General features: G+C 38.1%; 111 protein-coding genes and 1 riboswitch (2 of these 112 running past the window's edge). Of the genes, 65 read left to right on the top strand and 46 right to left on the bottom strand.

Annotation, left to right across the window (positions count from 1 at the left end):
- The 3 genes from ACN6MT_RS17770 to rluF form a co-directional block, all read right to left on the bottom strand.
- A protein-coding gene (locus ACN6MT_RS17770; protein WP_419887317.1) for a hypothetical protein crosses the window boundary here: on the bottom strand, positions 1 to 938 show its 5' portion. It extends 775 nt beyond the left edge of the window; the window shows 938 of its 1,713 coding nt (coding positions 1-938); it begins with the start codon at positions 936 to 938; its stop codon lies off the left edge, out of view.
- 195 nt (positions 939 to 1,133) lie between these two features.
- Positions 1,134 to 2,948: an oligoendopeptidase F gene (pepF, locus tag ACN6MT_RS17775; RefSeq protein ID WP_419887318.1), complete on the bottom strand. Its 1,815-nt coding sequence runs from the start codon at positions 2,946 to 2,948 to the stop codon at positions 1,134 to 1,136.
- Positions 2,949 to 3,058: 110 nt separating this feature from the next.
- Positions 3,059 to 3,775, bottom strand: a complete 717-nt coding sequence (gene rluF, locus ACN6MT_RS17780) for a 23S rRNA pseudouridine(2604) synthase RluF (RefSeq protein ID WP_419887319.1) — start codon at positions 3,773 to 3,775, stop codon at positions 3,059 to 3,061.
- 194 nt (positions 3,776 to 3,969) lie between these two features.
- Here rluF and ACN6MT_RS17785 point away from each other — a divergent pair, with 194 nt between their 5' ends.
- Positions 3,970 to 4,848, top strand: coding sequence for a cation diffusion facilitator family transporter (locus tag ACN6MT_RS17785; protein WP_419956473.1), 879 nt, complete (start codon positions 3,970 to 3,972; stop codon positions 4,846 to 4,848).
- A gap of 54 nt (positions 4,849 to 4,902) precedes the next feature.
- Here the strand turns inward: ACN6MT_RS17785 and ACN6MT_RS17790 are convergent, their stop codons facing one another.
- A complete protein-coding gene (locus ACN6MT_RS17790; RefSeq protein WP_419887320.1) occupies positions 4,903 to 5,202 on the bottom strand; it encodes a hypothetical protein in 300 nt (99 codons plus the stop codon).
- 152 nt (positions 5,203 to 5,354) lie between these two features.
- Positions 5,355 to 6,278 (bottom strand): TetR/AcrR family transcriptional regulator, encoded by a 924-nt coding sequence (locus ACN6MT_RS17795; RefSeq protein WP_419887321.1) that lies wholly within the window; start codon positions 6,276 to 6,278, stop codon positions 5,355 to 5,357.
- 188 nt (positions 6,279 to 6,466) lie between these two features.
- On the opposite strand from ACN6MT_RS17795, the gene ACN6MT_RS17800 reads away from it, so the two are divergent.
- The 22 genes from ACN6MT_RS17800 to ACN6MT_RS17905 all read left to right on the top strand — a co-directional run bounded on the left by ACN6MT_RS17800 (position 6,467) and on the right by ACN6MT_RS17905 (position 33,125).
- Positions 6,467 to 7,999, top strand: coding sequence for a DHA2 family efflux MFS transporter permease subunit (locus ACN6MT_RS17800; protein WP_419887322.1), 1,533 nt, complete (start codon positions 6,467 to 6,469; stop codon positions 7,997 to 7,999).
- A gap of 116 nt (positions 8,000 to 8,115) precedes the next feature.
- Entirely contained in the window at positions 8,116 to 8,577 is a 462-nt protein-coding gene (locus ACN6MT_RS17805; protein WP_419887323.1) for a branched-chain amino acid aminotransferase, read from the top strand.
- 57 nt (positions 8,578 to 8,634) lie between these two features.
- Complete coding sequence (locus ACN6MT_RS17810; protein ID WP_419887324.1) at positions 8,635 to 9,399, top strand: cobalamin-binding protein; 765 nt, start codon at positions 8,635 to 8,637, stop codon at positions 9,397 to 9,399.
- 514 nt (positions 9,400 to 9,913) lie between these two features.
- Positions 9,914 to 10,591: an NAD(P)H-binding protein gene (locus ACN6MT_RS17815; RefSeq protein ID WP_419887325.1), complete on the top strand. Its 678-nt coding sequence runs from the start codon at positions 9,914 to 9,916 to the stop codon at positions 10,589 to 10,591.
- Positions 10,592 to 11,125: 534 nt separating this feature from the next.
- Complete coding sequence (locus ACN6MT_RS17820; RefSeq protein WP_419887326.1) at positions 11,126 to 12,481, top strand: NAD(P)-dependent oxidoreductase; 1,356 nt, start codon at positions 11,126 to 11,128, stop codon at positions 12,479 to 12,481.
- Between the two features lie 83 nt (positions 12,482 to 12,564).
- Positions 12,565 to 13,851: an NAD-dependent dihydropyrimidine dehydrogenase subunit PreA gene (gene preA, locus ACN6MT_RS17825; protein ID WP_419887327.1), complete on the top strand. Its 1,287-nt coding sequence runs from the start codon at positions 12,565 to 12,567 to the stop codon at positions 13,849 to 13,851.
- A gap of 15 nt (positions 13,852 to 13,866) precedes the next feature.
- On the top strand, positions 13,867 to 15,285 hold the full coding sequence (hydA, locus tag ACN6MT_RS17830) for a dihydropyrimidinase (RefSeq protein WP_419887328.1): 1,419 nt from the start codon (positions 13,867 to 13,869) through the stop codon (positions 15,283 to 15,285).
- A 160-nt stretch (positions 15,286 to 15,445) separates the two neighbouring features.
- Positions 15,446 to 16,918 (top strand): NCS1 family transporter, encoded by a 1,473-nt coding sequence (locus ACN6MT_RS17835; protein WP_419887329.1) that lies wholly within the window; start codon positions 15,446 to 15,448, stop codon positions 16,916 to 16,918.
- Positions 16,919 to 16,941: 23 nt separating this feature from the next.
- A complete protein-coding gene (locus tag ACN6MT_RS17840; protein ID WP_419887330.1) occupies positions 16,942 to 17,163 on the top strand; it encodes a hypothetical protein in 222 nt (73 codons plus the stop codon).
- Between the two features lie 92 nt (positions 17,164 to 17,255).
- The gene (locus tag ACN6MT_RS17845; protein ID WP_419887331.1) at positions 17,256 to 18,722 is read left to right on the top strand and encodes a CoA-acylating methylmalonate-semialdehyde dehydrogenase; all 1,467 of its coding nucleotides are present in this window, start codon (positions 17,256 to 17,258) and stop codon (positions 18,720 to 18,722) included.
- 17 nt (positions 18,723 to 18,739) lie between these two features.
- Positions 18,740 to 20,095 (top strand): aspartate aminotransferase family protein, encoded by a 1,356-nt coding sequence (locus ACN6MT_RS17850; RefSeq protein WP_419887332.1) that lies wholly within the window; start codon positions 18,740 to 18,742, stop codon positions 20,093 to 20,095.
- A 132-nt stretch (positions 20,096 to 20,227) separates the two neighbouring features.
- On the top strand, positions 20,228 to 22,471 hold the full coding sequence (locus tag ACN6MT_RS17855) for an AAA domain-containing protein (protein ID WP_419887333.1): 2,244 nt from the start codon (positions 20,228 to 20,230) through the stop codon (positions 22,469 to 22,471).
- 345 nt (positions 22,472 to 22,816) lie between these two features.
- On the top strand, positions 22,817 to 23,929 hold the full coding sequence (gene proB, locus ACN6MT_RS17860; protein ID WP_419887334.1) for a glutamate 5-kinase: 1,113 nt from the start codon (positions 22,817 to 22,819) through the stop codon (positions 23,927 to 23,929).
- Between the two features lie 8 nt (positions 23,930 to 23,937).
- Positions 23,938 to 25,179 (top strand): glutamate-5-semialdehyde dehydrogenase, encoded by a 1,242-nt coding sequence (locus tag ACN6MT_RS17865; RefSeq protein WP_419887335.1) that lies wholly within the window; start codon positions 23,938 to 23,940, stop codon positions 25,177 to 25,179.
- A 110-nt stretch (positions 25,180 to 25,289) separates the two neighbouring features.
- The gene (locus ACN6MT_RS17870) at positions 25,290 to 27,566 is read left to right on the top strand and encodes an ATP-dependent DNA helicase (RefSeq protein WP_419887336.1); all 2,277 of its coding nucleotides are present in this window, start codon (positions 25,290 to 25,292) and stop codon (positions 27,564 to 27,566) included.
- Positions 27,567 to 27,664: 98 nt separating this feature from the next.
- On the top strand, positions 27,665 to 28,432 hold the full coding sequence (locus ACN6MT_RS17875) for a hypothetical protein (protein WP_419887337.1): 768 nt from the start codon (positions 27,665 to 27,667) through the stop codon (positions 28,430 to 28,432).
- A gap of 20 nt (positions 28,433 to 28,452) precedes the next feature.
- On the top strand, positions 28,453 to 29,316 hold the full coding sequence (locus tag ACN6MT_RS17880) for a DUF3307 domain-containing protein (protein WP_419887338.1): 864 nt from the start codon (positions 28,453 to 28,455) through the stop codon (positions 29,314 to 29,316).
- A gap of 130 nt (positions 29,317 to 29,446) precedes the next feature.
- The gene (locus ACN6MT_RS17885; RefSeq protein WP_419887339.1) at positions 29,447 to 29,701 is read left to right on the top strand and encodes a FeoA family protein; all 255 of its coding nucleotides are present in this window, start codon (positions 29,447 to 29,449) and stop codon (positions 29,699 to 29,701) included.
- The gene (locus ACN6MT_RS17890) at positions 29,691 to 30,386 is read left to right on the top strand and encodes a FeoB small GTPase domain-containing protein (protein ID WP_419887340.1); all 696 of its coding nucleotides are present in this window, start codon (positions 29,691 to 29,693) and stop codon (positions 30,384 to 30,386) included. Before ACN6MT_RS17885 ends, ACN6MT_RS17890 begins: the two co-directional genes overlap by 11 nt.
- Positions 30,383 to 31,756 (top strand): nucleoside recognition domain-containing protein, encoded by a 1,374-nt coding sequence (locus tag ACN6MT_RS17895; protein WP_419887341.1) that lies wholly within the window; start codon positions 30,383 to 30,385, stop codon positions 31,754 to 31,756. Before ACN6MT_RS17890 ends, ACN6MT_RS17895 begins: the two co-directional genes overlap by 4 nt.
- Positions 31,757 to 32,247: 491 nt before the next feature.
- On the top strand, positions 32,248 to 32,772 hold the full coding sequence (locus tag ACN6MT_RS17900) for a type 1 glutamine amidotransferase domain-containing protein (protein WP_419887342.1): 525 nt from the start codon (positions 32,248 to 32,250) through the stop codon (positions 32,770 to 32,772).
- Between the two features lie 83 nt (positions 32,773 to 32,855).
- Complete coding sequence (locus tag ACN6MT_RS17905) at positions 32,856 to 33,125, top strand: DUF1292 domain-containing protein (protein WP_419887343.1); 270 nt, start codon at positions 32,856 to 32,858, stop codon at positions 33,123 to 33,125.
- A 54-nt stretch (positions 33,126 to 33,179) separates the two neighbouring features.
- Here the strand turns inward: ACN6MT_RS17905 and ACN6MT_RS17910 are convergent, their stop codons facing one another.
- Both ACN6MT_RS17910 and ACN6MT_RS17915 read right to left on the bottom strand, forming a co-directional pair.
- Positions 33,180 to 33,563 carry a hypothetical protein gene (locus tag ACN6MT_RS17910; protein ID WP_419887344.1) on the bottom strand — a complete coding sequence of 128 codons (384 nt, stop codon included), beginning with the start codon at positions 33,561 to 33,563 and terminating at the stop codon, positions 33,180 to 33,182.
- Positions 33,564 to 33,660: 97 nt separating this feature from the next.
- Positions 33,661 to 35,088 (bottom strand): sigma-54 interaction domain-containing protein, encoded by a 1,428-nt coding sequence (locus tag ACN6MT_RS17915; RefSeq protein ID WP_419887345.1) that lies wholly within the window; start codon positions 35,086 to 35,088, stop codon positions 33,661 to 33,663.
- Positions 35,089 to 35,294: 206 nt separating this feature from the next.
- On the opposite strand from ACN6MT_RS17915, the gene pruA reads away from it, so the two are divergent.
- From pruA to ACN6MT_RS17930, 3 genes are all read left to right on the top strand, one after another.
- Positions 35,295 to 36,839, top strand: coding sequence for an L-glutamate gamma-semialdehyde dehydrogenase (pruA, locus tag ACN6MT_RS17920; protein WP_419887346.1), 1,545 nt, complete (start codon positions 35,295 to 35,297; stop codon positions 36,837 to 36,839).
- A 26-nt stretch (positions 36,840 to 36,865) separates the two neighbouring features.
- Positions 36,866 to 38,056 (top strand): ornithine--oxo-acid transaminase, encoded by a 1,191-nt coding sequence (locus ACN6MT_RS17925; RefSeq protein WP_419956474.1) that lies wholly within the window; start codon positions 36,866 to 36,868, stop codon positions 38,054 to 38,056.
- 68 nt (positions 38,057 to 38,124) lie between these two features.
- Positions 38,125 to 39,390: a Glu/Leu/Phe/Val family dehydrogenase gene (locus tag ACN6MT_RS17930; protein WP_305802734.1), complete on the top strand. Its 1,266-nt coding sequence runs from the start codon at positions 38,125 to 38,127 to the stop codon at positions 39,388 to 39,390.
- Positions 39,391 to 39,443: 53 nt separating this feature from the next.
- Here ACN6MT_RS17930 and ACN6MT_RS17935 read toward each other — a convergent pair whose 3' ends face one another.
- Positions 39,444 to 40,811 carry an aldehyde dehydrogenase gene (locus ACN6MT_RS17935; protein WP_419887347.1) on the bottom strand — a complete coding sequence of 456 codons (1,368 nt, stop codon included), beginning with the start codon at positions 40,809 to 40,811 and terminating at the stop codon, positions 39,444 to 39,446.
- Positions 40,812 to 40,952: 141 nt separating this feature from the next.
- On the opposite strand from ACN6MT_RS17935, the gene ACN6MT_RS17940 reads away from it, so the two are divergent.
- Positions 40,953 to 41,201 carry a hypothetical protein gene (locus tag ACN6MT_RS17940; RefSeq protein ID WP_419887348.1) on the top strand — a complete coding sequence of 83 codons (249 nt, stop codon included), beginning with the start codon at positions 40,953 to 40,955 and terminating at the stop codon, positions 41,199 to 41,201.
- A 94-nt stretch (positions 41,202 to 41,295) separates the two neighbouring features.
- On the opposite strand, the gene ACN6MT_RS17945 is transcribed toward ACN6MT_RS17940, so the two are convergent.
- Entirely contained in the window at positions 41,296 to 41,895 is a 600-nt protein-coding gene (locus ACN6MT_RS17945; RefSeq protein ID WP_419887349.1) for a TetR/AcrR family transcriptional regulator, read from the bottom strand.
- A gap of 220 nt (positions 41,896 to 42,115) precedes the next feature.
- Between ACN6MT_RS17945 and ACN6MT_RS17950 the strand changes: the two genes are divergently transcribed.
- The 4 genes from ACN6MT_RS17950 (at position 42,116) to ACN6MT_RS17965 (ending at position 45,515) form a co-directional block, all read left to right on the top strand.
- Positions 42,116 to 42,883 (top strand): 3-hydroxyacyl-CoA dehydrogenase, encoded by a 768-nt coding sequence (locus tag ACN6MT_RS17950; protein ID WP_419887350.1) that lies wholly within the window; start codon positions 42,116 to 42,118, stop codon positions 42,881 to 42,883.
- Between the two features lie 46 nt (positions 42,884 to 42,929).
- Positions 42,930 to 44,084, top strand: a complete 1,155-nt coding sequence (locus tag ACN6MT_RS17955) for a thiolase family protein (RefSeq protein ID WP_419887351.1) — start codon at positions 42,930 to 42,932, stop codon at positions 44,082 to 44,084.
- 87 nt (positions 44,085 to 44,171) lie between these two features.
- The gene (locus ACN6MT_RS17960; protein ID WP_419887352.1) at positions 44,172 to 45,110 is read left to right on the top strand and encodes an MBL fold metallo-hydrolase; all 939 of its coding nucleotides are present in this window, start codon (positions 44,172 to 44,174) and stop codon (positions 45,108 to 45,110) included.
- Positions 45,111 to 45,122: 12 nt separating this feature from the next.
- Complete coding sequence (locus ACN6MT_RS17965; protein WP_419887353.1) at positions 45,123 to 45,515, top strand: acyl-CoA thioesterase; 393 nt, start codon at positions 45,123 to 45,125, stop codon at positions 45,513 to 45,515.
- Positions 45,516 to 45,614: 99 nt separating this feature from the next.
- Here the strand turns inward: ACN6MT_RS17965 and ACN6MT_RS17970 are convergent, their stop codons facing one another.
- A complete protein-coding gene (locus tag ACN6MT_RS17970) occupies positions 45,615 to 46,142 on the bottom strand; it encodes a helix-turn-helix domain-containing protein (protein WP_419956475.1) in 528 nt (175 codons plus the stop codon).
- 196 nt (positions 46,143 to 46,338) lie between these two features.
- On the opposite strand from ACN6MT_RS17970, the gene ACN6MT_RS17975 reads away from it, so the two are divergent.
- From ACN6MT_RS17975 to ACN6MT_RS17990, 4 genes are all read left to right on the top strand, one after another.
- A complete protein-coding gene (locus ACN6MT_RS17975; protein WP_419887354.1) occupies positions 46,339 to 46,983 on the top strand; it encodes an alpha/beta hydrolase in 645 nt (214 codons plus the stop codon).
- A 24-nt stretch (positions 46,984 to 47,007) separates the two neighbouring features.
- Positions 47,008 to 47,427, top strand: a complete 420-nt coding sequence (locus ACN6MT_RS17980) for a DoxX family protein (protein WP_419887355.1) — start codon at positions 47,008 to 47,010, stop codon at positions 47,425 to 47,427.
- 18 nt (positions 47,428 to 47,445) lie between these two features.
- Positions 47,446 to 48,225: a DODA-type extradiol aromatic ring-opening family dioxygenase gene (locus ACN6MT_RS17985; protein WP_419887356.1), complete on the top strand. Its 780-nt coding sequence runs from the start codon at positions 47,446 to 47,448 to the stop codon at positions 48,223 to 48,225.
- A gap of 145 nt (positions 48,226 to 48,370) precedes the next feature.
- Complete coding sequence (locus tag ACN6MT_RS17990; RefSeq protein ID WP_419887357.1) at positions 48,371 to 49,318, top strand: rhodanese-related sulfurtransferase; 948 nt, start codon at positions 48,371 to 48,373, stop codon at positions 49,316 to 49,318.
- 43 nt (positions 49,319 to 49,361) lie between these two features.
- Here ACN6MT_RS17990 and ACN6MT_RS17995 read toward each other — a convergent pair whose 3' ends face one another.
- Positions 49,362 to 50,513 (bottom strand): glycoside hydrolase family 18 protein, encoded by a 1,152-nt coding sequence (locus tag ACN6MT_RS17995; RefSeq protein WP_419887358.1) that lies wholly within the window; start codon positions 50,511 to 50,513, stop codon positions 49,362 to 49,364.
- 181 nt (positions 50,514 to 50,694) lie between these two features.
- On the opposite strand from ACN6MT_RS17995, the gene ACN6MT_RS18000 reads away from it, so the two are divergent.
- From ACN6MT_RS18000 to ACN6MT_RS18020, 5 genes are all read left to right on the top strand, one after another.
- Positions 50,695 to 51,792: a metallophosphoesterase gene (locus ACN6MT_RS18000; RefSeq protein ID WP_419887359.1), complete on the top strand. Its 1,098-nt coding sequence runs from the start codon at positions 50,695 to 50,697 to the stop codon at positions 51,790 to 51,792.
- A gap of 153 nt (positions 51,793 to 51,945) precedes the next feature.
- Positions 51,946 to 52,242: a 4a-hydroxytetrahydrobiopterin dehydratase gene (locus ACN6MT_RS18005; protein WP_419887360.1), complete on the top strand. Its 297-nt coding sequence runs from the start codon at positions 51,946 to 51,948 to the stop codon at positions 52,240 to 52,242.
- Positions 52,243 to 52,267: 25 nt separating this feature from the next.
- The gene (locus ACN6MT_RS18010) at positions 52,268 to 53,995 is read left to right on the top strand and encodes an aromatic amino acid hydroxylase (RefSeq protein ID WP_419887361.1); all 1,728 of its coding nucleotides are present in this window, start codon (positions 52,268 to 52,270) and stop codon (positions 53,993 to 53,995) included.
- Between the two features lie 110 nt (positions 53,996 to 54,105).
- Positions 54,106 to 55,017, top strand: coding sequence for a CBASS cGAMP-activated phospholipase (locus ACN6MT_RS18015; RefSeq protein ID WP_419887362.1), 912 nt, complete (start codon positions 54,106 to 54,108; stop codon positions 55,015 to 55,017).
- A 100-nt stretch (positions 55,018 to 55,117) separates the two neighbouring features.
- Positions 55,118 to 56,302: a DHH family phosphoesterase gene (locus tag ACN6MT_RS18020; RefSeq protein ID WP_419887363.1), complete on the top strand. Its 1,185-nt coding sequence runs from the start codon at positions 55,118 to 55,120 to the stop codon at positions 56,300 to 56,302.
- Positions 56,303 to 56,354: 52 nt separating this feature from the next.
- Here the strand turns inward: ACN6MT_RS18020 and ACN6MT_RS18025 are convergent, their stop codons facing one another.
- Both ACN6MT_RS18025 and ACN6MT_RS18030 read right to left on the bottom strand, forming a co-directional pair.
- Positions 56,355 to 56,720 carry a carboxymuconolactone decarboxylase family protein gene (locus tag ACN6MT_RS18025; protein WP_419887364.1) on the bottom strand — a complete coding sequence of 122 codons (366 nt, stop codon included), beginning with the start codon at positions 56,718 to 56,720 and terminating at the stop codon, positions 56,355 to 56,357.
- A gap of 80 nt (positions 56,721 to 56,800) precedes the next feature.
- A complete protein-coding gene (locus tag ACN6MT_RS18030) occupies positions 56,801 to 57,634 on the bottom strand; it encodes a DUF2935 domain-containing protein (RefSeq protein ID WP_419887365.1) in 834 nt (277 codons plus the stop codon).
- A 119-nt stretch (positions 57,635 to 57,753) separates the two neighbouring features.
- Between ACN6MT_RS18030 and ACN6MT_RS18035 the strand changes: the two genes are divergently transcribed.
- From ACN6MT_RS18035 to yiaA, 4 genes are all read left to right on the top strand, one after another.
- Positions 57,754 to 59,196 (top strand): spore germination protein, encoded by a 1,443-nt coding sequence (locus ACN6MT_RS18035; protein ID WP_419887366.1) that lies wholly within the window; start codon positions 57,754 to 57,756, stop codon positions 59,194 to 59,196.
- Between the two features lie 6 nt (positions 59,197 to 59,202).
- Positions 59,203 to 60,294 carry a GerAB/ArcD/ProY family transporter gene (locus tag ACN6MT_RS18040; protein ID WP_419887367.1) on the top strand — a complete coding sequence of 364 codons (1,092 nt, stop codon included), beginning with the start codon at positions 59,203 to 59,205 and terminating at the stop codon, positions 60,292 to 60,294.
- Positions 60,287 to 61,384 carry a Ger(x)C family spore germination protein gene (locus ACN6MT_RS18045; RefSeq protein WP_419887368.1) on the top strand — a complete coding sequence of 366 codons (1,098 nt, stop codon included), beginning with the start codon at positions 60,287 to 60,289 and terminating at the stop codon, positions 61,382 to 61,384. The genes ACN6MT_RS18040 and ACN6MT_RS18045 overlap by 8 nt, the downstream gene beginning before the upstream one ends.
- 135 nt (positions 61,385 to 61,519) lie before the next feature.
- A complete protein-coding gene (yiaA, locus tag ACN6MT_RS18050; RefSeq protein ID WP_419887369.1) occupies positions 61,520 to 61,990 on the top strand; it encodes an inner membrane protein YiaA in 471 nt (156 codons plus the stop codon).
- 68 nt (positions 61,991 to 62,058) lie between these two features.
- On the opposite strand, the gene ACN6MT_RS18055 is transcribed toward yiaA, so the two are convergent.
- On the bottom strand, positions 62,059 to 62,319 hold the full coding sequence (locus tag ACN6MT_RS18055; RefSeq protein ID WP_419887370.1) for a DUF2533 family protein: 261 nt from the start codon (positions 62,317 to 62,319) through the stop codon (positions 62,059 to 62,061).
- A 129-nt stretch (positions 62,320 to 62,448) separates the two neighbouring features.
- On the opposite strand from ACN6MT_RS18055, the gene ACN6MT_RS18060 reads away from it, so the two are divergent.
- Both ACN6MT_RS18060 and ACN6MT_RS18065 read left to right on the top strand, forming a co-directional pair.
- The gene (locus ACN6MT_RS18060) at positions 62,449 to 62,733 is read left to right on the top strand and encodes a DUF3219 family protein (protein ID WP_419887371.1); all 285 of its coding nucleotides are present in this window, start codon (positions 62,449 to 62,451) and stop codon (positions 62,731 to 62,733) included.
- A gap of 14 nt (positions 62,734 to 62,747) precedes the next feature.
- The gene (locus tag ACN6MT_RS18065) at positions 62,748 to 63,749 is read left to right on the top strand and encodes an LLM class flavin-dependent oxidoreductase (RefSeq protein WP_419887372.1); all 1,002 of its coding nucleotides are present in this window, start codon (positions 62,748 to 62,750) and stop codon (positions 63,747 to 63,749) included.
- Positions 63,750 to 63,899: 150 nt separating this feature from the next.
- Here ACN6MT_RS18065 and ACN6MT_RS18070 read toward each other — a convergent pair whose 3' ends face one another.
- Positions 63,900 to 64,205, bottom strand: coding sequence for a hypothetical protein (locus ACN6MT_RS18070; RefSeq protein WP_419887373.1), 306 nt, complete (start codon positions 64,203 to 64,205; stop codon positions 63,900 to 63,902).
- A gap of 197 nt (positions 64,206 to 64,402) precedes the next feature.
- Between ACN6MT_RS18070 and xerS the strand changes: the two genes are divergently transcribed.
- A complete protein-coding gene (xerS, locus tag ACN6MT_RS18075) occupies positions 64,403 to 65,491 on the top strand; it encodes a tyrosine recombinase XerS (RefSeq protein ID WP_419887374.1) in 1,089 nt (362 codons plus the stop codon).
- Between the two features lie 218 nt (positions 65,492 to 65,709).
- Here the strand turns inward: xerS and ACN6MT_RS18080 are convergent, their stop codons facing one another.
- From ACN6MT_RS18080 to ACN6MT_RS18110, 7 genes are all read right to left on the bottom strand, one after another.
- Positions 65,710 to 66,471: a hypothetical protein gene (locus ACN6MT_RS18080; protein WP_419887375.1), complete on the bottom strand. Its 762-nt coding sequence runs from the start codon at positions 66,469 to 66,471 to the stop codon at positions 65,710 to 65,712.
- A gap of 96 nt (positions 66,472 to 66,567) precedes the next feature.
- A complete protein-coding gene (gene parC / locus ACN6MT_RS18085; RefSeq protein ID WP_419887376.1) occupies positions 66,568 to 69,006 on the bottom strand; it encodes a DNA topoisomerase IV subunit A in 2,439 nt (812 codons plus the stop codon).
- Entirely contained in the window at positions 69,003 to 70,982 is a 1,980-nt protein-coding gene (gene parE / locus ACN6MT_RS18090; RefSeq protein ID WP_419887377.1) for a DNA topoisomerase IV subunit B, read from the bottom strand. Before parE ends, parC begins: the two co-directional genes overlap by 4 nt.
- Positions 70,983 to 71,263: 281 nt before the next feature.
- Positions 71,264 to 71,677 (bottom strand): CoA-binding protein, encoded by a 414-nt coding sequence (locus ACN6MT_RS18095; protein WP_419887378.1) that lies wholly within the window; start codon positions 71,675 to 71,677, stop codon positions 71,264 to 71,266.
- 132 nt (positions 71,678 to 71,809) lie between these two features.
- On the bottom strand, positions 71,810 to 72,709 hold the full coding sequence (locus ACN6MT_RS18100; protein ID WP_419887379.1) for an ATP-binding protein: 900 nt from the start codon (positions 72,707 to 72,709) through the stop codon (positions 71,810 to 71,812).
- A 23-nt stretch (positions 72,710 to 72,732) separates the two neighbouring features.
- A complete protein-coding gene (locus tag ACN6MT_RS18105) occupies positions 72,733 to 74,013 on the bottom strand; it encodes a diguanylate cyclase (RefSeq protein WP_419887380.1) in 1,281 nt (426 codons plus the stop codon).
- Positions 74,014 to 74,256: 243 nt separating this feature from the next.
- Positions 74,257 to 75,996 carry a glycosyl hydrolase family 18 protein gene (locus ACN6MT_RS18110; RefSeq protein ID WP_419887381.1) on the bottom strand — a complete coding sequence of 580 codons (1,740 nt, stop codon included), beginning with the start codon at positions 75,994 to 75,996 and terminating at the stop codon, positions 74,257 to 74,259.
- Positions 75,997 to 76,143: 147 nt separating this feature from the next.
- Between ACN6MT_RS18110 and plsY the strand changes: the two genes are divergently transcribed.
- The 5 genes from plsY to ACN6MT_RS18135 all read left to right on the top strand — a co-directional run bounded on the left by plsY (position 76,144) and on the right by ACN6MT_RS18135 (position 79,824).
- The gene (gene plsY, locus ACN6MT_RS18115; protein WP_063254266.1) at positions 76,144 to 76,728 is read left to right on the top strand and encodes a glycerol-3-phosphate 1-O-acyltransferase PlsY; all 585 of its coding nucleotides are present in this window, start codon (positions 76,144 to 76,146) and stop codon (positions 76,726 to 76,728) included.
- Between the two features lie 141 nt (positions 76,729 to 76,869).
- Positions 76,870 to 77,043 (top strand): hypothetical protein, encoded by a 174-nt coding sequence (locus ACN6MT_RS18120; RefSeq protein ID WP_419887382.1) that lies wholly within the window; start codon positions 76,870 to 76,872, stop codon positions 77,041 to 77,043.
- Between the two features lie 465 nt (positions 77,044 to 77,508).
- Positions 77,509 to 78,660 carry a CapA family protein gene (locus ACN6MT_RS18125; protein ID WP_419887383.1) on the top strand — a complete coding sequence of 384 codons (1,152 nt, stop codon included), beginning with the start codon at positions 77,509 to 77,511 and terminating at the stop codon, positions 78,658 to 78,660.
- A gap of 41 nt (positions 78,661 to 78,701) precedes the next feature.
- Positions 78,702 to 79,454: a type II CAAX prenyl endopeptidase Rce1 family protein gene (locus tag ACN6MT_RS18130; protein WP_419887384.1), complete on the top strand. Its 753-nt coding sequence runs from the start codon at positions 78,702 to 78,704 to the stop codon at positions 79,452 to 79,454.
- 76 nt (positions 79,455 to 79,530) lie between these two features.
- Positions 79,531 to 79,824 (top strand): HesB/YadR/YfhF family protein, encoded by a 294-nt coding sequence (locus tag ACN6MT_RS18135; RefSeq protein WP_419887385.1) that lies wholly within the window; start codon positions 79,531 to 79,533, stop codon positions 79,822 to 79,824.
- 41 nt (positions 79,825 to 79,865) lie between these two features.
- Here ACN6MT_RS18135 and ACN6MT_RS18140 read toward each other — a convergent pair whose 3' ends face one another.
- The 13 genes from ACN6MT_RS18140 to acnA all read right to left on the bottom strand — a co-directional run bounded on the left by ACN6MT_RS18140 (position 79,866) and on the right by acnA (position 92,626).
- Positions 79,866 to 80,777, bottom strand: coding sequence for a Gfo/Idh/MocA family protein (locus ACN6MT_RS18140; RefSeq protein ID WP_419887386.1), 912 nt, complete (start codon positions 80,775 to 80,777; stop codon positions 79,866 to 79,868).
- Positions 80,778 to 80,805: 28 nt separating this feature from the next.
- Entirely contained in the window at positions 80,806 to 81,096 is a 291-nt protein-coding gene (locus tag ACN6MT_RS18145) for a hypothetical protein (protein ID WP_419887387.1), read from the bottom strand.
- Positions 81,097 to 81,120: 24 nt separating this feature from the next.
- The gene (locus ACN6MT_RS18150; protein ID WP_034672819.1) at positions 81,121 to 81,549 is read right to left on the bottom strand and encodes an acyl-CoA thioesterase; all 429 of its coding nucleotides are present in this window, start codon (positions 81,547 to 81,549) and stop codon (positions 81,121 to 81,123) included.
- A 4-nt stretch (positions 81,550 to 81,553) separates the two neighbouring features.
- Complete coding sequence (locus tag ACN6MT_RS18155) at positions 81,554 to 83,905, bottom strand: AAA family ATPase (protein ID WP_419887388.1); 2,352 nt, start codon at positions 83,903 to 83,905, stop codon at positions 81,554 to 81,556.
- A 149-nt stretch (positions 83,906 to 84,054) separates the two neighbouring features.
- Positions 84,055 to 84,270, bottom strand: coding sequence for a small acid-soluble spore protein Tlp (gene tlp, locus ACN6MT_RS18160; protein WP_419887389.1), 216 nt, complete (start codon positions 84,268 to 84,270; stop codon positions 84,055 to 84,057).
- A 129-nt stretch (positions 84,271 to 84,399) separates the two neighbouring features.
- Complete coding sequence (locus ACN6MT_RS18165) at positions 84,400 to 84,543, bottom strand: acid-soluble spore protein N (RefSeq protein WP_034672831.1); 144 nt, start codon at positions 84,541 to 84,543, stop codon at positions 84,400 to 84,402.
- Positions 84,544 to 84,611: 68 nt separating this feature from the next.
- Positions 84,612 to 84,743: an FbpB family small basic protein gene (locus ACN6MT_RS18170; protein WP_034672833.1), complete on the bottom strand. Its 132-nt coding sequence runs from the start codon at positions 84,741 to 84,743 to the stop codon at positions 84,612 to 84,614.
- Positions 84,744 to 84,897: 154 nt separating this feature from the next.
- Positions 84,898 to 85,431 carry a redoxin domain-containing protein gene (locus tag ACN6MT_RS18175; protein WP_419887390.1) on the bottom strand — a complete coding sequence of 178 codons (534 nt, stop codon included), beginning with the start codon at positions 85,429 to 85,431 and terminating at the stop codon, positions 84,898 to 84,900.
- A 137-nt stretch (positions 85,432 to 85,568) separates the two neighbouring features.
- Positions 85,569 to 86,357: a class II aldolase/adducin family protein gene (locus ACN6MT_RS18180; RefSeq protein ID WP_419887391.1), complete on the bottom strand. Its 789-nt coding sequence runs from the start codon at positions 86,355 to 86,357 to the stop codon at positions 85,569 to 85,571.
- Between the two features lie 130 nt (positions 86,358 to 86,487).
- Positions 86,488 to 88,194: a ribosomal protection-like ABC-F family protein gene (gene abc-f, locus ACN6MT_RS18185; RefSeq protein WP_419887392.1), complete on the bottom strand. Its 1,707-nt coding sequence runs from the start codon at positions 88,192 to 88,194 to the stop codon at positions 86,488 to 86,490.
- A 254-nt stretch (positions 88,195 to 88,448) separates the two neighbouring features.
- Positions 88,449 to 89,414, bottom strand: a complete 966-nt coding sequence (locus tag ACN6MT_RS18190) for a phosphotransferase enzyme family protein (RefSeq protein WP_419887393.1) — start codon at positions 89,412 to 89,414, stop codon at positions 88,449 to 88,451.
- 26 nt (positions 89,415 to 89,440) lie between these two features.
- A complete protein-coding gene (locus ACN6MT_RS18195) occupies positions 89,441 to 89,806 on the bottom strand; it encodes a DUF1992 domain-containing protein (protein ID WP_419887394.1) in 366 nt (121 codons plus the stop codon).
- A gap of 108 nt (positions 89,807 to 89,914) precedes the next feature.
- Positions 89,915 to 92,626, bottom strand: a complete 2,712-nt coding sequence (gene acnA, locus ACN6MT_RS18200) for an aconitate hydratase AcnA (RefSeq protein WP_063254269.1) — start codon at positions 92,624 to 92,626, stop codon at positions 89,915 to 89,917.
- A 353-nt stretch (positions 92,627 to 92,979) separates the two neighbouring features.
- Between acnA and sspO the strand changes: the two genes are divergently transcribed.
- Positions 92,980 to 93,129, top strand: a complete 150-nt coding sequence (sspO, locus tag ACN6MT_RS18205; protein ID WP_034673441.1) for a small acid-soluble spore protein O — start codon at positions 92,980 to 92,982, stop codon at positions 93,127 to 93,129.
- A gap of 47 nt (positions 93,130 to 93,176) precedes the next feature.
- On the opposite strand, the gene ACN6MT_RS18210 is transcribed toward sspO, so the two are convergent.
- The gene (locus tag ACN6MT_RS18210; RefSeq protein ID WP_034673439.1) at positions 93,177 to 93,455 is read right to left on the bottom strand and encodes a hypothetical protein; all 279 of its coding nucleotides are present in this window, start codon (positions 93,453 to 93,455) and stop codon (positions 93,177 to 93,179) included.
- Positions 93,456 to 93,572: 117 nt separating this feature from the next.
- Here ACN6MT_RS18210 and ACN6MT_RS18215 point away from each other — a divergent pair, with 117 nt between their 5' ends.
- Positions 93,573 to 93,713: a small acid-soluble spore protein P gene (locus tag ACN6MT_RS18215; protein WP_063254270.1), complete on the top strand. Its 141-nt coding sequence runs from the start codon at positions 93,573 to 93,575 to the stop codon at positions 93,711 to 93,713.
- A 108-nt stretch (positions 93,714 to 93,821) separates the two neighbouring features.
- On the opposite strand, the gene selA is transcribed toward ACN6MT_RS18215, so the two are convergent.
- Positions 93,822 to 95,228: an L-seryl-tRNA(Sec) selenium transferase gene (gene selA / locus ACN6MT_RS18220; protein ID WP_419887395.1), complete on the bottom strand. Its 1,407-nt coding sequence runs from the start codon at positions 95,226 to 95,228 to the stop codon at positions 93,822 to 93,824.
- 97 nt (positions 95,229 to 95,325) lie between these two features.
- Here selA and ACN6MT_RS18225 point away from each other — a divergent pair, with 97 nt between their 5' ends.
- On the top strand, positions 95,326 to 95,718 hold the full coding sequence (locus tag ACN6MT_RS18225; RefSeq protein ID WP_419887396.1) for an Hsp20/alpha crystallin family protein: 393 nt from the start codon (positions 95,326 to 95,328) through the stop codon (positions 95,716 to 95,718).
- A 99-nt stretch (positions 95,719 to 95,817) separates the two neighbouring features.
- Here ACN6MT_RS18225 and ACN6MT_RS18230 read toward each other — a convergent pair whose 3' ends face one another.
- Complete coding sequence (locus ACN6MT_RS18230) at positions 95,818 to 95,955, bottom strand: Rdx family protein (protein WP_419956476.1); 138 nt, start codon at positions 95,953 to 95,955, stop codon at positions 95,818 to 95,820.
- Between the two features lie 255 nt (positions 95,956 to 96,210).
- Between ACN6MT_RS18230 and selD the strand changes: the two genes are divergently transcribed.
- Positions 96,211 to 97,263 (top strand): selenide, water dikinase SelD, encoded by a 1,053-nt coding sequence (selD, locus tag ACN6MT_RS18235; RefSeq protein ID WP_419887397.1) that lies wholly within the window; start codon positions 96,211 to 96,213, stop codon positions 97,261 to 97,263.
- Between the two features lie 291 nt (positions 97,264 to 97,554).
- Here selD and ACN6MT_RS18240 read toward each other — a convergent pair whose 3' ends face one another.
- Both ACN6MT_RS18240 and ACN6MT_RS18245 read right to left on the bottom strand, forming a co-directional pair.
- Positions 97,555 to 98,529, bottom strand: a complete 975-nt coding sequence (locus tag ACN6MT_RS18240) for an L-threonine 3-dehydrogenase (protein ID WP_034673427.1) — start codon at positions 98,527 to 98,529, stop codon at positions 97,555 to 97,557.
- Positions 98,530 to 98,573: 44 nt separating this feature from the next.
- On the bottom strand, positions 98,574 to 99,764 hold the full coding sequence (locus ACN6MT_RS18245) for a glycine C-acetyltransferase (RefSeq protein WP_419887398.1): 1,191 nt from the start codon (positions 99,762 to 99,764) through the stop codon (positions 98,574 to 98,576).
- A gap of 265 nt (positions 99,765 to 100,029) precedes the next feature.
- Here ACN6MT_RS18245 and ACN6MT_RS18250 point away from each other — a divergent pair, with 265 nt between their 5' ends.
- Positions 100,030 to 100,320 (top strand): hypothetical protein, encoded by a 291-nt coding sequence (locus tag ACN6MT_RS18250; protein ID WP_419887399.1) that lies wholly within the window; start codon positions 100,030 to 100,032, stop codon positions 100,318 to 100,320.
- 409 nt (positions 100,321 to 100,729) lie between these two features.
- Here the strand turns inward: ACN6MT_RS18250 and ACN6MT_RS18255 are convergent, their stop codons facing one another.
- Positions 100,730 to 101,728 (bottom strand): NAD(P)H-dependent flavin oxidoreductase, encoded by a 999-nt coding sequence (locus ACN6MT_RS18255; protein WP_419887400.1) that lies wholly within the window; start codon positions 101,726 to 101,728, stop codon positions 100,730 to 100,732.
- Between the two features lie 211 nt (positions 101,729 to 101,939).
- A riboswitch (purine riboswitch) is annotated at positions 101,940 to 102,041 on the top strand.
- A gap of 111 nt (positions 102,042 to 102,152) precedes the next feature.
- Here ACN6MT_RS18255 and ACN6MT_RS18260 point away from each other — a divergent pair.
- Together ACN6MT_RS18260 and ACN6MT_RS18265 are read left to right on the top strand one after the other, a co-directional pair.
- Positions 102,153 to 102,746 (top strand): xanthine phosphoribosyltransferase, encoded by a 594-nt coding sequence (locus tag ACN6MT_RS18260; RefSeq protein WP_034673417.1) that lies wholly within the window; start codon positions 102,153 to 102,155, stop codon positions 102,744 to 102,746.
- Complete coding sequence (locus ACN6MT_RS18265; RefSeq protein WP_419887401.1) at positions 102,746 to 104,056, top strand: nucleobase:cation symporter-2 family protein; 1,311 nt, start codon at positions 102,746 to 102,748, stop codon at positions 104,054 to 104,056. The genes ACN6MT_RS18260 and ACN6MT_RS18265 overlap by 1 nt, the downstream gene beginning before the upstream one ends.
- 39 nt (positions 104,057 to 104,095) lie before the next feature.
- On the opposite strand, the gene ACN6MT_RS18270 is transcribed toward ACN6MT_RS18265, so the two are convergent.
- The 5 genes from ACN6MT_RS18270 to ACN6MT_RS18290 all read right to left on the bottom strand — a co-directional run bounded on the left by ACN6MT_RS18270 (position 104,096) and on the right by ACN6MT_RS18290 (position 108,997).
- Complete coding sequence (locus ACN6MT_RS18270) at positions 104,096 to 105,217, bottom strand: Ger(x)C family spore germination protein (protein ID WP_419887402.1); 1,122 nt, start codon at positions 105,215 to 105,217, stop codon at positions 104,096 to 104,098.
- 2 nt (positions 105,218 to 105,219) lie between these two features.
- Positions 105,220 to 106,326, bottom strand: coding sequence for a GerAB/ArcD/ProY family transporter (locus tag ACN6MT_RS18275; RefSeq protein ID WP_419887403.1), 1,107 nt, complete (start codon positions 106,324 to 106,326; stop codon positions 105,220 to 105,222).
- Positions 106,327 to 106,347: 21 nt separating this feature from the next.
- Positions 106,348 to 107,862 carry a spore germination protein gene (locus tag ACN6MT_RS18280; RefSeq protein ID WP_419887404.1) on the bottom strand — a complete coding sequence of 505 codons (1,515 nt, stop codon included), beginning with the start codon at positions 107,860 to 107,862 and terminating at the stop codon, positions 106,348 to 106,350.
- A 96-nt stretch (positions 107,863 to 107,958) separates the two neighbouring features.
- Positions 107,959 to 108,150 (bottom strand): spore germination protein, encoded by a 192-nt coding sequence (locus tag ACN6MT_RS18285; RefSeq protein ID WP_419887405.1) that lies wholly within the window; start codon positions 108,148 to 108,150, stop codon positions 107,959 to 107,961.
- 322 nt (positions 108,151 to 108,472) lie between these two features.
- A complete protein-coding gene (locus ACN6MT_RS18290; protein WP_063254274.1) occupies positions 108,473 to 108,997 on the bottom strand; it encodes a methylated-DNA--[protein]-cysteine S-methyltransferase in 525 nt (174 codons plus the stop codon).
- 142 nt (positions 108,998 to 109,139) lie between these two features.
- Between ACN6MT_RS18290 and ACN6MT_RS18295 the strand changes: the two genes are divergently transcribed.
- The 6 genes from ACN6MT_RS18295 to ACN6MT_RS18320 form a co-directional block, all read left to right on the top strand.
- Positions 109,140 to 110,063: a DNA-3-methyladenine glycosylase family protein gene (locus tag ACN6MT_RS18295; protein WP_419887406.1), complete on the top strand. Its 924-nt coding sequence runs from the start codon at positions 109,140 to 109,142 to the stop codon at positions 110,061 to 110,063.
- A gap of 65 nt (positions 110,064 to 110,128) precedes the next feature.
- Complete coding sequence (locus ACN6MT_RS18300; protein ID WP_419887407.1) at positions 110,129 to 111,169, top strand: DUF3231 family protein; 1,041 nt, start codon at positions 110,129 to 110,131, stop codon at positions 111,167 to 111,169.
- Between the two features lie 316 nt (positions 111,170 to 111,485).
- Positions 111,486 to 112,394, top strand: coding sequence for a putative selenate ABC transporter substrate-binding protein (locus tag ACN6MT_RS18305; protein ID WP_419887408.1), 909 nt, complete (start codon positions 111,486 to 111,488; stop codon positions 112,392 to 112,394).
- Positions 112,395 to 112,407: 13 nt separating this feature from the next.
- Positions 112,408 to 113,160: a phosphonate ABC transporter ATP-binding protein gene (locus ACN6MT_RS18310; RefSeq protein WP_419887409.1), complete on the top strand. Its 753-nt coding sequence runs from the start codon at positions 112,408 to 112,410 to the stop codon at positions 113,158 to 113,160.
- A 1-nt stretch (position 113,161) separates the two neighbouring features.
- Positions 113,162 to 114,799 carry a PhnE/PtxC family ABC transporter permease gene (locus ACN6MT_RS18315; protein ID WP_419887410.1) on the top strand — a complete coding sequence of 546 codons (1,638 nt, stop codon included), beginning with the start codon at positions 113,162 to 113,164 and terminating at the stop codon, positions 114,797 to 114,799.
- Positions 114,800 to 115,052: 253 nt separating this feature from the next.
- Positions 115,053 to 115,343, top strand: partial view of an MFS transporter gene (locus tag ACN6MT_RS18320; RefSeq protein WP_419887411.1) — the 5' portion only. Its footprint extends 876 nt past the window's final position; 291 of the gene's 1,167 nt are visible here — the first part of the coding sequence; the start codon lies at positions 115,053 to 115,055; the stop codon falls past the right edge of the window.

Here is a 115,343-nt window from a genome sequence, read left to right on the forward strand (position 1 = left end):
GCACCATCAATAAACTCGGGAACATTCGTTAAAGAATAGGACTTTGTATCCCCATCTTTCGAATCTACAACAACAACACCCTTAACATCAAAGCCATTTCGTGCTGAAACAAATTCACCGAACGAGCGGATGTAAAAAGGTTTTCCTTCATCATCTATTTCTAATTGAACATCGCCATAGAAAATATGTTTCGGGAATTGCATACGAATATGCCGTTCCACATCTTTATTAAAATAGGAAGATGGCGTATAAATCATGTCAAATTTGATGAATTTTGGATTATCAGAAGAATCTGTTGCGCTCAAGGTAAAATAACCAGGAGTTTCTTTTCCTTTCCACCATTTGAAAAAGCCAGAAAACTCAACAGGAGCAATATACACATAATCGCCATTTACTTTTTGTATTTGGAGATTACCCAACTCGTAATAACTAGTATTTGGTACTTGACCAAAAGCTTTTTTCATTTTGTTGCGGGCAAACTCTGGCGGTACACTAGCAGGTGTTTCTTTTTCATCAAAGGTTTTAATTTCTACTTGTTGGTCCATTTGAGCAATTTCATACTTTTCATCTGCATTAAATAGAAAGGCAGTAAGAAAATAAATTCCTAGTATAAGACTTGCTCCAAAGAGTGTTGCTTTCACTTTTCTTTCCATTCCAGTTGAAATGAGTGCACCTAATGCTGTGATGATAATAGCATGAACCCATAAAGAAGAAGGATTTCGATCATAATTTGTAAAGTAAAAGTAAGCAAAAACAGAAGGAATCAAAATAACTAAAATGACAATAATCAATCCAGGTAATAACCTTCTATCACTTTTAGAATTCTTTTTATTACTTTTCGGTTTCGGATCGGTGGATTTAACATCGCTGTAAATCGGTATAAGAATTAGTGCTGTCGTAATTGCAACAATCATAGTAAACAAAAATAGATTCCCCATAACCATTTCCCCTTAATTTAAGATATCTATCTATAGAGTCCCTTTATATACGAATATAATAGGTAAAAAGTTTCATTTATTTCTAGCAATAAGAAAAAGGCTCCATCTGAACTTTATTCAGATGGAGCTTTTACCCTCGTTTATTGAGGTGTTTTGTTTTCTTCGTTAAAGCTTCGTATATCTGGTCTAACAGGGTTACTCGTAAGATTTTTCTAATTCATTAATTAGAGAACCTACATACTCAACCGCTTTACGGACAGGTTCAGGTGTCGACATATCAACACCGGCGTGTCTTAATAGCTCGAGCGGTTTCATCGTTCCACCGGCACAAAGGGCTTCCAGCCACCGGTCAACAATAGGCTGGCCTTCTTCCTGAATCAGTTGTGCAACTGCAGTCGAGGCAGTTAATCCAGCAGAATAGGTGTACGGATATAAGCCCATGTAATAATGAGGCTGACGCATCCATGTCAGACTTGCACCTTCATCGATTTCTACCGTATCTCCCCAAAATTCTGAAAGCACAGCTCTAGTCACCTCTGATAGAGTATTAGCCGTAAGTGCTTTTCCTCCCTCAGCTAATGCATACACTCTACGTTGATATTCAGCTTCTAGTAAATGAGTAACAAAATTATGATAATACGTTCCTAGCAGCTGAAGAACTACCCAACGACGCATTTGCTTGTCTTCATTTTTTGCCAACAGGTGTTGTCCTAATAAAAGCTCATTCATCGTAGATGGAGCTTCAATAAAGTAAAGGGAAGGGCGGACATTCATAATTCTTTGATTTTTGTTTGCTAAGTAAAAATGACCTGCGTGACCGAATTCATGTGCTAGGGTGAAGCAGCCGCGCATATTATCCTGCCATGTAACTAAAATGTATGGGTGTGCACCATAAGGGCTTGAACAGAAGGCACCTGTCGATTTTCCGACATTATCCGCTAGGTCGACCCATCGCTCTTTAAAGCCTTTTTCAATTATTTCACTATACTCTGGTCCCATTACCTTTAATGATTCCAAGATAAGGTGCCTTGCTTCTTCGTATGTCGTTTCTGGATTAAAATCCGGATCTAATGGTGCCTTTAAATCACAAAATTTCATTACATCAAGTCCTAAAGCCTTTTTCTTTAACTGGGCAAATCGACGCATATGAGGAGCAAGTTCATTAAAAATAATATCAATCTGGTTGTTGTACATTGCCAATGTTACTTGCTGTGGTTCTAAGAGCATTTGTTCAACGGACTGGTAGTTTCTTAAACGAGAAAGTGTTACTTGTTTCTTTACCTCAGTAGAATAAGCTGCGGCGATTGTGTTTTTGTGTTGTTTAAGCGTTGAAACAAATGAGTCATAGGCTTTTCTACGGATTTCCGTATCTGCAGAGAATTCATAGCGGTTTTCAAATAAAGCAAAAGAAACCGGTAATTCATGCCCTTCACTATTCATGATAGGGGAAAAGTCCATGTCTGCTAATTTAGCCATGTTATAAATGGTATAAGGGGCTCCATGTACCTCGCCTAAAGCGGCTAATACTTCTTCCGTTTCGGGTGCCAGCCGATGTTTTTTCGTTTCAAGCAGTTCAAGTAAATCTTTTCGGAATGGCTGCAATTCTTCATTCTCTTGGAGAAATTTCTCCACGGTACCTTCTTCAAGGGAGAGGATTTCAGAATGAATATATGATAATGCAGCTGACATTTTTGTCCTTAGTGCGGCTAATTTGGCTGAATTCGCCTGATTGCCAGGATCAGTCCCGTCAGCGGATTGTTTTAAGCTTGCATAAGTGGCTGCTTTGACCGTTTTCATTAACAGTTGTTCTTGAGCAATCATGCATGCTAGCAGCTCTTTTGAACTAATGTGTAACGTACCTTTGAAGCCCTCCATTTTAGTAGTGTCTTTTTCAATTACGGCAAGTTCTGCTTCCCATGCCTGATCTGACACAAAAAGAGCATCAAGATTCCATGTTAATTCTTCTGGTACTTCTGAGCGGGTGAGGCGTTTTTCTATTGTTTTTTCCACCTTATCTCTCCTCCTCTAAAACCTTCGTGTTCCTAAGTAATATCATATATTATTTGAATATTAAAGCAAATAAAAACTGAGTCGAACTTTTTACATTTCGACTCAGTTTTTTACCATTCTCTAGGTTCATAATTAAGATCACTAAATAATTCCTGCTTTTCTTTTTTTGTTAAATCTCTCCATTGACCAACAGGAAGGTTGCCTAAGTGAATATTCATAATTCGAATTCTTTGGAGGCGAACAACGGAATACCCAAGAGCAGAGCACATCCGGCGAATTTGCCGATTCAGCCCTTGTGTTAAAATAATCTTAAAAACATACTTAGACAGCTGTTCCACCTTACTTGGTAGCGTCTTCGTATCTAGAATTCTAACTCCTGCTGACATATTTTTCAAAAATTCAGAGGTAATAGGCTTATCTACCGTAACGATATATTCCTTTTCATGTTTATTCTCAGCACGTAATATTTCGTTGACGATATCACCATCATTTGTTAAGAGGATTAACCCGTCTGAATCTTTATCTAATCTTCCAATGTTAAAAATTCTCAGCGGGTGATTCACTAAATCAATAATATTGCCTTTAATATGTCTTTCCGTGGTACTTGTAATTCCAACAGGCTTATTTAAAGCAATGTAAACATTGTTTTTAGCCACCCGTATCGTTTCACCGTTTACACGAACCACATCTCCGGGCTCGACTTGACTGCCGACCTTTGCTACCTTCCCATTAATCGTAACTCTACCTTCTTCGATCCATTTATCAGCACCGCGTCTTGATGTTTTCCCAGACTCGGAAATAAATTTATTTAATCGCAGGTTAAACACATCCTTAATTTTTTACTTAATATGTTTTTAGAATACTTAACTGCCTGGATAATTTCAAGGTTAAGATTACTCTAGTTTTTACCTAAACCAACTCTTTTTCGTCATTGTTATAAAGTTCGAATAGGGGAAAAAGGTTTCTCTAGACCCACTAGATGTTTTTGTTCAATAATATAGATAAGGAGTAGAAGTGGGTGATGAAAATGGTAGAAGAACAAGGATTTTTGGATTTAAAAAGAGGAGAGCGTGGAGCTATCATAAGTATTATTGCTTATATTTGTTTGTCTGCAGTCAAACTTGCAGTTGGGTATATAGCAAATTCTGAGGCATTAAAAGCAGACGGGTTAAATAATGTAACGGATATTATTGCTTCTGTTGCAGTTCTAATAGGTCTAAAATTATCTCAAAGGCCAGCAGATGATGACCATCCTTATGGACATTGGAAAGCAGAAACTGTAGCTTCCATGGTGGCATCCTTTATCATGGCAGCAGTGGGTCTGAAGGTTGCATTTGATGCGGTTGTTAGTATTTTTTATGTACAAAAAGAATCTCCAGATGTGATTTCTGCCTGGACGGGGCTTTTTTGTGCGTTCGTGATGTACTGGGTTTATCGATACAATAAAAAGCTTGCCACAGAAATTAACAGCCAATCTGTTATGGCTGCAGCAAAGGATAATCTCTCTGATGCCTGGGTTAGTGTCGGTACCTTTATCGGTATTATGGGTGCACAGTTTGGACTCCCTTGGCTAGACCCTTTAGCAGCAGTAATTGTCGGTCTTCTCATATGTAAAACAGCATGGGATATATTTAAAGAAACCTCTCTCTATTTAACGGATGGATTTGACGAAAAACAAATCGATATTTATAAAGATACTATCCATCAATGTTATGGAGTAAAAGGTGTAAAACAAATAAAAGCAAGGAATTATGGCAACAATATAGTCGTTGACGTTGTCATACTCGTTAATTCCACATTAGATGTTAAAAAAGCGCATGATATCGCCACGGAAGTTGAAGAGGAGTTAATAAGGACACATAAGGTGTATGATGTGCATGTTCACGTAGAACCTAAATAAGACCCTACATAAAAAAGGATGGAGTTTATAGCTCCAACCTTTTTGTTTTCTCTATTAGTTTTTTCTGCGAATTTTATATACTAGCATGTTATTTCCTTCCCAGCCTCTTGTGATAATGTAATCACCACGTATCGTGTCATGTAATCTCATCCTGCTAGGATTTAATTCGACTCTTTTTTCTTTCGGAGCATGATTAATTGCACTGTCTTCTTCTATCGTGGTTGTCGGACTTTTTTCTATCTCTACACTTAAAGAATTCCTGTGCTTTGGTCTCTGACCCCAGAACTTTGAAGAATCAAATATTGATCGCTTTTCCTTCGATAGTTGACTCGTGTCAGACGTGAAATCTCCCATTGTTTGCACCTCCTGTGGCTTTATGCAGCAGCAGTTCACTGCTCCTCCTTAAATAGTAAAACAAGCGATTGTTTTTACTATTTTACGTAAAACTACCTAGAAATGCATGGGCAAACGCTCAGTCTTGAAATTCACATAAGCAAAATTTTAATTTAGTGTTCCTCTTCTTCATTTTCCTCCAATTGTTGAAAGAAGGCAGTAATGATCTGGTTAAGCTGAAGAAGTTCTTTTTTCCAGATATCTGCAGGGTTGTTTTGTAGTGTTTGCAGGGCGCTTTCGATTAGGAACTTTCTTGGTGCCCTTGTATGCATAATTTCTTCTTGGATGAAATCTAACAGTTCATGATACTTTTCCTGGGCATTTTTATCTTGAAAGTGTTTAGGAATGCAATTTCTCATCGGGTTCACTATTTTATAAAATCGATCAATCAATTCATGATTATTTTTTTGTAGCCCAGGGAGCCATTTTTCTAGTAGCTCAGGTGGGTGCAATTGTTCATCAGCTTCAGCTACTTCTTCCACCAATTTAACTAAACGACTCACGCTATATCTAACGACACTACTAATTTTCTCATTAGAGTCAGTAGCTAAACGATTGTATTGGAGGTTGTGCTGCATGATTCCTTGAAACATAATGGCACAATCTAATAAGTAAGGTTTATTTTTTTCACCAAAGATATCGATAAATCTACTAAACATCCAACGAAGTGACCGCAAGCGTGTGAAGCGGATATAGTGTTTTAAGTCCGCATCATTCGTTGACATTACTTCCTCATAAAGGGCAATTAACTTATTTTTTCGATTAGAGATCATTTGCATTTCTAATTGTTTAATAAAGACCTCAATATCAGAAGGACTTTTCCCAATTAATAAATCGTTTCTTTCCTTTTGGAGTTGTTTAAAGGTTGTTTTATAAATAGCAATTAATAGCTCACTCTTTGATGAAAAATATTTGTAAAAGGTTCCTTTTGAGATACCGCTAAAATCTAAAATATCCTGAATGGAAGTAGCTTGAAAACCTTTCTCAATAAATAATTGATGTGCCTTTTTAATAACATGTTGTTTACGATCATTCATTTTATCACCTATCATTCGAAGTATACTACCTGTATAAAAATATACTACATGATAAATTTAGGCATTACAAATCCATAATTTTGTTGTGTTTTTTGATTGCAAAAAATGAACTATCGGTATATTATTAATAAAGCGTGAAACAGGGGTATAAAAAAATGAACAAAGTGTTTACACAGGGGGTATAAAATATGGAACATGTACAGAATGAAACGAAACGTCCCCCATACGGGATTATCTCAATCCTGATGATTGGGGCTTTTATTGCATTTTTAAATAACACACTACTAAATATTGCCCTTCCATCTATTATGGCCGATTTAGAAGTTGATGCGTCGACCGTGCAATGGTTAACGACAGGATTTATGTTAGTGAACGGGGTATTAATTCCTACAACAGCATTCTTGATTCAAAAATATTCGGTACGAAAGCTTTTCTTAGTAGCAATGGGCTTATTTACCGCAGGAACTATTCTTGCTGGATTCGCCCATGTATTCCCAATTTTATTAGCAGGCAGGATGACCCAAGCTTCAGGTTCAGCAATCCTAATGCCTTTATTGATGAATGTCATGCTGGTAAGCTTCCCAATTGAAAAAAGAGGAGCAGCAATGGGGATATTCGGATTAATCTTAATGGGTGCACCTGCAATTGGACCAACTTTATCAGGATGGTTAATCGAACATTATGACTGGAGAATGCTCTTCCACTTTGTGACACCAATTGCGGTAATAATCTTGTTGGTCGGATTTTTCCTATTAAAAGATAAGAAGGAAAAGGTCGATATTCGAATCGATATGATATCGGTTTTACTTTCAAGTGTAGGCTTTGGCGGATTACTTTATGGATTCAGCTCTGCAGGAAAGCAAGGGTGGGATAGTCCACAAGTATATTTGACGATTGCAATAGGAGCGATCTCTTTACTTGTATTCATTTTACGTCAATTAAGACAAGAACGCCCAATGCTTAACTTTAAAATCTTTAAATATCCAATGTTTGCCTTATCGTCTGCTATCTCAATGGTTGTTACGATGGCAATGTTTTCAGGGATGCTGCTTTTGCCGATTTATGTTCAAACATTACGTGGTATTTCGCCAATGGATGCGGGTCTAATGATGCTGCCTGGAGCAATCTGTATGGCAGTTATGTCACCAGTAACAGGTAAACTTTTCGACAAATTTGGCGGCCGTTTGTTAGCTGTTATTGGTTTAACCATCACAGTAATAACTAGTTACCTTTTTAGTCAGTTAACATTTGAGACTACTTATTTTCATTTAATTCTTTTATATACTGTTCGAATGATAGGAATGTCAATGGTAATGATGCCGGTTTCTACTAATGGTCTTAACCAGCTGCCTGCACGTTTTTACCCTCACGGTACGGCAATGAACAATACACTTCAGCAGGTATCTGGTGCGATTGGGACTGCATTATTAGTAACAATTATGTCTAACCGTGCAGAGTCTAAGGGGAAAGAACTTGGTGAAGCTGCTATGGCAAATTTAACACAGCAGCCAACACAAGAAGCATTAGCTCAAATGAAGCAGCAAATCATGATGACTGCAACATTAGACGGTATCAATTTTGCGTTTTTGATATCTGTCTTTATTGCAGCCGTTGCACTTGTCCTTGCTTTCTTCATGAAACGTGTGAAACAAGCAGAGGATAGCATCGAAGAAAACTCTGTTGGGAAAAAAGTTGTAAATAATAAACTTGCAGAAAATTAATGTGTATGAAACGTCTAAACTCTTTGTGAGTGAAGGCGTTTTTTATTGTTGAAATTTGCTTTTTTATTTAATATCACTTTATAGTAAGAGAGGAATTCCTAAATAGGAGGTTTAAAATGAACACAAGTTTTAATGAAGCCTATATTGAACGTTGCAGCAAGGAAACAGAAACAATGATTGCAAATGAAGCGTCAAGTTTTTTAAACCAACCCATTACATATTTAAAAGATCATAAAAGTGAATTTCTTTATGTGGAGTCTGCTTTATTTGAAGAAATCGGTGTGGAAGGTGTGTCGATCGAGTTAGATGATGTCTTTGGTACGTATGATGTCATGCTGGGTTTAAAGCTGCAAAAGAAGTTTGAAAAAATGTTAAAGGAACATCTTAATCAATCATTACAGGGTGATGAAGCGAAATTTGATTTAGTGTTTAGCCATGACGATGGTTTATGGGATTTGAACTTTGCCTTAAATTACGTGGAAGGATATAGAGAAAATATATCCATACACGAAGGCCTTCAAATAATTCACCAGTTTTTGTCTACTATCGTTCATACCGTAAAACAAACAACCAGCTGAAATAAGCTGGTTGTTTGTTTGTATCTACGTTAACATAAAAGTAAGGGAGGGAGAGTTTTGAGAGTTATATCACTATGCCCAAGTAACACTGAGATAATGGAATATTTAGGTTTATCTCATTTTTTAGTAGGAGTGGACGATTATTCAGACTGGCCCACATCCATTGCTAGTCTGCCAAAGCTTGGACCTGATTTATCGATAAACATGGACCTTGTTGAAGAACTTAAGCCAGACCTTGTTCTTGCTTCTTTAAGTGTTCCAGGGATGGAAAAGAATGTTGAAGCTTTAGTAGAACGCGGAATTCCTCACATCATATTAAATCCTCAATCTATGTCAGATATTGAAGAGGATCTAATTAAAACAGCTAAAGCTCTTAATCAGTGGGAACGTGGCACAGCGGCGGCAAATGATTTTCGAGATAGGCTTAATGCAGTCAGACAACATGGATTAAGAATAACTAAAAGACCTTCTCTTTATTGGGAATGGTGGCCAAAACCAATCTTTACTCCGGGAAAGATTAATTGGCTTACCGAAATCTCTGAAGCTGCGGGTGCCATTAATATCTTCCATGACGTGGAGTTAGCAAGCGTTCAGACAGATTGGGAGGACGTCCTGAGTAGAAAACCTGATTTTATTTGCCTCGCTTGGGTAGGAGTCAGAAAGGAAAAGGTACAGAAAAATAATGTTACCAAACGGCCAGGATATGAATCGCTTGGGTATAAGGATGATAGTAAAATCCTAATTCTTGAAGAAGAACTATACTGCCGGCCATCCCCTAGGTTGTTGGATGGTCTAGAAAGACTTTTTAGGTTAATTCATTAAATGAAAAACGATATGCTATTAAAGGGTTCCGTTTTGAGGTGCTTTTCATAAAATGCGTCTCGAAATGACAGTCGTATTGTAGTATTGTCCTTAAACGAGTAACCAACAAAAGTAAAATAAGCGGAAATTTTCCGGTTAAATGCAAAATGGAGCTCGCTTCGGTGCAAATAAGGGGAGGTTTTCCGCTTATACAAAGAAAAACTCGCATTTTCGAAATTTTCGGGTAAATAGGCGGAATCTCTCCGTTTATTTAAGCTTTTTTTAATAATAATTATGAATTTAGCGGAATTTCTCCGCCTGTTTATCAGCTCGGGTGCTTAGCTTAATCCCCCAACCGATAAGTGCGAATCCTATTGAACCATCAGTAGCTTTTTATCGACCAGTCTAAAAAGATCAATAAAATTGGGACTCAAAACGGCACAGCAAAATGCTTCTCCATTTTTTATTGGGACCTTTTGTGCATGGTATAATTTCCTTATTAGATTGCTTATTGTTGAGAGGGGCTTATAAAATCATGGGTGTAAATAAAAAAACGGCACTTGTGCTCGGGGCTACAGGTCTAATTGGAAAAGAAATAGTCAAAAAACTTAGTGAAAATGGGTACTATCAAAAAGTCCATTTGTTGGTTCGCAGACCGATTAAAATTGAATCTGATAAATGTGAAGTACATATCGTTGATTTCGATGAACTACATAAGTACCGTGAGTTATTCCAAGTTACAGATGTCTTCTGTTGCTTAGGCACAACGATAAAAGTAGCAAAAACAAAAGAAGCATTTCGTAAAGTAGATTACGAATATCCGATTGAGGCTGCAAAACTAGCAAAGGAAAACGGCGCAGAAAAGTATCTCATTGTCAGTTCTATGGGGGCTGATACCAAGTCATTATTCTTTTATAGTCGAGTAAAGGGAGAGGTGGAGGAAACTCTGTCTAATTTAGACATACCTTCACTCCATATTTTCAGACCTTCTTTATTGTTAGGAAAGCGGGAAGAGTTTCGGTTGGGTGAGAAACTTGCTGAAAAAGCTAGTGGTGTATTAAACAAGATCATGATAGGTCCTATGCGGCCATACCGAGGGATACAAGCAAGAAAAGTGGCAGCCGCAATGGCTGTTGTCGCACAGTCCAATAAAAAGGGAAAACATATCTATCTTTCACATGAAATTGAAGCTATAGTTGGGTTGTCAGTATAAAATAGATTTAAGCCAAGTTACTGAATGAGTATAATAAGCTAATCAATCTATCGATAAGAGTGTACCAATTAGGTGCACTTTTTTTTGTTGATCGTTGTCTTTCGGCAATTAATTCAGGAATGTCGAGAACTTATTAGTTAGATTAACTGTCAATGATATTTAGATTAACTCTATTTTGTATGTAAAAATATTGGTTTTTCCGCAAAATGTAAATGAATACTAATCAATAACGCGTTCGATGTGATTTTACAAAATTTTCTGTTCAGATGTGATAAATTGGTAAAAGAGTAATATTGGTACAAGAATAACTCCCATTTATCAGCTGCACTATTCATCGCAAAAATACCTTCAAGCTATCATCTAAAATAAGAATCACCTTTCATGTTTTTCTCTCCGAGTCTAGTTGCCTATCTGTTAGTAGAATACGAGCATCATTTTACAGTTTTCATAACGAAATATATTTTTGTGGACTGTAAAATTATAAATAGATGCAAGGTTTTCAGTAAAATCACTTTTAAAAAGGAGGGCTTTTTATTGGAAAAAACACAGCGAATCTCCTCTGCTAATCTGGAACGAAATTTTCTAGAAGTGGAACGTGCACTTACAAATCAAGAAGCGTTGGAAGAATCAAATCGCTGTCTTTATTGCTATGATGCTCCTTGTATTAAGGCATGCCCCACAGGCATCGATATTCCAACTTTTATAAAAAAAATTGCATCAGGAAATTTGCTTGGATCTGCAAAAACAATTATGTCTTCTAATCCAGTTGGTGCAAGCTGCTCCAGAGTGTGTCCAACTGAGGAGCTGTGTGAAGGTGCATGTGTCTTAAATCATTCCACAAAACCAATATTGATTGGAAACTTACAGCGATATGCAACAGATTGGGCCATTAAAAATGAAATAAACCTGTTTGAGCCAGGAACACCAAATGGTAAATCAGTTGCCGTGGTGGGCGGAGGACCAGCTGGGTTATCCGCAGCGAGAGAACTAGCGCGGTTGGGATATGAAGTAACAATTTTTGAAGCTGCTGAAAAAGCGGGAGGTTTAAATACCTACGGAATTGTCTCCTTCCGCCTTCCACAAGCCATCTCGTACTGGGAAGTGGACCAGGTTGAAAAACTTAATGTGACAATCAAAACAAATACAAGAGTTGGGAAAGATGTGTCTGTAAAGGATTTAGTTAAAGATTTTGATTGCATTATTTTAGCGGTTGGTATGGCACATGTTCCTGATTTAGGTATTGAAGGGGAAGACCTAGAGGGAGTATACGACGCCATTGAGTTTGTAAAGGAAACAAAAAGTGGAAGAGTATCTAAGGATTTTGTTGGCAAGCGTGCTGTTGTCATCGGAGCAGGTAATACAGCCATTGATGGTGCCACTTGTTCAGTGCGTTTAGGCGCAAAAAATGTAAAAATCCTTTACCGTCGAACAGAAGAAGAAATGACGGCCTATGGTTTTGAATATGAATTTGCCAAGCAAGACGGTGTTGAGTTTCGCTGGTTAACAGCACCTAAAAAAATTATTGGGAATGAACATGGCAAGGTAATCGGGATTGAATGTATCAAAATGGAACTTGGTGAGCCTGATAAAGACGGGCGCAGAAGACCTTATCCAGTGGAAGGATCTGAATATGTTATTCCTGTGGATGCAGTCATCAAAGCGATCGGCCAAACAAGACATTTGGAGTTAATACAGGCTCTAGAACTACAACATGATCGTGGTGTCGTCCAAGTAAATAAAGAAACCTATCAAACTTCCAATCCCCAAATATATGCATGTGGTGATGTTGTTTTTGGAAAAGGCAATGGCGACGCAATGGTGGTTACCGCTGCACAACAAGGGAAGCTGGCAGCCTTTAGCATTCATAAACAATTTACAGCAGCTGTATAGTATGATGTTTTACCATTACCTAGGATATATTTATGTAAGCGCTTTCCTACACTAAAGTATGTTTCTAAAAGGGGTGAATTCATTTGGCTGATTTAAGTATTAATCTTGCAGGAATAAAATCTCCTAACCCATTTTGGTTAGCTTCTGCACCTCCAACTAATTCAGGGTATCAGGTACAGCGAGCCTTTGAAGCAGGGTGGGGTGGTGCCGTTTGGAAGACATTAGGTGACCCCATCTTAAATGTTTCTTCCAGGTTTGCGGCGATAAGTTTTAACGGACAGCGTGTTGCTGGGTTCAATAATATCGAATTGATAACCGACCGGCCATTGGATGTTAATATAAAGGAAATCTATGAAACGAAAAAGAGATTTCCAAACCATGCGATTATTGCATCCTTAATGATGGAGCCAAAACAAGAGAAGTGGCATGAACTGGTCAAACGTGTTGAGGATGTTGGGGTGGATGGTCTGGAATTAAACTTTGGCTGCCCGCATGGAATGGCTGAACGAGGAATGGGGTCGGCGTCAGGGCAAGTCCCAGCACTTGTTGAACGTCAGACATACTGGGTAAAGGAAGTAGCAAAGACGCCTGTCATCGTAAAACTAACACCAAACATAACGGATATTACAGCTACGGCTGAAGCTGCATGTAATGGCGGAGCCGACGCTATCAGTATGATCAACACCATTAATAGCTTAATGGGAGTTGACCTTGATACATGGAATACGATACCTCATGTAGCTGGCAAGGGTGCGCATGGCGGCTATTGTGGCCCTGCAGTAAAGCCAATTGCCCTAAATATGGTGGCAGAGTGCGCTCGACATGCAAATATTAATATTCCGATTTCGGGAATTGGTGGTATTTCGAACTGGCAGGATGCAGTGGAGTTTATGTTAATGGGTGCAACGGGTGTGCAAATTTGTACGGCAGCCATGCATCATGGATTCCGTATTGTGGAAGATATGATTGAAGGACTCAGTCATTATTTAGATGGCAAGGGTATTAAATCTGTCAGCGAAATCATTGGGAAATCCGTCCCGAAATATTCCGATTGGGGTAATTTAGATCTAAATTATAATATTGTCGCAAAAATCAATACCGATGTGTGCATCAATTGTAACAAGTGCCATATTGCCTGTGAGGATACCTCTCATCAATGTATTGATATGTTAACAGACGAAACCGGGAAGGGTTATTTGAAAGTGAGAGAAGAGGATTGTGTTGGCTGTAATCTCTGCTCTATTGTCTGCCCCGTTGATGGAGCGATTGATATGGTGGAAGTACCATATGAATTGCCTCCGATGACTTGGAATGAAAGACAATCTGCCTTGAATCTTGCTGCAGAATGTAAGATTGATAGTCAAAAATAAGAAGGGAGAAATGGTATGAAGAAATTGATAAAAAATGGAACGATTGTAACAGCCTCAGATACCTATACAGCAGAAATACTAATTGAAAACGGAAAGATTTCTCAAATTGGCACCAGTCTTTCAGCGCAGGGAGCAGAAATAATCGATGCCAATGGCTGTATTGTTATTCCTGGGGGGATTGATCCTCACACTCATTTAGATATGCCTTTTGGAGGAACCGTGACAAAGGATGATTTTGAAACGGGAACCATGGCGGCAGCTTTTGGCGGAACAACCACGATAATAGACTTTTGCTTAACGAATAAAAGTGAACCGTTAAAAAATGCAATTCAAACCTGGCATGCTAAATCGAAAGAAAAAGCAGTAATCGACTATGGTTTCCATTTAATGATTGCCGAAATCAATGAGACTGTCTTAAACGAACTCCCTTATGTGATTAATGAAGAAGGTATTACCTCTTTTAAAGTATTTATGGCCTATAAAAACGTCTTTCAGGCAGATGATGAAACGCTTTTCCGAACCCTTGTTACAGCGAAAGAACATGGCGCGCTTGTCATGGTTCATGCTGAAAATGGGGATGTCATTGATTATCTCACGAAAAAGGCGATTGCAGAAGGAAACAAAGATCCAATTTATCACGCTCTGACCAGACCGCCTGAACTAGAGGGGGAGGCGACGGGAAGAGCAGCGAAACTGACTGGACTGGCAAACTCGCAGTTATACGTGGTCCACGTTTCCTGCGCGGATGCGGTTGAAAAAATCGCTGAAGCACGCAGCAAGGGCTTTGATGTGTGGGGTGAAACCTGTCCACAGTATCTAGTTTTGGATCAAAGTTACTTAGAAAAACCAAATTTTGAGGGTGCAAAATATGTTTGGTCACCTCCATTACGAGAAAAATGGAACCAAGAGGTCTTGTGGAATGCTTTAAAGAGCGGTCAGCTACAAACGATTGGATCTGACCAATGCTCGTTTGATTTTAAGGGACAAAAGGATTTAGGAAGAGATGATTTTACCAAAATTCCAAACGGCGGGCCGATTATTGAAGATCGACTATCGATCTTATTCTCTGAGGGGGTGAAGAAGGGGCGCATTAGTCTTAATCAGTTTGTTGATTTAACTTCTACTCGAGCGGCAAAATTATTTGGTTTATTCCCGAAAAAAGGAACGATTGCTGTGGGGGCAGACGCTGATATTGTCATCTTTGATCCACAAGTGGAAAGAGTGATTTCTGCTGAAACTCACCATATGGCAGTCGATTATAATGCTTTCGAAGGAATGAAGGTCACTGGAGAGCCTGTTTCCGTATTATCACGAGGTGAATTCGTCGTGAGAGATAAGCAATTTGTCGGCAAACCAGGCTCAGGTCAATACTTGAAGAGAGCCAAATACAATGTGAACGCACCAGTAAACCAAAACGAAACCTTATCCATTTAACGCAGTATTATATAGAATCTATGTTCTCCACATTGTTGAACTACTCCTGCAATTGCTTGCCATAAAAAGCAAGCAATTGCCCTTAATAACCTCAGTTGTTGTCGGTAATTGAATTTGAATGTTTAAATTCTTGTACCTTAAACCGAAAAGGAGAGTTCATATGAAAAAAAGCCACTTAAAGTCTTCTGATTTATTACCAATTCAACAAAAAGATAGAAAAGTTACAAAGTTAGGGTATTCGTTTATGTGGGTTGGAATGGTTGTCGTACTGGCTACCTTTGCCATTGGCGGTGCAGGAGTCCAGAGTCTCTCATTACCTCTTGTTATCCTTGCAACGATCATTGGTTCACTCGCCATCGGATTTTTCATTTCCTTAATTGCGGATATCGGCATTGAGCATGGCTTGTCATTCCCAGTGTATATGAGAGCTCCATTTGGAACAATCGGAACTCATATTCCTTCGATCACACGGGGAGTTACCGCTTCTGCATGGTTTGGGATTAATACCTATTTCGGCGCGACAGCAATGAACGGCATTTTAAATATTTTATCTGGATTTGATAATTGGTTTGTTTGCTTCATTATTTTTGCAATCTTCCAATTAATCAATACCGCTTTAGGGATAAAGTCGATTGAACGGTTTGCTGATTTAGCGGCTCCTATCATTATCCTAATCTCGATTTGGATGTACTCTTCATTATCTGACCAGGCACAAGCTGCAGGCAGAGAGGTTTGGAGCTGGGTAGAGTCACCTGTTACAGGTGGTGCGGCGTTTACTGCTTTTATGGTTGTTATTTTTAGTAACATGGGCTTCTGGGCAACATTAAGTGCGGATATTCCGTCGATTTCCCGTTTCATGAAAGCTCCTATAAATGAAAAGAACTGGTTTAAGAGAAATAAGAGTTCCTTAATTGGAAACCTTGTCGCGATGCCAATAACGCAAACCTTTATGATTATTATCGGTGCGGTATCTTACATTGCCGTATTAAATGCAGACCCAGTGGTTGCACTTCAAGAGTCAGCCAGCGGCATGGTCCTTGCTGTTTTGCTGTTAATGATTGTTTTAGCCCAGTGGTCAACGAATACTGCTGCAAATGTGGTTCCAGCTGCAACGATTTTTTCTAATGTAGGAGGACCGAAGTTTCCATTTTGGGCGGGTGTTATTACAGCAGGAATTGTGGGTACGATTGTTCAACCGTGGGAATTATTCGGGGTTATCATTCCTATCCTTCTAATCGTTGGCGGCGTATTATCAGCAATCGTAGGTATTCTGTTTGCGGACTATTATTTAATCCGTAAAAGACGAGTAAATGTTCCGGCGTTATATGAAGACCATGGTCAATTTAGATATTGGCGTGGTGTCAATCTTGCGGGCTTTATAGCTTGGATTATTGGCGGTTATATCTCCTACTTATTCCCGGCATACGGATTCTTAGTAGGGTTCTTACTTGGAGCAGCCATTTATTATGTGTTAGCAAAATACTGGTGGTTTAGGCAGTACCAACAAGCTGAAATTGAGGATCCAAGTGATGCTAAATATCTAGGAATCTCAGTCGGCCGGGATTGGATTATTGAAGAAGATTATGAGTCTGTCATCGAGGAAGCACCTGCTAGTTTAAAATTTGATCAATGAAAATTTATAAATTATAGGAGGATATGATGTCAGATTATCAACAATATCTTAATGAACGAGATAAGCTTGATTTTTACGTTCAGAAGGGTTTTCGAATTAATGCTGTACATGAACATCTGGATGGGGCTTCAGTTGAGTTTTACCATCCAACGAGCAAGGAAAAAGAAATATTGCTTATTGGAACGGCTAATGCAAGAAAGTATTTTTCTAGTTTACTTATTAAACAGAATTTAGGCATAAAATGAGTTAGAAGTGTCTAAAGGGGATTGGTGCTTGTAACCATTCCTCTTTTGAATTTTCCTTTATAACACATTCATTTAACTTGGGAGGGCAATCAATGAGCGTGACAAAAAAAGATACTACCGTTCTGCAAAATTTTATTAATGGGGCTTGGGTAAACTCAAACAGCGGTCAGACACTAAATGTCCCAAATCCAGCAACAAATGAAATACTAACAAAAGTTCCTGTTTCAACGAAAGAAGATGTCAATTTAGCCGTTGCAGCTGCGAAGGAAGCGTTCAACAAGTGGAAGAAGGTTCCGGTTCCAAAACGGGCAAGAATCCTCTTTAAATATCATAGTCTATTAACAGATAACCATGAAGCGTTAGCAAGATTGATTGTAAAAGAAAATGGTAAAGCATATAAAGAGGCATATGGAGAGGTTCAGCGTGGTATTGAATGTGTAGAATTTGCCTCAGGTGCACCTACCTTGATGATGGGTGAAACATTATCTGGAATTGCAGAAGAAATCGATTCGGAGATGTTCCGCTACCCATTAGGAGTTGTTGGCGGCATCACACCATTTAACTTTCCGATGATGGTACCGCTTTGGATGTTTCCATTAGCAGTTGCCTGTGGAAATACCTTTGTGTTAAAGCCATCTGAACGAACACCGATTTTAGCTAATAGACTAGCAGAGTTGTTCTCTGAAGCAGGAGCACCACCTGGAGTCTTAAATGTCGTCCACGGTGCACACGATGTCGTAAATGGATTACTCGACCATGAGGATATTGCTGCTATCTCTTTTGTTGGTTCTCAGCCTGTTGCAAAGTATGTTTACGAACGAGCCGCAGCGAAAGGTAAAAGAGTTCAAGCGCTCTCCGGAGCGAAAAATCATCATATTGTCATGCCGGATGCAGATATGGATAAGGCAGTCCAGCATATTATTTCTTCAACGTTTGGAAGCGCTGGACAGCGCTGCATGGCATGCAGTGCGGTTGTGGTTGTTGGCGACAATGAATCATTCGTTAAGGCTTTAGCGAAAAAAGCAGATGAATTAATTATTGGAAATGGGATGGATGACGAGGTGTTATTAACTCCTGTTATTCGAAAAGAACATCGTGAAAAGGTTCTTGGATACATTGAAAGGGGCATCGCTGAAGGTGCTGACTTAATCCGCGATGGGCGTAAAGAAATTAGTGACCACCCTGAAGGGAATTTCTTAGGACCAACCATTTTCGATCATGTTACTCCTGACATGATCATTGCAAGGGACGAGATTTTCGCCCCGGTTTTAAGCCTGCTTCGTGCCAGGGATTTAGATGAGGGATTGGAATATATCCGAAAATCGAGATTTGGAAACGGAGCAACCATCTATACAAATAATGCAAAGGCAATCCGGCAATTCCGTGAAGAAGCAGATGCGGGTATGCTTGGTATTAATGTTGGGGTTCCGGCAACCATGGCGTTCTTTCCGTTTTCAGGCTGGAAGGATTCCTTTTATGGCGATCTCCATGTAAACGGCAAAGACGGCTTAAACTTCTATACGCGTAAAAAAATGATTACATCCCGTTTTGAAGCATAGAAAAGGAGGGACTGACAATGGTTCAAACAGGTCGTCCACATGAGCAATTACTTGCACAAGATGATAAATTTTTATGGCATTCAATGAAGCCCTATAATCCCAATTCAACAATTGTGGCTACAAAGGCAGAAGGTTCTTGGGTAACCGATGCGGACGGAAAGCGCTATTTAGATGCTATGGCTGGATTATGGTGCGTGAATGTAGGATATGGCAGAACCGAATTAGCAGATGCGGCATACGAACAGCTAAAGGAAATGGCTTATTTTCCACTCACTCAAAGCCATATTCCAGCAATTAAGCTTGCTGAAAAATTAAATGAAATGCTTGGCGATGAATATGTCATATTCTTCTCAAACAGCGGTTCAGAGGCGAATGAAACGGCTTTTAAAATCGTCCGTCAATATCATCAGCAAAAAGGGGATGTTAATCGCTACAAAATAGTATCACGTTACCGCGGTTATCATGGAAATTCGATGGGGGCTCTCGCAGCGACAGGTCAAGCACAGAGAAAATATAAATATGAGCCACTTGCTCCGGGCTTTATTCATGTTTCTCCGCCAGATTCCTACAGGGATGATGTTAATGTTAGTGACCCGAAGGAACTTTCATCGGTAAAAGAAATTGACCGGACTATGACGTGGGAGCTAAGCGAAACGATCGCGGCGATGATTATGGAGCCTATCATTACGGGCGGGGGAATTTTAGTTCCTCCTGAAGGTTACATGAAGGCTGCTAAAGAGGTTTGTGAAAAACATGGTGCTCTGTTGATTGTTGATGAAGTAATTTGCGGCTTTGGTCGAACCGGAAAAGCTTTTGGCTTTATGAACTACGATGTTAAGCCCGACATTATCACAATGGCGAAAGGGATTACGAGTGCATACCTGCCGCTATCTGCAACGGCTGTTCGTAAAGAAATATACGAAGCTTTTAAAGGAACGGAAGAATATGATTATTTTCGCCATGTGAACACTTTTGGCGGCAATCCAGCTGCGTGTGCCCTGGCGTTAAAAAACCTAGAAATTATGGAAAAAGAAAATCTCTTTGACCGCTCGCGTGATCTTGGTAAACAAGTGATCAATGAATTAAGTGATCTTCTTCTAGACCATCCATTTGTTGGTGATGTTCGCGGTAAAGGTTTATTGGTTGGAATTGAATTAGTAAAGGATAAAAAGACAAAGGAACCTTTAGAGGTAACACTGGTTAATCAAGTGATTGCAAACTGCAAACAGGAAGGGTTATTAATTGGTAAAAACGGAGCGACTGTAGCTGGATACAATAATGTATTAACCCTATCCCCGCCATTAAATATCACCCAAGAAGATATCCAGTTCATTATTAAGACAGTGAGTGAGAGCTTAAAGAAAATTAAATAAGCAGAAAAAGTCCTAAGTGCCAAAAACACTTAGGACTTTTTCTGCGAGTTAGATTTATTTTTATGGATAAAACATGCTATAGTAAATTGACCATTTTAGGGAATATAGCTTTTTATTTAAAGGATGAAAACGATGACGAAGACGGATTATATGAAAGAGTGGCAACAGGCACTTCAAAATGAAATACTTTTTTTAAAAAAATACGGCAGTAATAAATATAGAGTGACCAATGGCAGGCTGCTGTCAAACGATGGCACATATACTTATTATTTTGACACTGCTTTTTCATTAAAAATACCAGTGGGATCTTCTATCTCGATTGTATGGGGGGGGATAAAACAAGGAGGACGTACCCTATCTTCTGAGGGGAAGGGGATCATTGTTCAATTAGAACAATCGTTAGGGGATTTAATTCCTGAAGCCTATATCTATCACGATCCATGGGAGCTTCTAGAACAGCTCATCGAACGGTTAGATGAAGTTGACAAAAGCAAGCAGAAACGATTAAGAGTCAATCGATTAATGAACCCTTCAATGTCTGCAAGGCACCCGATCGAAAAAATTAAAAGCAATGTCCATGAATTAGTTCTACGCTCAAAATACAACCCTGTTACCTTTGTATGGGGACCACCGGGCACAGGAAAAACCTATACACTTGCACGGGTTGCTGCAAATAAATATTTTCAAGAAAAAACGGTACTCATTCTTTCGCATAGTAATCAGGCAGTGGATGTATTAATCAGTGAAATATCGGCTTTTATAAAAAAGAAAGACCGCTTCAAAGAAGGGGATGTGCTTCGCTACGGTTCTAATACTGGTGTGGGAGAGGAAAGTGATGAAGCACTTACCACCAGTCAACTCCTAAAGAAACAGGAACATAGTCTTGTAGAAGATAAAAATGTACTAATAGAAGAAAGAAAAAACTTAAAACAAGATATCGCCCGCTCCTTTAGTAAAAGGGATACAAATCAGCTGTTGGAGCTTGAGAAAAAGATTGCAAGAGTGCTTGAAAAAATTCGTCAAAAAGAAATAGAGTTTGTAAAGAATGCCCTTGTGGTTGGATCCACGCTTGCCAAAGCAGCAAGTGACCCTGCTATATACGGGAAGGAGTTTGATGTTGTAATCGTGGATGAAGCAAGTATGGCGTATGTTCCACAGGCAGCATTCGCGGCTTCGCTTGGTAAACGAGTCATCATTTGCGGAGATTTTAAACAATTACCGCCAATCGCTTCCTCTAGAGACTCACTCGTAACAAAATGGCTGAAAGAGGATGTGTTTCATAGAGCAGGTGTTGTAGACTGGGTTGAGGAGGGTAAGCTCCATCCGCATTTATTCTTATTGAAAGAACAACGAAGGATGCACCCCGATATCTCTGCTTTTACCAATCAATACATTTATCATTCACTTGTAGGTGATCATCCAAGTGTAAAAAGCAGCAGGAAGCAGATTGTGGATTATGCACCTTTTCCAGGACGGGCTGCCATTCTTTTAGATACAAGTTATATGGGTGCTTTTTGTATAACTGAAAAAAGTTCTAATTCACGGTCAAATTTATGGCAGGCACTGATTTCATTTCAATTGATTCATGAATCCTATCTGGGAGGAGCACGTTCCATTGGGTATGTAACTCCCTACCGGGCACAAGCAAATTTAATGGATCTTTTGCTGCAGGATTTATATGAAAAAGAACGGTTAACAGCAGATATCGTTTCTGCTACCGTTCACCGCTTTCAGGGCAGTGAAAGAGATGTTATGATTTTTGATACGGTTGATTCCAATCCACAGGAACGGGCGGGAATGCTATTAACGGGAAAAGATAGTGAGCGGCTGATTAATGTAGCCATTACAAGAACTAAGGGAAAATTTATTCATGTCTGTAATATCGCTTTTATCCGTAAACATGTCTACAATCGAAAAACGATTAGACAGCTTGTTGAACACCAAGAAAAACAGCAGCAAAGTGTAAGAACAAAGGATATTGGCACGTGGATTAAAAATCAGCATTCTAATTTAAAGTGGATCCATGCACTAAAGTTAGATAAGGTGCTTAAGGACATCGAAAATGCAAGGTCTTCAATCTTCATTTCCTTACCAGTAACAATTGTTTTACCAGAGTCATGGACAAATGTTTTAGTTCATCGCAATCCTTCCGCCAAACTTACCGTTATTTCTGAGAAACCAACTCCAGAAATACAGCCCGACACATGGCAGGAGGCTTCTTGTTCCTTCCCTTTTGTCGTCATTGATGAGCATATTCTCTGGCTCGGTTTTCAGTTAGGAAGAGGAAAAGGGTTACAGCCTCCCTTTATTGCTGCAAAATTAACTTCAGAAAAGGTATGCGATTATTTAATCGGACAGGTAGTAACAAATAACTAAAAGAACGAGAGTAATAATTTAATTTTCAAAAAACATCCTTGACAATTCGTTCATTTCTATAGATAATAAGTAAAATTACAAATTGTTAATGGTATGGGATTAGTAAACTTGGGAACGTGCTAGAGAGTGAAACCCACAGGCTGTAAGGTTTCTCACGGGAAAGAGATTGAACCTGCCCTTTTCGCACCGCTTATGCAAACATAAGCCGTTTTCCCTCGTTACGGAATCAAAGTGGATGCTTTTTTCGGCATCAATGAAGGTGGTACCGCGGAAACGATTCTTCCGTCCTTTTTATAGGGACAGAAGAATCGTTTTTTTATTTTTTTTAAGAGGGGTAAGAGTAAGATGAAGAAACAACTTGTGGTTGTAAAAATAGGAAGCAGCTCGTTAACTACAGCTTCAGGTACGATATCTGAAGAGAAAATCCGTGACCATGTCGAAGCACTTGCCTTGATAAAAGAACAAGGTCATGATGTCATTCTGATCTCATCCGGTGCAGTAGCAGCAGGTTTCGGGGCATTAGGATATCCAACACGGCCAAAAACGACAGCGGGAAAGCAGGCTGCAGCAGCAGTAGGTCAGGGATTATTGATGCAGCATTATCATTTGCAATTTAAAAATTTTGGTATTGTCCCTGCCCAAATTCTATTAACTAGAGAAGATTTCTACAGTCTTGAGCGATTTCACAATCTCTACAATACCATATCGGAGCTGCTTCAAAGGGGCGTTATACCGATTATTAATGAGAACGATTCCGTGTCAATCGAAGAATTAACCTTTGGGGACAATGATATGCTATCTGCACTTGTAAGTGGGTTTTTACATGCGAATGCTTTAATCATCTTAACGGATGTTAATGGCTTATATAATGGAAATCCAAAAGTGATGAAGGATGCGAAGAAATATGACTTCATTGCGAGGGTTAACGATGAACTGCTTGAAGAAGCAGGAGGCAGTGGTTCATCCGTTGGAACAGGCGGAATGAAATCGAAGCTGCTGGCAGCCAAGAAAGCTCTTTCCTTCGGTGTTAGTGTCTTTGTTGGGAAAGGTCAGGGGAAGGAAAAGCTCTTAACTATTTTAGAGGGTAAAGGCGACGGAACTTATATTGGAGGCTCTTTTCAGACACAAATGCAAAAGAAAAAGCAGTGGATTGCTTTTCATTCCCATACAGCAGGCATTGTGGAGATTGATGACGGGGCAGAAGAGGCTATTATTACAAATGGAAAAAGTCTGCTGCCTGTCGGGGTTACGAAGGTAATTGGTGATTTTAATGCAATGGATGTTGTCGAGGTGCACAATCAAAGAGGTGAATTGATTGGTAAAGGACAAATCTATTATTCTGCAAAAAATTTACAAATGATTAAAGGGTTACCTGGCGAGAAAACGAAAGACTTTTCAATTAATAAACGTGCAGAAGTGATTCATCGCAATAACTGGGTCACTCTGCCAGAGGAGTGAATGTTATCATGAGTGAATTATTAGAAAAAGCAAAAAAACTAAGATCAGCTGCTAAAGCTCTTGCTATTCTCACTACTAATGAGAAAAATGAAGCTTTAGCAAAAATGGCTGACCGATTATTGACAGAAAAGGAATTGATCCTTACAGAAAATGCCAAAGACATTCAAGCTGGAGAGGAAAATGGGTTTTCTTCGTCTTTGTTGGATCGGTTATTGCTTACCGAAGAAAGAATCGAACAGATTGTAGAAGGAATTCGCCAATTGATTGATCTAGAAGATCCTATCGGGGAAACGATTGAAGCTTGGGAGCGGCCGAATGGATTACAGATTCATACCGTTCGTGTTCCACTCGGTGTCATCGGAATGGTGTATGAAGCTCGTCCAAATGTAACTGTTGATGCAGGAAGTCTATGTCTTAAAGCCGGGAATGCTGTTCTGTTACGAGGAAGCACTTCTGCCCTGCATTCCAATAAGGCTCTGGTTAGAGTAATGCGTGAGGCTCTTGCTGATAGTAAAATACCGGCAGATGCAGTACAGCTCCTTGAGGATACGAGCAGGGAAACGGCTTCGCAAATGTTTAAACTAAACCAATATCTTGATGTACTGATTCCTCGAGGCGGTGCAGGTTTGATTCAATCTGTTATTCAAAATGCAACTGTACCTGTTCTTGAAACAGGAGTTGGAAATTGTCACATATTTATCGATGAAACTGCGCAAAAACAAATGGCAATTGATATTACGATTAATGCAAAATTGCACCGTCCCTCTGTATGTAATGCAGCTGAAACCCTTGTCCTTCATGAGAATTGGCCATATATTTCAGAGATGGTTCATTCCTTAAAAGAAAAAGGCGTGGAGCTTAGAGGTGATGAAGAGCTTGCTGCTCAATATCCATTTGTAAAAGTAGCAGTTGAAGAGGACTGGAAGAATGAATTTTTAGCACCAATTTTAGCTGTAAAAGTAGTTAATAGTGTAAAGGAAGCCATCCAACATATTGATGAGTATGGTACAAAGCATTCGGAAGCAATCATAAGTGATAACGATGAAAATGTACGATTATTCTTTCAGGGTGTCGATGCAGCCGTCGTTTATCATAACGCTTCCACCCGTTTTACTGATGGAGAACAATTTGGCTACGGAGCTGAAATTGGCATTAGTACACAAAAATTGCATGCACGCGGGCCAATGGGGTTAAGAGCCATTACTACTACAAAAGCAATTGTGCAGGGGACAGGTCAAATTCGCTCATAATAAGTCAGAGAACAAGGTAGATTCTTGTTCTCTATTTTTGTTCCAAACGATAAGGTTTCTGTTATAATAATATACAAACATACATTCTTATTTTGGAGAAGGTGAGATTCTTGGCTAATACCATACAAATAGCGGTTAGGACGCTCGTGGAATATGTTTATAGCAGTGGCAGTATTGATTCCAGATTCAGATCACAGTCCACGATGCTAGATGGAACAAGAATTCACCAAAAAATCCAACGTACATATCAAGAAACTGATCAAAAGGAAGTTTATCTTCGGGCTGACCTACCCTTTAAAGACCTTGTATTTACAATTGATGGGAGATGTGATGGTTTATTATTGCGTGATGGAGCGGTAATCATTGATGAGATTAAATCTACCTCTCAGCCGTTGGAACACCTTGGACAAGAGGGTCTCCCCGTTCATTGGGCACAAGCAAAAATGTACGCTTATATATATGCCAAGGATCATCAGCTACAGGAAATCTTCGTTCAGCTCACCTATGTGCAGGTTGAAAGTGATGAGAAAAGATATTTAAAAAAGAGTTTTACAATTGATGAATTAGATGTGTTTGTTCATGAGGTAGTAGAGAATTATTATCCTTATGCTAAATTTCTTCATGATCACCGGAAAGCGCGGAACGAAAGTAGTAAACAACTCGTTTTCCCGTTTGAATCTTACCGTGCTGGACAAAGGAAATTAGCTGGCGGTGTTTATAAAACGATATCTGAAGAAAAGAGTTTGTTTGTAAAAGCTCCAACTGGCATTGGCAAAACGATTTCAACCTTATTCCCAGCAGTTAAAGCAATGGGGGAAGGCTATCTAAATCGTATTTTTTATCTTACCGCGAAAACTATTACGAGGACAACGGCAGAAGAGGCTGCAGAACGTATTCGATCCTGTGGGCTATGTATGAAATCTGTTACGATTACCGCTAAAGACAAGGTTTGCTTTAAGGATGAAACAAAATGTCAAAAGGATTATTGCGAGTTTGCTGATGGCTATTATGATCGAATCAATGAAGCCATTTTAGATATCATGTCCAATGAGAGCCGGATGAATCGTGAGATACTTGAGAAGTATGCTCGAAAACATACCATTTGTCCTTTTGAATTCTCTATTGATCTTGCTTATGCGGCTGACGCTGTAATTTGCGATTATAATTATATTTTTGATCCTCACGTGTCGCTAAAACGGTTGTTCGAGGAGCAAAAGAAGTCCACACTTTTATTAGTCGATGAAGCTCATAATCTAGTTGACCGGGGTCGAGAAATGTTCTCTGCTTCTTTAAACAAAGATTCGTTTCTTCAATTGAAGAAGGAATTTAAGACAATTAATAAGGGTATTTATGATTGTGCTTCTAAAATAAATGCTTGGTTTATCTCTTTGAAAAAGAATTATCCAGAACAGAATGAATTTACTTTAGAGCAGCTTGATGAAGAATTGCTTGAGTTATTAATCCAATTTAATGAAGATGCTGAACTATTTCTGCAAAAGGAAAACGCTCCAAACCTTTTGGAACTGTACTTTCAAGTGAATGCCTTTTTGAAAATAGTTGAATTACTTGATGACCACTTTGTCATCTATGGGGAGAAAAATAATAACGATATAACACTTAAGTTGTTCTGCATTGACCCATCCAAACTGCTGCAGAAGATGGGAAAAAACTATCGTTCGAAAGTCTTTTTTTCTGCCACGCTATCGCCGCTATCTTACTATCGGGAGATACTAGGCGGCAAAGACGACGATTATTCACTTTCGATTCCTTCGCCATTTAAAGAAGAACAGACAGATATTTTTATCAAGCCGCTCTCGACTAGATTTCGTGACAGAGAGAAAACCAAAGAGCCAATTGCCTCTATGATCCATGCCTTAGTACAGAATCGACCAGGAAATTATTTAGTCTTTTTTCCCTCTTATCAGTATTTAATTGCGGTATATGAACAGTTCCTAGCAGAGTTCCCGGGAATCCATACCATACATCAGGGTTCAGGAATGTCTGAGGAGGAAAGAGAATTATTTTTAGAGGAATTTAAACCAAATCAAACCGAGACACTAATTGGTTTCGCCGTATTGGGCGGAGTTTTTTCAGAAGGTGTTGACTTAAAGGGTGACCGGTTAAATGGAGTGGTGGTGATAGGTGTAGGCCTGCCTCAGCTTTGTTATGAACGTAATCTAATAAAAAATCATTTTAATCAAAAGGAAAAAAGCGGATATGATTATGCCTATGTATTTCCTGGAATGAACAAGGTCTTACAGGCGGGAGGGCGATTAATCCGCTCGGAAGAGGACCATGGAACCATTGTGCTAGTAGACGACCGTTTTTTACAAAGACAGTATCAAGACTTGCTTCCTCAAGAATGGAGAAGTTTTACTGTTATATAAGAGAATTTAATCTAATCGGATAAAAGTTTGACTATTTACTCTACATTCACTAAAATTAGACCATATAATCTAATTTTCGAAAAGTGAAGGAGTAAGTGATGAATCATCCTATTTCCATTTTTATACTAGATGTAAGTAACTCTTCATCCCTTGAAATGGGAGATGAATTGACCAGCTACTTAGATGAGCTGGTCAATTGGATAAATGTTTGGACGAAGGATTTTGACCATTGCAAAGTAAAACACCGTGCGGGCGATGAAATTATTTTTGCTGGCTATGGTTATTCCACTGCCTATATTATCGCGTTCTTTATAAGCAGAGTTTGGAAGTATCGTTACCATACCCCTTATTTTGGTTTGTCCTTTGGTGATAGTGATAAAAAATTAGAAGAAGTCGATATTGAAAAGTGGATCCACCCGTTAATTAAGCAGGCACGTTATGCGAATGATTTATTAAAACAAGAGCAAGTCAGACCACTATTTAAATTTGAATTGGATCAATTTTATCAAAATCCCTCCTCCTTTCCATATAACCAGTTTCGGAATGAGTTTGAGGTACTAATTAATTCATTATTACGTTTACAGATGACCATGTTGAAAGAGCAAACTCCTATTCAGGCACAGGTTTTTACTTATTTCCTCATTTTGAAACAGCAAAAAGCAATAGCAAAACTACTTGAAAAAACAGCACCGACAATCTCTAGTCATTTTAAAAAAGGAAAATCTGAAGAAATTATAAAGGTTTTTACCGAATTGGTAACCATTCTAGATTCACTGCAGGAAAAATCTTATTACGATAAAGCAAAAAGTGAATCATTAATCGAAGCAATGAGAAATCATTTGAAGATAAATCAATGTAAGCAATAACCCGATAGAGAGGAGTTTCCATGTTATTATTATCCCTCATTCTTGCCCATCTCATCGCTGATTTTTATTTGCAGACCGATGTAATGGTCGTAGATAAGATGACAAACATGAAGAAGCATATCGGCCATCATTTTCTTGTAAATCTACTTGTGCTGACTTTTTTTTACCTTATTTCATTTAAAGAAATGGGTGTTGTTACGGGTCTCATTTACACGTTGCTCCTTATTGTAGGCAGCCATTTTTTAATTGATATCCTGAAAATTAGGCTCCTTGATACGTTAAAAATAAACAATGAAGAAAACCTAAAAAGGGCTAGTTTCTTTCTGATCGATCAGTTGTTACACCTTGTTGTTATTCTGCTTTCTGGACAGCTTTTTTTAGGGTATAACCTTACAGGAATTCATGAGTATTTTTTGATCGAGAAAGAATTAGGAACGATAAACTCGGTTTTAGTCATTATTATTGTTATGATACTTGCCACTAGTGTAAGTGGTCATATGATAAAAATCCTTTTAGGCTCATTGCCTAATCAGCTCTTAACGTTTGAAGGAAAGTATACATTTAAGAATGAACGGCAAGAAGCGCAATATTCAAAGAATCATACGGGTAATAGAGCGTTGTTAGAAGAATATAACTATACCATTTTTAGCAAGCACGATCTCTCGCGTGGAAAATTAATTGGCTATATTGAGAGATTACTAGTCTTAGTGTTAACCTTTTACAGTGCTTACCCAGCCATTGGATTTATTGTTGCTGCAAAGTCGATTGCACGGTTTAAACAAATGGATGACCGAAACTGGGCTGAGTACTTTCTATTGGGCACCCTAACATCGATGTTTTTAGGAATATCACTTGGAATACTCTTAAGGGAAGTACTAACCTAGAGTTTATATTTTTAGCTGCCTAAAGTAGGCAGCTATTTTTTTTTTCGAAAATTGACACAAGTTGTATGTTTTAGCATATAATTAAGAAAAAGTTGCACGAAGGAAAAACTTTGATAAAGGGGAAAGAGATATGAGCGAACCAAAAACAGTGAAACTTGTGGATGGTGAAAAGGGAAATTTGATTCAAATCACTTCTTTAAATCTGGACGGTGTAATGAGAAGGAGATTATTAGATTTAGGCTTTGTTGCAGGTGCGATTGTCGAGGTCATTAGAAAGAGCCCTTTAGGTGATCCAATTGCTTATCGAGTTAGTCAAACGACTATTGCTTTAAGAAAAGAGGAAAGTTCTCGTATAGAAGGGGTGTTGATGACAGATGGGGAATAGTTATCGTGTGGCCTTGGCGGGAAATCCGAATACCGGTAAAAGTACTTTATTTAATGCCTTAACGGGCTTAAGACAGCACACAGGAAACTGGGCTGGAAAGACTGTTTCGCTCGCACAAGGGAATGTTCAGTATAAAGATAAAACATTTAATTTGATTGATCTTCCAGGTACCTATTCGCTTTTTTCCAATTCAAGTGATGAAGAAGTAGCACGAAACTATATTGTTTTCGAAAAACCAGATGTTACGGTAGTTGTATTGGATGCCACTTCATTAGAGCGAAATTTTAATTTGGCCTTACAGGTATTGGAAATGACAAAAAACGTAATCATCTGTATTAACTTAATCGATGTGGCAGAACAACAAGGGATTACCATTAATGAGCGGATTTTAACAAATCGATTAGGCGTTCCGGTGATTAAAATATCGGCTCGAAACAAAAAAGGGTTCCCTATGCTGCTTGATACCATCGATCGAATCGTGACCGGGGCAATAGAATGTCAACCGGTTCAAACAACCTACGCCGATGAAATTGAAGACAAAATAAAGAAAATTGAACCAAAAGTTTCTGAACTTATTGGCAATCAGATGTCCGCCCGCTGGGTTTCGTTAAGGCTGTTGGATGGTGACGAAAAACTACTGAATGAGATTAACCAGCGCTATGGACAAAAGGAGAGAGCAGAATGAGTATTCAACAGCTTTATACAGAAGCACAGCAGCTTTCAACGGCCAAGCTGAGGGATGATATTGTTCAGCAGCTCTATGAACGAAGTCATCGCCTTTGTTCAGAAGGTATTAAATATACAAAGTCGAAAAGAGACACAAGGACCGAAAAGCTAGATGCAATCTTTACCTCACCGGTTTTTGGATTTCCGATTATGCTTACAATGTTGGGCGTATTGTTTTATTTGACGATAGCTGGAGCAAACATTCCGTCCTCGATGTTAGCAGTGTTCTTTGGGTCAATGGAGAGATATTTAACTGCATTTTTTACTTTTATTCAAGCACCTGACTGGGTACATGGCATTCTTGTTCTTGGGTTATACCGTGGTACAACGTGGGTTATAAGCGTCATGTTGCCTCCGATGGCAATCTTTTTTCCAACTTTCGCACTCTTAGAGAATTATGGTTATCTTCCACGTGTTGCTTTTAATATGGATCGCTTGTTTAAACGGGTAGGTGCTCACGGTAAGCAATCCTTAACGATGGCTATGGGTTTTGGCTGTAATGCAGCTGCCGTGATTTCGACAAGAATTATCGAATCACCTAGAGAAAGAATGCTGGCGATCTTGACAAATAATTTTGTGCCTTGTAATGGGCGTTGGGGAACGTTAATTGTATTAGCCTCGTTGTTTATGGCTGCGAATTTTACCGGCGGGTTAAAATCTCTTGTTACTACCGGAGTGATTGTCGGTATTGTTATGTTTGGTATCATAGTTACCTTTTTTGTCTCCTGGGTCCTTTCAAAAACAGCATTAAAAGGGATTCCGACCCACTACACGTTAGAGCTTCCGCCATATCGGAAACCTAAAATATTTGATACTGTGGTTCGCTCTTCGTTAACAAGATCTTGGTCGGTGTTAATGCGTGCGGTGAAAGTTGCAGCACCGGCGGCGATTTTAACATGGGTGTTTGCTAACATTTATATTGGTGATACCAGTATTCTGATGTATGCAGTTGAGTTCTTAGATCCATTTGGAAAACTACTAGGTCTCGATGGTTATATTATGATGGCGTTTATTTTAGGCTTGCCAGCGAATGAAATTGTTCTACCCATCCTGCTAATGGGGTATCTCTCAACAGGATCGTTAACAGAGGTGGATAGCTTGGTCGATTTAAAGCAAATCTTTCTCGATCATGGCTGGACGTGGCTGACAGCCCTAAATATGATGTTATTTTCACTGCTTCATTATCCGTGCGGAACAACGCTTCTAAATATTTATAAAGAAACAAAAAGTAAGAAATGGACCTTCCTGGCCTTTTTAATTCCAACGGTAATTGCGATTCTTGTTCCACTTATTATTACTCAAACTGTTAGATTTTTTGGATGGCTGTAGTAAAGTTTTCGGTTTTCGGGTGCTTACTTATTAAGAATTGACGACGTATGAATTGGCATACGTCTTTTTTTAAATTTATAAAGTTTCTCTATTGGGGGACCAGGGTATATAAATACCTGAGCCGATAAATAGACGGACAAATTCCGCTTATTTTGTAATTATTATTAAAATAGGCTTAAATACACGGAGAGATTCCGCCTATTGGCTCGTAAAAATCGAAAATGGGTGATATTGCTTTGCGTAGACGGAATATCTCCGCTTAAATCCCCCGAAACGAGGTACATCCTGCATTTAACCGGAAAACTTCCGCTTATTATTTTACTTTACATGCTACTCAATAAGGACAAGACATCATATTAAAACAGGAGTAAGTTTTATCATAAAAATCCAAGAGAATCTCATTTTAAAAACGGAACCCTTTTAAAGTGGTGTCTTTTTTGTTGGTTTGCTTTTTCTATGTCATAATAAACAAGAAGGAGGAGGGAACCATTATGCGTTTAACAGGTAAAAAGGTAATAAGTCTTGTCCATCATGATTTTGAAGATCTTGAATTGTGGTATCCTATTCTTAGATTAAGAGAAGAAGGAGCCGTTGTTCACTTAGCAGGTGAGAAGGCGGAGGATGAGTACATAGGAAAATATGGTGTGCCGGCTAAATCGGATTACGCTTTTAGTGATATTAAAGGGGAGGATTATGATGCCATCTTGGTGCCAGGAGGCTGGGCGCCAGATAAGATTCGCCGCTTTCCTGAAGTACTTTCACTGCTTCAACATTTCGAAGAAAACCAAAAGCCGATTGGACAAATCTGCCATGCTGGCTGGGTTTTGATTTCCGCAAAAATATTGCAGGGCAAAAAGGTAACTAGTACTCCTGGAATTAAGGATGATATGGAGAATGCTGGTGCTACTTGGTATGATGAACCGGTTGTTGTCGACGGACACTTAGTTTCAAGCAGACGCCCGCCAGATTTACCGGATTATATGCGAGAATTTATTAAAGTCATCGAGCAAAAATAAGTTATTTTTAAGCATTATTTCCAGATGTTTTAGAGATACTGATGGAATGAAATATTTATTCTAAATAAGAGGGAGAATACAACATGGCTAATATTGAAGTAGGCGAAGTTTTTACAATCAGTGATGAAACAGAGCAAGAACAGGAAGTGGAAGTGCTTGCTTCCATCAATATAGAAGGTACTAATTATGTGGCAGTAGGATTCGTTGAAGATATTCAAGAAGAAACAGAAGAGGACATTGATATTTTCTTCTTGAAGGTCGATGAAGATGGAGATTTGACTGCAATTGAAAGCGATGAGGAATTTGATAAAGTCTCGGCTGCTTTTGAGGAGATAATGGATGAGGAAGAGTGATACTCAATAAATAAAAGGTGTAAGGATGTTAGTCCTACACCTTTTATTTTGTTTCTACTCTATGTGGTCCTCTTCAGACTGTGGTATTAAGTCTGGATCCATATAAACTCCATCAAAAAATACTTCCATTAATACTGTGCCATCTTTATTAATAAAAGGTACACCTACCATCATTACATCATGAGTAATATTATAGATTACCTCAACCTTCTTGACTCCAGTCCATTTAAGTCCATTATTTATATTTTCTTTTTTCACTATTTTAAATTCATCACTTTTTAATAAATTTGATACTATTTTATTTTTTTCAGCACCAAAAACCGGCTCAACTATACAACCGCACCCGTCCCCCTCATGTGCAAATGCCACATTTCCAGGTCCCACAAACATCAATAAAACAATCAAACTAGTAAAAAATAATGTTAAAATCTTTTTCATTTATTTTCCTCCTTTTTATGTACTACTTATATATTCCTCTATTTCTCGACAATTTCCTGCAAATTTTATGAAAAGTTTCTGACAATTTTACTGGTTCTTATTGCTCATTCTTAATTTTTAGTTTTTTCATTCGATACTGAAGGCTTTGGCGGCTTAATCCTAGTACGTCAGCAGTTCTAGAAATGTTGTAATCATTATTTTTCCAGACATGTTCTATATAAGACTTTTCAAAGTATTCCATTTGATCCTTCAGTGACGCTATTCTATCTGTCCCTTCTTTTAAAAACATATCTACGGAGACAGAAGGAGTATTTCTTTCTTTTACCTGCAATTTACTCCGGTATTGATAGGGTAAATGAGAGTACCCAATGAATTCTTCATCATCCATCATAATGTTCATAGCAGCTTCGATTAGGTGTTCTAATTCACGAACGTTTCCATGCCAATCATACTCTAGAAAAGAAGCTTGAACCTCTTCGGATAAACCTTTTACATTCATTTGAAAGTGATCGTTATACTTCTTAATAAAGAGCTGGGCAAGGAGAGGGATATCTTCTTTTCGCTCTCTTAATGGCGGAATGAAGACAGTAACGACTCCAAGACGATAATACAAGTCTTTTCGCATATGATTATTGGTTACCGCATCGATTGGATCCTCGTTAATATTCGCGATTACACGAACATCAACGGGGGTATCCTTTGTATCACCAACCCTGCGTATCGTTTTTTCTTGAAGTGCACGAAGCAGTTTAGCTTGAAGATTTAGATTAAGAGAATTAATCTCATCCAGTAACAGCGTTCCGCCATTTGCTTGTTCAAATAATCCTGGCTGGTCAATCGCTCCTGTAAATGCACCCCGTTTTGTGCCGAATAGAAGACTTTCTATTAAGTTATCAGGCAGTGCCGCACAGTTTTGAGATATAAAAGGTCCAGAAAACCGGTTGCTTGCATTATGAATGCTTTGGGCAAACAACTCTTTTCCAGTTCCAGTTTCTCCTACAATTAAGACATAAGAAGACGTACGTGCCGCACGCTTGGCACCTTCAATAACATCCTTCATCACTGTACTGTTTCCTGTAATACTATCAAAAGTATATCTAGTGGTTCCCTTACGCGTGATATTCCCTTTTATTAAACGTTCCAGCTTTGTGACGTCGTTGGCGATTTCAACTGCACCCAACAGTTCTTCATTTTCGTAAATTGGAATGGTATTGTTGTTGGTGGTAATTTCTCTGCCTTTGTTATTAAAATAGGTTTGTTTTACGTTCTTTGTTTCTTTTCTATCTTGGAGCGCTTTTACAAGTGTACTAGATTGATCTTCTTTAAACATAAAGACATCTAGGAGATTTTTATTCATAACATCCTGGATATCCATTGATTCAATTTGGGCCATTTTATGATTATAGATAACCGTATTCCCAGAAGCATCTACTGCGTGGACCCCAACATCCACTTCGTCCAAAATCCTTTTATACATCGATTTAAGATATTGCAAATATTGGATGGTCATTTTTGTATTATCCATGAGAGTATTCCCCTTAATGTTTATGTTTCTATTAAAACAAAAAATACATAATAGTGCAAAAATATTTTGCATTACATAACAATTGAATATTTGGCGCAAAAATATTTTGCACTTAGTAATATAAATCCCTTATTAATATAGCATTTTAGGTTTGGCACGATACTTGCATTATTATATTTTGAACAAACAACAAGGGGGAAATTTAGATGAAACCGTATACTCATGAACCATTTACTAATTTTGCAGATGAAGCGAATAAACTAGCTTTCGAGCAAGCACTTGCATATGTTCATTCCCAGTTAGGGAAGGAATATCCAGTAGTGATTGGCGGAGAAGCTATTACTACTGATAGTAAAATTCAGTCTATTAATCCAGCAAATAAAGAAGAAGTCATCGGAAGTGTGTCCATGGCCGACCAAGAACTTGCCGAAAAGGCCATGCAAACCGCTTTACATGCATTTGAAACTTGGAAAAAATGGAAGCCTGAGCACCGTGCAAATATCCTATTCCGTGCCGCAGCTATGTTACGCCGCCGTAAGCATGAATTTTCTGCCTATCTTGTAAAAGAGGCTGGAAAACCATGGAAGGAAGCGGATGCGGATACCGCTGAAGCAATTGATTTTATTGAGTATTACGGCCGTCAAATGCTCCGTATTAAAGAAGGTTTTCAAGTACAAAGCCGTGATGGAGAATACAATCAATATCATTACATTCCATTAGGAGTGGGAATTATTATATCTCCATTTAACTTTCCATTGGCTATTATGGCTGGAACAACGGTTGCAGCCATTGTCTCAGGTAATACCGTCCTATTAAAGCCTGCAAACTCAACACCGATTGTGGCTGCAAAATTTGTAGAACTTATGCATGAGGCAGGTCTGCCGAATGGTGTCTTAAACTTTGTACCTGGCAGTGGCGCTCAAATTGGAGATTATTTAGTCGATCATCCAAAAACTCGATTCGTATCCTTCACTGGTTCCCGTGAAGTAGGCTGCCGAATCAATGAAAGAGCGGCAAAAGTTAATCCAGGTCAAATTTGGATTAAACGCGTCATTGCTGAAATGGGTGGTAAAGATACAGTTGTTGTCGATAATGATGCTGACTTAGATTTAGCCGCAACTAGCATTGTCTACTCTGCTTTTGGATTTTCGGGTCAAAAATGTTCAGCTGGATCTCGTGCCGTTGTTCACCAAGATGTTTATGATGAAGTACTAGAAAAAGCGGTCGCGTTAACAAAAACACTTACACTTGGTAATCCAGAAGACCTATCTAATTATATGGGCCCAGTGATTGATGAAAAGTCATTTAAGAAAATCATGAATTATATTGAAGTAGGAAAACAAGAAGGCAGACTTATGACGGGTGGAGAAGGCGATGATTCTAAAGGGTATTTCATTCAGCCAACAATCTTTGCTGATTTAGAGGAAAAGTCTCGACTTATGCAAGAAGAGATTTTTGGACCAGTCTTGGCTTTCTCTAAAGCTCGTGATTTTGACCATATGATGCAAATTGCTAACAATACAGATTACGGTCTAACAGGAGCTTTAATTTCAAACAACCGCGAGCATATTGAACGTGCACGTGAAGAATTCCACGTAGGAAATCTATATTTTAACCGTGTGTGTACAGGTGCAATAGTTGGTTATCAGCCATTTGGAGGATTCAACATGTCAGGAACAGATTCAAAAGCAGGCGGTCCTGATTATTTACTGCTTCATATGCAAGCAAAAACAACATCTGAAATGCTATAGAGGAGGAAGATTGAATGAATACCATGATGAATAAAACAACAGAAATTATTGACCAAACTCAAAAATTTGGCGCCAATAACTATCATCCACTGCCAATCGTTGTATCAAAGGCAGAGGGTGTATGGGTAGAAAGCCCAGAAGGAAACCGTTATATGGATATGCTGAGTGCCTATTCTGCGGTAAACCAAGGTCATCGTCATCCTAAAATTATCCAAGCATTAAAAGACCAAGCAGATAAAGTGACGTTAACTTCACGCGCCTTTCATAATGACCAACTTGGTCCGTGGTATGAGAAAATTTGTAAATTAACCAATAAAGAAATGGCACTTCCGATGAATACAGGTGCTGAAGCGGTTGAAACAGCTCTAAAAGCAGCACGCCGCTGGGGCTATGATGTTAAAGGAATCGCTGAGAATCAAGCTGAAATTATTGCTTGTACAGGTAACTTCCATGGCAGGACAATGGGTGCTGTATCCCTATCCTCTGATCCTGAATATAAGCGAGGATTTGGTCCAATGCTTCCAGGCATTAAGCTTATCTCATATGGAGATATTGAAGCATTAAAAGCAGCTATCACTCCTAATACAGCAGCATTCTTAATTGAACCAATTCAAGGTGAAGCAGGAATTATTCTGCCACCTGAAGGATTCTTAAAAGCAGCAGCTGATCTATGTAAAGAAAGCAATGTATTATTTATTGCCGATGAAATTCAAGTTGGTTTAGCACGTACAGGAAAAATGTTTGCTACGGAATGGGAAGAAGTGAACCCAGACATGTTAATTTTAGGAAAAGCATTAGGCGGCGGAGTATTCCCTATTTCATGTGTGGTTGCAAACTCAGATGTATTAGGCGTATTTAACCCAGGTTCACATGGTTCCACTTTCGGAGGAAATCCCCTTGCTTGTGCGGTGTCAATTGCAGCCCTACAAGTAATTGAGGGAGAAAAATTAGCAGAACGATCACTTGAATTAGGACAGTATTTCTTAGATCAATTAAAAACAATCAATAATCCTGTAATTAAAGATATTAGAGGCAGAGGTTTATTTATTGGTGTGGAACTTACGGAAGAAGCAAGACCTTACTGTGAGCAATTAAAGGAAGAGGGGTTATTATGTAAAGAAACACATGATACCGTTATTCGTTTTGCTCCACCGCTGGTAATCACTAAGGAAGAAATCGATTGGGCATTTGAGAAGATTACGAAAGTTTTTGCTTAAATAGTAATTTCATATTCCACTAAACTAAGAGGTGTCTAGCCATGTCTGTTAAGACAGTGATAAATGAAATGTCAAAAGAATCGCAAAAGGAAAAAGAATCTTTAAACTTATACTATGCAACACAAACCGTTATACAGGAAGCGCTAACTAAGTTAGGCTATAATACCCAAATGTACGAGCTCTTAAAAGAACCTATTCGTTTATTAACGGTGCGGATTCCAGTACGCATGGATGATGGTACGGTAAAAGTTTTTACCGGGTACCGTTCACAGCATAACGATGCAGTTGGTCCAACAAAGGGCGGTGTTCGCTTCCATCCAGATGTAGATGAAGCCGAGGTAAAAGCCTTATCGATATGGATGAGTTTAAAGTGTGGAATTACGAACCTTCCTTATGGCGGTGGAAAAGGCGGTATTATCTGTGACCCAAGAAAAATGTCTTTCAGAGAACTAGAGAGATTAAGCCGCGGCTATGTTCGTGCTATTAGTCAGATTGTTGGGCCAACAAAAGATATCCCTGCTCCGGATGTTTATACCAACTCACAGATTATGGCTTGGATGATGGATGAGTACAGCCGTTTGCGTGAGTTTGACTCGCCAGGATTCATCACTGGAAAACCTCTTGTATTAGGCGGATCACATGGACGTGAAACAGCAACGGCACGTGGTGTTACCATTTGTATTAATGAAGCTGTTAAAAAAATAGGAAAAGAGCTATTAGGTGCTCGTGTGGTGATCCAAGGTTTTGGAAACGCAGGCAGCTACCTAGCTAAATTTATGCATGACGCGGGTGCGAAAGTAGTTGCTGTTTCCGATGTATATGGCGGAGTGTATGATCCTGATGGACTGGATATCAATTATTTACTTGATAGAAGAGATAGCTTCGGTACATTTTCACAGCTTTTTAATGATACAATCAGCAATAAAGAATTACTTGAATTAGACTGTGATATCCTAGTACCTGCAGCGATCTCGAACCAAATTACCGAAGAGAATGCTGCTAATATTAAAGCAAGTATAGTCGTAGAAGCGGCAAACGGACCAACGACTCTTGAAGCTACAAAAATCTTAACAGAACGTGAAATCCTTCTTGTCCCTGATATTCTTGCGAGTGCAGGCGGTGTAACCGTTTCTTACTTTGAGTGGGTGCAAAATAATCAAGGTTACTATTGGACTGAAGAAGAAGTAATGGAAAAGCTTGAGAAGGTAATGGTGAGTTCTTTTGACACCATCTATCAATTGGCACAGAACCATCAAGTTGATATGCGTTTAGCGGCTTATATGATTGGAATTAAAAAAGTAGCAGAAGCCTCTCAATTCAGAGGATGGGTTTAATCGAAAAACAAAAGCCTTGCAGTCATTATCTGCAAGGCTTTTATACACGCTATTCATTTAATAAAGCGTTTAATTTGCTTTAGTGCGTCTTTTCGGTTTGGATAGCGAAAAGGTAAATCAAAGGTGGTCGTCTGCTTTAAAATACTCTTTTGGTGGGAGAAGACATCGAAACTGCCTCGGCCATGGTAGGCGCCAATTCCACTTTCACCAACACCGCCAAATGGAAGGTAAGGTGAACTGAGGTGCATGACGGTATCGTTTATACAGCCGCCTCCGAAAGAGATAGAATTCAAAATACTATCTTGGAACTTTTTGCTTTCTGAGAAGATATATAGAGCTAATGGTTTAGGGTGTTCATTAATTTTCTGAATCATGGTTGTTTCATAATCATATTCAAGGACAGGGAGGACGGGGCCAAAAATTTCCTCCTGCATCACTGGATCATCCCACGTGACACCGCCGAGCACTGTCGGCTCAATTGTAAGAGTATCCTTTGAATAATAGCCGCCATGAAAGATTTCCCCGTTCGAAAGAAAGCTGGTTACACGATTAAAATGACGTTCACTTACGAGTCTCGTAAATTCACCACTTTTCACGATATCTTCATATAGCTCCTTAATAGTTTCTTTGAAAATTTTTAAAAATTCTTCCTTAATTTCTTTGTGTACATATAAATAGTCAGGTGCAACACATGTTTGACCAGCATTAATAAACTTGCCCCACGCAATCCGTTTTGCCGCTAATCTAAGATTCGCGTCATGATGAACGATACAAGGACTTTTTCCACCTAATTCAAGCGTAACAGGAGTTAAGTGCTTTGCGGCTGCTTCCATAATGATCTTACCAACGGAAACACTTCCAGTAAAAAAGATATAATCGAATTTTTCTTTTAACAACAGCTGAGTGGTTTCGGCGTCACCTTGAACGACAGAAACATACTCTTCAGGAAATGTCTTATTGATAAGGTCCGCCATTAGTTTTGATGTTTCTGGTGTTAGTTCAGAGGGTTTAAGTACTGCACAATTTCCCGCCGCAATCGCACCGATGAGAGGAGCTATGGCTAATTGCAAAGGATAATTCCAAGGAGAAATAATTAAAGCAATTCCAAATGGTTCAGAGTAAATATAGCCCTTAGATCCTATTTGAGTCATTGCCGTCTTTACTTTTCTTGGCTGAGTCCAATCTCTAATATGTTTTAGAGTAAAGCGAATTTCCTCAAGCAATATTCCCATTTCACTAATATAAGAGTCGAAGTCACTTTTATTCAAATCCTTTTTGAGCGCTTCCATAATTTCTGTCTCATGTGAGCGAATCATGTCCCCTAAGGATGTTAATGCTTCTATTCGATATGATACATCTTTTGTTATCCCGGTTTGAAAGAAAACACGCTGCTTTTTCAATAAATGACTGAACTCTTCCATAGGGCACCTCCTCATAGATAATGATATTTTATCACAACATATTTCAATGACCAGCTTTGTTTTAAGCTAAATGGAATAATTTTGTATGAATAAAAATTATCGGAGAATACTATAATTAAATACCAGTAAAGGAGATAGGGCATGTCTATTGAAATAGGAATGAAATATCAAATTTCACAAAGCATTAAGGGGAATTTTAATTCTGCAGATTTAATGACGGTTACCACTAATAATGGTATTACCGTTCAATTTACTCTAGAAGATGGAAAAGGACATGGGTCAATGCCACTGGATCACTTAAACTATTTATTAAGACGATCCAATCTTACCCCGGTGACTTCGAATAAGAGAGTACACTTAAGTTCAGAAAATGAAGAAAAAATAGGATAACAAGGAAAGCCTCCAATTTTCACAAGGAGGTTTTTTTTGAGTGACCGAAAATCAAAATGCATTTTTAGTCACTCTAGCCAATTTACTAAAAAATTTAATGGTTCTCTTTTATTAACATTTTTAATAAGTAGTCAGCATAAGCTTCAGAGATTTCTTCTGCACTTTGAGGACCATGTTGGTTATACCATTCTTGAATCCAGTTAAGAGCACCTAAAATTATTAAACGTACCATTTTTACGTCCACTTCACCAAACACCTGTTTATTTATACCTTCATGAATGATTCTATCAAAATAGTGAGAGTAACTTTTTCTAAGGTTGAGAACTTCTTTCAGCTGCTCTTCTGAAAAATTATGATTTGGCTTCGAAAGAGCCATGAACATTGATTTTTCACTTGCAGCAAGTAGAATATGTTCTTTAATCGCACTTCTTAGCTTTTCGATTGGGCTGCAATCACTTTCAATTACTTTCTCAATTCCATCTAGACAAATCTCCATAATCATTAAATGACATTGATAGAGAAGGTCATCTTTATTTTTAAAATAGTAATACATCGATCCTTTTGTCATCAAAAGTTTGGCAGCAATTTCTTCCATCGTCGTTCCTTGGTATCCTTTTTCCACAAGAACAGCTGCAGCAGAACGAAGGATTTCCTGCTTTTTTTTCGCCATTTTCTGCGTTCTAAAAGAGGACATACACTTTACCTCCTAACACTTTAAACTTCGTAATCTATCATCAATTATTGGTTAATTTTTTGCCTTTGTTTAACTATAGGACAGCATATCTAATAAATCAACAGCGTTCAAAGATTTTTTGACTTTGTGTTCAAAAAATAAATCAATTGTAAAATTATTAGAAAATTGCTATTATTTTTACAAGGGATGAAAACGGTATCACTAGAAAGGGGAAAATAAGGTGAAAATACAAGATTCTATTGCTTTAGTAACGGGCGGTGCTTCGGGACTTGGAGAAGCAACAGTCCGGAATATTATTAAAAACGGCGGTAAGGCAGCTATTCTCGACCTCTCTGAGGAAAGAGGCAAGGCGTTAGCAGTTGAGTTAGGTGAGAATGCAGTTTTTTACAATACGAATGTGACGGGTGAAGAAGATGTCCAACAGGCAATTGATTTAGTGATTGCTCAATTTGGAAGCATTAATACGGTGGTGAATTGTGCTGGAATTGCAGTCGCCGAAAAAACGGTAGGGAGAAATCAAGCACATAGTTTTGATAATTTTAAAAAAGTTATTGAAATAAATTTAATTGGTACCTTTAATGTCATTCGCCTTGCTGCTGCCAAAATGATGGATAATCAGCCGAATGAAGAAGGTGAAAGAGGAGTAATCATCAATACTGCCTCAGTGGCTGCATTTGATGGTCAAATTGGTCAAGCTGCTTACAGTGCCTCTAAAGGCGGTGTTGTCGGTATGACATTACCAATTGCTCGTGATTTAGCAAAATCTGGTATCAGGGTGATGACTATCGCACCTGGCATCATTGAAACACCTCTATTCGGATCATTGTCTGAGCAGGCAAAGACTGCCTTGGAATCGCAGGTTCCATTCCCATCCAGACTCGGACGACCATCTGAATACGCTCAATTAACTCAGTCGATTATCGAAAATGTCATGCTTAATGGAGAAACCATCCGCTTAGATGGAGCCATTCGTATGCCGCCTAGATAAATTGATAGTTTACTCTATATAAAAATTAAAATTGGAGGAAGATAATATGCGTGAAGTTGTTATTGTTGAGGGAGTTCGTACACCGGTTGGAAAAAGGAAAGGGCTATTGAGCAACGTTCGGCCAGATGATTTGGCCGCAAAAGTCTTAAAAGAATTAGTAAATCGTGCTGGCATTTCCCCAGGAATCGTACAGGACGTCATTATGGGCTGTGTTTCACAGATAGAAGAACAAGGTCTGAATATCGCGCGCAACGCCGTTTTAATGGCAGATTTCCCGATCCATGTGCCGGCGACTACCATAGATCGTCAATGCGGATCTGGTCAGCAGGCAATTCATTTTGCAGCACAAGCCATTCTAAGTGGAGATATGGATATTGTCATTGCAGGAGGAGTAGAAAGCATGACACGTGTCCCACTTGGTTCAACTCGTCAACATTCAACATCCAGTGAAGAGCTTACATCCAGGTATGAAATCATTCATCAAGGTTTATCGGCAGAAAGAATTGCTGATAAATGGGGCTTCACCCGCACCCAGTTAGATGAATTTTCAGTAGAGAGCCACAATCGTGCATTGTTGGCCCAAGAAGAAGGAAGATTTGACAGAGAGATTATGTCTTTAGAAGTAACTTTAGAGGATGGCAGTACGGCAGTAATGAAGCAGGATGAAGGACCTCGTAAAGGTTCTACTGTAGAAAAGTTGGCCACACTTAAAACAGTCTTTAAGGAAGATGGAAAGATACATGCAGGTAATGCCAGCCAAATGAGTGATGGTGCTGCAGCTGTATTATTGATGTCCCGTGAAAAAGCGGAGGAATTAGGGCTTAAGCCACGATTCCGAATTGTTGCCAGGTCCGTAGTAGGTTCTGATCCAACCTTAATGCTGACTGGTCCAATTGAAGCAACAAGACAGGTTTTAGCCAAAGCAGGGCTGACAATCGAAGATATGGACACCTACGAAGTAAATGAAGCATTTGCTCCTGTACCAATGTGCTGGTTGGAGGAAATTAAGGCAGATCCTAAGAAATTAAACCCTAACGGGGGAGCGATTGCCCTTGGACACCCACTTGGAGCAACAGGCGCTAAATTGATGATCTCGATGATGAATGAATTAGAACGAACAAGCGGGCGCTATGGTCTTCAAGCAATTTGTGAAGGCGGTGGAATGGCCAACGGAACAATCATCGAAAGAATTAGTGAATAAGAACTAAAATAGGAAATAAGCAGCAAAAGAAACATTTTGTTGCTTATTTTCTTTTAATAATAACTAGAGTAAGGGGGAGAAGGGTTTTTGTTCAATGAAATCGGTGTAACACAAGTAACGATACCGCTGCCTTTTCGCTTAAATCATGTAAATTGCTTTTTAGCTGAGGGAGCTAGCGGGTGGACCATTATCGACACAGGATTAAATAATGAAGGATCCAGGGACATATGGAGAGCAATCATTGAAAAGCATGGAATAAAGGACATCATACTAACTCATTACCATCCAGACCATTTTGGCTATGCTGGGACGCTGCAGCAGCTTACAAATGCAGAGGTATGGATGACAGAAATTGATGCTGAGGCTGGGTTAACCTATTGGGAGCATGACTCTTTAGGGAGTGTAAATGATAACTATGATACATGCGGGCTTCCTGATAATTTATCTCGGCTGCTAACGACAGATGAACAGGGTTTTAGCCCACAAGTTAAGCCTTATCCAACTGTTCAACATTATCTGGAGGAAGGAATGAAGATCGTCTTTGGCAAATACGAATACGAGGTTATTTTTACACCGGGGCATTCCGATGGATTAATCACTTTATTTAATAAAGAGAATAGTATCTTATTTTCAACCGATCATATTTTACCAAGAATTTCTCCCAATGTTTCATACTGGTTCCGTGGTAATCGGAATCCATTACAATCCTTTATGACTTCCTTGGAAAAAATTAAAGTATTAGACGTTGACTATGTAATCCCTTCTCATGGGAAGCCGTTTAGAAATGCGAATCAAAGGATAGAAGAATTATTGACACACCATCTTGAAAGATTAGCAGAGACGTATGACGCTATTAAACGGCCAGCAACCATCTATGAGGTTAATCAACAGTTGTTTCGAAATTTGAATATCCATGAAACTCGATTTGCTGTTGGCGAAACACTTGCTCACTTGGAGTATTTATACGTAAACAACCAATGTAAAAAATTTCTTCAGGATGGTACATGGTATTACGAAAGCATTTAAGGGAGATTAGGAATGGAAACTATTATTACACTTCAAACACAAATAGAAGATATTGATCAATTGGGGCATGTGAATAATTGTAGATACGTTAAGTTTTTGGAGGATGGTCGTGTACATTGGTATGAAAATTGTGGAATTTCTTTAAAGGACTTTCAAAAAATGAGGATTGGAACGGTTGTTTTAAAAATGGAGGTATTGTATCGGAAAGAAGCAAATTTAGGAGATCATTTAAAAATCATTACCCGTCCAGACTATTTAGGAAAAACAAGTTTCGTATTAAAACAAGATATTTATAATCAATTTGATGAACATATAACAGAAGCCAAAGTGACAATGGTCATGTTTGATACTATATTAAGGAAAGGTATAAAAGTGATCGATCAAATCGCTCAAAACTTTAGATAATCTTTTCAAGTAAAACAGAGCATTTTTGTTTGAATAAATGCTCTGTTAAACTGCAGTATTTTGTTTGTATGCCTGCAGAGAAATATCGTTTATTACTATCTAAAAGGCTGTATTAGTATAAACCGCTATTAAAACAACGGCTTTACAATCCCCAATATTTTTCACCGTATGCGGCACACTTGCATTCCAGCTGAAGGAGTCACCTTCTTCTAAAATAACAGAGTCTTCACCCTGTTCTGCTAGGACTTTCCCCTCTAAAACTAAATGACATTCTTCCCCTTCATGCGCATGGGCGTCTCCAATTGAAGCGCCTGGAGGAAACTCCACACTTCTTAAACTCAAACCACCCATTGAAGAAATATGCTCAATCTTCAACTGATTGAACGTAGTGGTTGTTCTATCATCTTTTCGAACTACGCGTAAATGTTGTTTTTTTTCTAATAATAAGTAAGGTAATGGAACCTCTAAATAAGTGGCAATAGTTTGCAGCGTATTGATCGATGGTGAAGTGTTATTGTTTTCTACGTTACTGATAAATCCTTTTGAAAGGCCTGTACCTTCACACATTTGAGCAATTGTAATTTTTTTTCGATTTCTTATAGCACGAATTTTTGCGCCGATATCCAGTTTGATCACCCTTTTATGGTTTCCTAATATAGAACATATTTATATATTAGCAAAAATTCCATTGACAATCCACAAGATTCACTGTTATCCTATAAGCAACAAATGTTCATATTTAAAAACATTTTATTTTTTAGGTTGATGTTTACAAATATGAATTTTTATTAACTATTAAAATACTGATAGGAGGGATATAGATATGAATGCACCTATGATTTATGAGCTTCGCCGTCCAAGAGAGATCAATCCTGATAAAAAATATCCTGCGTTGTTTATTATGCATGGAATAGGCAGTAATGAACAAAATATGCTGTCTTTGGTAAACGGCTTAGAAGAACGATTTTACATCTTTAGTATTCGGGGTCATCTTACACAGCCGCCAGGTTTTGCTTTCTTTACCATTGAAGGGTACGGTAAGCCCCACCGGGAAGTGTTCGATGAGGGAGTAACACAGCTAACAAATTTTGTTGACTATGCTTGCGAACAGTATCCACTAGATGCATCTCAATTATACTTGTTAGGTTTTAGCCAAGGCGCGATTTTAGCGATGACACTAGGCTTGACATTAGGAGAAAAAATAAAAGGCATTGTCGCTCTAAGTGGTTACATTCCAGCCTTCGTAAAAGAAGAATATGAGATCAAATCTGTAAAAGAGTTATCGGTTTTTATTTCACATGGAGAAATGGATCAAGTGCTTCCATTTGAGTGGGGCCTTGCTAACAACGAGTATTTTCGTCAATTAGATGCAAACGTGACTTTTAAGACATATTTAGAAGGACATAGTGTGTCTATGAGTAATCATCAGGATTTTACAAACTGGTTATTAGAAGATTTAAAAAAATAATACATTAAGGGAGAGACATAAGAGATGAAAAAGATAGAAGTAAGTACATTTATTTTACGTATAGTGTTAGGGGTTACGTTTTTTATTCATGGATTAGTGAAATTCCAAGGCGGCATTGAAAATATCGTTGGCTGGTTTGATTCGATTGGCTTACCAGGAGTGCTAGCCTATGGTGTTGCGGTGTTAGAAATGGTTGGAGGACTTGCATTAATCATTGGTTTAGGAAGCAGAATTGTATCAGCACTGTTTGTATTATTAATGCTTGGAGCGACTGTTAAAGTGAAATTGGCTGGCGGCTTCTTAGGAAATGGTCAAGGTGCAGGCTGGGAATTAGATTTAGCATTACTAGCGATGGCATTATTCATTGCCATAAATGATAGTAAGATGTTAGCTTTAGATAAAGTGTTTTTTAAAGGACAAAATAACCAAACACAATCTCTTTAATAAGGAGGGAAAAGTACTATGATGCCATCACTGTTTATTGCTCATGGTGCACCATTACTAGCGATTGAAAACAATGAGTATACTCAATTTTTAAATCAACTGGGACATTCTTTACCGCGCCCAAAGGCCATTGTTTTATTTTCCGCCCATTGGGAATCTAGATCGCAAAAAGTGAGCGAAGTAGACCAATATGACACTATTTATGATTTCGGCGGCTTCGACCCATCGTTATATACAATTAAATATCCAGCTAAAGGTCTACACGAAATCTCAAATGAAATAAAGGATTTATTCAAAGAAAATGGTATTCCTTTCGATGTAGAAACGAAACGTGGATTGGATCACGGTGCTTGGGTAGTGCTACGTTTACTTTACCCAGAAGCAGATGTCCCTGTCATTGCCATGTCGGTAAATCCTAATTTAACTCCGGAAGAACAATATAAAGTCGGAAAGTCACTGGCTGGATTACGTGCTAACGATGTTCTAATTATAGGCAGCGGAGGAACAGTTCATAATTTGAGAGCCGTAAATTTTGCAGACAATGGAAAAGTTGATCAATGGGCATTGGAGTTTGATGATTGGTTAGCTCATCATCTTCATACATGGGATACCGATTCATTGTTTAAATACGATTCAATCGCTCCTAATGCACAATATGCCGTCCCTCCATATGGTAACGAACATTTTGTTCCGATTTTTTATGCCATGGGAGCAGCAGATGACAACCAAAAAGCGAAATTATTACATCGCAGCTTTAGATATGGAAACCTAAGTCATAGCGTATGGCAATTTGGATGATAGTTAAAAATAACACTAACTCAGCGTTAGTGTTATTTTTAAAAAGTTAGAATAATTCTTATCAATTGAAATATAGGTGTGATTATTGATATAATAATTCGGTTATTAATAAAAAGAATGTATAAAAGTTAATAAGGTGGTAAATATGAATCAAGATTTTAGAGTGTTATTGTATTATAAATATGTCACTATAGAAAACCCTGAAGAAGTTCAGCAAGAGCATCTTCAGTTTTGTAACGAGTTGGGTTTAAAAGGAAGAATTATTATTGCTTCTGAGGGTATTAACGGTACTGTGTCAGGTACAGTTGAGCAAACGGACGCTTATATAAAATATATGGAAGAGCATCCGCTTTTTGCAGGGACTGTCTTTAAAATTGATGAAGCAACAGAGCATGCGTTCAAAAAAATGCGTGTCCGTTATCGACCAGAACTTGTAACGCTGCGTTTAGAGGACGATGTTGACCCTCTTGTTACAACTGGAAAGCACTTAAAACCGAAAGAATTTTTTGAAGCAATGCAAAGTGAAGATACTGTTGTGATTGACGCACGAAATGATTATGAATATGATTTAGGTCATTTCCGAGGCGCCGTTCGCCCTGATATATTAAATTTCCGTGATCTGCCTGATTGGATTCGAGAAAATAAGGAACAATTCGAAGGTAAAAAGATTCTTACGTATTGCACAGGTGGTATCCGCTGTGAAAAATTCTCAGGCTGGCTTGTAAAAGAAGGATTTGAAGATGTTTCACAATTAGAAGGCGGTATAGTTACCTACGGAAAAGATCCAGAAGTTCAAGGTGACCTATGGGATGGACAGCTTTATGTATTTGACGAGCGCATTGCGGTTCCAGTCAATCAAAAAGAGCATGTGGTTGTAGGTAAGGATTACTTCACTGGTGAGCCTTGTGAGCGTTACGTAAACTGTGCTAATCCAGAGTGTAATAAGAAGATTCTCTGCTCTGAGGAAAATGAACACCGTCACCTGCGCAGCTGTTCACATGAGTGCAGAACGCACCCACGAAACCGCTATGTGGCACAGCACGGATTAACTGAAGAAGAAGTAAAAGAAAGACTAATGAATCTACAAGCATAAGAAAAAGGCTGCACGCTCTTTGTTAAGAGGGTGCAGCCTTTTGTTATTTCTTTGCAAGGTTATCATTCGATTTAACTAATTCATCGTATATTGCTGTTGTTAAGCTATGGTCACCTTTACTGTCATGACCTGCTTCCCATAACATCATCCCGCCAAATCCGTGTGCCATCGCTAGATTGGTTTTCTTCTGTATGGTTTTCACACCATTATAGTGGTAAGTGGTTCCGTTCATACTAACTGTATCATTTGCAGCATTTGCAGGATCTTGGTTAACGATTGCGGCATAAGAAACCTGTTTAATAGATGGGTCTTCAGGCTGTGCATAAAATGGTACTCCTAAAACAAGCTTTTCTTTCGGCAGGTTATTATGATCAAACAGATTTGCCCAATAGCTTACTATTTTCTCCGTAAACGGATACGGAGATAGGTTCGCAGCATTGTAACCGCCATCCCATTGTCCATCATAGGCCATAATATTTACATGGTCTACATACTGAAAAGTGGACGGTTCATAAACAACAAAACCCATCTCAGTGCCTGTCACCGCATGAATTTTGGCATAAACAGCAATCGATAGCTCTTTGCCTTTCGGATGCAGCTGATCGCTTAGCTCCTTTGCAAATGCCGCTAAGTTAGCGGCATCTGCCTTCGATCGAGGATGCTCGAAATCGATATCAATACCGTCTAGTTTTTCACGGTTTACAATACTAGTAAGTTCATTCACTAGTTTCGTTCTAGAGTCAGGATTACTGATTGCTGCTTTAAAGGGCACGTAGGATTCGCCTCCATTTATATGAAACCAGCCGCCGACGGCTAAGATTACTTTTGTATCGTGTTTGTCAGCTTCTTTAACCAGCGTTCGTAAATTATTGATAGCAGAATCACCATTTAACAATATTCCTCCATCTGGAGTCGGATGAGCAAACGAGAAGATTGCGTGTGTTAACTTGGAATAATCAACTACCATCGGATCGCGGAAGTCCTGTACATAACCTAATAACACTTTGGATTCCTCTGTATTTTCCTCTGGAATCTCTTTTTTCTGGAGATTTTTTTCTGATTCTGAAGCCTTTTCTATTTTTAGCGGTTTTGATGTTTGTTCTATTTTGTTATTGGAATATAATACTCCTGTAAAAATTCCCCCTGTGAAGGTAATGAGGATTACCAGGGCTAGGAGGAGATTGGGTTTCTTCATAGATTGTTTTCCTCCCTATTATTCTCTGACTTTAAAATTGTATCAAAAAATAAGAGGAGGAAGTGTTGGTAATATCAACCTTGCGAATAAATGGTAAATACCCAGTCCTAAATATTTGTTAAAAAAGATCAAATATTGTCTAATTATAATAAGACTTCTAGTGAAAAGGAGATTTACTTCTGTGTGGGCTGTTGGGATAGGAATTATCTTATTATATAATTTACTGATTTTTTACATTGGCTATAATATTTGGGTTTGGCTGAAACAAATCAGCGGTGACCGAAAGAGTATAAAAATTATCTTCTGGGTTGTAATTGTTATTTTCGCTTATTCTTTTGTTTTTTCACGCTGGCTGGATGAGAGTTTATTTTTGACTTGGCTTGGTGCCGCGTGGCTGTCGTTATTTTATTTTCTGATATTGCTGCTTCCAGCTGCCAACATAGCCGTTTTTTTAAGAAGATTTACAAAAATCCCGAAAGAAAAGTTCATAAAATGGACGGGAACAACGGTATTTATTTTGATCGCTGGCTCTTTCTTATTCGGAGTGTTTAATGCCTATAGTCCAAAAGCAATGACATATCAGATTACGATACCGAAGCAGGTTGAAGGAAAACAAAGTTTGAATATTATTATGGCTTCGGATATGCATTTTGGGGATTTATCGGGCAGTGGTCAGGCAAAGAAGCTCGTTGAGTATATCAATTCCCAAAAACCTGACTTGGTACTATTTCCAGGAGACATCATTGATGACGATATCACACCTTTTCTTGAAGCGGGGATACCAGAAATTCTTAAACAAATCCAGGCTCCTGTTTATGCTTCCTTAGGAAATCATGATCGTGATGATGTGGACCTTGTAGAAATTTTTAATAATAGCGGTATGAGGGTTTTAGATGACGAGGTACTGAATCTTCCTGAAGGAATTGTACTCGTTGGAAGAAAGGATAGAGGCTATCAGGATGTTGTGAGAGCAGAACTTTCTGAGTTAATGAAGCAGGTCGATTTGACGAAACCTGTTTTTCTACTCGAGCATCAGCCTTATGATTTAGATATCGCCGAAAAAAATGGTGTTGACCTCATTCTTTCAGGCCATACACATCGAGGTCAGGTTGCACCAGGAAATCTGATTACAAACATGATTTTTGAAAATGATTGGGGTTATTTAAAAAAAGGAGAGCTGCAATCGATTGTCTCTTCAGGCTACGGTGTTTGGGGCTTGCCGCTCCGAATTGGGACACGGTCTGAAATCGTTCAAATCGATGTAACCTTTAAACCATAAAACCTGAAAAAATCCATCTGAGTACAGGTGGATTTTTTCAGGTTTTATAGACAGAAAGTGTTTTTTTATCGTGAATTGAATACTATTAACTGATGACTGTAAATTTGACCCTTAAAAATGTAAGCGCTTTATTTATGTAAAGGAGTGAAGATAGTGGAAAAACTAACCCCTTCTGAGGTTCAAGAAAAGTTATCCTCCGTTCCCGACTGGAGATTAACAGATGAAAAATGGATTGAGCGAAAGTATCGTTTTCGTGACTATTTAAAAGGAATTGATTTCGTCCAATCAGTTGCTAACCTATCTGAGCAGGCTAACCATCATCCATTTATCTCAATAGATTATAAGGTTGTTACATTACGAATTTCATCATGGAATGCCAAAGGTTTAACCGCTTTGGATTTTGAATTAGCCACAAAATATGATGAAGTCTATTTAAAAGTGAAAAGTTAATTTTCTTTTTGAGGGAGAGATATCTATGGGGAAAACAAAGAAAATTCCGAGGCACTTGCAAAAATATGTGGTAGACCAGCAATATGAGAAATACACACCGATTGATCACGCGGTGTGGCGTTATGTGATGAGACAAAACCATAACTATCTAAAAGACACTGGCCATAAAGCATATGTAGGCGGGTTAAAGTCCTCTGGGATATCGGTAGAGAAAATACCTAATGTAACAGATATGAACAAAGCGTTAGAGCCGTTCGGCTGGGGAGCAGCTAATATTGATGGTTTTATTCCCGGAGTTATTTTCTTCGACTTTCAAGCACATGGAATCCTGCCGATAGCATCTGACATTCGTAAACTAGAAAACATTCAATATACACCAGCACCTGATATTATCCATGAAGCGGCAGGTCATGCACCAATCCTTTGCGAGGAGAAATTCTCGGAATATGTAAAGCTTTTCGGACAAATTGGTTCAAAAGCATTGGCAACAAGTGAAGAACATGAATTATTTGAAGCAGTGCGAACCTATTCGAATCTATTAGAAAGCGGAAAAGCAACCAAGGCAGAAATTGAGGAAGCTAAAACGACTATGGAAGAAAAACAAGCGGCTGTAACCGAGTTATCAGAAGCGGAACAAATTTCTCGTTTATATTGGTGGACCGTAGAATACGGCCTTATTGGCAGTGTTGATCAGCCACAAATCTATGGAGCTGGATTGTTATCTTCTGTATCCGAAGGTAGAAGCAGCCTAACCGATTCGGTTAAGAAAATCCCTTTTGATTTGGAGACTGTTATTAAAACTGGCTTTGATATTACCAAACCACAGCCCCAGCTTTTTGTTTGTAACAGCTTTGATCAGTTAATAAATGCAGTAATGGAATTTTCGAAAACCATGGCTTTTAGGATTGGTGGAACAAAGGGCTTAGATAAAGCACTTCGATCGAACCATACGGCTACGTTTCAATATAGCTCAGGACTGCAGTTAACCGGCACCTTACGTAACATCATCAAAGATGAAAACGGTGAAGCCATTTACATCCAAACTGAAGGCCCATCAGCCTTGGCTTATCAAAATAATGAATTGTCAGGTCATGGAAAAACTACACATCAAGACGGCTTTGGAGCTCCCATTGGTAAAATAACAAATAGCCTCAATCCATTCGAGGAGCTAAGTGATGAGGAGCTTAATAGAATTGGCATTGAGATAGGGAAAGAATCTACCATCAATTTTGAGAGTGGCGTGAAGGTGGAAGGAACTCCACAACATTTCTATCGTAAGGAGGGCAAACTTCTGCTCATATCATTTAATGATTGTAGTGTCTTATACGCAGGCCAAACGTTATTTCATCGTGATTGGGGCAATTATGATCTTGCAGTGGGAGAACGAATTACCTCCGTATTTGCAGGTGCAGCAGATTCTGAACAATTTTATGCAGATTTAGAGGAAGTTGAAACGAAACCTCTTGTTAAAAGAGAGTTGTCTTCTTTAGAACAGTTGTATGGGAAGGTTAGAACCATTCGTGAAAATCCACATAATGACATAGAAACAGCCTTACTTGAGGTGATTGGTGAATTAACAAGGGATTATAAGGATGATTGGTTATTACGAATTGAAGTAATGGAACTGTTAGTGAGATATAACCTTATGCCGGACCAACAGTTATTACTAAAAACACAACTTGAAGATATAAAGCTTTTGAGTAAAGAGTTCCCTGTGTTAATTGATAGAGGTCTGATGTTAACCAATGTATGACGAGAATTTTGGCCAATCACAACAACGACGAAATAAATTAGCCCGCCGTGATAAGGAAAACAAAGAAAGGGTACACTTAGGGAAAAGAAGGGTAATTTAGGTGAAATATAATGAAATTACTTTGTATAGATGGTGGTGGAATTCGTGGTATATTTGCCATCGCCATTTTACAAGCATTAGAAGAAGAAGTAGGTCATCCTGTAGATGAGTTGTTTGATGTAGTCGCTGGTACTAGTACTGGAGCTATCATTGCTGCCTCTGTTTCACTCCACAAAAACATGAAAGAGATTTATGAGAGCTATAAGTACTTTGGTGGAAAGATTTTTACCAGGCAGGCAAAGGTTGGACTATTTAAGAGTGTTTATAGTGACCGAGCGCTAAGACATCTGTTAAAACAAGCATTTGGTGAAGTGACACTACAGGAGATAACCAAGCCGCTGCTTATTCCTGCTGTGGACATTACGCATGGAAAACCATTTACTCACCGGTCAAACTATGGACATCCTGACTGTGATGATCTCTCGATAAAAGTGTGGGACGCGGTCCTTTCCTCGTGCTCGGCACCTGTCTATTTTCCGCCTAACAAAATAGGGGATCAGTACTTATCCATAGATGGCGGGCTATGGGCGAATAATCCTTCATTGGTCTGCCTGACAGAAGCCATTGATTTCTTCCAAAAGAGTATGAAGGAAATCAACATCTTATCCATCGGCACAGGATTACAAAATATTGATTTTACGAACAATAATGATAAGTATTGGGGAATCAATCAGTGGCTCCCGTTCCACTTACCTACTATGAAGGTAACACCTAAGCTTCTGGATTTGGCCCTCCACCTTTCATCAGAATCCGTAACCTATCATTGTCAGATTCTCCTAAAGGATCAATACCTTCGAATCAATGAAGATTTGGGTAAGGAGATTCCCTTTGATGAAGTAGATTATATGGATGTTTTAAGTGATTTAGGAAGAAATGTTTTTATAAAACAGAAAGACCAAATTCTTTCGTTTTTAGAAAAATAACAAACAAAACTCGCACTTTGTGATGGGGCGGGTTTTTTTGTTTGATGTGATTCAATATTTTTCACCTTTTGATACCATACTATTTTATGAGGTGAAGGGCATGTATAAACTGTTATCACATAATGATTTAGATGGTGTTGGGTGTGGAATTCTAGGAAAGCTTGCCTTTGGAGAAGATGTAAAGGTTCGCTACAATTCCATTTCTGGTTTAAATCGAGAAGTTGAGTGGTTTTTCGAAAACGAGGATAAACAGACTAGCTTATTTATTACCGATTTGTCTGTAAATGAAAAAAATGAACAGAGAATTAATGAGTTTTATCAAGAAGGGGGAAAAGTGCAGCTCATCGATCATCACAAAACCGCATTGCATTACAATGATTATCCCTGGGGTCATGTGGTGGTGGAAGACCAAGAAGGTAAATTAACTTCTGCGACATCTTTATTATATGATTATCTTATTTCCCATCAGTTGATTGAGGAGTCAGATGCGATAAAAGAATTTGTCGAGCTGGTTAGACAATACGATACGTGGGAGTGGGAGAAAAATGAGAATCAAGACGCTCAGCGTCTGAATGCACTATTTTTTCTAATTTCCATTGACGAATTTGAAGAAAAAATGATCCATCGGCTAAAGAACAGTGACCACTTTCATTTTGATGAGTTTGAAAAGAAAATTTTAGATATGGAAGAAGATAAAATTGATCGCTATATTCGCAGGAAAAGGCGGGAGCTTGTTCAGACAGAACTTGATGGTCTTTTTGCGGGTGTGGTCTATGCGGAATCCTATCACTCAGAACTGGGAAATGAATTAGGGAAAGAATATCCACATCTTGATTATATTGCAATTTTAAATATTGGCGGGAAGCGGATGGGTTTCCGAACCATTCACGATCATATCGATGTTTCTGAGGTTGCCGGAAAATATGGTGGAGGCGGGCATGCAAAGGCTTCAGGTTGTTCTTTAACTGAAGAAGCATATAAAAACTTTGTGACAGAGACCTTTCATTTAGAATCGATTCCAGAAGATGCGAGACGAAATCGATATAACCTCAAACGTTCTTCTTTTGGTACATTGTATAAAAGCAGAAGAGAAGATTACTTCCTGCTTTATCAAGTAAGTGACGATGAATGGGCGATTCAAAAAGGCCAAAAACGATTGGAACAAACCTATCCCAATTTTGAAGAAGGGGAGAGTTACTTAAAAAGAAATTATGAGGTGTGGTTAGTAAAAGACGATGATTTTGTTCAGTACTTAATGAAACAAGTTAAAAACCAAATTCACTGAAAAAACCACTACAGAACGAACGAGTGTTCTGTAGTGGTTTTTTAAATATAATTTATTGTTTTAGTTGATTTAAATCCGTAATGCATTCCTGAACTAGCGTAACTGCCTGACTCATAGCTGCTCCGCCGCCAAATGCCGCTGTAACACCGACAGCTTCGAGGATTTCCTGCTCTGAACAACCTTGGTCAAGACATCCTTTAGTATGATAAATAATACAATATTCATCTTGTGAGTAGAGGCTAATACCAAGTGCAATTAACTGCTTTTCCCGTTGAGACAAAGCGCCTTCTTTAAAGCACTCTTCTGTAAAAGCATTGAAGTGTCGAGCGAATTCCGGCATTTTTTGAGTAAATACACCTAACCCAGATTTATACTCGTGTAAGGCAGCTTCTGTAGAATTTCTTGCTTCGAATTCCATTTTATGTTCAACTCCATTTCTAATAATCATGAATCCAAAATTAGTATGAGCAAACAAAGAATGGATTAACCACATTAATATTATCTGTGATAGTTTTTAAAATAGGCTGTCAATGAGCAAGGGGGTCTTTCCATTTCAGGAACAAAGGCACTTAGCTTGGTTAAAAAATAACATGACTCTGGAAAATGGTGTTCTAAAAACCGTAGTGTTGTGGCATTTAAAACTTCTTTTCCTTTATACAGCTTAATAACATGTTCCACCAATTGGTTAAAGGCAAGCACGGTCCCACTTACTTCACGCGCAAAGGAGATTTGGACAGGGAAATGAGGAGGCATAAACCGTAAATACCCTTTTATGGCGTCATTTTTTAACAAATGTGCTGAAAAAAGCTTACTCAGCGTGTTCACTCTCTCATGGAGAATAAGTTCTATACCATCCAGTCCCCTGTTTAATAATGCAGCATGACCAATCTGATCCTCTAACCAAAGGTCTAACAAGTCAACTAATGGGAGCGGAGGATAATCTGTTCCATTCATGTAATACTGTAAAATCCGTAAATATTCACCGTTTTCATTTAATGTTCCATTAAAATAGGTCGGGGTAATGTTGATTAATATTTTATTATTTAATTGTAAGTTAAGAACCTTTCCTTCGAAGCGGTAATAATCATAGGAAACCTGAGCGGAAAGTCTTGAAAATTCAACCAATTCCTGAGAATTAATATTACTGGTTTTTGAAATTTGTTCCAGCCGCCTTCTTACCTCTGTAAATCTGCCAATAAAGGCTGCTGCTTCTTCTACAAGGTTCACTTCAACGGGTGATAAATAATCCCGAACAAAAACAGCATGGTCTAAGAGTATATTTACCCAAAAATAATGCTCTTCCCAAGGAGAAAATGGATTTAGATTTTTCAACGGTACCCTCCTTTAGTTGCAATGTTCCTCTCTAATACAAATTATTAATCACCTATATAATAAATGTATAATTTACCAATGTTAGCAAAAAATAAAAGAAAAAGATGGGGCGGGTGCGAATGCGGAAGGATCGCAATCGCTTTTTGAAGGACTTCAAACTGCAGAGAAGCGTCATGCAAACGAATACAAGTGTTCAAGAGGAACCAAATGAGGGATTATTAAAGCGATTTGTTAACAAATTTAGTAATAGTTCTGATTTAAGTGTCACAGAGTTTCCGCATTTATCAGTAAAAATTTATTACTTTAGTTATTTAATTAATAAGGACCAGTATGAAAAATTTTTATCTGGCATTCGAACTATAACTCCAGAAGAATTACAGTCCTACTTAAATCATTCTGAGTTTAATGAATTGTCGGATATGAATACGGTGGAGGAAGCAATATTATCTGGCAGTAGTATTTTATTTACACAAAAACAAGCTTTTGAGCTTCCCTTTAAAGATGGAAAGGGACGTTCTATCGCTCCTTCTGAAACAGAAACGGTCATTCTTGGCGCACATGATGCTTTTGTGGAATCTGTTGATGTCAATTTATCTCTTATTCGAAAAAGAGTGATGACATCACAACTTAAGACCATCAAATTATCTGTGGGTAGTAAAGCAAAAAGATATGTTTATTTACTCTATATCGACGGTGTAGCATCTGAGAAAGATTTAGAAGAAATTCAAAAACGTATTCTGTCAATTAAAAAGGATGCCATTGTAGATACAAATATGCTTGTTCAATATATTGATGAACATCCAAATTCACCATTTCCTCAGTTTTATACTACAGAAAGACCAGACACAGTAGCATATAAATTGTTCGATGGAAAAATAGTAGGGCTCATGGACAACAGTCCATTTGCTTTTTGCACCCCCGTCAGTTTTTTTGATTTTATGGAATCAATGGATGATTTCGGGCAAAGGTGGATTGTTAGTACCTTTATAAAGGTAACTCGATATATTGCCATTTTGGTTACTTTGCTCTTTACTGCCTTATATGTAGCCGTTACAACGTACCACTATGAAATGATCCCACAGGCACTACTGCCGACATTGCTGGAATCAAGAAGCAAAGTGCCATTTCCTCCTGTACTTGAAGCACTTTTTTTAGAATTCTTATTAGAGTTGCTCCGAGAAGCGGGAGCCAGACTTCCAACAAAGGTTGGACAGACCATCGGTATTGTTGGAGGTATTGTCATCGGACAGGCAGCTGTACAGGCAGGTATCACCAGTAATATCCTCATTATTGTGGTTGCAGCTTCCGCCATTGCGTCATTTGTGGTCCCAAGTTATTTATTAAGTGCCTCCATTAGAATTGTGCGCTTTGGATTTATTATTCTTTCGGGATTATGGGGAAATATAGGGATTATTTTTGGCATGGGTATCTTAATTATCCATATGAGCAGTCTGACGAACTTAAACTCTCCGTATCTGCTGCCGATATCGCCAATGTACCCAAAGTTCTTTAAATATTCAATGATAAGGGGTCCATTTAAGAAAAAAAACGAAAGGGGATAATGATATATGCAAATGAAAGAAAAGTTATCACCCTTTCAAGCTTCTGTTTTAATCTATTTAATCCAGTCAGGTGTTACATTATTTTCTTTGCCTAGACTGATTGCCGAAGCTTTCGGAACAAATGGCTGGATTGGACTCATTCTAATTTATATTATTGTAAATATTAATCTCGTTCTTATATGGCTGGTTTTTAAAATGAGCAAAGGGAAGTCCATGTTTGAAATAATAGGTGTTTTCCCAAAGTGGATTACATTCCCATTTTGTATATTTACTGCTGTGGTTTGGATGCTTCTAGGGGTAATGGTCCTAGTTAAGTTTTCAATGCTCTTAAAAGTATTGTTTTATCATAACGTTTCACTTATTTACTTAACCTCAATGGGTTATATATTAACGTTTATGCTGTTAAAAAAAGACCTTTATCAAATCGCAAAAGCAACTGTGGTATTATTTTATTTCACTGTCTGGACTGTTTTTTTATTAGCGTTCCACCTTCCTGAATTTAGCTTTATTCGGCTAACACCGTTTTTATTTAAGGGTGCAACCGAAATCTATTTCTTGAAGGGTGGTTTTCCTATTTATACCGCCCTTTTAGGTTATGAACTATCTATTTTATTTGTCCATATGATAGAAAAAAAACAATTAAGATCGTTAATAACAGGGAATTCCATTACCTCACTGATTTATTTAGGTGTGACTTTTGTAAGTTACGGCTTTTTCAGTTTTGGGCAGCTTTTAAAGGAAATGTACCCATTAGTAACCTTGTTAGGATATATATCTATTCCTGTTCTTGAACGGGTTGAAAATTTTACTTTTTCAATTTTCGGCCTCAAGGTGCTAATCACAACGGTTATGTATTTATGGGGCACAAAAGAACTAATACAATATCAGTTTAAAAGCATTCAATCCAATTATCTCCTAATTGGGGTATTAATCATTAGTTTTTTTGTGGGATCTATCCCAAAGGTTATTAAGGATGTAGACCAATGGTTAACGTATATTACTTATGCTGCTACGGCCATTGCATTTCTATTGCCCATTTTTTTATTGGCCACGATTGTTATTACGAAAAAGATGAATAGGATGCCAGCCAATGAATAAGTTAATTACCTTAATAATGATTGTTTTACTGACTGGATGTGCCCAGCAGCGTATAATTGATGATTTAGCAATGGTTAACGCTATTGGCTATGATCTATCAAGAAACCCAGCCACTCCTTTAAAGGTAACAGTTACTTTCCCCATTATAACAAAAGACGGTAAATATGATCGAAAAACACTTATAGTGGAAGGAAAATCAAGTAAAGATGCGAGGGAAAAAGAAAGATTAAGGACCAATTACAAACTCGAAAGTGGACAAATGCGTGTTTCCCTTTTTGGCCAGGAATTAGCTAAAAAAGGGCTTCTAGAGTATTTAACTTCATTAGTTCGAGATCCTACTATTGGTACAAGAGTAAATTTGGCTTTAGCCGAAGATGAAGCAAGTGATATATTGTTGCTGCAGATAAAAAATGAAGGTCAAAATGCTACATACTTAGAGCAGTTTTTAACGAAATTAAATCAAGAAAATATGAGAACAAATTATAATATCTATCAATTCTTTAGAGACTACTATGATGATGGTATTGATCCGATCCTTCCTGTTTTTAAAGTAGAAAAAAATAACATCACCTTTGATGGCATTGGTTTATTTCACAAAGACAGACTTGTTGACATCCTAAAGCCTTTTGAAGCTGTATATCTTTTCCTTCTTCGAGAAGAGATTCACCAGGGGAATATAGGTGAACAAATCGACGTAGGAGAGGAAGAAAAGGCATCCATCATGATTTTTTACGAAATTAAGAAACACCGTATTGATATTCAATCAATGGCAAATAACGCAAAGAAAGCCCAAATCTATATAGAATTAATAGGTGATGTAATTGAATATACCGGGAAGGAAGAAATTTCAGATCCAAAAGTACAGAAAAAAATAGAACATATTATAACGAAGAAAATTAATCAGGAGAGTAAGGAACTTATCGTAAGGCTGCAGAAACTCCAAGTAGATCCTCTTGGTATTAATCGTTATGTCCGTAATAAAATGAATTATAACGATTGGAAAGCATTGGACAAGGGACAGTCCTACAAAGACATGGATATAGACATTGAGACAAAAATTTTATTAAATAGTTCCGGAAAGTGGAAGTAGGTTTTAAACAAAATTTTAGAAAAAATCACCTTTTATTTGTAAGAATTTTCTATATAATAGAATGAGGTGGCGTACCAATATGTATCGCTGGTACACCATCTTTATCTTCACACAAAGGATGGAGGGGGTTATTCAATGTCTAATGATCATGAGATTTTATTAGATAAAGGAAAACAAAAAGATCCAAAGTTGAAAGCAGTTAGGAAAGAGGGAGAACCGACCGCAGCTTTTATTGGTGCTTCTTGGGCAGCTTTGTTAGTAGGTGTTATGGCTTATTTCGTTGGCTTGTTTAACGCAGCGATGCAATTGAACGAAAAAGGCTATTACTTTGCGGTACTCGTATTCGGCCTCTATGCGTCTGTTTCTTTACAAAAAGCAGTAAGAGATAAAGAAGAAGGAATACCAGTTACAAATATTTACTATGGTATTAGTTGGTTTGCACTTATTGTAGCTATTTCATTAATGGGTATCGGTTTATACAATGCTGGCAGTATTGATTTGAGCGAAAAAGGATTTTATGGAATGTCATTTGTTCTAAGTTTATTTGCCGCGATTACGGTTCAAAAGAATATTCGTGATACGCAGCGGGCAAGAGAAAGAGAGTAATATGATCTAGATAATCATTAGTAACGAAAAAAACGACAGCAAAATCTGTCGTTTTTTTCGTTACTGGATTATTTGTTTTTTAATGAATTTGCATATTCTTGTACCATCTCAGTGGTAACATTTTTTCTAAGTGAAATGATCCGCAAGTTAATTCTGTTCATTTTATTGGTGACTTCATTAATTTTATCTGTTGTAAAAGGTTTCCCTTGTTTACATAATTCAACGGCTTCTTCAATATATTTTTCACGAAGCTCGTCCAAAGCTTTAAACTCTTGGTAACTTTGATTTTGATTTTTCGCATGTTTAATTAAGTCTTTATGTACGCTCATGATCCCACTCCTCGATATTAACTTTTATTATCATAACACATTTCAAAAGGAAACAGGCACCACACTTAAGCATGATTTTTGTTTTTATAAACGTAAGTGCTATTATTTTTATAAAAGGAGATGCTTCTATTGGTAAAAGAGATTGTCTTAGATGAAACCTCGATTAAAGTTTACAAGTATGAAGAAGAAAAAGAAGATGATTTATATAAGATTTCGGTCGAATTCAACGTAACGAGTGAGGAATATCATGATATCACGACACTTTTGTATAAAGGTACATTTCATGTAAAAGTTCCTGAGAGGGATTTATCATTTAGAGCAAGTATTCAGCAATACTCTACATCATTTACAAATTTATATATTAAAGGACAAGTCGGTGAGTTTAAGTTAAGTTTGCTGGAGGTAAAGGAATAGGAGAGAGGAATCGTATGAGGTTAAGCATTTTGGATCAAGCACCTATATCTTCTAATCAGAGTGCTGCTGAGGCACTTAAAGAATCAATGAAGTTAGCGCAAGCTGGAGAAGCATTAGGGTATACCAGGTTTTGGATTGCCGAACATCATGACTTACCTGGCCTTGCATGTTCAGCGCCAGAAGTAATGTTAGGGTATATTGGAGCCAATACTAATAAGCTAAGAATAGGCTCAGGGGCAGTATTATTACCTCATTATAAACCATATAAAGTAGCGGAAGTATACAATATGTTAGCAACGTTATTTCCTGGCAGAGTCGATGTGGGGATTGGACGAGCTCCGGGTGGTTCCGCAGAAGCAACCAATGCATTATCTGATAACTTTTTACAGCAGGTGTGGAACATGCCGAACACGATACAAGATTTACTGTATTTTCTAGAGAATAATATACCCCCCGAACACCAGCATGCGAAAGTGACGGCCTCGCCAGTACCAAACATCCCGCCAATACCTTGGCTGCTTGGCACGAGTAAAAAAAGTGCCATACTTGCAGCAGAAAGCGGTCTTGCGTACGCTTTTGGACAGTTTATGAGTGATCAGGACGGTGGTGCCATCATTGAACAATATAGAAATGACTTTAAGCCGAGGAAACACAATGATGTCCATCAAGTCATTGTAACAGTGTCAGCGATATGTGCAGAAACGACAGAAAAAGCAGAAGATGTGGCTTTAAGTTCACTGGTATGGGGGTTGCAAAGAAAAAGAGGAGAGGGGCAGAGAGGAGTTCCTTCCATCCAAGAAGCAAAGAACTATCTTCAAAATGAAGATAAAAATATACTTGAAGAAATGAAAAATAGTATGATTATTGGTAATCCTCAACAGGTAAAAAAGAGAATAGGAGAACTTCAAAAGAGATATAACGCAAATGAAATTATGATCGTAACGATCAAATATTCACCGGAAGATAAAATTCAATCCTATAAATTGATTGCAGAAGAACTTCTTAGGAGGCAATGACTTAGGAAATAGGGGAGTAATAGGTATAGGGCTTGGTGGGACTCGAACCCACAAACTACTCGGGCAGTTTACGTTTGAAACTGTCGGTCGCTCTACAATTGAGCTACAAGCCCTATTTATATTTTGGTTTTAACACCAAATATTATTCATTCATTTTCTAGGTTTCATTTTAGCGATTTCATCAGTCACAACAAATGCAAGATCATCATTTCCAAATAACGACAAGACACCAAGAAGTGTTTCGTCGCCAATTTCTCCAGATTCTTCTTTCGATACTACTAATTCCATTGCTTCTTTTAAAGCGATGTTTTTGGCCTGATGGGGATAGGCCCGTAAATACAATTCCTCTGGATTTAAATCATGATTGATACACCATTGAGCAAAAACGAGGATCATCATTTTTTCCTCGCCTTGATAGTTCTGAATAATTTTTTCTTCTAACTGTTTTTGATCCATTAAGAAAACTCCTTTAAAAACAACATAACTTCATTATATCGGATTTGCATGAATCACAGTAGTAATTTCAAAAATGTAAAGGGGAAGAGTGAAATAGCGAGACAAAAAGACAGGAATTTATATTTTACATAATTTCGTAAAATATAAATTTGACGTAATTTACCCAGTTAGGTAAAATATAGAAGTGAGGTGATTTTATGGTAAATCCATCAAAACAAAATAATTTTAATAAATTACAATCTCTTCTTTCCGAACTTCCCTGGTATGTTGATGAATATATCAATCATAAATTAAGAAAGCTTTCGACGGCTTCCTTATTTAATTACTGTCATGATTATAAGATCTTTTTCAATTGGATGATCCGTGAGCAATTATTTATCGGAAATGTTAAGGATATTCCTTTAAGCCGTTTAGAGCAAATGACCGTGATTGAGATTGAAAGTTTTTTAAATTTCCTTCATTACGAACTAAACAATAAAGAATTAACCGTCAATCGGAAATTATCAGCGTTAAAATCCCTGTTTAATTACCTGCAGAACATTGCTGAAACCCCTGATCTACAGCCTTATATTAATCGGAATGTATTGGCTAAGATTGAATTTAATGAAGTTAAAGACAGCATGGAAACAAAAGCTGCCAAAATGGAAGGCAAAATTCTTCTTGGTGATGAATACGAAAAGTTTCGTTTATTTATTGCTCATGATTATGGTGAATTAAACAAAGATAACAAAAAACTCTATAACTTTCATCAATTGAATAAAGAGCGTGATACGGCCATTGTTTCCTTGATTTTGGGGTCGGGGCTTCGTCTTTCAGAGTTAATTGGAATTGAATTAGACGATATTGATTTTAAAAAGTACTGTGTAAGAGTCATTCGAAAAGGAAATAAAGAGCAATTCGTGTTCTTTAGTCAGACTGCGATGGCTGATTTGCAAGCATATCTAGCTGTAAGAACCACTAAGTACCAGGTTGAAAAAAATAATAAGGCTTTATTTATCGCAGCGTCAATCGGCCCAAAAGGAAAAACACGAAGACTTACGGCACGATCCGTAGAAAAATTAGTGGAAAAATACGCGACTGCATTTGGTAAACCATCATTATCTGTACATAAGCTGCGTCATTCCTTTGCAACAAGATACCATGCCGAGATTAATGATGTACCAAAATTGCGGCGACAATTAGGTCATTCATCGATTCAAACGACCATGATCTATACACATATAAAGAATGATGACTTAAAAATTGCTGTAGATAAAATGGATATGCCAAAAGAGCAATTAGAATGAAAGTCAGCAGTTAATGCTACTGACTTTTTTATTTGCTCTAGTTTACATAATATTATTATGGAAACAAAATTATAAAATATCTCAAATCACAAGTATACTTAAGATAATGAGACGAAGTGAAAAATTTCGTTTTTTGATTAATGGTGATTGTTCGTTTCCGTTTTTAAGCAAAAAAACACAGATATTCCTGTGTTTTTTTGCGTTTTCTTTTTCCTGGCCTACTTACTCTTTTTGCTAGTGCGAACGCTTGTGTTATTTAAATTCCATTTATGGTCCCCATATTTCCAGGTGGATTCCACAAGTGCGATTGTGTCGGCATTCGCTATTCCTGTAATTCTTTGTACCCCTTTTAACACCATCTCACCTGTGTTTAACTTAATGGGATTTAGAGACTGAAATGAATTTACTGTTAGTTCTGTAGGCTCATTTAACCGTCCTTTATAATAAAGTCCTAGTTTTTTGTAATATTTTTTTCGGTCTTTTAAATCGAACATATAGGTTTTCCCTGTTTGAGGAATAGTTATTTTCGCTTTATAGCCATTTTCAAAGGTACTCGCAATCTCTAATGGTTCAGGCACAGCCAATTCTTTTTTAATAAAATCTTTAAATGTATACAAATAATTAAGGGTTATGCCTCCGCTCCCCCCTGTTAATACATTTGAAAATATATCCTTTACTCCATCCTGATTGAGATCTACCAGCTTTAATGACGCTTTTGAGCCACTTTCAAGTGGAATTTTGTATTGTTTTTCATCGGTAGTTGATATATCAATAAAGATCTCTTTTAAATAGCCTTCTTCCTCTTCATATGGAACCCCTTTTAACTGAATGTTTTCATTAATTCCATCTCCAGTAACATCCGATTCAAGTTTTGAAATCGTGACGGTTTTCGCTTTTTCATCGAAGGCGTGAACACCGGTAATCGCAGTAACAGACATGAGAAAAAATGCAGCAGCAACTAGTAGTAATTCTTTTTTCATTGTATTCCCCTCCAAAATCTGATACAAGTAGTATGCCCAACTTTGGTAAAAACATGAAAAAGACTCCCAATATTTAGGGAGTCTTTCATTATAATCTTATTCATCTTCTTTCGATGGACCTTCTACCTTCCAAATGGTCGAAACTTTTCCATTATCGTTTTCATCAAGGATAAAAGAACCATTCGAATAACGGTCATTTAACCGAATTTCTGATGTTAACACTGTTTCGATGTGACCCTTTTCGGTTTGAATGTAAATCGTATCTTCTTCATTCGCAACCAAAAAGCCTACAATTCGATGAGGATTTGCTTTTAACTCTCGTAAAATGACAACCCCGCGTTTCGCACGTGTTGTTTTTTCGAATTCCTTTAGCTTCATTCTCTTAATGGAACCGCGTTGTGTGGTAATTACAATGGTTTCTTTACTTTCTGGAGTAATCACCTTACCGCCAACAACAACGTCCCCATCCTTCAAATTAATCCCTTTTACACCGGCTGCTCGAATACCAACAATACTGATTTCCTCTTCATGGAACCATAATGCATAGCCGAAATTTGAAATTAAGAACAATTCTCTCGTTCCATCGGTAAGATGTACATCCATTAATTGATCATCATCCTTAAGATTAACACCCACTAATGGCTTCGAATAGCGCTGTGCTTTATACTGCTTAAGTTCTGTTTTCTTTACCATTCCATTTTTGGTGACAAACACTAGGTAAGCGTCAATCTCAAAATCTTTCACCGGAATCACTTGAATGATATCTTCATCGCGGTCAATTGGAATGATATTTGCAACGTGCTGCCCTAAATCCTTCCAGCGAATATCAGGCAGTTCATGAACAGGACAGTATAAGTAATTTCCTTTATTCGTAAACAGGAGCACTACGTCCTTTGTGTTCACATCAAGCTGAGCAAGTAAACGGTCTGAGTCCTTCATGGCCAAATCTTGTCCATTAGAAGCTGCAAAAGAACGCTGGCTAGTCCGTTTGACATACCCTTCTTTTGTAATCGTTACAATAACATCCTCACTAGGAACGGTTACTTCAAGATTAATTTTCAATTCTTCAATTTCTGCTTCTATCTTGGATCTGCGAGGGTCAGCAAATCGTTTTTTGACGTCTTTTAATTCTTTTTTTATGACAGAAACTAGTTTCTTATCACTTAATAAAATGGAAGTCCATTCCTCGATTTTATTCGCTAATTCTTCTGCTTCATTCTGCAAGGCGGTTATATCGGTATTAGTTAAACGGTAGAGCTGCAAAGAAACAATCGCTTCTGCTTGGGCTTCAGTAAACGCAAATTTTGCAATTAAATTATCTTTTGCATCACGTTTATCTTTGGAAGCACGGATCGTCGCAATCACTTCATCAAGAATCGATAATGCTTTCATCAACCCTTCAACGATATGCTGACGTTCTTTTGCCTTGTCTAACTCAAATTTAGTTCTTCTCAGAACAACTTCTTTTTGGTGCTCAATATACGCATCAAGTAATTCACGTAACCCTAATAATTTAGGACGTTTTTTAGCAATCGCCACCATATTAAAATTATATGCTACTTGCAAATCACTATTTTTATATAGATAGTTTAGGACACCATTTGCGTCCGCGTCCTTCTTCAATTCAATGACAATACGTAACCCGGTTCGATCTGTTTCATCACGAACTTCTGATATTCCTTCAACTTTGCGATCGAAGCGGAATTCGTCTATTTTCTTAACAAGATTCGCTTTATTCACTTCATAAGGAATCTCGGTTACAACAATCTGCTGCTTGCCGCCCCGTAAATCTTCAATATCAGCTTTACTGCGAACAATGATTTTCCCTTTACCAGTCTCATAGGCCTTTTTAATACCGTCAATTCCTTGAATAATACCTCCGGTTGGGAAATCAGGACCCTTAATAACCGACATTAATGCATCTATCGAAACGTCAGGATTGTCCATCCGCATGATGACGCCATCAATGACTTCACCAAGATTGTGTGGCGGAATATCGGTTGCGTACCCTGCCGATATTCCTGTTGAGCCGTTTACCAGCAAGTTTGGGAACATCGCTGGTAAAACAGTTGGTTCCTTTGAAGTATCATCAAAGTTAGGAATAAAATCGACTGTTTGTTTTTCAATATCGCGAAGTAATTCTCCAGAAATTGCTGATAAACGTGCCTCGGTATAACGCATCGCAGCTGGTGGATCTCCGTCCATACTTCCGTTGTTTCCATGCATTTCAACAAGCACATTTCGAACCTTCCAGTCCTGGCTCATCCGGACCATCGCGTCATACACAGATGAATCACCATGCGGGTGATAGTTACCGATTACGTTACCGACAGTTTTTGCTGATTTTCGGAAGCCTTTTTCATGTGTATTACCCTCTACATGCATGGCATAAAGAATTCTTCGTTGAACAGGTTTTAAACCATCTCTCGCATCTGGCAAGGCCCGTTCTTGAATGATGTATTTACTATATCTGCCAAAACGATCGCCGAGAACATCCTCTAGAGGTAAGTCACGGAATTTCTCATTTGTGCTCATTCTTCAGATTCCTCCTCAACGACCATAATATTTTCATTTTCAAGGATCGTATCATCTTCTTCTAAACCAAACGCCACATTGCTTTCAATCCATTTACGGCGAGGGTCAACTTTATCCCCCATAAGAGTGGTAATACGGCGCTCTGCTCTTGCGGCGTCATCTATTTTAACACGTATTAATGTCCGTGTTTCTGGATTCATCGTTGTATCCCAAAGTTGGTCTGCATTCATCTCGCCTAGACCTTTATAGCGTTGAATCATATAGCCTCTGCCAACTTTTTTTATGGCGCCCTGAAGTTCATCCTCGTTCCAAGCATATTCGATAATTTCTTTTTTACCGCTGCCTTTACTAACCTTATACAAGGGAGGCAGAGCAATAAATACTTTACCTGCTTCGATAAGTGGTTTCATATACCGATAGAAAAAGGTTAACAGTAACACTTGAATATGTGCACCGTCTGTATCAGCATCCGTCATAATAATGACTTTATCGTAGTTTACATCCTCTATATTAAAATCAGTACCAACACCTGCGCCAACTGTATGAATAATCGTATTAATTTCTTCATTTTTAAAAATATCCGCCAGTTTCGCTTTTTCTGTATTAATGACTTTACCACGCAACGGCAGTACAGCTTGAAAGCGGCGGTCACGACCCTGCTTTGCTGAGCCGCCTGCGGAGTCACCCTCAACCAAGTAAATCTCATTTCTTTGCGGATTTCTTGATTGAGCAGGTGTAAGCTTCCCTGATAAAAGGGCATCAGAACGCTTTCGTTTCTTGCCGCTTCTAGCATCTTCCCGTGCTTTACGTGCTGCTTCACGCGCTTGGTATGCTTTAATTGACTTTTTAATCAACAACGAGCTAATGTCTGGGTTTTCTTCAAGGAAGTAAGTCAGGTGTTCAGAAACGACTGCGTCTACTGCCGATCTAGCTTCACTCGTACCTAATTTTCCTTTTGTCTGCCCTTCGAATTGTAATAATTGCTCGGGAACCCGGATAGAAATAATCGCAGATAATCCTTCACGAATATCTGCACCCTCAAGATTTTTTTCCTTTTCCTTCAATAGTGAAACCTTGCGGGCATATTCATTGAAAACACGCGTCATCGCTGTTTTCGAACCCACCTCATGCGTTCCACCATCTTTCGTCCTGACATTGTTTACAAACGAAAGCATGTTCTCTGAATAGCCATCATTAAATTGAAAAGCAAATTCAACTTCAATCCCATTATGGCTTCCTTCAAAAAAGACGACCGGATGAAGGACATCTTTTTCCTCGTTTAAGTAAGAAACAAAGGCCGAAATCCCATTTTCATAATGGAAAACTTCATGAAAATCATTACGAGCATCAATGATTTCAATCTTTAACCCTTTTAAAAGAAATGCTGATTCTCTTAACCTTTCACACAATGTTTCGAAATTATAGGTTGTGGTAGAAAAAATAGTGGAGTCTGGTTTAAAGTGAATCGTCGTACCTGTTTGATTGGTTTTACCGATTTTCTCCAAGGTCGTTACCGGTTTACCACCGTTTTCAAAACGTTGTTCATAAACAAAGCCATCTCTTTTTATCGTTACCGTTAACCATTCAGATAAGGCATTTACGACAGAGGCACCAACACCATGCAGGCCGCCGCTTGTTTTATAACCGCCTTGACCAAATTTACCTCCAGCATGAAGAACAGTTAAAATGACTTCAGGAGTCGGTTTCCCCATTTTATGCATGCCAGTCGGCATTCCGCGTCCCTTATCCATGACACTTATTGAATTGTCTTTGTGAATTTTTACAATGATTTGGTCCCCAAATCCTCCTAGAGCCTCATCGACAGAGTTGTCGACAATCTCATATACAAGATGGTGTAATCCGCGTGTATCAGTGCTCCCGATGTACATTCCTGGTCGCTTCCTGACGGCCTCCAGTCCCTCTAGTACCTGTATGGCATCATCATTATATTCAAAAGCTTTCTGATTACTTGCCACTAAAATACCCCTTTCATTCCCTGCAAAAGAAAAAACATCTTTTAATTGCTATCTTTATGAGTAAGTTAATTCATTCGTGTAAAAAAATTATTTCTATTATTTAGAACGAATGTTTGCCGCTCTTAATTGTAACACATGTTTGCGGCGTCTATGCTTTATTTTAGCGATTTATTTTGATTTGGCAAATGTCTAAATTGAAACAACATCATTTTGTAACAGAATTTTTAGTAAAAAAATGAAAAAAAACTGCCAAATGTTAGCAGTTTTCTTTGGTATAACGATTATTTTGTTAACGCATGTGCCACTTTTATACAAAGATCCATGATAACGGTATATCCTTTTTCTTTCAAAAATTCATATGCTTCTTCATTTACTAAGCCTTGCTGTGCCCAAAAAACATCCGCATCGACTTCGTCAAATTCTTTCGCAACATCGAACAACTGTTCTGAACGGCGGAAAACATTAACGATATCAATATGTCCCTCGATCTCCTTTAGTGAAGCAACCGCTTTCACTCCGAGTACTTCATCAACCGCAGGATTCACAGGTATGATTTCATAACCTGCTTTCTGCATAACTTCCGAAACCATATAAGAGGTTCTGTCAGGTTTGTCACTTAAGCCTACAACAGCGATACGCTTAGATTTTTTTAGTATAGCTCCGATTTCTTCCAAGGATGGATTTTCAACTGCCATGAACAAACACTTCCTTTATTTCTCGTATTTAACTATCACTTTCACTATAACATAAATCAATTATTTGCCCAAAAAAATAGCTCCCGTGTAACGGGAGCATGTGTGTTAAACACAGATAGTTGATGGAATGGTTTAGGAAGCAGCTTTCGGAACCGTAAGGCGAAACTGTACACCGTTCTCTGTATTTTTAACTGCAACACTTCCATCCATATTTTCTATCATTATTTTCGTCATAAATAATCCAATCTCCTTACCATAGTTCCTAGTAGTAGTAGTGAGATCGAACATACTGGTAAGAAAGGCTGGCTCTAGGGGACCTGCGTTATCAGTAATATCCACAACTAAAAAGCAGTCGTCTGTCCCTATGTTTATATCTATTTTTCTATTCTTAACCTTGTTTGTTACAAATGCATTGCGTGTATTGGTTAGAATCATTAAAACAACCTGACTGTATTCATTAGGAAATCCATAAGCCATATGCTGTTCGCGGTATTCAAACTCAACATGTATGTCGTGATTCTTAAGGCTGTAAGAGAAGATTGATAGTGCCTTTTCAATTGAATCTGAAATAGAAAAGGTACATTTCTGTTTAGTCGGTTGATAGATTTTCCGTAAATCATTGATTGTACGTGACATAAAATTGATTTCATTCATGCCTTCTTTGGTAAAAGTATTAATATATTGATCATTTATTTCACTAAATTGAAGGGCCTCACGGACGTCCTGAATTAAGAGTGAAAGGCTATTAAGCGGCTCCTGCCATTGATAGCCTATGGTAGAAAAAATCTCGTCCATCGAAGAACGTCTAGATTGTTGAATGAGGAAATGATCTCTCTGACTATTTTTTTCTGCTTCCTCCACGATTTTGTTTTCTAAGTTTCTTATTACAACCTCATATTTCTCTACCATCTCCCGGTAGTTTTCTTCACTTTCTTTTTGCTTTTTTTCAAGCACTTTACGCAAAAAGATATTGCTTATTACAACAAATAGTATTAATACTACTAAAATGATTGAAATATATATACCAAGCACTTTTTATCACCTATTCAACTGTTTTAAACGGTCACACAGTTTCTTCCCTTAATTTTTGATTGATATCGTGCTTGATCTACCTCAGAAATCAGTTCCCTTTTTGATTTTCCAACAGAGAATTCTGCCACTCCAAAACTGCAGGTTACGGAACCTATTTCAGGAAAGGCAAAGTGATTAATTAATGAGCGGATAGATTCAGCAAGGACCATCGCTCCTTGACTGTTCGTTTCCGGTGTTAATAAAATAAATTCATTGCCGCCCCATCTGGCAAATACATCTGATTCTCGGATTCTTTGCTGAACAATTGTTGAAATCGTAACGAGCACTTCATCCCCTTTTTGATGGCCGAAATAATCATTTACATTTTTAAAATAATCGATGTCCATCAGAATAATGGAAAAAGGATGGTTATACCGTTCTGACCGTCTTATTTCACTCGAAAGCAGCTCCTCGAATTTTGTCCGGTTCAAACTCCGTGTTAATGGGTCCATCGAGGATAGAATTTCATTCTTTTTATACTCTTCTTCTAGAGCACTAATTTCTGTACAGACAAACAAAATTTGTTCATCCCCTGTGTTATGAGAGGCTTTCATTAAATAAATCCCTTGTTTGTCTGTTTGACTTTTCCACATTACCTTTGCATAATTTTTTTCAGTCTGAAAAAATTCATCTATCCAATTTTCCTTGTCCTTAGGATAAAAATAATTTGGGTCTTCAACAAACAAATTAGCAACTAGATTAGATTTATGTAAGCTATTCGTGTCTTCTATGCCTGTAAAGCTAGAAAATGCATGATTGAAATCTACAAGATGACCGTGTTCTACAATGAATAGTACATGATCCTGTGTTTCTAAGAGAGCTCTTGTTAATAGGTTTTGTTTGCATAATTCCTTTTCGTGCTGAATTTGCTGGACAGATTTTTGAATCGCGAGTAAAAATCTGTCTAAATCGATTGGTTTTAAGATAAACTGATTGACGCTATGGTCTATACAATGGATAAAGGTTTCGTTATCATCCTGTGCCGTGGTTACAATAATTTGAGCTTTTTTATTGTGTTTACGGATATTTTGAATCATCTCTAAACCGCTCATAGAATTCATTTTTATATCTGCAATAATCAAATCAGGAAGGTGCTGCTTATACAGCAGAAAGCCTTCTTCACCATCTATGGCAACATGGACATCTGAAAAACGGCGATTTAAGATTCTTAATAATTTTTCGCGTGAAAACACCTCATCTTCTACATATAAGACCTTTACATCTTGGTATTGATAACTTTGATTTTGTGGTACGGTAATCGCCATGATATTTCACCTACCTCTTTCATGATTTTTAAAATTATATATGACAAAACCGACCACTCGGCCGGCTCACCTATTGTTTTAAATATTATAGTTAAATTATATTTCCTGTGAACAATCACATCAATCGATAACCAAATGGTTTGAAAATTCTCCATATATTTGTAATAAAATTGACTCTAATTGTTCTTAACTTAGACAGAATATTATTTAAAAGATGCAAAAAAAATAGACCATCTTTGTGGTCTATTTCTGTGTTACTGCCTTATTAGGGTCGATAAGCATCGCAGTCCACGCTGTCTCATCTCCAAAGACTCTTGACCAGGAAGCCATTCCCGCAAGTTGATAATTGGCTGCAAGGTTTGCTCGTTTCGTTAACGATAATTCATCCTCAACCCATACTTTATAGGTAGTATTCTCTTCCTCGGCATAATATTCTGCATAATTTTGACCGCTTGCCTCGTCATAGACAGGCTGAATTCCTTTTTCTGCAAGCCATTCTTTTACCTTTGCCATTGACATTGATTGAGAGGAAACCTCAATTGTACCATCCTCTTTCATTTGTTCCTTCCACAATCTAGTATATAATGGGACACCCAGTATTAACTTTTCTTTTGGTACTTGCTTTAACAAGTTTTGCAGATTTGTCTCTACCCATGGAAGGCTAGATACACTCCCAGCCACATGAGAAGATCCCGGATGTTCATCATATGCCATAATAATTAGGTAATCCACAATACCTGCAAGCTTATCTCTTTCGTAGAAGGATGACCAATTATTATTTTCACCTGCATAGAACGTAATGTCCATTGAAACAAGTAATCCGGCTTCATGCAAATAGGGTGTTGCTTCTCGCATAAGTTGAGTGACCAGAGGACCATCTGCGGGATAGACATTTTCAATATCAAAGTTAATCCCTTGTAATTGGTACATTTGACTGTAATGGAGCAGCTGGACAATGATTTTTTGACGAGTCTCAAAGTCTTTTAATGCTTCATGCGTAAGGACTGGGTCAAAAGAATTTGAGAATAATCCCCATACTTGATACCCTTTGGATTGTGCCCATTTGCTATATTCTAAGGAAGCTAAATTACTTATTGTCCCGTCATTTCCAGTCAAGGAAAACCAAGTTGGTGACACAACATTTACTCCAATCATATCTTGTATTTGGGTATGATCTGGATTCTTCGTGTATACGGCTTCCCAGGTTAGATGAATTGGTCCGTTAATTTTTGGAATGGCTGCCGTTTGGTTTTTTTGTGGGATTGTAATGGTAACCTCTTTGTTTTTAGCTACAAATTTCTTGTTGATGTATCCGCTTATTCCATTTTTTTTTCTTACTAGGTAAAATTCATCTTCTTCTGCCTCAATCATTACAGTCTCTTCTTTAGATAGTTCGGAGGTATAGGGTGCTTTTAGAGAGGGCTCCGTTCGCAACCGTAGCTTTTCCGGGTGAACATCTTCAGCCGTGATTTCCGCTTGCACATAGTGGTCACCGGTTTTTTGAATCCAAATAGCTCCCGTTTCCTCTAAAACGTTATACTGAATTGGATAAAAGGCGAGCAGCGGATCAAGTGCCACAAATAGTTGGCCATCTTTTGAGATAATCGGTGAAACTTGAAGCTCCACCGGCTTTTGATTAACAAAGAAGGTTAAGGAATCAGTAGGCATTTGGATAACTTTTTCTGAAGTGGTAATGATGATAGACTTCGATTTTTCATCAAAAATAATGCTGTGATCTATGTTCTCCTTCATAAATGAAAGTGGAAGAAAGATAGAATTTCCTTCAATAAATGCATTTCCCCGCTGACTTCCTTCAAAAAGGATCGGATTTTTTTCTTTAAAGTAAGTTGCTCTTTCCTTAGAGGCAAATGGATAAAATAAAAAAAGAATAGAAGTTGCAATCAGAAGAATTGCAATCATCAATCCCCCTAGAATCCACTTTGGTGATAAAGATTTCTTTTTCTCGTATTCAATTTGTGCCATGTTTTTCCCCCTCACCTCTATCGTACGGGAAGAAAGAAAAAATGAGAAGGTATTTTTATGAATTAGTTTAAAGCAGTGGTAGTGTTTTTTCACTATTACATGGTAAAATAACAAGACATGCACTATTTATAGAAGGAGATTTGGTTGATGGTTCAAATTATATTAGTTCTAATACTCGCCTACCTGCTGGGATCCATTCCGTCAGGTTTAATTATTGGGAAAGTTTTTTATAAAACAGATATCCGTGAACATGGTAGTGGGAATTTAGGGGGAACGAATACGTTCCGAACATTAGGAGTAAAAGCTGGTATCGCTGTAACACTGGCTGATATCCTAAAAGGGACGTTAGCGGCCTATCTCCCTGTTTTGTTTGGAATAGATATCAATCCTTTGCTTGCAGGAGTTTTTGCTGTTATCGGTCATACCTATCCAATCTTTGCTGGTTTTAGAGGCGGGAAAGCTGTAGCAACATCCGGCGGTGTTTTATTGTTTTGTGCCCCGCTTATGTTTTTAACGATTTTCGTGGTCTTTTTTGTCAGTCTCTACATAACCAAATACGTATCGTTATCATCTATGCTTGCTGGTATTTGTGCAGTGATATATGCAGCGATTGATGGGGACATTCCTCTTCTTATTGCAGTCACTCTTTTGACATTATTTGTGATTTATCGACATCGCGCTAATATTAAACGAATCATGAACAAAACAGAACCTAAAATAAAATGGCTTTAAGGAATCGAAATTGGCTCCTTAAAGCCATTTTTCATTAAGGCTCTCTTTGAAAAACTTTCATTAAACATTCATAATCTCAATCATTTTCTTTCCTCTTTTTGAAGTAAAATAAAGGTAAAGGTATCCATGGAGGGATGAATCATGACTAACGATAATCAAACCTATTTGTTTTCAACCGACGTTACAGACGATGAAATCCACGAATTTGTCGTTGAATTTTATCAGTGTTTAATGGATGACCTGCCTGAGAAATTTCCTTACAAAGTAACCAAGACTTTCGACGAACTAATTGATTTTTTCGAAGAGATGGACTAGTAAACCTTCATACAAACGGAGTCCCGCGATGGGAGACTCCGTTTTTTATATTTTTACAAGTTTAAATGCAAACTTTCCGTTCTCATTCTTACTATAATCAAGCTTTGTTTGGTGAAAGTGAAGATAATCCTGTTCATGAATAAGGATCTTTAGCCCTCCAAATTCGAATAGCTGATCCCCAGTAATTTTCCGCTCTTCCAGAGACAGATTGAGTTTTGGACCGCCTCAGCCAACCCCCATACTCAACCGGACTAAAAGCTCCTCATTCGGTGTCTGCCTTTCTCTCTCGATAACATTTTCTAATATATGGCATGCACTCTCCGTTATCTTAAACAAAACCAACCACCTCCTTGAATTTTTTCGAAATATAAAGGAAAAAGTCGAAAAATAGCATATAAATATATTATAGTATTGGTAGAATGGTTTAAAATATTTTGCCTCAAAACAGAACATGAAGGAGAAATTATGAAAAAGAAAGCCATTGTTACGTCTGTATTTATCATTACTACTTGTATTTTGCTGGCGTCAGCAGTTCTGATTCAACAACAGAAGAATAAATCTGCTGCAGCGAAGGTACATCCGACAAAAGAGCATTCTTCGAGATATCAACCCGTAATTGCCAGGACATTGACGGAAAAATTAACCATTGGTGCCATTGGAGACATATTAATTCATGATACGGTTTATCAGGACGCTTTTAATGGAACACAGTATAATTTCAATCCTATCTTTGAAAATGTAAAAAGTACATTGGAATCGCCAGATATTCTTACGGCTAACCAAGAAAGTATGTTAGGCGGCTCTGACATTGGTGTTTCAAGTTATCCCATGTTTAATAGTCCGCATGAAGTCGCCGATGCGCTCGTTAATACAGGGGTTGATATTGTCTCGATGGCAAATAATCATACGTTAGACAAAGGAGAACGTGGAATTCTGTCCGCAACAGATTATTTAAATAGTATTGGTCTGCCTCATGTCGGGAGTTTTTTAAATGAAGAAGACCGTCAAACATTAAGAATCATTAATAAAAATGGCATAAAATTAGCTTTTCTATCTTATACATACGGAACGAATGGAATACCTGTACCAGATGGCAAGGATTTCTTAGTAAACCTGATTAATCGTGATCTCATGAGCGATGAAATTCATAGGGCGAAAAAAGAAGCGGATGTTGTGATCATGAGTATTCATTGGGGAAATGAATACCAGCGAATCCCCACAAGTGAACAAAAGGACTTGGCTAACTTCCTTGCAAATGAAGGTGTAGATATCATTTTTGGGTCTCACCCTCACGTCCTCCAGCCGATGGAATGGATTAAAACGGAGGATGGCAGGAACTCATTCGTTATTTATTCCTTGGGTAACTTCATTTCCGGTCAGGTACGGGACTATAAAGATATTGGCGGGATGGCAACAGTTGAAATTACGAAACATGTATCGGAAAAGGGAAATAAAATTGAATTATCAAACCCAGTTTTTTATCCAACCTATGTATCCAGCCAAAGGAATAGAAATTATCAAGTAGTGCCACTTGAAAATGCTGGCTCCTTTGGACTTCCAAATGCTTCGGCTAAATATCAGGAAATTCAAGATCATATGACTCAATGGCTCCGTTAAATCGGGGCTTTTTTATGAGTATTTTGGAAGGATGTTTCAGAATGAAACAAAAGAATTATCAGGGTCTATTTTTGTCTATGTTGTTTATCGTCCTAAGCTATTTCTTTACTAGGGATTATTATAGTCCCTTCTTTTGGATCCTCCTTTGTTTATTACTAGTTCTATTGTTCCTCAGGGAAGAGAATCGGTTATTCGCTTGGCTGATGATCTCCTTCTTTGGGGGCCATTTGATTGTGATTTATCTAGATAAGTTTATCGAGGGTATGATTGTTGGTCCTTTCTTTCGGGTAATGATAAATCAAATTTTGTTCATCGTTCCAATCCTATCAATGTGTTATGTCATCATTCAGTTTAACAAAAGGATTAGCTCCTTTTTAAAAAAACCTGAACCTTTTAGTATAAGTAAATCTCTTTATATCGTTTTGCTGCTTTTAACCATTGGATTAATTTTTTTATTTATTTTAACTGAGGATATGAACGTTTTTCTTTATCTTATTTCATTCTCACTTATTCATGCTGTCGTACAGGAAGTGACATGGCGGGGTATTCTGCTAACCCAAATGATTAACATTACGAGTAGAAAAACTGCAGTTCTTCTTACAAGTATAGCCTTTAGTGTGAATACCACGATATTTGGATTTGCTCCCTCTATTTTTCTGTTGTATTTAACTTTAGGCTTGGCCTATGGTTTTTTAACAACCAAATACAGTAGCATTTTACCAGCAATTGTGGTTCATACAGTGGTGTTACTATTCTCTTTCTTTAATGGCTGGATTCAACTGCCAATATTATAGGGTGAAGCAACATCATCGATAATTACAGGAGCTTTATTATATAATAACAACATAGGTATTTTGAAAGGAGAAACAGATGAACATCCAAATCAGCAGTGCAGCAGCAGCGTGGTACAAGCAAGAACTTAATCTAAAAACCGGTGAATTTGTCCGTTTCTATGTACGATATGGCGGGTTTAGCCCGGTACAAAAAGGATTTTCGCTTGGGATATCGAGTGATGAACCGAATGATATTGGTGCAAAGACAACACAAGATGGGATAACGTTTTATGTTGAAGAAAAAGATTTATGGTATTTCGATGATCACGATTTAATCGTGGATTTACATGAAAAATATGAAGAGCCTATCTTAGATTATAAAAAAGCTTAATCAACCTAAATCAAGCACACATGTCATCATGTGTGCTTTTCTCATACCATTCTCTCAAGCTGTTCGACAACTTGCTCACATATTTCATGTGTCCTTAACGAATCTCTTGCAGTAATCGATGGGAATTGGTTAGTGCGAATGGCATTAATAAATTCTGTTATGATCTGTTCAAATCCTCTTTTATATAGGGTAGAGTCCCAGTTGTTAAAAGAGACGGCTATTTCTTTCTGATCACGATAGATGGTTAATCGATCTAAATCATTAACGACCCTTTTCTCATTTGGTCCCATTACCTCTAGCTTTTCTTCAACCACTCCGTTGTCGCGATTCATAATTGCCAGACCTGTCATATCCTTAGAGATCAATTGAACCACAACATGATAAAGCATTTCATTCCTAACTCTTCCATGAACGACAACATCCTCAATTTCATCTTTAAACAGGTTACGGACAGTATCAATAACATGAATAAAATCATCATAAACAAAGGAACGAATCGTACCAGGAAGTGCATGGCGATTCTTTTGCAAAATAATCATATTTGGATCATTCACTTCTGCCATCGTCTGATAAAACGGGGCAAATCGCCTATTAAAACCAGTCATCAAAATGAGTCCTTGTTTCTCAGCTAATTCAACAAGATCCTTAGTGGTTTCGAAGTGATAGGTAATCGGCTTGTCTACATATACATGAATACCATTCTGCAAGAGTTCTCTAACAATGTTTTCATGTGATTCAGTAGACGAGTGGACAAAGGCTCCTTTTATCCCGCTGTTAATGATTGATGTAAGGCTAGAATGAGTATTGGGAAAGCGGTATTGATTACTAATTTCCCTTAAGACCTCTGTATTTCTAGTGAATACGTGAATTTCAACATTAGCAAGCTTACTAACCACAGGCAAATATGCTTTTTTTGCAATATCCCCAATTCCGATGATACCCAATTTCACCATGGTCTCATCTCCCTCTTTTAATCTCAAATCACCAAATATGATGTTGTAATCCTTCTTTATTTAATATTTCGATTTGCCTTTCTCCAATTAAATCAAAATGTGAATATCCGTCACGGCGGCGGTGAATCCATTCTTTTTTTAACCCATATTGTCTTCCCCATTCAGCCAATTTTACAAGATCATGACAGCCTACCTTGGTGACGGTTTTACAGCCTGGAAAACGATCATCCAGCCAATAATGAGTTAAGAATGCAATTTCCCCATTATCAATTTTTTGTTTCCAATCCCTTACTTCCTGTTTTTTGATTCCAAATGCCATAAACTCACCCCAACGTTCATTCCCTTACTTTTTCTTTATTTCTTCATATTTCATGAACCATTCAGGAAACGCCTTTTTAAAAGCGATCGGTCTAAAGTTGTCTTTTTTGACCACAATATGAGTCGATGTTCCTTCTGCACAAACTTCCTCGTCACCATTCATAATGGCATAGCCATAGACAGTTTTAAGCCCATCATTTTTTTCAATCCACGTCTTTACGAAACCCCTATCGCCGTAGCGCAGTGGTTTTTTATAGGTTGCCTGAATGTCATATACAGGTGCAAAATATCCCGCGTTTTCCATATCTACATAACTGTATCCAAGGTCCTCAATCAACCCGCTTCTCCCAAGCTCAAAGTATTTTAAATAGTTTGCATGATAGATAACGCCCATCATGTCTGTATCTGCATATAAGAGTTGAATCTCTCTTGTCGAAATAAATAGATTGTCCATTTTTCTATTCCCCTTCCCTGCTTAAAGAAAATTTAGTTAGCGCCTTTTCTACATCATCACTTTCTATATGAATGGCTTTTTCTAATAAATCCTCTGTGTGTTCTTCTCCCATAAGTCTCATGGCTTGGGCTTGAATCATTTCATCTGCTAAATTGGTTGCAAATCTTCCGTTTCCCTTAAAGGTATGATTTTCAATCCTTTGTTTTATAAGAGCCCTTGCTTCTTCGTTTATTTGGTATTGAAAGCTTTCTAAATATGTCTCGATAATCGCTAGCAGCTCTTCCACTGAATAATCCGGGAACAGAAAGAATTTCTTAAAACGGGAACGCAGCCCAGGGTTGCTCTCTAATAGCTGGTCCATTTCTTTTGGATAACCTGCAAGCACCACAACAAGATTTTCATTATGCTTGGTCATTTCATCCACAAGGGTATCCACTACTTCTTTACCAAAATCCCCTGCTGTTTGGCTTAAGAGTGAATAAGCTTCATCAATAAATAACACGCCTCCAAGGGCCTCTCGTATCTTCTTCTTTGTTTTTCCCGCGGTTTGTCCAACATATCCTGCAACGAAATCAGCCCTGCTGGCCACAATTAAATGACCTCTTTTTAACATCCCGCATTCTTTTAGAAGTTCCGCATAAATTTTAGCCACAGTTGTTTTACCAGTTCCCGGATTACCTGTGAACACGGAATGAAGCTGAATCGGTACTGTTGGCAGTTTTTTTTCTTTTCTAAACTGCTGCATTTTAACAAAGGAAACAAGCTTCTCCAATTCACCCTTCAGTTCAGTCAATCCTATTAACCGTTCTAGTTTTTCAAAAGGTGATTCCCGGTGTTCATCCTTCTCGACTCCAAAGTCTTTTTTATCCAATAGCGTGTAGGTGAGAATATCCTGATTTGAAATAGGGTTGTCCGATCCTTTTTTAAAAATCGCATCTAACACAATATTCCGTACAGATCTTGCGTTTCCAAAGGTATCATCTACCCTTTCCTGTTCAAGGCGATGATTGATTTCGATCTTGGCTTCTTCTGTTAGGATATAGTCGTTTTCAGACGCTATTTTTTCCGCGATTACTAATAATTCCTCATTGGAATAATTGGGTAAATGAATGAGATTGGATTGGGGAAAGCGGCTCCTTAATCCTGGGTTAGCATCTAGAAAGACGCGCATTTCCTCTGGATATCCTGCAAGTATAACAGCGAATTTACCACCGTATTCCTTTCCCGTCATAAGTGAAACAAGCGTATCAACGGCTGTTTGCCCATAATCATTTCCAGTTTGTCCTTCTCGTTTTAAACTATAGGCTTCATCAATGAACAGGACGCCGCCAATCGCCTTTTCAACAACTGCCCTTACGTTCTCCTCTGTTTGACCAACAAACGCACCTACGAGCTGTGAACGGTCTGTCTCAATTACTTCTGGACGCGGCAGGACCTCGAGTTCGTAATAAATTTTGGCTAATAAACGAGCGATAGTTGTTTTCCCTGTTCCTGGATTTCCGGTTAGCACCATATTAAGGCTTAGTTCATCCTTGATTTGAAATCCAAGTTCTTTACGGTCTTTTTGGTATTTTAAAAATTGATAAAAATTATTAACTCTTTTCTTTACAACATCCATTCCGATCATTTCATTTAACTCATCTAAGGCCTTTTCTGCATGTTGTTTCTCGTTTTCTTCAATCAAAAAGACCTTCTGCCAGTCTTTCTTAATGTCTTCGAGGCCTGATAAATGTATTTTTAAGTCATCATAGTAGGTTGCTGTATGAAAAACACCCTTTATCGATTCCTCATACTCTTCTGCAGCTTTTAGGAGAAGACCGCTAACCTCAATCGCGGCCGTAAGCAGGTCAGAAAGATGCTTATATTGCTTAGAAAGTGGCTTGTTTCCAAGTGTCTCTGCAAGATTCATCTTTTCCGTGAGATCTTCAACTTGATCATCTGCCTCAGATAAGAAACTTTGACAAATTTGTATGTATTGTTCCGCTACTTTTTTCTTAGCTGTTCGGTTATCTGTCTCCCTCATGGCAGGAAACGTTAAAACATCAAGAATATCTTTTTTCTTTTTCCAATCATATTGAATGAAATAAGACTTTGCCTTTTCATTCTCAGGGTATAGTTCTAAAGCTTTGTGAAGCCATGCAGAAGCTAAAGAATCTTGATTCTTACGTTCTAGACGTGAAAGTGCAGCTACAGTTAACATCCTTGATAAAAGGACAGGGTTAGATTCATTCTGAATGGCAGTTAGAAGTTCATTTTCAATTGAAATAAACCCTTTGTCATTCAGTTCACTCTCCCACTGCAGTAATTTTTCATTATGGTTTAACGAATTTGGAATTTGTCTAATCAATAGGATCACTTCTTCTTAAAAATTTCCTTTTTATCTTACCACAACCGATCCACTTACACGAAATTCAAGGCTTTAATAAAATTAGTCTGTGGATTTGTGCTAATAGTGAAAAATGAAAAAGGACCTGTACGAATTGAACAGGTCCTGGTTTTAGTGCCTTAGACTTCATCCTTAATTTCTGCACGGAAGGATTCAATGCTTTTGCGGCGTCTCTCGTTCTTCGCTTCAATCTCCTGGCGCTGTGTTTCGCTATTGGTAAAACGAAGTGATTCTTCAGCCGCTTCCATGTTTTCAATCGTATCATGAATCATTGATTGCAGCTTTTCTACATTATCACTTCGATCATCTGGTTTTGGTTTGTTGTTATAAGTCATCGATAGGTTCCTCCTTCGTGGTGTCGTGGTACAGATATAGTTTGGTTTCGAACTGAAAAAAATATCACAGAAAAAATTTGCTATAAAAAAGACCCGCTGGCTAATGCCTGACGAGTCTTTATCATCTAATTATTCACCTTTAGTTTGGATCACTTGGGCGTGTTTACCAGATGTATCTTGGTATTTTTTCCCTTTGTTGCCTCCGTAGCGTTGGGACTTATTCCCAAGTTCATCGGTACTGTAGCCTTGTTGACTATGTTTCGGATTACTCATGTAATATCCCTCCTCCTTAACATTTTGTCCGTTTTATAGGAGGAACATGATTGGTAATCTATGTGAGTTTACTCGGCTTTACCAAGTCGCTTTTCTTCTAATCGCATTTCAATTTTCTCCATTGCAGCTCTATCTTTTAAAAGTTGACTTTTATTTTCGGATACAAGTTCTGCAAAAGAACGTTTTCTAGGTTTTCTCATGTCTATCACCTTCCTTATGACCTATTCTAACAGTTATTATGCCCGGAAACGGTTGCAATTATTACAACTTTTTGAAAATTATAAAGAAAAGTATGCAATAAAGCTTTAAAGGACTAAATCATGAAAAAAGACAGTGGAGTATTTTCTCCACTGTCTACTTCAGATCCTTCGTATATTGTTTCATCGCATCGAGATTCATCGCACCAATATATTTATTTCCGATATTCCCTTTGGTGTCAATAAAATACGTTGTGGGAATCGATAGGACTTGATACATCTCATTTACTTTATCTTCCTCATCTAACGGAATCGGAAACGTAATCCCATTTTCATCAACAAATGCTTTTACATCTAAATGTGGGTCAATGTTTACAGCTAAAATAACAACATCATCCCCAGCTTCTTTGTGAAATTCCTCCATGGCTGGCATTTCTGCCTTACAGGGCGGACACCAAGTCGCCCAGAAATTGAGCATTACCTTTTTTCCTTTAAAATCAGACAGTTTAACGGTATCTCCGGCCAATGCTTTTAGTTCAAAATCCGGAGCTTTTGCACCTACTTTTAGACCACCCATACTTGCGGCCTCTTGACTTACATTTTCGGGTTCAGCCTTTTTATCCATAGCCTGCACGATCGCAACTCCAAGTAAGGCTATTAATACAACAGCGGCTATTATTTTTTTTACCATACCCCGAACCCCCTTGATTCAATAATATGCTATATCAATTTTACACTATAAAGTAAGTTGAAATACAGGTTGTATATGCCAAATATGTGACAAGTTAAAATTAGTTTATTAAACGTAATCTAGAAAAGCAAATAATGTTATTTATTTAAGGCGTTTAGGACACTAGTTGTGACGCGGTCTACAATCAAATCGATATCCCTCTCAGACAAAGTTTGTTCATTCACAGCGGTCACTTTCATTGCCTGAGTGCCTTCAGGTACATCAACACCTAATGGTGAAATACCTTCTAATCCCATCATCGCTTTAATATCGATAAGTTTCGCTACATTTTCTTTAGAAAGTTCGCGATCGCCTTTTAGTTGTCGGGATATCCAATTTATTTTTGAAGTGAATTCTAATGATTCCATTAAGTAATAAGCGTGTTCTAAATTCTTCCCCCATGTTAAGGCGCCATGATTCTCTAGTAACACACCCTGATGATCATAGACATGTTTTTTGACTGCTTTTGGGACCTCATCTGTTGAAGGTGTTCCGTATTGGGCTAATGGAATGGTTCCTAAGGAGACAACAGTTTCAGGCATAATTGCCTGATCCATAGGTATCCCAGCTATAGCAAAAGCCGTTGCATATGGAGGGTGAACATGTAAAACGGCATGAACATCTGGACGTTCATGATAAACTAGGAGGTGCATTTTCATTTCCGAAGTGGGTTTATAATCTCCCTCAATGACATTTCCTTCCCCATCTACTTTTATGATCATTTCTGGAGTCAGGAACCCTTTGCTTACGTTGGTTGGTGTTATTAAAAATTCATTTTCATCGATGCGGACAGAGATATTTCCATCATTAGCAGCAACGAAGCCTTTTTCGTACACACGTTTTCCTATATCACAAATTAGTTTTTTATATTTAATCTCGATAATCATCAGAACCCTGCCCTCCGTATGACCATTGTTTTGTTTAGTCTCGTTTATGATAGTATGAATTATGTATGAAAAATGGCCCCCTGCTAGGGGGACCATTTGTAGGACAGTTTACGCTGCTATTTTTGCTTTTCTACATTAAATTTCTTTTCTGTCTCAAAAGATCATTAAATTCACTGTCTAATGCACTGTATTTAGGATTTTTTGGGTCAATGATGGATAATTCACCTAAGATTGTTGCAATTCGATTCTCAATGATCATTAACGTTTCTTTGGTATCAGCAGGTTCAGTGTTATTTTTAGTAAAGTACTCTTCCGGCGTCATTTCTAAACGCTTTATTCTCTGATTATCAAATTCAAGGAGTTTATCGCAAAGCTTATTTAAGAAATAGAAATCGTGTGAAACAGTAATAATCGTCCCAGCGAATTCGGTAAGTGTTTTTTCTAGCTGTTCCCTGCTTGGTAAGTCCAAGTGATTGGTTGGTTCATCCAAGATAAGCACATCATATTCTTTCATTAGCATGTCAACTAACTTCACTCTTGTTCTCTCACCAAGGCTTAGAGTTTCGATGGGTTTCGTGATAAATTGTTCTTTTAGTCCAAGATTTGCAAATAATGTTCTTGCCTTAAGAATGTTTTCTCGGTCGCTAAACCCTAATGCCTCTAAAGCAGTTTTATCAGGAGGTAAGTTGTCAACATCCTGACTCAAGTAGGCAACTTTTAATGATTCACTTTTCCAAAGTTCGCCGCTTGTAACAGATGTTTCACCAAGGATCATTTTAATTAAGGTTGTTTTACCGCTTCCGTTTTCTCCTAATAAACCAATTCGCTCACCGTGATTAATATAAAAGTGAGACTCGCGGAAAAGGGTCCTCTGCCCAAACATCTTGGATAGTTTCTTCGCCTCAATAATCCTTTTCCCTCTATTGCCTTTCGTATCAAACTGAAATCTGACTTTCGTTTCATCCAGAGGTTTTTCGACTTTATTCTTTTCTAGCTCGCTCTCAAGCCGTTTCATTTTGGATTTGACTTGAGCATCACGTTTTTTAGCCTTTACTCGGTGATATTCCTTATTTCCAAAATCTCTTCCTTGTTTCGTTGATGTCCTATGAGCTTTCTCAGACCATGAAGATAACTGCTCCATTTGTATCTCGATTTCTTCCTTTTTACGCTTTTGTACCTCATAATGGTGCATTTGAGTTTCCAGCCTGTGCTGCTTTTCCTTCTGGTAATCAGTATAGTTTCCATTGTAAAAGTTAATCTTCGAATTCTCTATCTCAAAAATGCGTGTCACGGTTTTATCTAAGAAATGACGATCGTGAGAAATAATTAACACAGGACCCTTAAAATTCTCCAACTCTTCAATCAACCATTTTATCCCTTTAAAATCAAGGTGGTTGGTCGGTTCATCGAGAATTAAGAATCCCGGCTTGGCAGCCCACACATTGGATAATGCGAGCTTTAACTTCTCCCCTCCGCTTAAATAATTTAAGCGATTCTCTTCCCATTCATATACCTTTTTCAGACCTAACTCACTTGAGTGCTGCAAGATTTCGCCTTCGGTTGATAGTGAATGTTGAAATTCACTTCCTGTGTAATCAATGGACTGCGTAAGGTATCCGACTTTTAAATCATGTGGCTTTTCTATAAAACCTTTATCAGGTGTCAGTTTTCCTGTTAGGATATTGGCTAAGGTCGTTTTCCCGGTGCCATTATAACCGACGAGACCGATTCTTTCCCCATTTTTAATATCAAAGGAAATATTATCCAATATTTTCCTCAAATTAAAGTTTTTTTCTATTCCAGTTACTTTAATCATAGATAACTTATTTTTATTCATAAAAAAACTCCCTTCACTGAACCTGAAGAGAGTGTTTAAGTCATGTAGTTTACACAATCAAAAATGCATAGGTTAATAAACCTAAAAAGGCCTTTACTAACTATGTATTGATTGAAATATAAACGCGCAGGACTAAAAAAGGATAGACTAATCCTATTCTTCAGGTTCAACATTTTTCGCTATTCGAATAAATGTGCTGAAAAAATAAGATTATAACTTCATTCCTCTTTACCATTCCTTTACGTTTGTTATGTTTATTTTATTTTATCTAAACCGAAATTGTCAATCATTTCCGTAAAATTAACATCTGAATAAGGTTTGCCACTCTCAATTTTATTTTTTAAATTGGTAAGTGTATACTTCTGCCAATCATGCAATTTCTCCATATCCCATTTCTCTAGGAATAAAGTATATAAAAAGATCTCTCTAATTTTTAAAAAGATCGGAATCTGTTGAATAAGTTCTTTGCTGAGGGTGTTTTCCTGCTGATAACCGGTTAAGAAATGCTCCCAGAAGTCCTTGCTGAACTGATTGTTTTCTGGAGTAAAGGAGGAAGTTTGCCAATAAGCATGATAAAAGGTAGTGGCAAGATCATAAGCAAACCAATGATAAGCGCAATCATCAAAATCAAAAAGTGTTAATCTTCCCTTATTCACAAAAACATTACCCTGGTGAAAATCATTATGTATGAGCCCAAATAAGTCAGGAGTTTTTGGAAACTGTACTAACTGATTTAATAGTTGTTTGTACTTATCTGCTATGGTTTCTGAAGGTATTTTTGGGAAAAGATTTAATAAATCAGGTTGATGTACTGTCCAAATGGGACGGTCTACTTTTATCCTTTTTCCCGCACTATGCATCTTTCCCATTACATTTCCCCAATGGTAAAATAGTTCTTGGTTCCAGACGTCACGATTGGTAACATCAATGGATGTCCCCTTCGCTTTCTCGAATGCCACTACAAAATGGTGATCGCCTAATGATTCGATCAAATTCTCATGAACAGATTTTACAGGTAATGATACAGGTACACCATACTTCCATAATCCGTTTATAAATGATAATTCATTCATAATATTTTTTTGCTGTCGTACAGAGGAAGGTGAAACTCTAAATATGAGATTACCATAGGAATAGACAGTATTATGAAAGCCGTCATTGATTGGAACAAGTTCCCCTTCCGTATAGCCATATAAAGGTAAAATATTGTCAGTAAACATTTTGATCTCTCTTTCTTAATGGGCAGCTATTTTAATTGTTTATAAATTTTGTCTGCATAACTCCCAAAACGAGAATTCGTGGCAGTCCCTCTTTTTTCAAGCAGCCTATCCATTTCCAGCCTTTTTTTCAACAGTTTTGCTTGAAGGCGTTCTCTCTGTTCATTATCCGTTGCTGCTTCCAGCAATTCTTCAATTCTAAAAATTTCTTTTTTTACATCTTCAGGAGAATATCCTGCGTTTTTTAACACGCGATATGCCATTTTCCATTCATCAGACATCCCTGGAAAATGATCCTTTATTTCCAGGGGCTGCCCTATGCCAGGAAGATCTTCGAACTCATTCTTCTTTATGGCTTCCTTAATTTTATCTTCAGCGATTTTTGAAAAGTCCATTTACACCGCACCCTCTTCGCTCTAAAAGTAATTAGTATATTTTTTACTAAAATATATGATATTACCCCTAAAAAACCACCATGCAAATGCTGCATGGTGGTTTGAAAATTAAGCTTCTTGTAATTTTTCACGAAGTACCATTGGAAGGATACCGCCATGACGGTAGTAATCAATTTCAACTTCAGAATCGAAGCGAACAAGTACTTCAAATTCCTTCTTGTTTCCAGCTTCGTCAGTAGCTGTAACTTTTAGAAGATCACGTGGTCTAACGTTTTCATCTACTTGTACATCGATTGTTTCTTTACCAGTTAAGCCAAGTGTTTCAGCGCTTTCGCCATCTTTAAATTGAAGTGGAAGCACGCCCATTAACACAAGGTTTGAACGGTGAATACGTTCAAAGCTTTCTGCAATAACTGTCTTAATACCTAATAGGTTTGTACCTTTAGCAGCCCAGTCACGTGAAGAACCCATTCCGTAGTCTTTTCCAGCAAGAACAACAAGTCCTGTGCCGTTTTCTTTGTACTTCATGCAAGCATCATAGATTGATGTAACTTCACCAGTTGGCCAGTAAGTTGTGAAGCCGCCTTCTGTACCTGGTGCGATTTGGTTACGGATACGAATGTTTGCAAATGTTCCACGCATCATAACTTCGTGGTTACCACGGCGAGAACCGTAAGAGTTAAAGTCACGAGGTTGAACACCTTTTTCTAATAAATACTTACCAGCTGGAGTATTCTTACCGATAGCACCTGCAGGTGAAATATGGTCAGTTGTTACTGAATCCCCAAACTTACCTACCACACGAAGTCCAGTTAATGGTTCAACTGTACCTGGTTCAGGTGATAAGCCTTCAAAGAATGGTGGATTTGCAATATAAGTGGAATCCTCATCCCATGTATATAAAGGCTCATTGCTCGTTTGAATTTCGTTCCAACGCTCGTTGTCTCCGAAAACATTCGCATATTCTCTACGGAATAATTCAGGAGTTACAGTACGTTTTACTACATCATTTACTTCAGCAGTTGATGGCCAAATATCCTTGAAGAATACATCGTTTCCATCTTTATCTTTACCGACTGCTTCAGAAGCAAAGTCAATGTTAACAGTACCAGCTAGAGCATAAGCAACTACTAGTGGTGGTGAAGCAAGGTAGTTACCTTTTACAAGCGGATGAATACGTCCTTCGAAGTTACGGTTACCTGAAAGAACAGATGTAACTAGAAGATCGTTTTCAGCGATTGTCTTTTCAATTTCTTCTTTTAATGGACCGGAGTTACCGATACAAGTTGTACAACCGTAACCAACAAGGTTAAAACCGATTTGCTCTAGGTATGGAAGTAATCCAGAATCACGAAGATATCCCGTTACAACCTTAGATCCTGGTGCTAAAGAAGTTTTAACAAACTTAGGAACTTCCATTCCAAGTTCAACAGCTTTCTTCGCCACAAGACCTGCCCCAACTAGAACGTAAGGGTTAGATGTATTAGTACAGCTAGTGATAGAAGCAATGGCTACTGCACCAGTTTTAATCGTTGTTTCATCTCCATTTTGGAAATTCACGACTGCTGACTTTTCAAGCTCATCTGCTTGTAAGCCGAAGCCTTGGTTTCCTTGTGGTGCAGAAACTGCCTTAACGAATTCTTCTTTCATTTTTGAAAGTGGAATTAAATCTTGTGGACGCTTAGGACCAGAAAGATTTGCTTCGATAACGGAAAGGTCAATTTCAACAACATTTGTATAAACTGGCTCTAATGCTGGATCAAAGAATAATCCGTTTGCTTTGCAGTATTGTTCTACCACATTGATGTGTTCTTCTTCACGGCCAGTTAAACGCATATATGCAAGAGATTCATCATCAATTGGGAAGAAACCACATGTAGCACCATATTCAGGAGCCATGTTCGCGATTGTTGCACGGTCTGCTAATGGAAGTACGGATACTCCAGGACCGAAGAATTCCACAAATTTGCCAACAACCCCTTGGCTGCGAAGAACTTGAGTTACCTTTAATGCTAAATCAGTTGCAGTTGCGCCGTTTGGAAGTTCGCCAGTTAACTTAACACCAACTACTTCCGGAACTGGGAAGTAAGAAGGCTGTCCGAGCATTCCTGCTTCTGCCTCAATACCGCCAACACCCCATCCTAAAACACCAATACCATTGATCATAGTAGTGTGAGAGTCAGTACCAACCAATGTATCTGGATATGCTTCTAATTCACCGTCAGCTGTCTGTGCTACGTGTACCACATCTGCTAAGTACTCAAGGTTAACTTGGTGTACGATACCAGTTGCTGGTGGAACAGCACGATAGTTATTAAATGATTTTTGAGCCCAGCTTAGGAACTGGTAACGCTCTGCATTACGTTCAAATTCATAATCCATGTTAACTCGTAAAGAGTCAGCTGAACCGTAAGCATCTACCTGTACAGAGTGGTCGATAACAAGGTCAACAGTTTTTTCTGGATTGATTTTATCTGGGTCGCCGCCTAGGTCTGCCATTGCTTTTCTTAGAGAAGCAAGGTCAACAACTGCAGGTACCCCAGTAAAGTCTTGTAGGATTACGCGAGATGGCTTGAATGGAACGTCCACTTCTTTAAGCTCATCTGTTCCCCATTTTGCTAAGTTTTCAACGTGCTCCTTTGCGATGACACGGCCATCGTATTGACGAAGCACGGATTCAAGTAATACTTTTACGGAATATGGCAATTTTGAAACGCTGCCAATACCAGCCTCTTCAAGTGCACTTAAGCGGTAATAGTGATAACGTTTACCGTTTACTTCAAAGGAAGTGCGTGCGTTAAATACATCATTTTTCACCATCGTGAATCCCCCTCATTCGTCATCATTAACTAAATTAACGAAAAGTCGAAAAGTTTGAATATTCCTATCCATCCCCACTTTTCTCACAATTCTAATCTTAATACAACCTTTTACATAAGTAAATAACAAGAAAGTTATTGCGATTGATAAGTTTTTCTTATGTTTTTTATGTATATTGTTCGAAATATTTAGAAAAATCTTATAATGCCGTATAACTGAATAGTCTCAAAGATTAGAATTGTGTCTAATTTATTATCTCAAAAAACTTATTTCTTGTCATTTATTTTTACTTAAAAGGAAATATTATCTCTATTGGAGAGAATTCTCCAGAATCCCCATAGGAGGTGAATGGCATGCAACGAAAAAAGTCAAACCATGTAATTCCAGGCGCAAACGCTGCTAAAGGACAAGGAATGGGTGCTGGATATAATGAGGAAATGTCAAACGAACCATTAACAATAAAAGAAAAAATGAACAACAAAAAACGTAAAAAGAATCAATAGTGGACATATAAAAAGCAGGAGTTGATCCCCTGCTTTTTAAAATAGTTCTATTCGGTAAGATTTACTTCTTCCACGATACCCTGTAAGTCTTGTTGAAAACGCTCAAGCTGGGCTCTTTGATGTTCTGAAGCCACTTCTAATGCATTTTCTATCTGCTGATAAGCTTCATTTACTTCTTCTTTTAAATGCTTTAATTGATGACCATAACTGGCACTGTCACTAATGATGGTCTTAAATAGTCCTTGCGCTTCTTCATAGCCCTGCTGTGCGGCCTGAAAAGCCTGCTGCTTATCCTTATTATATGGAAATCGATCAATCTCCGGCATTGACTGTTTCACTCCCCTCGCGTTTCTATAACGTTAAATTGCACAGCACTTCAACAAATTATTCAGCATAAAAAGTCACAAGCATTGCATCCTAACAATATAGGAGGAGGGATGAAAATGGTGAACAAAAACGACGGCAAAGATATGCGCAGAAATCAACCGAAGATTTCTGGTCAGCCTGAGCCTCTAAGCGGATCGAAGAAAGTAAAGAACCGTAACCATACACGCCAAAAAAGCAAATCACATCATGATATGTAGGAAAGCGGTCCAAGTCTGAGGGCTGGGCCATTCGCATGGATGAAAAATAGGTATGATAGGACCTTTGAAATAGTGCTAACCCCCTCTAGACCAATGAGGGGGTTGCTTTTATAATTGAAGTAAGGCTTGAAGTATTAGCTGTTCTTCTTCCTCCGTAACGGTTCTCAAATCAATGATAAATTCATCTTTTTGAATCCGTCCAACAATTGCTGGTTTAAATTCTGTTCGTAACTTTCTTCCAACCTGTTCTGCTGTTAGAGTTTGATGTTTTAAAGAAATGACCTTGGTTGGCAGCTGCACATCCGGCATCGTTCCCCCGCCGACTTGACTTGTGCCAGGAAAAATTTTCGCCTGAAAATCATCTGTGCCTTGTAACAAGTTTGTAACAAACCTCTTCGCTCTTACGTCTAATATATCAATAGAAACTAACAAATCACGGATTGTGGGAATATTCTGTACACCCTTTTCACCGCGTGCATAATCAATTAGCGTACCTTCTAGCGCTGCCAAGGTCATTTTATCCACGCGAACTACGCGTGCTAATTGGTGTTTTTTTAGACAATCAATGATTTTCTTTTTACCAGCAATAATCCCTGCTTGAGGTCCGCCAAGGAGTTTATCCCCACTAAAAGTAACAAGATCTGCACCCATTTCAATGACCTCTTTTACAACGGGTTCCTCTCCTATACCATGTTTTCTGAAGTCAAAAAGGGCACCACTGCCAAGGTCTTCATAAAAAATAACATCTTCTGCACTCTGAGTCAGCTTAATTAGTTCATCTGACTCGACCGATTTAGTAAAACCAATCACCTTGAAATTACTGGTATGTACTTTCATGACAATAGCCGTTTCTGAATTAAGGGCTTTTTCATAATCATATAAATGAGTTTTATTTGTAGTCCCGACTTCGACTAATTTTGCTCCGCTTTCTTCCATTATAGAGGAAATACGGAAGGAACCGCCAATCTCTACCAACTGTCCTCGTGACACAATAACTTCCTTATTTTCTGCAAGCGCTCTTAAAACGAGGTATACCGCGGCCGCATTATTATTGACGACCATTGCAGCTTCAGCTCCGGTAATTTCTTTAAGAAGATCTTCTACATGGCTATGCCTAGAACCTCGCTCCCCTTCATTAAGTTTGTATTCAAGGTTAGAGTAATTTTGCGCTGTGTCCACCACATGACGGATGGCATTGTCACTTAACCTTGCTCTTCCTAGATTGGTATGAAGGATGGTTCCTGTAGCATTGATTACTTTTTCAATGGTATAGGAAAATTGATTTTTTATATTTCTGCCTAAAAGTTGAAAAACATCATGTATAAACTCATTTGTGCCCGGAATGGCTCCATTCCAGTCACCATTTACTATTAGTGATCTAATTTGATCAAGCGCTTCCTTTAGCTGCTTGGTTAATGGCGCAACATCTAGATGATTTTCCCTAAGGAGGGATTCGAACTGCTCGTGGTTTTGCAGTTCATGTACTGCCGGAATTGAACGTAACCATTCTTTCACGAAAAAAAACTCCTTTACTCTACCTACTTTAGTCCCGCTTTTTCATTTCACCCTTTCATTCTGAATGAATAAAATAAACCATGCAAGGGGGATTGCTATGAAACCTAAAAAAAATATACAGCCCATCGATTTTGAGCTGGTGGAAAAGTGGTTAGAAAACTACTGTCTTGATCCTTTAACTACGCAAGATGATTTGATTCATTTTCGAATTGATTTATATGAGACAGACCAAGAATGGATTGTTGAGGCACTCCTTAACGAGTATAACAGCTCGGAAATTAAAGTTTTTATAAAAGATAATAAGCTCGTTATAACTGCTGTTAAATCTACCACTCCCGCTGCTCAACAGACGAAAGAACGTACAATCGAGTTCCCCTTTGAAGTTATTCATCAAAAGGTAAGTGCCAATTATATTAATGGTATATTAGAGGTTCTCATTTCAAAAAATGAAAAAGGTCCGGGGAAGAACTGCTATATTACACTGCCTTAAGTTATCTTATGGAATTATTTTTTTGAGTTTTACAGTTAACATAATATAGTTTTATATACACAATAAACCCTCATACCAATTCTGATATGAGGGTAAGGTTTATTTTTGGGAGATTTGATTTATGATATCATCCGTGTCAGGGAATACCCCAGTGTCTAATTTGGAATAGATTTTCTCCCCGTTGACAGTTACCTCAAATGCTCCGCCTGAAACAGGAATTAATTCCATTTTTCCAATGGTACGATTAAAGTGCGTGAATAGTTCTTCCGCGAGACCCGCGGCTTTTGGTGCATAGTTTCACTGCATGCAGAATTCAACAATAACGTGATACTTGTTCATCTTAACTCCTCCATTACCTGTAAATCTAATTTCAAACATCACTATAGTAAAAACATTTTATCGCAGTGCTATTTGTCGTGCAAATCTTTTGCTTTAACATAGTGTGTGCATTTTTTTTGGAAACAGTTATACTAAATGAATGGAGGTGGAAAAATGAGTGAGCAAGAGAAAATACGCCTAACCTCTTTATCAACAAAAGCGGGCTGAGGCTGTAAAATTGGTCCTGAGGACCTGGCGCAAGTATTGCGTCATTTACCAAAGCAAGAACCTGTTCCAGAATTATTAGTGGGACATGAAACTTCTGATGATGCAGGTGTGTATCAGTTAACGGACTCGATTGCCCTTATTCAGACAGTCGATTACTTTACTCCAATTGTGGACGACCCATATATGTTTGGCCAGATTACTGCTGCAAACGCACTAAGTGATGTATATGCAATGGGCGGCGAACCGAAAACAGTCTTAAATATTGTCGGTTACCCCATTAAAAAACTTGGTGCTGAAATGCTTTCCGATATACTGCGTGGTGCAGCGGATAAAGTAAAAGAAGCGGGTGCCTTAACGGTTGGAGGTCATTCGATTGATGACCAAGAGCCAAAATTCGGTCTCTCTGTAACGGGAATTGTTCATCCTGAAAAGGTGTGGAAGAACGTTGGAGCTAAGCCTGGCGATGTGTTAGTTTTAACAAAACCAATTGGTGTAGGAATCATTACCACCGGGATTAAGCGGAGCGTGGTAACACCAGAACAAGAACAAATTGTTACGGATACCATGGCAGAGTTAAATAAAACAGCTGCAGAAGTGTTAACGAACTATCATCCTCATGCTGTAACGGATGTAACTGGATTTGGATTGTTGGGACACAGTAGTGAGATGGCACGCGGCAGTGACGTGAGTTTTGAAATCTTCTATTCAAAGGTTCCGATTCTGGATGGTGCGCTAGAGTTAGCTAGGGATGGAGTGGTTCCAGGAGGATCAAAATCGAATCATAAATGGATCCTTGGAGATGTCGAGTATGAGGACCTGTCCCCCGAGGAACAGTTAGTCCTATGTGACGCGATTACTTCTGGCGGCCTTCTAGTTTCCATTAGTGAAGAAGAAGCTATTCAATATGTGGACAACCTGCACGCAGCCGGTAAACACAATGCCGCGATTGTTGGCAGGGTTACGGAAAAGAAAGAGAAATTAATTTATGCAAAAAGATAACAGCGTGGCTTGGGCTACGCTGTTTTTTTTTGCGTACCCTCATCAAAACGAGTACAGTTTTTATTTGAAAGTGTACTCGTTTTACGAAAAACCGTACAGTTCAGACGAAAAAGTGTACAGTTTATACAAAGAACCGTACAGTTCAAACAAAAAAGTGTACAGCTTTTACAAAGAACCGTACTGTTTAAACAAAAAAGTGTACAGTTTATACAAAATACCGTACAGCTTCTACAATTCAACCGAAAACAAAATAGATGACCCAATCATTCAGGTCATCTATCTAAATCGTGATTAAATTCCACTCGCTTTTGTTTTGTTCATGGTCAGTTTATAGGTTAATTTATTTATCATATCTTCCGTCATTTTCGCTAAGTCATATTCATATTTGAAGCCCCACTCTTCTTCTGCCGCAATCGCATCAATGGAATTTGGCCAGCTGTCGGCAATTCTTTGGCGGACAGGATCTACTTGATAAGTGAGTTTAAATCCTGGGATATGTTTCTTAATCTCATTTGCGATTTCTTCTGGATCAAAGCTCATTGCCGTAACATTGAAAGAGTTACGGTGTTTAAGTCTGCAAGGGTCTGCCTCCATCAAGTCGATAATGGCATTAAGGGCGTCAGGCATATACATCATATCCATATACGTACCTTTATCAATGTAAGATGTATAGCTTCCATTTTTAATGGCTTCATAGTAGATTTCTACAGCGTAGTCCGTCGTTCCACCACCTGGCAGTGCTACATATGAAATTAAGCCTGGGAATCGGAGTCCCCTCGTGTCGACTCCGAATTTATGATAATAGTAATCGCCTAAAAGCTCGCCAGCTACCTTGTTAACGCCATACATAGTCGTGGGACGCATGATGGTATCCTGTGGTGTACTGTCTTTTGGTGTAGACGGTCCAAAGGCACCGATTGAACTTGGAGTGAAAAATTGTGCATTTAGCTCTCTCGCTGTTTCTAATGCATTCATCAAACCGCCCATATTTAAATTCCAAGCTAAGACTGGTTTCGCTTCTGCTGTCGCTGATAATAATGCTGCCAAGTGCATGATGGTATCAACCTTATATTTTTTCGCGATTTCCCCCATCTTGTTTAAATCGGTAACATCTAATACTTCAAATGGGCCGCTCTGAGCAGCTTCACTGTCATTCTTTCTTATATCCGTAGCAATTACATTATCAGACCCATACGTTTCTCTTAATTTCATGGTAAGCTCAGAACCGATCTGTCCAAGTGCACCCGTAATTAAAATTCGTTTCATTCTTCTCCATCCTCCTCACTAATTGTGTATTGAAGGGTTTCTAATTAAATAATGCTCATTTCCTTACCGACTTTCTCATAAATAGAAATGGCTTGATCAAGCATTTCTTTGGTATGTGCAGCAGTCGGCATGTTGCGAACGCGTCCTGTTCCTTTAGGTACGGTTGGGAATACAATGGCTTTTGCATAGACTCCCTCTTCATTTAAACGTTTACTAAATTGCTGTGTAAGAGTCTCGTCGCCAATAATACATGGAGTAATCGGTGTTTCACTGTTTCCAATATTAAAGCCTAGTTGCTTTAAGCCTTTTTTGAGGTAATCGCCATTTTCCCAAAGCTTTTTGTTAAGTTCAGTGCTTTCCATTAAAATTTCAATGGATCTCTTGCTGGCTGCTACGTCCGCCGGTGTGAGTGATGTAGAGAACAAGAATGGACGGCTTCTAACCTTTAGCCAATCAATTAAATTCTTCTTTCCTGCTACATATCCACCTACTACACCAATCGCTTTTGATAAGGTCCCAATTTGAAAATCAATTTTATCAGACAAACCGAAATGCTTAACTGTACCAGCACCATCACCGAGAACACCAGATCCATGTGCATCATCTACATATGTAATTAGGTCGAATTCTTCAGCAATTTTTACGATTTCTGGTAATAATGCAATGTCCCCATCCATTGAGAATACGCCATCCGTAATAACCATAATTTTATTGTATTGACCAGATTCTTTCGCTTCCTTTGCCTTTTTTCGCAGATCTTCCATATCGGAATGATTTACACGAATAATCTTTGCTTTCGATAACCGGCAGCCATCAATAATAGATGCGTGGTTTAATTCGTCGGATAAAATGGCATCATTTTTATCCATTACCGCTGAAATCGCTGCCATATTACAATTGAAACCTGATTGATATGCGATTGCGGCTTCTGTATGTTTAAATTCTGCTAACTTTTCTTCCAGTTCAACGTGAAGCTTTAATGTTCCGTTTATCGTGCGAACGGCTCCAGCACCTACCCCAAAAGATTCGATTGCCTCTGCAGCTGCTTGCTTTAAGCGTTCATCAGTGGCTAACCCTAAATAATTATTGGAAGAAAGATTAACCAACTGTTTACCATTTATTGTAATCATTGGACCATTTGGGCTTTCTAATGGATCGATGACATTGTACAAACCCTTATTTTTTAAGTCTTCAAGGTTTTCATTTAAAAATTGCTCTAGAATAATACTGGACACTTATATTCCCCCTTATTGTCGCTATTGGAAAAACAATTGTCCACCTCAGGCGGACACTTGGATGTTCGAAGAATGCCTACATGAAAGGATTTCTTTAATATACTTTATCACATTTTTTTGGATTTGTTCATACCTAGAGGACAATTGTTGTAAATTTTTTTTGCTTTTCAGGTTATTCATGTAGAAAACAGGATATTTTTCAAAGGAGGCAAAAAAGGTATAATGGATACCATACTTTGTTGAGAAAACAGAAAGGATGTAATTCGTGGAATCAATTTCTTCACTACTATACACCATTATTGTCGGGGGTCTATTTGTCTTTGTTTTTATTTACCTTTATGATTGGCTTTTTGGGGAAAAACAAGATAAACAAATTCGAAAGATTCATAAATACTATCGAAATGAAACCGTCCAAAAGGTTGAAATGCTGGAGCACCAGCCGAAAAAGTTCACTCTGTATCAAGTTAAAACGGGTAAGGAAACGAAACGAGTCAAAATTAAGCCTGGCTATAAAGTCGTTAAAATGGTGGCAAAGAAAAAAGAACCTTCCCGATAATGGGAAAGGTTTCCGTTTTCTTTCTATATTGTGGGGTTTTGTATAAATAAGGTAATAAAGAATCCCCAATAACAATGGAGAGTTACTCCCTTTAAATAAGTTGTCTTGTCCTTAATCGAGTAACCAGCAAAAGAAAATTATCGGAGATTTTCCGGTTAGAGGCAAGATAAAGTTCTTTTCGGGGTAAATAAGGGGGGAATTTCCGCTTAATCAAAGGAAAATCCTCCCTTATTGAATTTTTCGAGTGAATAGACGGAATCTCTCCGTCTATTCAAGCTTTTTTAATACTTATTTCTAAATAAGCGGAATCTTTCCGCCTATTTTTTCCGCACAGTTACTTAACATAATCCCCTCGTCCTATAAATGTGAACCCGAAACCGTACCCTTCTTGATAGTAGGAAAGGTTCTATTATTTAACTGTTAACCTGCTCACTTTTGCAGCGGTTTGGTTTACTTTTTTGAGGGCTTCTTGATATTCTCCTTCTAATCGTTCAATGATTTCTGAAGCGGTTTCAATTTTATCAATGGCACCTACACCATGCCCTGCACTCCAGATATCACGCCACGCTTTGGCTTCTGGTTTACCGTGCATATTATCAAAATCAACTTTTTCTTTTTTAACCAACTGAGCGGGATCAAGTCCTGCTTTTTGGATACTCGGTATAAGCATATTTGCCCTGACACCAGAAAATGCATCGGTTAGGATGATATCCTCCTGACTTGAATTCACAAGCATTTCACGATACTCATCATTTGCCATACTTTCTGTCGCAACAATAAAACGTGTACCCATATAAGCTAAGTCAGCACCAGCCGCCTGTGCAGCTAATATCCCCTTCCCCGTTGAAATCGCACCAGCAAGGACAATAATCCCATCCCAAAAAGTACGGACCATATCAACAAAGGCAAAGCTATTAATTTGACCTGCGTGGCCGCCAGCACCGCTTGCTACTAAAATGAGTCCGTCAACACCGGTTTCTGCAGCCTTACGGGCAAACTTTAAGTCGCTGACATCTGAGAATACTAATCCACCATACTCGTGAACAATGTCTACTACGTGTTTTGGACTGCCTAACGAAGTTATGACCAATTGCGGCTTATGTTTTTTGATTAACTCCAATTCGTCCTGAAGACGGCTATAGGTGCTATGTACAACCATATTCATTGCCCAGGGAGCAATTCTTCGGTCAGGCTCCTCTGCTCTTCCTTTTTCTAGTTCTTCATTTAATTGACCCATCCATTGATCAAGCAGCTCAATCGGTCTTGCATTTGGAGCTGGGAATGACCCAATAACACCATTTAAGCAGCAATTTTTCACTAGTTCCGGACCCGACACTAAAAACATAGGTGCAGAAATGACAGGCAGCCTTAGTTGGTTCCACCAATTTTCAGGAATTGTTTTTTGCATGGTCAACTCTCCTTTGGTTTGGAATTTTCTGAATAAATTTCCTATTTTAATAGTAACGGAAAATGAATACTTATTCAATCGTAGAGTGAGACCTTTTAGAATAAAGAATAAAGCGCTTTCCTTACACGAACAATACACCTTTAAAAAATACTATCGTTCGTCTTTTGATAAAAAAACAATTGCTATCCATTTTCACCATGTTATAATGAGGATAAATTTATAAGGTTTCACTCATATAATCGCAGGGATATGGCCTGCAAGTTTCTACCGGATTGCCGTTAACAATCCGACTATGAGTGGGTAATGTTTATGACGTTATTTTGCGTCCATACATTTGGTTAATTAGCCCAAATGTCATTGCCTCACTCAAATTTGATGTGAGCAATGGCGTTTGGGCTTTTTATTTTTTCATAGGGGGATAAACATGAAATTACTAGAAGAAAAAATTCAAAAAGATGGCAGAGTTCTAAATGACAATGTATTAAAGGTGGATTCGTTTTTAAATCACCAAATTGATCCTCAATTAATGAATGAGCTTGGAAAAGAATTTGCACAGCGATTTGCAGCTGAAGGAATTACGAAGATTGTTACGATTGAGTCTTCTGGGATTGCTCCTGCTGTGATGGCTGGATTATATATGAATGTTCCAGTTGTTTTCGCGAGAAAGAGAAAATCAGTTACGTTAACAGATGATCTTCTGACAGCAAGTGTCTATTCTTTTACAAAAAAAGAAACAAATGAACTTGCAATTGCAGGCAAATTTTTAAATGATAACGATAAAGTTCTCATTATTGATGACTTTTTAGCTAACGGTCAGGCCGCTCTCGCATTAGTGGAAATGGTGGAGCAGGCTGACGCCTCCGTAGCTGGAATTGGTATCGTGATTGAAAAATCATTCCAGCCTGGGGCTCAGAAATTGAAGGATAAAGGATTACGAGTTGAGTCATTAGCTAGAGTAGCCTCTCTTTCAAATGGAGAAGTAACATTTATTACGGAGAAAATGGAGGAATTGGTCTAATGAAACAAAATCCATTCAAGATTGCCTCGTTAGGTATTCAACATGTATTAGCTATGTATGCGGGAGCTGTCATCGTCCCTCTTATCGTCGGCGGTGCCTTAAACCTTACTGGAGAGCAATTAACCTATTTAGTTTCCATTGATATCTTAATGTGCGGAATCGCGACAATCTTACAAGTTTGGCAAAACCGGTTCTTTGGAATTGGTTTGCCGATCGTTCTTGGTTGTACCTTTACTGCAGTGGGTCCGATGATTGCCATTGGCGGTGAGTACGGTGTTTCAGCTATCTATGGTTCCATTCTAGTCTCGGGTTTAATTGTTGTTGTCATTGCCAAGTTCTTTAGTAAGTTAATTAAATTCTTTCCTCCTGTCGTTACAGGATCTGTGGTTACGATTATTGGTATTACGCTCATTCCAGTGGCAATGAACAATATTGCAGGCGGACAAGGCAGCCCTGATTTTGGCTCCCTCTCAAATATTAGCCTTGCATTTGGTACACTGCTATTCATCATTCTACTTTATCGTTTTACAGAAGGATTTATTCGATCTGTAGCAATTCTACTTGGTCTTGCTGCTGGGACAATTGCAGCTGCATTAATGGGTAAGGTAAATTTCGCAGCCGTTGGTGAAGCTTCATGGTTTCATATGGTAAAGCCATTTTACTTTGGTACCCCTACTTTTGAATGGACACCAATCATTACAATGACACTTGTTGCGATTGTTAGTCTGGTTGAATCTACGGGAGTCTACTTTGCGTTGAGTGATATCACTGGAAGAAAGCTGAAGGAAAGTGATTTGGCAAAAGGTTATCGCGCAGAAGGACTTGCGATTATGTTAGGTGCATTATTTAATGCATTCCCTTATACTACCTACTCACAAAACGTGGGGTTATTGCAATTAACTGGTGTTAAGACTAAAAATGTAATCTATACCATGGGTACAATGTTAGTAATCTTGGGGTTCGTTCCTAAAATCGGTGCATTAACAACGGTTATTCCAACCTCTGTTCTAGGCGGTGCTATGGTGGCGATGTTTGGAATGGTTATTGCTTATGGTATTAAAATGTTAAGTAAAGTAGAATTTGCTTCACAGGAAAACCTCTTGATCATTGCTTGTTCAGTGGGAATGGGCCTTGGTGTTACCGCGGTGCCGGACCTTTTTGGGCAGCTTCCTGAAAGTGTAAAAATCTTAACGAACAATGGAATTGTTGCTGGAAGCTTAACGGCTATTTTCTTAAACATTGTATTTAATGTGGCTAGAACTTCGAAGCAAAGTCAAACATCAAATTCAAGCAGTCAAGGTGCTGCTTAATAGTATTTAAAAAAGCTGCCAGATTCAATGGCAGCTTTTTTACTCAATAAGCCCTGTTCTTTTTACACTAAAGTCCACGTTTACATTGACTTTAGCCTCTTTAAACATACTGTACCATTTTTCATCGGTAAGCTTTGAGTGCTTCACTGAACTTCTATATATTTCTCCGAGACCAAAAATATCAGTTTCCTTTGTTTGGCAATAGGCAATGAGTTTCTCAATCTCTTTTGTCATGCTCTTCGTAATGGCCTTCTCGATTAGTTTAATTGTTTCCGGATTTCCTAGATCCACTTTACTCGTAATTTCAAGCAGTCTGCCAGAAAGTTTAATATCGATATCAAATTCCGGTTTTTCTTTGTTTATTAGCTTAATATCACTACTACTGTCGAGGGAATCGATAGAGGCAACCGTCTTATTAAGCCGGCGGTTCCGCGGCTTTAATTTCGAACTTTTAATCTCGATATCCTTGATACCGCCTTTATATTTATCAATGATCAGGGTTAGATAAAAGCTTTGGTGAGTGCTTATTTTTCCAACAAGTTTACTGCCTTTAAATAAAGCTACCCCAGAAAAACCTATTCCCTCCTTCCCTTCTTTTCTTAAAATCGGCATAATTGGTTCTATGCCAACCGCGTAATGGTTATGTAAAACTTCTTGCAAAGTAGCTGAAGGAATTACTTTTCCTTTTGTGTTTTGATCGATAAGGTCAAAAAGATGAATTCCAATATCGGGAATATGTTTAGCTTTCACTTGTAATATATCACGAGCTGGCCCATCTGCCATCGCTAAGTATGTCAAATCACTTACGGATGGGTCATTGGTCAGGGTTTCTGCTATCCCTGTGTTACCTTGTTTAAGCAATTCTTCACCATATACAATGACACGAAGCTGCCCAGAGGCCAGTCTTTTAGAGGACTTTTTATTTGCATTATTTCGAATTCCCCTAATGGAAAATGCCTCTGTTTCTAAAATAACAACATCTTGGGGTGCTCTAGGGTCAATTTTTAACTCAACGATTGTTCCTAAGATAGAGCCATTTTTTGCAAGATCAAGTCCATAAGTAGTAATAAGACCGACTTCTTCAAGAATCCTAGGTTCTGCACAGCCACACAGCAACAAAATGGAAAAAGTCCAAAGCCAAAAACACCCTTTTTTTCTCATTTTTATTTCTCCTTAAGGGATGTTATCTTCTTCTTTATTAAAGCTAGGAAAAATAGAATAAATGGATAACAAAACGTAACATAAAATCCAATACTAGCAAAAAGGTCGTTAAAATGATTAATTTTAGATCGTGTATTGAAAAACAAACTGGCTAAAATAACGACAAGTGAAAATAACCAGATGATTCTTTTTGTTTTTTTTTCAAAAGTACGCCTTACACCGCGTACAGCAGCCCACAAATATAACATTAGATTTGGAAGAATGATGAGCAGCCAAAAAGAAACGGCTACATACTCTGTTCTTTCGATAAAAGGTAGTTTGACGATCTTAAATAAGGAAAGAGTTGGCCAAATCGTATTTTCTATTTGACCAGGACTAAAATAAGTAATGGTTATAAGCATAACGATCAAGTATAAGAGGTTCGTTCCGGCAATTGCGAGTTGTGCAAACTTTGTTACTTTCTCTCTTTCCTTTAAGAAAGGGTAAACTACATAGAGAATTTCAAAACCAATTATCGTGAGAGTCATTTTATGGGCACCCTTTAAAATGGATGTTATATTTGATTCCATCACCGGAAAAAGATGATGAATATCAGTAAACCGTAAAGGAAAGCCAATCAAACCCAACATCCAGATTGAAAGAATGAAGCTGAAAAAACATGCACCCGCGATTACCCTTAATCCGCCATTCACTCCATAAATAACTAATAAAACGATAGAGATTGAAAATAACCATGTGGGTACGACGGGGAAAACCCATGTTTGCATAACCTCAATATAGTTAATTAAAACAATGACAAACAACCATAAACAATAAAGAATATATACACTATTAACGATCTTTCCAATCCATTTTCCATACACTTCAATGTGAATGCCATATATATCTGTGGGTCCATAAAGTTGTAACGTCTTAATCATAATCATTACAACAATGTGTGTGAAAAGACCAGCTACTATAACAGAAATCCATGCGTCGTGCTTTGCTTCAAAAAAAATGATCCGTTGGAACCCCTGTATTCCTATCCCAACTTGTATCGAATGAATAATAAAAAATACAATAAAGGTACTTAAAAGGGATTGAGGGTTAGGTTGAAATTGAGCTTTCATTTAGTCACCCGCTGCCTAAGGTCAAGTATGTTTTTTTGCTTTTATCGGATCATATTTATATTCGTCTTCAGCCATTGTTAAATCCGGTCTTTTGTTAGTTAAGGATAAAGGCAGACGTACAATGCTGTCCTTCCAGTCTGCAAAACGCGGCGGATAAAATGGTGCTAGATAAGGACTTCCCAGGCTCGATTGTCTTAACAGGTGAAGGAGTAAAAAGCAAAAACCGTACATCATGCCGTAAAATCCCAAGCAACCAGCCAATATGATTAGGGGAAATCGAATGATACGAATGACATTTCCCATTGTATAACTTGGAGTTACGAACGAACCAAGTGCTCCTAAGGATATGATGATAATGAGAATATTACTCGTAAAACCTGCATCTACAGCAGCTGTTCCGATTACGATACCGCCAACGATACCCATTGTTTGACCAACTTTTGTCGGAAGTCGGGCACCCGCTTCTCGTAATAATTCCATAATAAATTCTAGTAATAGTGCTTCTACTATCGGAGGAAAAGGTACCTTTGCCCGAGACTCACTAAGTGTAAACAATAAAGTTTGTGGGATAACCTCATAGTGATAGGTTAAGGAAGCAACATACAGAGCCGTAAAGAAAACGGAAAGGAATAACGCAATGAATCTTAATAATCGCCAGAATGTAGCAATCTGCCAATTTACGTTACTATCCTCCATACTTTGAAAAAATTCCATAAATGATTGAGGGCAAACAATCGCCAATGAGCTTCCGTCCACGAGGACTGCAAGTTTCCCCTTTAGCAGCCAATCTGATACACGATCTGGTCGTTCTGTTAACGCCATTTGTGGGAATATGGTTAAGGAGTTCTCTGCTAAAAGCTGTTCTAACATTGAACTGTCAAGAATTCCATCGATTTTTATCTCTTGAATCCTTTTTCTAAGGCTGTCAACCATTTGTTCAGATGCAATACCGTTAATGTAGACAATTGAAACCAATTTATTTGTTCGTGCCCCAGCTTGTAAATTTTCAATACACAAAGATGAATTCTTAATATAATTCCTAACCAGCGTGATATTGGTCATTAAGCTCTCAGTAAACGCCATTTGTGGTCCAATGACCAGAGATTCATTTTGAGAATAAGAAACTGAACGTCCAACTTCAGAAGGGATTTTGGCTAAAAGAACGGATGAATTCCCCTCTAAATAAATGATTACACATCCGTCTAGAGCAGCTTGGACAGCCTTTTCCATCGAAGATGATTTTTCAATCTCACCTATTGATAAATGCTCCATAATTGTTTTTATAGAATCGAATGGTAGATCTTTTAGCGAATCAATAATATCTCTATGAAGCATGGTTTTGTCTATTAATGTCCCTATGGAGAATAAGGTAATTCCTGAAATGCCAATTTCATTCTCTAAAATATCTGCGCTATCTTGCAGTCTTTTTTTAAACTCCGCGGACATTTTATCTCGTGTTTCTGGAATCAGATTCATGTTCTTATGTTGCACTGACCCTTTAGATGAAAAAAGCTTCTTAAAGAACAATACCAGCACCTCCTTCTAGGAAAGACATTTGCTTAGTGTATTATTTACCAACTAAACCTCTTTATACCACCTCTCTTTTATGCATAAAAAAAAATGCGGTGCTTTTTAGCAACGCTTAGGAAATTTCATGATTTGTTCAGATTCTGCATCCAAGCCAGAATCAGGACTGGTGTTGTTTTCGCCAGAGCCACCGATGGTTTTGGTAATAGAAATGGGTGAAATATAAACAGCGCCGCCAAAGTTAACAATGCCGCCAGAAATTGTCCCAATTGAAACATTGTTATGGTTTGTGACCAAAGTAACCCCTCCTTGGTGTTACTACTATGTTATGTACGGGTTGGCTTAGGGTTCTTAATAAATGAAAAAGATAAAGCCATTATAAACAGGCTTTATCTTTAAAAATTTCTGTAGCCTCTTAAAAAAACGATTTAAACAATTCTTGATGATTGTTACATTCCTTGCAGATATATTCGATTTCCAAGGGATCTTCTCTTACCATATGTACCGTTTCTCTGCTGCAGTTTTCACAAAATTTGACTTCCTGGAGTTCTTCCATGAAATAAGCACCTCGTTTTCTTAATTCATAAGAAATAGTATGCCCAAGACTTCCATGCATTTATCATGTATTTCTATGGTTTGCCTGCTCCAGGTATAATAGTTGTTCCTTCATATCTAATCCGCCGCGAAAGCCAGTAAGCTTTCCGTTCTTCCCAATCACGCGATGACACGGTACTGTTAAGAGGACGGGATTTGCCCCAATGGCAGCGCCAACGGCACGGACAGCTGTTGGTCGGTCAAGGGCATTGGCAATATCTGAGTATGTCCATGTTTCACCGTAAGGAATTTTACTGAGTGCATTCCACACATCTGTTTGAAATTTGGTTCCTTTTAATTCTCTAGGAATGGTAAAAGTATTACGTACACCTTGAAAAAACTCTTTAAATTCAGCTGAATATGGAGCCATGATATTATCATCCTGTACCAATTGACTATCAGGATAATGTTTTTTTACCCAAACTTCCATTTCCTCAAAGGGCTTATCCTGGGAACCAACGAAACAGAGTCCATTAGAAGTTGCGGCCATAAACAGTTTCCAATTATCATAAACTAACTGTGTCCAATATAGTATTTGTTTCATCAACATCACGCCACCCTTATTATCTACTCTTCTTTCAGTATACCTATTTTAAGAATTACTTTTAAGTGTTTTCAGAATGAAAAAATTAGATTTTAGTTTTCCTTAGTCCAATAAACTTAAATTATTAGTATTAAAGAGGTGGTATATCATGATTAGCCAATCTTGGGTGAATCACGGGAATGAACTGAAACTCTTCCTACCGAAAGAATTCAACTTTCAAGAAAATATAAAATATCTTGCGAGGAATCATAACGAATGCCTTTTTCACATCGATAATAATTGTATTTACAAAGCCATTCCGATAGGAGAAGAAACACCAATCATTGAAGTTAGGTCAGAAGATAAAAACCATTTGATGATCCGCTTTTTAGGAGATAGTAAACCAACTTGCGAAAAAATGAGTGATGCAGTTGCCCGCTATGTTGGAGAGTGGTTTGATTTAGAAAGGGAATTGAGTCCTTTTTATTCCATGGCAGAGAAGGATCCCTTGCTAAGTAAGACTGTTAAATCCTTTTATGGTCTGCGAATTATCGGTATTCCTGATTTATTCGAAGCGCTTTGCTGGGGTATTTTAGGGCAGCAAATAAACCTGTCTTTTGCCTACACCTTTAAAAGACGTTTTGTTGAAAAATTTGGTCGTTGTGTTATGCATAACGGTGTAACGTATTGGGTCTTCCCTTCCCCGAAAGATATTGCAGGGTTACCTCTGGAGGAATTGGAAAGCTTGCGCATGACCAAGAAAAAATCTGAATATCTTATCGGAGTAGCACAACAAATGGCAGATGGAAAATTATCCAAAGAAATGTTGCTCGATATTGGAGATCATAAACGAGCTGAGAAAATGTTAGTCCAAATACGTGGTATCGGTCCGTGGACAGCTAATTATGTCTTAATGCGGTGCCTAAGATATCCTTCTGCTTTTCCTATGGATGATGTCGGTTTGCAAAATGCGCTAAAATTATTGTTAGGGAAAGACAAAAAACCAAATAAAGAGGAAATAATGAAGCTGGCTGTAAATTGGACGAACTGGGAATCATACGCAACCTTCTATTTATGGAGATTGCTTTATTGATACGAATAGATTTCCATTAGATGAAAAAACTAGGTGAAACGATTGACGTAAGGAGCATTCATCTAATGAAGACGATTAAGCCAATTAAGCTTACCTCTAAACTTACGGACCAACCAGTTGAAAAATTAACTTCAGCTGAAATGGGTAAACTTTGGGCTGTATATATGGGTAATACCATGTCCAAATGTGTCATTAGTTATTATCTTCAGCATGTGGATGACAAAGACATAAAAGAAATATTGAAAAATGCATTAAATATCGGAACCGAATTTCTAAAAGACATTAAAACGATATTTGATAAAGAGCATTTCCCGATTCCAATTGGTTTCACAGAGGATGACGTTAATTTAGGAGCTCCGAGGTTATTTGCGGATGAATTTTATCTTCATTATTTGAAATATGCAGCGAAAGCTGGGCTAAGTCTCTACTCGACTGCCATTCCATTAATGCTCAGGAAAGATGTTAGAGAATTTATCTTAAAGTGTAACCAATTAACCACTGATTTGTTAGTAACCCTTAATGATACACTAAAAGAAAAGGGTTTTTTAACGAGACCTCCTGTAATTCCTATTCCAGAAAAGGTTGAATTTGTTCAAAAGACAAGTTATTTTAATGGTTTTTTAGGCCATGTAAGACCCTTGCATGGTTTGGAAATTGCCCATTTATACGATAATATGGAGAATAACTCTACAAGTAAAGTACTATTAATGGGCTTTGGACAAGTGGCTAAAAATGAAAAAGTGAAAGATTTTATGCACCGCGGAAAAGAAATTACCATGAAGCACCTTGAATCCTGCAGGCAGCAGTTACATAAAGAAGATTTGCCTTCCCACCCGCTGCTGGATGACTTAGTAGAACAATCAACATTTGCCCCATTTTCAGATAAATTGATGATGTTTCATAAAATTGATATGTTCAGCATGAAAATCAGATCCTACGCGAATGCTGCGTCCCTTAACGGTCGGCACGATATTGGAGCGATGTATAGCAAATTTTTATTGGATATCGGGCTTTATGTACAGGATGGTGCCAAGATATTTATTGATGAAGGTTGGATGGAACAACCGCCGCAAGCAGTGGACCGTGATTCGGTTTCTTCTACATAACAAAAAGGAATGAGCAGCTCTGTCAGCTCATTCCTTTTTGTATTTCGGGGATTAGTAACCAAAGTTTGGAATGTTGAAGAAGGGTCACAAAAATCAAACACTTAATCATCTTCAATCTCTAGAATAATGTGCGGGAGATTTCTTTATTATCAAGGTTTGATGTAAACACCCTAGAATTTTCCTATTGATATTTTAGATAATGATTGATTTGTTAAATAGATAAAATGAATTTAATAGCATTAAACTATTCTTTATAATCAAAATGCAAGTATAATACCACGATGTTAAACGACAATTCTATGAGGTGAATAATTTTATGAAAAAATGGTTAACGGGGATTATTTTATTTATGCTTGTTTTTTCATTAGCAGCCTGTGGGCAAACTGAAGATAAAACTACTGAAGAAAAAGAAGCAAATAAGGAAACAAAAACAGAAGAAGTATTTAAAATTGGTGCCATTCCCGACCAAAATGCTGCTTTCCTGCAAACAGGAATGGACGCAGTTGCGAAGCAGTTAAGTGAAGAAACAGGAATGAAAGTTGAATTTGTTCCTTCTGTTGATTATGCAGCTTTAGTTACAGGATTCCAACGTGGTGAAATCCATTTAGCATGGTTTGGCGGTTTAACGAGTGTTCAGGCAAGAAATCTTGTTCCGGGAGCTGAATCCATTGTACAGCGGCCACGTGACGCAGAGTTTAAATCTGTATTTATTACTCAAGAAGGCTCAGGTATTACTACATTGGCTGATTTAAAAGGAAAATCATTCACATTTGGCAGTGAAAGCTCTACATCAGGACATTTAATGCCGCGTTATTTCTTAACGGAAGAAGGTATTGACCCTAACACTGACTTTAATGGAAAGCCTAACTTCTCAGGCTCTCATGATACTACCTACAAGTTAATTGAATCTGGTTCTTTCCAAGCTGGCGCTTTAAACATCTCTGTTTGGGAAGCAGCTGTAAAAGAAGGCAAAGTTGATACGAACAAAGTAAAAGTGTTCTATACGACTCCAGACTATTATGATTACAACTGGACAATCAATAGCAATGTTGAAGAAGTATTTGGAAAAGACGCTAAACAAAAAGTAAAAGACTCCCTTCTATCTATGCCAGGTGATTCAAAAGAGATTACTGACTTGTTCCAAACCGACAAGTTTATTGAAACAAAAAATGATAACTATGAAAAGATTGAAAAGGTTGCAAAAGAATTAGAGATTATAAAGTAGCAGGTGTTGTTCCATGTCTTCAAAAACGATGATTGAAGCAAAAAACATAACAAAACATTTTGAGCGGAAGATAGCCTTATCTTCCCTTTCTTTTTCTATTAAACAAGGTGAAATGGTGGCATTAATTGGTCCTAGCGGTGCTGGAAAAACAACATTATTAAATTCCATTGCCGGTCTTGTTCCTCTACAAAGCGGCGAGCTCCTTATAGATAGTCTGCCTCTTCGTGATTACAAACGAGGAAAGAAATTCGCAAAAAAAATCGGGGTAATCCGCCAACAGTTCGATTTAATTGGTCCATTAGCCGTTATTCATAATGTTCTTGCAGGCAAATTATCGGAATGGGGATTATTGAAATCATTAGTTTCATTACTCGTCCCTCAAGAAAAGGAATCAGCCCTCTCAGCACTAGAAAGGGTCGGGCTTAGAGATAAATCTTACGAAATAACCGCTACATTATCAGGCGGTGAACAACAGCGTGTGGCAATGGCAAGATTAATGATACAGAATCCAGAGATTATTCTTGCGGATGAACCAGTAGCGTCACTTGACCCTGCTCGTGCTGACGATGTACTTTCCATGCTGACTAAAATTGTTTCAGAGGAAAATCAAACATTAGTTGCCAGCTTACATTCAGTGGAATATGCACGAAAGTACTTTACAAGAATCATTTCGCTCAAAAACGGAGAAATATTTTTTGACCTGCCAACAGCAAAAGTAACGGACGAGCTGTTAAGTGACCTTTATCTGCTTAAGGAGCAGGAGTAAAATGATGAAACGGATCCCCTCCCTCCAATTGCATAAAAGATTTATCCTTACTGTTCTGTTGCTGGCTGTTTTCGTTTGGAGTCTTACCTCCATTCATTGGAACTCTGAGCTTTTCCATGCAGGCGGGATTCCTACGATGCTGCAGATAGTTGAAGGGCTAATCCAGCCCAATTTAGAACCAAGAATTTTATTAGTCGGATTGGAATCTGCTTGGATTACACTGGCATATGCTGTTGCGGGTATGTCGCTTGCCATTATCTATGCTTTTATAGTGGGTGTCCTTGCTTCTGGAACGTTAACTTCCAGCAATTTTTCGCGCTTTATTTCGAAGGTGTTTTTTAGAGGTATTCTAGGTTTTACTCGTTCGATACACGAATTAATTTGGGCGTGGCTTTTTGTAGCAGCAGTCGGATTATCTCCTTATGCTGCAATCCTGGCACTTGCCATTCCTTACGGCGGGATTCTAGGTCGAATATTTGCAGATATGCTAAATGATGTTCCCAAGGAGCCAATCATTGCTTTAAAAGCAGCTGGTTCCTCACGGCTTCAAACGCTATTTTATGGCTACCTTCCTTTGGTTTGGGCAGATTTTATCAGTTATACGATGTACCGGTTTGAATGTGCGATCCGCTCTTCTGCTATTATGAGCTTTGTTGGTTTAGGAGGACTTGGATTTCAAATTCAATTGGCACTAGCCGATTTAAAATATGATGCAGTTTGGACATTTGTCTTCTACTTAATTGCTCTTGTGATATTGGTAGATGCTTGGAGCCATTGGGTTCGTATGGGATTAACTAATCATAAGAGAATAAAAGGTTTTGGTTCTGGCTGGATGTCTGTTCTATTTGCCACCTTGTTAGTAGTTGGTTCTTGGATATACATTACCATAGGTGAAAACGCTAGATTATTTGAGCTATTATCTGAAAAAAATATGGAATATGCTAAGAAGTTTTTCGGCGGTCTCCTTGGAATCAATCAGGAGAATCCTGCCTTTTTAGACGGTGAAAGCTGGGCACTCGCTTTGAGGCTTACGATGGAAACACTTGAAATGAGCATTATGGCAATTGGTTTTTCCACGATTGTCGCGTTCATTACGGTTATTCCTGCCGCAAGAAATATTGCGAATGGAAATCTTACATTAAAAAAGAGATGGTATAACTGGCCGATGTTTGGTCTGATTCGTCTTCTTTACATCTTTTCCAGGTCTGTTCCAGAATTAGTCTGGGCGATGATGATTATCTTTATTTTTAAACCTGGTATTCTGCCAGGTGCATTAGCCCTGGCTCTTCATAACTTTGGTATATTGGGGAAACTTTGGGCAGAGGTTATCGAAGACATGGACCCTAGGCCCATTCGGAATTTAGCGACCGCTGGTGCTTCCAAAATAGAAATCTTCTTTTACGGAATCCTGCCTATCGTTCTTCCTCGATTTCTCACCTATATTCTATACAGATGGGAAGTTATCATGAGAACGACTATCGTAGTAGGGTTTGTAGGTGCAGGTGGTCTTGGAATGGACTTTAAGCTTGCGATGAGTTATTTTGACTATACACAAATTACGTTACTATTATTGTGTTATATGATCCTCGTCCTTATTGCAGATTTTGCCTCAGAAACAACTCGGAAAGCAGTAAAATAAAGAGCACATGCCCCTTCGGCTTGTGCTCTTTTATATCTTTATCTACCTACTATCGGTGTGCTAGCAGTTGATAGACTTTTGCTAACATATTGATAGTAGGTATTTTGGCGCCATCCTATCATCTTAGAAATTTATTTTAAATAATAATTTGAAATGCTTGTATTAGATTCATGTTTTCTATTATCCTAAGCTTAGTGCCAAAATTTGTAGTAATTTTTACATACTGTTCAGATCATTTAGGAGTTGGAGTTATTTGGAAACAAAAAGAGCTTTACCAATTTTATTTTTAGTCATGTTCCTAGTCATGATAGGCTTCGGAATCATTATTCCTGTTCTGCCATTTTATGCTGAAGAAATGGGTGCTTCCCCTACGCAATTAGGCTTATTAATGGCTGTTTATTCCCTAATGCAGCTTATCTTCGCGCCATTTTGGGGGAAATTATCCGACCGTATCGGTCGTAAGCCGATTATGATGATTGGAATCGCCGGATTATCATTATCCTTCTTCATCCAAGCGATGGCTACTGAGCTTTGGATGTTATTT

The organism is Neobacillus niacini (genome assembly GCF_048572935.1).
Taxonomy (GTDB): domain Bacteria; phylum Bacillota; class Bacilli; order Bacillales; family Cytobacillaceae; genus Neobacillus; species Neobacillus niacini.

Coding starts and splice junctions, on each gene's coding strand:
- ACN6MT_RS17895 (WP_419887341.1), top strand. CDS start 30,383: ATGAGTATTCAACAGCTTTATACAGAAGCACAGCAGCTTTCAACGGCC.
- ACN6MT_RS17795 (WP_419887321.1), bottom strand. CDS start 6,278: ATGAATGATCGTAAACAACATGTTATTAAAAAGGCACATCAATTATTT.
- ACN6MT_RS18065 (WP_419887372.1), top strand. CDS start 62,748: ATGAGGTTAAGCATTTTGGATCAAGCACCTATATCTTCTAATCAGAGT.
- ACN6MT_RS18130 (WP_419887384.1), top strand. CDS start 78,702: ATGAAACAAAAGAATTATCAGGGTCTATTTTTGTCTATGTTGTTTATC.
- ACN6MT_RS17805 (WP_419887323.1), top strand. CDS start 8,116: ATGAACACAAGTTTTAATGAAGCCTATATTGAACGTTGCAGCAAGGAA.
- ACN6MT_RS18055 (WP_419887370.1), bottom strand. CDS start 62,319: ATGAGCGTACATAAAGACTTAATTAAACATGCGAAAAATCAAAATCAA.
- parC (WP_419887376.1), bottom strand. CDS start 69,006: ATGAGCACAAATGAGAAATTCCGTGACTTACCTCTAGAGGATGTTCTC.
- yiaA (WP_419887369.1), top strand. CDS start 61,520: ATGTCTAATGATCATGAGATTTTATTAGATAAAGGAAAACAAAAAGAT.
- ACN6MT_RS17905 (WP_419887343.1), top strand. CDS start 32,856: ATGGCTAATATTGAAGTAGGCGAAGTTTTTACAATCAGTGATGAAACA.
- ACN6MT_RS17930 (WP_305802734.1), top strand. CDS start 38,125: ATGTCAAAAGAATCGCAAAAGGAAAAAGAATCTTTAAACTTATACTAT.
- ACN6MT_RS17815 (WP_419887325.1), top strand. CDS start 9,914: ATGGGTGTAAATAAAAAAACGGCACTTGTGCTCGGGGCTACAGGTCTA.
- ACN6MT_RS18190 (WP_419887393.1), bottom strand. CDS start 89,414: ATGTTTACTGACAATATTTTACCTTTATATGGCTATACGGAAGGGGAA.
- ACN6MT_RS17885 (WP_419887339.1), top strand. CDS start 29,447: ATGAGCGAACCAAAAACAGTGAAACTTGTGGATGGTGAAAAGGGAAAT.
- ACN6MT_RS17855 (WP_419887333.1), top strand. CDS start 20,228: ATGACGAAGACGGATTATATGAAAGAGTGGCAACAGGCACTTCAAAAT.
- ACN6MT_RS18180 (WP_419887391.1), bottom strand. CDS start 86,357: ATGATTATCGAGATTAAATATAAAAAACTAATTTGTGATATAGGAAAA.
- ACN6MT_RS17980 (WP_419887355.1), top strand. CDS start 47,008: ATGAAAAAGATAGAAGTAAGTACATTTATTTTACGTATAGTGTTAGGG.
- ACN6MT_RS18110 (WP_419887381.1), bottom strand. CDS start 75,996: ATGGCACAAATTGAATACGAGAAAAAGAAATCTTTATCACCAAAGTGG.
- ACN6MT_RS18105 (WP_419887380.1), bottom strand. CDS start 74,013: ATGGCGATTACCGTACCACAAAATCAAAGTTATCAATACCAAGATGTA.
- ACN6MT_RS17910 (WP_419887344.1), bottom strand. CDS start 33,563: ATGAAAAAGATTTTAACATTATTTTTTACTAGTTTGATTGTTTTATTG.
- ACN6MT_RS18295 (WP_419887406.1), top strand. CDS start 109,140: ATGATTAGCCAATCTTGGGTGAATCACGGGAATGAACTGAAACTCTTC.
- pruA (WP_419887346.1), top strand. CDS start 35,295: ATGAAACCGTATACTCATGAACCATTTACTAATTTTGCAGATGAAGCG.
- ACN6MT_RS18070 (WP_419887373.1), bottom strand. CDS start 64,205: ATGGATCAAAAACAGTTAGAAGAAAAAATTATTCAGAACTATCAAGGC.
- ACN6MT_RS18215 (WP_063254270.1), top strand. CDS start 93,573: ATGGTGAACAAAAACGACGGCAAAGATATGCGCAGAAATCAACCGAAG.
- ACN6MT_RS18195 (WP_419887394.1), bottom strand. CDS start 89,806: ATGGACTTTTCAAAAATCGCTGAAGATAAAATTAAGGAAGCCATAAAG.
- ACN6MT_RS17915 (WP_419887345.1), bottom strand. CDS start 35,088: ATGGATAATACAAAAATGACCATCCAATATTTGCAATATCTTAAATCG.
- ACN6MT_RS17935 (WP_419887347.1), bottom strand. CDS start 40,811: ATGGAAGAGTTCAGTCATTTATTGAAAAAGCAGCGTGTTTTCTTTCAA.
- ACN6MT_RS18080 (WP_419887375.1), bottom strand. CDS start 66,471: ATGAAAAAAGAATTACTACTAGTTGCTGCTGCATTTTTTCTCATGTCT.
- ACN6MT_RS18125 (WP_419887383.1), top strand. CDS start 77,509: ATGAAAAAGAAAGCCATTGTTACGTCTGTATTTATCATTACTACTTGT.
- ACN6MT_RS18040 (WP_419887367.1), top strand. CDS start 59,203: ATGCAAATGAAAGAAAAGTTATCACCCTTTCAAGCTTCTGTTTTAATC.
- ACN6MT_RS17925 (WP_419956474.1), top strand. CDS start 36,866: ATGAATAAAACAACAGAAATTATTGACCAAACTCAAAAATTTGGCGCC.
- ACN6MT_RS18305 (WP_419887408.1), top strand. CDS start 111,486: ATGAAAAAATGGTTAACGGGGATTATTTTATTTATGCTTGTTTTTTCA.
- ACN6MT_RS18175 (WP_419887390.1), bottom strand. CDS start 85,431: ATGGTAAAAAAAATAATAGCCGCTGTTGTATTAATAGCCTTACTTGGA.
- ACN6MT_RS18015 (WP_419887362.1), top strand. CDS start 54,106: ATGAAATTACTTTGTATAGATGGTGGTGGAATTCGTGGTATATTTGCC.
- ACN6MT_RS18150 (WP_034672819.1), bottom strand. CDS start 81,549: ATGGACAATCTATTTATTTCGACAAGAGAGATTCAACTCTTATATGCA.
- ACN6MT_RS18010 (WP_419887361.1), top strand. CDS start 52,268: ATGGGGAAAACAAAGAAAATTCCGAGGCACTTGCAAAAATATGTGGTA.
- ACN6MT_RS17875 (WP_419887337.1), top strand. CDS start 27,665: ATGAATCATCCTATTTCCATTTTTATACTAGATGTAAGTAACTCTTCA.
- abc-f (WP_419887392.1), bottom strand. CDS start 88,194: ATGAATAAAAATAAGTTATCTATGATTAAAGTAACTGGAATAGAAAAA.
- ACN6MT_RS18140 (WP_419887386.1), bottom strand. CDS start 80,777: ATGGTGAAATTGGGTATCATCGGAATTGGGGATATTGCAAAAAAAGCA.
- ACN6MT_RS17880 (WP_419887338.1), top strand. CDS start 28,453: ATGTTATTATTATCCCTCATTCTTGCCCATCTCATCGCTGATTTTTAT.
- ACN6MT_RS17790 (WP_419887320.1), bottom strand. CDS start 5,202: ATGGGAGATTTCACGTCTGACACGAGTCAACTATCGAAGGAAAAGCGA.
- ACN6MT_RS17945 (WP_419887349.1), bottom strand. CDS start 41,895: ATGTCCTCTTTTAGAACGCAGAAAATGGCGAAAAAAAAGCAGGAAATC.
- sspO (WP_034673441.1), top strand. CDS start 92,980: ATGCAACGAAAAAAGTCAAACCATGTAATTCCAGGCGCAAACGCTGCT.
- ACN6MT_RS18145 (WP_419887387.1), bottom strand. CDS start 81,096: ATGGCATTTGGAATCAAAAAACAGGAAGTAAGGGATTGGAAACAAAAA.
- proB (WP_419887334.1), top strand. CDS start 22,817: ATGAAGAAACAACTTGTGGTTGTAAAAATAGGAAGCAGCTCGTTAACT.
- ACN6MT_RS18270 (WP_419887402.1), bottom strand. CDS start 105,217: ATGAGAAAAAAAGGGTGTTTTTGGCTTTGGACTTTTTCCATTTTGTTG.
- ACN6MT_RS18275 (WP_419887403.1), bottom strand. CDS start 106,326: ATGAAAGCTCAATTTCAACCTAACCCTCAATCCCTTTTAAGTACCTTT.
- ACN6MT_RS18300 (WP_419887407.1), top strand. CDS start 110,129: ATGAAGACGATTAAGCCAATTAAGCTTACCTCTAAACTTACGGACCAA.
- plsY (WP_063254266.1), top strand. CDS start 76,144: ATGGTTCAAATTATATTAGTTCTAATACTCGCCTACCTGCTGGGATCC.
- ACN6MT_RS17850 (WP_419887332.1), top strand. CDS start 18,740: ATGGTTCAAACAGGTCGTCCACATGAGCAATTACTTGCACAAGATGAT.
- ACN6MT_RS17890 (WP_419887340.1), top strand. CDS start 29,691: ATGGGGAATAGTTATCGTGTGGCCTTGGCGGGAAATCCGAATACCGGT.
- xerS (WP_419887374.1), top strand. CDS start 64,403: ATGGTAAATCCATCAAAACAAAATAATTTTAATAAATTACAATCTCTT.
- ACN6MT_RS18035 (WP_419887366.1), top strand. CDS start 57,754: ATGCGGAAGGATCGCAATCGCTTTTTGAAGGACTTCAAACTGCAGAGA.
- ACN6MT_RS17990 (WP_419887357.1), top strand. CDS start 48,371: ATGAATCAAGATTTTAGAGTGTTATTGTATTATAAATATGTCACTATA.
- ACN6MT_RS17965 (WP_419887353.1), top strand. CDS start 45,123: ATGGAAACTATTATTACACTTCAAACACAAATAGAAGATATTGATCAA.
- ACN6MT_RS17995 (WP_419887358.1), bottom strand. CDS start 50,513: ATGAAGAAACCCAATCTCCTCCTAGCCCTGGTAATCCTCATTACCTTC.
- ACN6MT_RS18225 (WP_419887396.1), top strand. CDS start 95,326: ATGAAACCTAAAAAAAATATACAGCCCATCGATTTTGAGCTGGTGGAA.
- ACN6MT_RS18265 (WP_419887401.1), top strand. CDS start 102,746: ATGAAACAAAATCCATTCAAGATTGCCTCGTTAGGTATTCAACATGTA.
- tlp (WP_419887389.1), bottom strand. CDS start 84,270: ATGACTTATAACAACAAACCAAAACCAGATGATCGAAGTGATAATGTA.
- ACN6MT_RS18135 (WP_419887385.1), top strand. CDS start 79,531: ATGAACATCCAAATCAGCAGTGCAGCAGCAGCGTGGTACAAGCAAGAA.
- ACN6MT_RS17835 (WP_419887329.1), top strand. CDS start 15,446: ATGAAAAAAAGCCACTTAAAGTCTTCTGATTTATTACCAATTCAACAA.
- ACN6MT_RS18120 (WP_419887382.1), top strand. CDS start 76,870: ATGACTAACGATAATCAAACCTATTTGTTTTCAACCGACGTTACAGAC.
- ACN6MT_RS18020 (WP_419887363.1), top strand. CDS start 55,118: ATGTATAAACTGTTATCACATAATGATTTAGATGGTGTTGGGTGTGGA.
- ACN6MT_RS17865 (WP_419887335.1), top strand. CDS start 23,938: ATGAGTGAATTATTAGAAAAAGCAAAAAAACTAAGATCAGCTGCTAAA.
- ACN6MT_RS17940 (WP_419887348.1), top strand. CDS start 40,953: ATGTCTATTGAAATAGGAATGAAATATCAAATTTCACAAAGCATTAAG.
- ACN6MT_RS17800 (WP_419887322.1), top strand. CDS start 6,467: ATGGAACATGTACAGAATGAAACGAAACGTCCCCCATACGGGATTATC.
- hydA (WP_419887328.1), top strand. CDS start 13,867: ATGAAGAAATTGATAAAAAATGGAACGATTGTAACAGCCTCAGATACC.
- ACN6MT_RS18165 (WP_034672831.1), bottom strand. CDS start 84,543: ATGAGTAATCCGAAACATAGTCAACAAGGCTACAGTACCGATGAACTT.
- ACN6MT_RS18255 (WP_419887400.1), bottom strand. CDS start 101,728: ATGCAAAAAACAATTCCTGAAAATTGGTGGAACCAACTAAGGCTGCCT.
- ACN6MT_RS18095 (WP_419887378.1), bottom strand. CDS start 71,677: ATGGCAGTTGAAAATCCATCCTTGGAAGAAATCGGAGCTATACTAAAA.
- ACN6MT_RS18045 (WP_419887368.1), top strand. CDS start 60,287: ATGAATAAGTTAATTACCTTAATAATGATTGTTTTACTGACTGGATGT.
- ACN6MT_RS18260 (WP_034673417.1), top strand. CDS start 102,153: ATGAAATTACTAGAAGAAAAAATTCAAAAAGATGGCAGAGTTCTAAAT.
- ACN6MT_RS17975 (WP_419887354.1), top strand. CDS start 46,339: ATGAATGCACCTATGATTTATGAGCTTCGCCGTCCAAGAGAGATCAAT.
- ACN6MT_RS18025 (WP_419887364.1), bottom strand. CDS start 56,720: ATGGAATTCGAAGCAAGAAATTCTACAGAAGCTGCCTTACACGAGTAT.
- ACN6MT_RS17845 (WP_419887331.1), top strand. CDS start 17,256: ATGAGCGTGACAAAAAAAGATACTACCGTTCTGCAAAATTTTATTAAT.
- ACN6MT_RS17840 (WP_419887330.1), top strand. CDS start 16,942: ATGATGTCAGATTATCAACAATATCTTAATGAACGAGATAAGCTTGAT.
- ACN6MT_RS17985 (WP_419887356.1), top strand. CDS start 47,446: ATGATGCCATCACTGTTTATTGCTCATGGTGCACCATTACTAGCGATT.
- ACN6MT_RS18290 (WP_063254274.1), bottom strand. CDS start 108,997: ATGTTGATGAAACAAATACTATATTGGACACAGTTAGTTTATGATAAT.
- ACN6MT_RS17900 (WP_419887342.1), top strand. CDS start 32,248: ATGCGTTTAACAGGTAAAAAGGTAATAAGTCTTGTCCATCATGATTTT.
- ACN6MT_RS18310 (WP_419887409.1), top strand. CDS start 112,408: ATGTCTTCAAAAACGATGATTGAAGCAAAAAACATAACAAAACATTTT.
- ACN6MT_RS18210 (WP_034673439.1), bottom strand. CDS start 93,455: ATGCCGGAGATTGATCGATTTCCATATAATAAGGATAAGCAGCAGGCT.
- ACN6MT_RS18170 (WP_034672833.1), bottom strand. CDS start 84,743: ATGAGAAAACCTAGAAAACGTTCTTTTGCAGAACTTGTATCCGAAAAT.
- ACN6MT_RS17955 (WP_419887351.1), top strand. CDS start 42,930: ATGCGTGAAGTTGTTATTGTTGAGGGAGTTCGTACACCGGTTGGAAAA.
- acnA (WP_063254269.1), bottom strand. CDS start 92,626: ATGGTGAAAAATGATGTATTTAACGCACGCACTTCCTTTGAAGTAAAC.
- ACN6MT_RS18315 (WP_419887410.1), top strand. CDS start 113,162: ATGATGAAACGGATCCCCTCCCTCCAATTGCATAAAAGATTTATCCTT.
- ACN6MT_RS17785 (WP_419956473.1), top strand. CDS start 3,970: ATGAAAATGGTAGAAGAACAAGGATTTTTGGATTTAAAAAGAGGAGAG.
- ACN6MT_RS18240 (WP_034673427.1), bottom strand. CDS start 98,529: ATGAAACGAATTTTAATTACGGGTGCACTTGGACAGATCGGTTCTGAG.